Here is a 114,010-nt window from a genome sequence, read left to right on the forward strand (position 1 = left end):
TCGGCGTAGCGCGGCCTTCGATCACATACAGCATGGAGCCGTCCGGAGAAAAGCACAGTCCGTTGACCCCTTTCAGGTCGGTGATCATGGCCTCGCCCTTGCCGGAAGCCGAGTCGATGCGATAAACCGTATGCGGCAGCTCGGCCGCGGCCTTGCGCCCCTCATAGTTGCCCCCGATGCCGAAAGGCGGGTCCGAGAACCAGATCGATCCATCGGCGCCGCATACCACGTCATTGGGTGAATTCAAGGGCTTGCCCTGGTAGCTGTCCATCAGCACCGTGATCGAGCCGTCGTACTCGGTGCGCGTGACGCGGCGCGTCAGGTGTTCGCAGGTCACCAGCCGGCCTTGGCGGTCGCGCGTATTGCCATTGGCGTAATTCGACGGCTTGCGGAATTCGCTGACCGCGCCGGTTTCCTCTTCCCACTTCATGATGCGGTCGTTGGGAATGTCGCTCCACAGCAGGAAGCGGCCATCGCCGAACCACACCGGCCCTTCGGCCCAGCGCATGCCGGTGGCAATGCGCTCCACACCGGCGTTGAACAGCCGGTAGGGCTCGAAGGCCGGATCGAGCACCTGCACGGACGGGTCCGGATAAGCGGGCGCCGGCTGCCAGGCCAGGGCCGCGCCCGGCAGCGCGGCCACCGCCGCGGCGCCCGCGCCCGCCAGCAGGCGACGGCGCGCCGGGTCTGCCGGCCCATGGCCAGCGCAAAGCATTTCCTGCGAGACGGCCCGGGGCGGCCGCAAATCGGCGTCGTGCATGCAAGTCTCCTTCATGTTGTCGTGCAGAAAAAACTGGCGCGGACCCGCGCGCGCCGGCGGCGCGCGCGCCACGGCAGACGGGATTTATGCGGCGGCGGGTTCGCGGTCCCACTCGAGCAGGCGGCGCGCCACCGGACCCACGCGATCGCGTTCCGCGTCGGACAGGCCGGTCAGCAGCGGCAACATCGGGCCCATGTCGGCCACGCCTGCCAGAGTCACGGCATCGTGCAGCACGCGGATCGGGCTGATCTCGTCGCGGCAGTCTTCCAGGTCGAGATAGCGCGCGCGCACCTGCTCGGCCTCGTCGAAGCGCCCTTCGTGCAGCAGGCGCAGCAGGCGCATCGAGCCGCGCGGGGCCACGCACACCGAGCCCGAGGTAAAGCTCTTCAGGCCGAACTTGCGGAAGTGCGCAATGGCCGGGCGTTCGCCGACGCCGCTGACCAGCCAGCGCGAATCCACCGCCTGCAGCAGCGCCTCCAGATAAGGATCGTCGGTGGGATCGTCGCGCACCACGGCGTATTTCAGGGCCACGATGCGCCCTTCATCGACCAGGCCGGCCACCGTGGCGGGCGCCAGGTAGCCGGACGATTTCAAATACACCACCACCGGCTTGCCCAGCGCGTCGCTGAAGCGGCGGATGCCATCGGCCAGGCCGGCGTCGGTGTACGGAAACGACATGGGCAGCAGCATTGCGGTGGGAAACGCGCGCGTGCGCAAGATGGCGGCCTGGTCGATCAGCTTGCCGTAATCGGGCCCCGCCGAAGGCAGCACCCAGGTGTCGTCACCCGCGGCTTCGGCCAGGAAGTCCACCAACCGCGCATACTCGCTGACGCCCACGTTGTAGAAGTTCGCGTTGCCGCCATACATGACGTTGCGCACGCCGCCCTGCTCCAGATGACGCAGCAAAGCCTGGTTAGCGTCCGTGTCCAGCGACAGGTCGGCCTTGCGCGCCAGCGGCGGAACGGCAATGACGGAACGCTGCAAGTCGGCGGCGGTGACCGGGGTGGTTTTCATGGCGGTAACTCCTGGAAGCCTTGTTGTCGAAGAGTGGGTCAAAAAAAGTATACTTGGTTGACAAGTAAAAGCTCAATACCTATATTTGTCTTACAACATCGTTTTGCTTACGGCAGTCCGGCATTCAAAGCCCGCCAGCGCCGATTCATCCGGCCCGCTGTGCGGACGCCCCGAAAGAATGCGCGCCACGCGCACCCGAGGAGACATCGCCATGCTTGTAAAATTTTCCATCCGCCCGTTGCTGGCCGGCATGTGCGCCGCGGCGGCCCTGGCGGCGGCGCCGGCTGCATCCGCGGCCCAGGCTTATCCGGCCCGCCAGGTCACCATCCTGGTGCCGTTCCCGGCCGGCGGCACCACTGACATCGCGGCGCGGGTCGTGGCAGCCGAACTGGGCAAGGCCTGGCAACAGCCCGTGGTGGTGGAAAACCGCGCCGGCGCGGGCGGCAACGTGGGCACGGCCGAAGCGGCCCGCGCCACGCCCGACGGCTATACCTTGCTGATGGGCACGGTCAGCACCCACGCCATCAACCAGTCGGTCTACGCCAAGCTGCCCTACGACCCGGTGCGCGACTTCACGCCAGTCACGCTGGTGATCCCGGTGCCCAACATTCTTGAGCTGAACCCCGCCTTCGCCGACCGGCACAAGATCCGCTCGGTGGCCGATCTGATCGCCTACCTGAAGGCCAATCCCGGCAAAGTGAACATGGCCTCTACCGGCAATGGCACCTCCACGCATCTGTCCGGCGAGCTGTTCCAGGCCATGACCGGCACCAAGATGACCCATGTGCCCTACAAGGGCAGCAGCCCCGCGCTGACCGACGTCATGAGCGGCTCGGCCGACCTGATTTTCGACAACCTGCCGTCTTCAATGGGTTTCCTGAAAGCCGGCAAGCTGCGCCCGCTGGCCGTCACCAGCGCCGAACGCTCGCCCGCCGTGCCCGACGTGCCCACCATGGCGCAGGCTGGCGTGGCCGGCTACGACGCGTCCAGCTGGTTCGGACTGCTGGCGCCGGCCGGCACGCCGCCGGCCATCGTCGACCAGGTGCAGCGCGACGTCGCCAAAATTCTGCAGGATCCGGCCGTGCGCGAGCGCTTCGCGGCGCTGGGCGCGGTGCCGTCGGGCATGACCCCGGCGCAGTTCAAGCAATTCATGGCCGCCGAAGCCACCAAGTGGGCCAAGGTGGTCAAGCAATCGGGCGCGCGGGTCGACTGACCCCGCACCGCTTCCAGGCCGCCGGAGCGCGTGGCCGGCGGCCCGTCCAACAACACGCGCAAGGAGACACTGTGAACACACTGATCAGCGCCATTGCGGCCGCCAGCCTGGCCCTGCTGGGCGGCGGCGCCGCCCACGCGGCATCGTTCCCCGACAAACCCGTCACCATCATCGTGCCTTTCGTGCCCGGCGGTTCGTCCGACATCACGGCGCGCTCGGTCATGCCGAGCATGCAGAAGCTGCTGGGCCAGAGCTTCGTGGCCGAGAACAAGCCCGGCGCCAACAGCGCCATCGGCGCCCAGGCGCTGGCCCGCGCCCCGGCCGACGGCTACACCATGATGGTGGGCTCGATCGGCACCTTCGCCATCAACGAAGCGCTTTACAAAGAGCTGGCGTACAACCCCAGCAAGGACTTCGCGTACCTGACGCAGGCGGTGCGCAACCCCAACATCCTGGTGGCGCCGCCCTCGTTCCCGCCCAATACCGTGGCCGAATTGGTCGAGTACGCCAAGAAGCATCCGGGCGAAGTCACATACGCCTCGTCGGGCACCGGCTCATCGGATCACCTGTCGGCCATCCTGTTTCGCCAGCGCACCGGCACCACGGGCGTGGACGTGCCTTACCGCGGCGGCGCGGCGGCCATTGCCGACCTGCTGGGCGCGCAGGTCAATGTCTCGTTCCAGAACCTGGGCGCCGTGCAGAAGTACGTGCAGGCGGGCAAGCTGAAGGCGCTGGCCATCACCGGCGACGCGCGCGCGGCCGACCTGCCCCAGGTACCCACCCTGGCCGAGGCCGGCATCAAGGACATGGTGGTGTACTCGTGGCAAGGGTTCGCGGTGCCCAAGGGCACGCCGGCCCCGGTCGTCAAGACGCTGTCCGACGCTCTGCGCAAGAGCCTGCGCGAGCCGGACGTCGCCAAGACGCTGCAGGGCCTGGGCTTCGAGGTCGTGGCCAGCTCGCCGGAAGAGTTCGCCAAATTCCAGCAGGGTGAAGTCAAGCGCTGGAAGCAGGTCATCAAGGAAGGCGGCATCCAGCTGCAGTAGTCCACTGGGCGCGGGCGGGCGGCGCGGCTGCCCGCCCCGGCCCCGAATCAAGTAGCATTTGCGTTTTACCCCTCATCCCGCGCATACGACATGACCAAGCAACGCATCCTCCAGGTCGGCTCCCTGTCCGGCTCGCCCTCGGCCAACCAACGGTTGGCCGACGGCTACGACGTCTTCGAACTCTGGAAGCATGGCGACCGCAAGGCCGCGCTGGCCGAATACGGCGCCGGCATCACGGCCATGGTGACCTCGGCCTCCATGGGCGCCGACGCCGCCCTGATCGCCGCCCTGCCCGACCTGAAGGCCATCTGCAGCTGGGGGGTGGGCTACGAGACCATCGACGTGCAGGCCGCGCGCCAGCGCGGCGTGATGGTCAGCAACACGCCCGACGTACTGACCGACTGCGTGGCCGACCTGGCCTGGGGCCTGATGATCGCCGGCGCGCGCCGCATGAGCCTGGGCGACCGCTACGTGCGCGCCGGCCGCTGGGGCCAGGTGCACGGCAGCATCCCGCTGGGCACGCGCGTCAGCGGTAAAAAGCTGGGCATCGTCGGGCTGGGCCGCATCGGCCAGGCCATCGCCCGGCGCGGCGACGGCTTCGACATGGAAGTCCGGTACCACAACCGCCGCGCCCGCACCGACGTGCCGTACACCTACGAGGCCTCGCTGGTCGAACTGGCCCGCTGGGCCGACTTCCTGGTGGTGGCCACGGTGGGCGGGCCCGAAACCCGCCACCTGGTCAACCGCGAGGTGCTCGAAGCGTTGGGTCCCAAGGGCATCATCGTGAATATCGCGCGTGGCCCGGTCATCGACGAACAGGCGCTGGCCACGGCGCTGGAAAGCGGCAAGCTGGGCTGCGCCGCGCTCGACGTGTTCGAGCACGAGCCCAATGTGCCGGACGCGCTGAAAACCAGCGACAACACGGTGCTGCTGCCCCACATAGGCAGCGCTACCTACGAAACCCGCCTGGCCATGGAAGACCTGATGCTGGAAAACCTGCAGTCGTACTTCCAGACCGGCAAGCTGGTTACTCCGGTGGACTAAGCCGCCTGTGCCTGCCCGGCCCGCCGGGCGTGCGTCCCGCAAGCCGCGAGCCATCGCGGCTTTTTTGCAGTTTGCCGCGGCCGTTGCCGGGTCAGGCCCACGGCCGGGCTCGCGGCTCAGACCTCGCGTTCTTCGGTCTTGAGCTTGTTATCGTGGGCGAAATCCACCACGAACTTATAGGCCAGCGGCTCGAGCTCGCGCAGGCGCTGGTCGACCACCACGCCGCGCACGCCGTCGATCATGACGGGCAGCACATAGGGGGAATACGCCAAATGGCTGCCGCTGAAGCCGGGCGGCCGGAACTGGGCCATGACGCCCGCCAGGCGTTCGGCCCAGTCGCTGGGGCGAAACCGGGCGCCGCTCTCGGTGACGCCATGGATAACGAATTGTTTGACGCGAGTTGCCATGAATTTTTCACCGCGGGCTGCGTATGCTCGATCCAGACTGGCCGAGCACCAAAGATGCGGCCCGCGCCGCGAATTGTATATGATTGGTCTTTTGGCTTTGCGTTTGCATCATGACTCCTCCCACGCACCAGACCGGCCCCTTGCGGCACTTCCTGCAGTTCCGGGATTTTTCTCCCGCTGAAATCGCCTATGTGCTCGAGCGCGCACGCCTGATCAAGGACAAATTCAAGCGCTACGAGCCCCATATGCCCCTGCACGACCGCACCCTGGCCATGGTGTTCGAGAAAGCCAGCACCCGCACCCGGGTTTCGTTCGAAGCCGGCATGTATCAAATGGGCGGTTCGGTCATCAACCTGACCTCGAACGACTCGCAGCTGGGCCGCTCCGAACCCATCGAAGACACCGCGCGCGTCATCTCGCGCATGGTCGACATCGTAATGATCCGCACTTTCGAGCAAACCCGCATCGAGCGCTTTGCCTCGCATTCGCGCGTGCCGGTCATCAACGGCCTGACCAACGAGTTCCACCCGTGCCAGATCCTGGCCGATATCTTCACCTACATCGAACACCGCGGCCCCATCGCCGGCAAGACGGTGGCCTGGATCGGCGACGCCAACAATATGTCGTACACCTGGCTGCAGGCCGCCGAAATGCTGGGCTTCTCGCTGCACGTGTCGACCCCGCGCGGCTACGAGCTCGACCCGGCCCGCGTGGGCACCCCGCCCGCCGGCGTGCTGCGCCAGTTCGACGACCCCATCGAAGCCTGCCGCGGCGCACACCTGGTCACCACCGACGTCTGGACCAGCATGGGCTACGAAGCCGAGAACGACGCGCGCCGCGCCGCCTTCGCCGACTGGTGCGTCGACGCCGAAATGATGGCCGCCGCCGATCCGCAGGCCGTCTTCATGCACTGCCTGCCCGCCCACCGTGGAGAAGAGGTCACCGGCGAAGTCATCGACGGCCCGCAAAGCGTGGTCTGGGACGAAGCCGAGAACCGCCTGCACGTGCAGAAAGCCCTGATGGAATTCCTGCTGCTGGGCCGCATCGATTGAATGGGTCTCCCCCCTGAAGCGCTGCGCGTTGCCTCCCGCGAAGGGGGCAACGCGGGCGGACCGGCAAAACCGGCTCCGCGCGCCCCTGATCGGCAGCCACCTGCGGCCGGCCAAGTATCTCTCTACCCCTGGGCGCCTGCCGCCCCCAGGCTCGCGGCGCCGCCAATGTGCGGGCCGTAAACGCGTTAAAATCCCCGGTTCAACCGCAGCAAGCGCGGCCGCCACCAGCGCGGCGCGCTCCCGACAGCCCCGTAGGCGCTTTAGATCACACAATGACCACTATTCTTCCCAACCTTCCCGTCGGCCAGAAGGTCGGCATTGCTTTTTCGGGCGGCCTGGACACCAGCGCCGCGCTGCTCTGGATGCGCAACAAGGGCGCCATTCCCTACGCCTACACCGCCAACCTGGGCCAGCCCGACGAAGACGACTACGACGCCATCCCGCGCCGCGCCATGGAATACGGCGCCGAGAACGCGCGCCTGATCGACTGCCGGGCGCAACTGGTGGCTGAAGGCATCGCGGCCCTGCAGGCCGGCGCCTTCCACGTTTCCACCGCCGGCATCACGTACTTCAATACCACGCCCATCGGCCGCGCCGTCACCGGCACCATGCTGGTGGCCGCCATGAAAGAAGACGGCGTCAACATCTGGGGCGACGGCAGCACCTACAAGGGCAACGACATCGAGCGCTTCTACCGCTATGGCCTGCTCACCAATCCCGACCTGAAAATCTACAAGCCCTGGCTCGACCAGCTGTTCATCGACGAACTGGGCGGCCGCGCCGAAATGTCCGAATACATGCGGCAAGCCGGCTTCGACTACAAGATGTCGGCCGAAAAAGCCTATTCCACCGACTCCAACATGCTGGGCGCCACCCACGAAGCCAAGGATCTCGAACAGCTGAATTCGGGCATCCGCATCGTCAAGCCCATCATGGGCGTGGCCTTCTGGCGCGACGACGTGGCGGTCAAGGCCGAAGAAGTCTCCGTGCGCTTCGAAGAAGGCCAGCCGGTGGCCCTGAATGGCGTCGAATACGCTGATCCGGTCGAACTGATGCTGGAAGCCAACCGCATCGGCGGCCGCCACGGCCTGGGCATGAGCGACCAGATCGAGAACCGCATCATCGAAGCCAAGAGCCGCGGCATCTACGAAGCCCCGGGGCTCGCGCTGCTGTTCATCGCCTACGAGCGCCTGGTCACCGGCATCCACAACGAAGACACCATCGAGCAATATCGCGAAAGCGGCCGCAAGCTGGGCCGCCTGCTGTACCAGGGCCGCTGGTTCGACCCGCAGGCCATCATGCTGCGCGAAACCGCCCAGCGCTGGGTGGCGCGCGCCGTCACCGGCGAAGTCACCCTAGAACTGCGCCGCGGCAACGACTATTCGCTGCTCAATACCGAGTCGCCCAACCTCACGTACGCGCCCGAGCGCCTGTCGATGGAAAAGGTGGAAAACGCCCCCTTCACCCCCGCCGACCGCATCGGCCAGCTGACCATGCGCAATCTCGACATCACCGACACGCGCGACAAGCTGTTCACCTACGTGAAGACGGGGCTGCTGGCATCGTCCGGCGGAGCCGCGCTGCCGCAGTTGAAGGACGCCAAGAAATAAAGCGGGCGTCCCGCTTCAGGTGTCTGGCGCCCGGCAGGGCGCCAGGCACTGTGCTGTTGGGATAGCCGCGGCACACTTCGGCGCCAGGCACCTGCGGAGCCAGGCATCTTGCCAGGGCGTCAGAAAAGAATCCTTCCCTGCCGTCCGCAAAACCCCTTCCCCGCCGCGCGCAACGGGCGCTTTACAGTTCCACCTGCATTCCCATTTCCACCACCCGGTTGGGCGGAATCTTGAAGAACTTCGTGCTGCGCGTGCCGTTGCGGGCCATGAAGGCGAAGATGGCGCGCCGCCAGCGCTGCATGGCCGGCCGCCTGGCGGCCACCACGGTCTGGCGCGACAAATAATACGACGTGCGCATCGGCTCCAGGTCGATCTCGGGGTACGCCTCGGCCACCAGCCGCAACACCGCCGGCACGTCCGGATCTTCCTTGAAGCCGTAGTGCACCACCACCTGCCAGCACGACGGACTGATCTGCCCGACCTCGAAGCGCTCGTCCGGCGACGCGTACGGCACGTCCGCCACGCGGATGGTCAGAAACAGCACATGCTCGTGCAGCACCTTGTTGTGCTTCAGGTTATGCAGTAGCGCGGCGGGCACCACGCCCGGGTTCATGGTCATGAAAATGGCCGTGCCCGGCACCCTGGCCGGCGGGAACTCTTCCAGCTGCGTCATGAATTCCTTCAGCGGCTGGTGATCGCGGCGCTGCATCTCGGCCAGCAGGCCGCGCCCGCGCCGCCAGGTCATCATCAGCAGGAATACCACCGTGCCCACCAGCAGCGGCAGCCACCCGCCTTCGTGGATCTTGAACACATTGGCGCCGAATAGCAGCAGGTCGACCACCAGCAACACGCCCAGCACCGCCAGCCAGGCCAGCCGGCGCCAGCCAGCGGCGCCGCGCGGCAGCACCGAGAACGCCAGCACCGACGTTACCAGCATGGTGCCCGTGACAGCAAAGCCATAGGCGGCGGCCAGGCTTTCCGAATCCTGGAACAACAGTACCAGCACCAGCACCGCCGCCAGCAGCAGCGCGTTGACCTGCGGCAGGTAGATCTGGCCCTTTTCGACGGCCGAGGTGTGCAGGATCTGCATGCGCGGCCAGAAACCCAGCTGCACCGCCTGGCGCGTGACCGAGTACGCTCCGGAGATGACCGCCTGCGACGCCACCACGGTAGCGATTGTGGCCAGCACCACCAGCGGCGCCAGGCCCCACTCGGGCGCCATCAGGAAAAATGGGTTGCGGATCGCCTGCGGTTCGCGCAACAGCAGCGCGCCCTGGCCGAAATAGCACAGCACCAGCGCCGGCAGCACCATCGAAAACCAGGCGCGCCGGATCGCCGGGCGGCCAAAATGCCCCATGTCGGCGTATAGCGCTTCGGCGCCGGTCAGGGCCAGCACCACGGCGCCCAGCAGCAGGAAGCTGCCCAGCGGGAAATCGTCGATGAAGCGCAAGGCCCATATGGGGTTGAGCGCCTGCAGCACTTGCGGCGCCTGCCAGACCTGCCAGCCGCCCAGCACGGCCAGTGTGGCGAACCACAGCGCCATCACCGGCCCGAACAGCTTGCCCATGGCGCCCGTGCCACGCGACTGGATGACGAACAGCAGGATCAGCACGGCCAGCGACATCGGCACGATCCAGGCGTCCAGCGTGTGCGACACCACGCCGATGCCTTCGATGGCCGACAGCACCGAGATGGCCGGCGTAATCATGCTGTCGCCATAGAACAGCGCGGCGCCGAAAATGCCCAGCACCACCAGCAGCCAGCGCGCGCGCCCCTCCCGGCCGCGCACGGCCAGCTCCAGCAACGCCAGCGTGCCGCCCTCGCCCCTATTGTCGGCGCGCAAAATCAGGGTGACATATTTGAACGACACCACCAGCATCAACAGCCAGAACAGGATCGACAACACACCCAGGATATGCGCGGGTTCCAGGTCGGCAAACCCGACCAGGCAAGCGCGCAGGGTGTACAGCGGGCTGGTGCCGATGTCGCCGTAGACGACGCCCAGCGCGCCCATGAGCAGCGCGGCTTTCGAGGACACAGCCTGTCCATGGGACGCCGCGGCGCCCGGATGTTGCGAGGTCATGATGCGCGATCTTGACGGGTCAGTTGGGCGCCTTTGCGGGGGCCGGGAAAAACCACGGACAGGCGGGTGCCGGGATACTCGGGGCGGCTGCTCAGCTTCCACCAGGCGCCATGGGCATGGGCGATTTCGCGCACGATGGCCAGCCCCAGGCCCGAGCCGCCCGCCATGCTGCCCGGCGAGCGGTAGAAGGCCTCGAACACGCGTTCGTGCTCGTCGGCGGGAATGCCCGGCCCGTCGTCTTCGACCGTGAGCGAAGGCGGGTTCAAGCCCACCGTCAGCGTGATGCGTCCGCCCCCCTGTCCATAGCGCAGCGCATTGTCGATCAGGTTGCCCAGCAGTTCGTCGAGCAGCAGCGGATCGCCGTCGATCCACACGGGCTGCTCGGGCGCCACCAGGTCGATCTCGAAATGCGCGGTGCGGGCGTGCGGAATCCATTCGGCGCCGCTTGCCCTGACCCACTCGCACAGGTCGATGCGCACGAAGCTGTCCTGCGGGCGCGCATTCGGATCGGAACGGGCCAGCACCAGCAGTTGCTGGCCCAGGCGGATCATGCGGTCGCTGACGGCCTTGATGCGCTCGGCGCGCGCCCGCACGTCGTCGGGCAAGGGCCGCGACAGCATCAGTTCCGACTCCATGCGCAGGCCGCTGAGCGGCGTGCGCAACTGGTGCGCGGCGTGGCCGATGAAGCGCCGCTGCGCCGCCAGCGAAGAATCCAGGCGCCGCAGCAGATCATTGGTATGCGTGACCAGCGGCTCGATTTCAACCGGCACGCCGGCCACTTCCAGGGGCTGCATGTCGTCGATGGAGCGCTGCCGGATCTCGTCGGACAAGTGGTTGACCGAACGCAGCCCCGACCGCACGCCCTGTACGATGACGCCCGCGAACACGCCCACCAGAATGGCCTGGCCCAGCACCATCAGCCAGAAGAAGTCCTCCAGCATCCAACCCGCCATGTCGAACTTGTGGCTGATGACCCAGGTCGCGAGCAGGTCCAGCGCCACCAGCACCAGCATGGGCGGCAGCAGCCGCTTTACCAGGTAGCGCGCCAGCGAGCCGCGCGGCATTTGCCAACGCGCGGCGGAAAGAAAAGAGGGGGAATCCGGCATGGTGGCGGGCGCCGGCCTGGCGACAGAGCGCGCGGGCCGGCCTGGCATGTTCACGCCGGGTCGGTGTCCAGCATGTACCCGAAGCCGCGCACCGTCTGGATGCTGGCGCCGGTGCCTTCCAGGCGCTTGCGCAGGCGGTAGACATAGACTTCAACGGCGTTCTCGCTGAAGTCGGCATCCCAGGCGGACAGGGAATTGACGATCTGGCGCTTGGTGACTACCCGGCCAGCGCGGGCCATCAGCATTTCGAGCACCGAGAGTTCGCGCACCGACAGCGACAGGCGCTGGCCGTTGGCGCGTACCTCGCGGCCCACGGTGTCGAACGTGAGCGTGCCGGCCTCGATCAGGGGCTGCGCCTGACCCGCGCGGCGACGCCCGAAGGCGCGCACCCGCGCAGCCAGCTCGGGCAGGTCGAAGGGTTTGGTGACGTAATCGTCGGCGCCGGCATCCAGGCCGGCCACCCTGTCTTCCAGGCCGTCGCGCGCCGTGACGATCAGCACGGGCACCTGGTTGCCGTCCTGGCGCAGCTGGCGCAGCACGTCCAGGCCGCTGCGGCCCGGCAGGTTGAGATCGAGCAGCAGCAGATCGTAGGATTGCCCGGCCAGCGCGCCCAGCACCTTGTCGCCGTCGGTCAGCCAGTCGACCGCGTAACCCTGGTCGGCCAGGAACTCCTGGAGCGCGTGGCCCAGGGTCGTGTCGTCTTCGATTACAAGAACTCGCATGCGGCGATTCTAGCGCGAAGATGGCGCGGACGGGTAAAGATGCCGCCCCGCCAGTGAATCAATGCGCCGGCGCGGGAGTGGCCGCAGTGGCGGGCGCCGCGGGGCCGGCCGGCGCGCCAGCGGCGGCCGGCTCGCCTGCCGCGCCGGCGTCCGCGGGCGCCGGCTGGGTAATGAAACCGATGCGCGACAGGCCGGCACGCCGGGCCGCGCCCATGACTTTGGCCAGCGTCTCGTAGCGGGTGTTCATGTCGGCGCGGATGCGCAACTCGGGCTGCGGCTTGGTCTGCGCGATGCTCAGGAAGCGGTTGGGCAGGTCCTCCATGGCGACCGGTTTTTCGTCCCAGAACAGCGCGCCCGCCGGGTCGATGGCCAGGTCGACCGTCTTGGGTTCTTCCTGCACCTGCTCGGCGCTGACCTGCGGCATGTTGATGCGGATCGAGTGCGCCATCAGCGGCGCCGTGATGATGAAAATCACCAGCAGCACCAGCATCACGTCGATCAGCGGCACCATGTTGATTTCCGACACGGTGTGGCTGCCCGAGCCTTTGCTGTCGAAGCTGCCGAAAGCCATTATTCGGCTCCCCGGGCGCTGACGGCGTGACCCTGGCGGCGCAGCGCGCGCACCTTGCCGTCGGACAGCACCACTTGCTGGCCCGTGCTCAGGAAGGCGAACAGGTCATGGGCGAATGCATCCAGGCGCGACAGGAACACGCGGTTGCCGCGCACGAAGGCATTGTAGGCCAGCACGGCCGGAATGGCCACCGCCAGGCCCAGCCCGGTCATGATCAGGGCTTCGCCCACCGGGCCGGCGATGCGATTGATGGTGACCCCGTCGGCCAGGCCGATGCCGACCAGCGCGTGGTACACGCCCCACACCGTGCCGAACAGCCCCACGAACGGCGCGGTGGAACCCACCGAGGCCAGCACCGTCAGGCCGTTTTCCAGCTTGGCCGTCTCTTCGTCGATCACCTTGCGCATCGTGCGCGTGACGAACTCACCATTGGCGCCGGTTTCTTCGAGCTTGGTGGCGCCGAACTTGGCGTGGTGCGCCTGCGCATGCATGGCGTGGCTGGTCAGGTGCGAGAAAGGATCGCGCGCGCCGTGCGTGACGATCTCGTTTTCGACCTGCTCCAGCGAGCTGGAATTCCAGAACTTGTTCAGGAAATCGGCCGAGCGGCGGCGCATGCGCACGTTATTGATGAACTTCACCAGGATCAGGTACCAGGTGACCAGCGACATCACGATCAGGATGGCGAACAGCGCCTTGCCGACGAAGTCGCTCTGCGCCACGAAGTGCAGGAAACCCATGTCGGCCGGCACGGGCAGCGGCGGCGGCGCGGACGCCGGCATCGCGGCGGCGGCCTGTTGCACCGCATCGGCGGCCGGCGACAGCGCGGGCGCGGCCTGGTTCAGGGCGTCGGCGGCCTGCTGCGCGGCCGGCAACGCACCGGTCGCCGCCGCAGCGGAGGCGCCAGGCGCAGCGGGCGCGGTGCTCGCCTGCGCCACCAGAATGGCGTTATGCATAGCGTTGGACATCTCAGTTCCTCATCACGAAATCGAACGGTAATTTGGCTTTGGCCGGATACGCCACGCCATTGCGGGTCAGGGGTTTGAAGCGCGCCTTGCGCGCGGCCGCCAGCGCCGAGTCGTCGAGCCGGTTGTAGCCCGACGACTGGGCAATAGAGGCGCGCTCGACCAGCCCCTGGGTATTGATTTCAACCAGCACCACCACCCGGCCCTCTTCGCGCAGGCGCTTGGACGTCATGGGGTACACCGGCATCGGGCGGCGGCCCAGATACTCGACGCTGGAAACCATGATTGGCTCATTCGGCGGCGGGCCCTGCACCGGAGCCTGCGTCACCTCGGCGCCCTCGGGCGCGCCCGAGGGCGGCTGCACGGGCTTGGGCGGCTCGACCGGCTTCTCGATCTTCGGTTTGGGCTTTGGCTTTGGCTTCGGCTTCGGTTTGGGCTTGGGCTTGGGCGCCGGTTCGGGCGCCTTCTCGATCACCGGCGGCTCGGGTTCGGGCTCAGGCTCGATGACGGGTTCAGGTTCGGGCTCGACGACGGGCTCGGGCTCCGGTTCGGGTTCTGGCTCGGGTTCAGGCTCGGGCTCGGGCGGCGCGGGAGGCTCGACCGTGGGTTCCGCCTTGGCGATCTGCGGCACGGGGGCCTCGATCACGCTGACCATCACCGCCTCGGGTTCGAGCAACTGCGGCGGGCTGGTGTCGGGCATCCAGTAGATCGCCCCAATCACCGCCATGTGCGCCGCCAACACCGTAAGGCCGGCGCCGGCGCGTAAAGCCAGGGAAGAATGCGGACGAGCGGACCAACCGTGTTGAGGACGAGGCATGAATCAGCCGAAAAACATCAGTGTCGGCCGGCCGCGCACCCGGCACCACGCCGGGAAACGCCGGGGCCGGCAAATTCCAAGTCCGACATATTATATTAAATGCGAATGATTCGCACATACTTTCTGACCTGGAGCTGTCCCCGATCAGTCGCCGGCGCGGCCGGAGCGGTCGATGTGGCCCAAGTCGCGCCCCGGGTCCAGATGGTCGCGCACGCGCTGCTTGAGAACCTTGGCGTCGGGGAACCCTCCGTCGACTGTGCGGTCCCAGAGCAGGCTGTCGTCATAGTGGATACGGAACACGCCCCCCGTGCCCGGCACCAGCGCCACTGCCCCAAGGTCGGTGCCGAAGGTCGACAACAGCTCCTGCGCCATCCAGGCGGCTCGCAGCAGCCACTGGCATTGCGTGCAGTACACGATGCTGATACGGGGACGATTGGATTCACTCATGAAGCACTCCAAGCCTGGCCTGCGGGCGACGCCGCCGGCCGCCCCAGGCGCCAGTATGCTTGCGCCCGCGGCCGGCGGGCAAGCCGTTTTCGCTGCAGCGCAGCAGGCCATGCCAATTCGCAATACAATGCCCATGCGCCCCGCCCCGGGGCACGCGCCGGCATCCGCCCCGCAACAACTCCCTGCGGCCGCAGCACGGCGCCCGGCTTCCCGGCCGCCCGCCGGCCTGCGCCGGCCCCTCATTTTTGCTATGTCCGGTAGTTCCGCCAATTCTTTCCTGCGTACCTTGTGCAGCCTGCGCTGGCTGGCCATTGCCGGCCAGGCCGCGACCGTGCTGGTCGCCAGCGCGCTACTGGGACTCGAACTGCCGCTGCTGCCGCTATGGAGCGGCGTGGCGATGCTGGTGGCGTTCAACCTGTATGCCAGCCTGCGGGTGCGCCGCAGCCATGGCGAAATCGCCCCGGGCATCGCCTTCGCCCACTTGCTGGTCGACATTGCCGTGCTGTCGTGGATGGTGGGCTGGAGCGGCGGCATCCACAACCCGTTCGGCCTGATGTTCTTGATCCTGATCGCGCTGGCCGCCCTGGCGCTGCCGCGCGGGTGGGCGCTCGCCGCGGCGCTGGCCTGCCTGGCGGGATACGCCGTGTCCGCACTGCTGGGCAAGCCGCTCGAAGGACACCACAACCCGTACGCCCTGATCCTGTGGGCCATTGCCACCAGCTTTCTCATTTCGGCCATGGTGGTGCTGTATTTCTCGACCCGCCTGGCCGCCGACCTGCGCAGCCGCGAACGCGAGCTGGCGGCGCTGCGCGAGCGCTTCACCCGCAACGAGGGCATCGTCGCGCTGGCCACCCACGCCGCCGCCATGGCGCACGAGCTGAACACGCCGCTGGCCACCATGACCCTGCTGGCCGACGAGATCGCCGCCGAAGCCAACAACGAAGACCTGCGCGCCGACATCGCCCTGCTGGGGCAGTTGCTGGCGCTGTGCCGCGAGCGCATCCGCAACCTGGCCGTGCCCACCGAGGTCGATCTGGTGCGCGTGGTGAGCCAGTGGCGCCTCGTGCGCCCCACCATCGACCTGCACCGCACCGGCGAGCTGCCCACCACGCTGCGGGTCGAGCCGGCCATCGCGCATCTGCTGCAGGCGCTGCTGAACAACGCGGCCGACGCCGGCGAAGCCGAAGGCAATGCGCGCGTCGACCTGCATCTCGAATACCGCGACGGGGCGCTGCAGGGCGAAGTGCGCGACCATGGGCGCGGATTCGACCCCGACCATTCCCTGCTGCCCGCCACCAGCCTGTTTCACAGCGGCAAGCCCGGCGGGCTCGGCGTAGGGTTGGCGCTGTCGCACGCCACGGTAGAACAATTGGGCGGCGAAATGACCATGACCGCGGCCGACGGAGGAGGCGCCCGCATCCGTTTTTACCTGCCGCTGGAGCCCCACGCTCCGCGCGCTTCCGGAATACAAGCATGAACCCATCCGACGCCGGTCTGCTGATCGACGATGACGAACTCTACGTGCGCACGCTGCAACGCAGCCTGGCGCGCCACGGCCTGGAAACACGCGTGGCCACCAGCATCGCCGAAGCCTTGCGCGTGGCTGAAGACATGCTGCCCTCCTTCGCGCTGGTCGACCTGCGCCTGGGCGAGGATTCGGGCCTGACGCTGATCCGCCCGCTGCGCGCCCTGCGCGCCGACATGCGCATCCTGCTGGTCACCGGCTACGCCAGCGTGGCCACCGCCGTCGAAGCCATCAAGCGCGGCGCCGACGACTACCTGCCCAAACCCGCCACCGCGCCGATGATCCTGCGCACCCTGGGCCTGGCCAAGGCCGAGTCGGTGGCCATCGAATCCACCATGACGCCGCTGCACCGGCTGGAATGGGAACACATCCAGCAGGCGCTGCACGAATGCGGCGGCAACGTGTCGGCCGCGGCGCGGCTGCTGGGTATGCACCGGCGTTCGCTGCAACGCAAGCTGGCCAAGAAGCCCGGCCCCGAGCGCGATCCGGCGCTCGATTGAGCCCGCCCGGGTGCGACACGTTGTCGCACCTCGCCGGGCGGAGCAACGGCCGCCGCCCCGGTAGCAGCAGGCCTTTCTCTTGCCCATTCCTCGGTAAGACTCCAAATTGATGCGACTTTTCGTCGCATGTTTGCGCTGCAACAAATCGCTAGCATTGCGGCTTCACCGCATCTTTGCGTCTGCGCAAGGCGCGGATGCATTTCTTGCCGGCCACGGCAATCCACCCTCAAGGCTGTACGTGAAACACCCCTTCTTTGCCACCTTCGGGCGCACGCTCGGTATCGGTGCGCTCATGCTGCTCGGCGGCTGCACGATGGAAGTGCTTTCCCCCAAGGGAGACATCGGCGCCCAGGAAAAAACCCTGATTCTCACCGCTCTGGGGCTGATGCTCCTGATCGTGGTGCCCGTCATCATCATGACGCTGTATTTCGCCTGGAAATACCGCGCGTCGAACACCCAGGCGGTGTACATGCCGCGCTGGTCGCACTCGACCCGCATCGAGGTGGTGGTGTGGACCATTCCCTGCATCATCGTCGGCATTCTGGCCGTGCTGACCTGGCGCTCCTCGCATGAGCTGGACCCCTACCGCCCCATCGAATCGGCCGTCAAGCCGGTGAACATCGACGTGGTGTCGATGGACTGGAAGTGGTTGTTCATCTACCCCGACTACGGCATCGCCACCGTCAATGAAATTGCCTTCCCCGTGGACGCGCCGGTGCAGTTCCGCATTACGTCGGCCTCGGTGATGAACTCTTTCTTCATTCCTCAGCTCGGCAGCCAGATTTATTCGATGGCCGGCATGGAAACCAAGCTGCACCTGATCGCCCGCGAGCCCGGCACCTACGCCGGCATCTCGGCCAACTACAGCGGCGGCGGTTTTTCAGGCATGCGCTTCAATGCCATCGCCACGTCGCAACAGGGCTTCGAAGACTGGATCAACCAGGCCAAGGCCGCCAACAACCCGCTCACGCCCGCGGCCTACCAGGCCCTGGCGGCGCCCAGCATCAATGTGGCCGCCACGCGCTACTCCAGCACCCCCACGGGCATGTTCGACTACATCATGCACAACCAGATGAGCAAGATCGCCGGCCTGGATCCGGCGAACTGCACGCCCACGTCGCAGAATTTGATCGCAGGAAACAACTGATGTTCGGCAAACTCACCCTAGAGTCCATTCCGTACCATGAGCCCATCGTCATGGTCACGCTGGCGGCGGTGGCCATCCTGGGCCTGGCGCTGGTGGGCGCCATCACCTACTACGGCAAATGGAAGTACCTGTGGACCGACTGGCTCACCACCGTCGACCACAAGCGCATCGGCATCATGTACATCATCGTGGCGCTGGTCATGCTGCTGCGCGGCTTCGCCGATGCCATCATGATGCGCACCCAGCTCGCGGTGGCCTCGGCCGACTCGGCGGGCATCCTGCCGCCGCACCACTACGACCAGATCTTCACCGCCCATGGCGTCATCATGATCTTCTTCATGGCGATGCCGTTCATCACGGGCCTGATGAACGTGATCGTGCCGCTGCAGATCGGCGCGCGCGACGTGGCCTACCCATTCCTTAACTCGCTGAGCTTCTGGCTGTTCGGCGCCGGCGTGGTGCTGATGATGCTGTCGCTGTTCGTGGGCGAGTTCGCCGCTACCGGCTGGCTGGCCTACCCGCCGCTGTCCGGGCTGGACTACAGCCCGGGGGTGGGGGTCGACTATTACCTGTGGGCCTTGCAGATATCGGGGCTGGGCACCACCCTGAGCGGCATCAACTTCATCGTGACCATCCTGCGCATGCGCGCGCCCGGCATGAACTTGATGAAGATGCCGGTGTTCACCTGGACGGCGCTGGTCACCAACGTGCTGATCGTGGCCGCCTTCCCGGTGCTGGCCGCCACGCTGGCCCTGCTGACCGCCGACCGCTACCTGGGCACGCACTTCTTCACGAACGACATGGGCGGCAACGTCATGATGTACGTGAACCTGATCTGGATCTGGGGCCACCCCGAGGTCTACATCCTGATCCTGCCCTGCTTCGGCGCGTTCTCGGAAATCGTGGCCACCTACTCCAAGAAACCGCTGTTCGGCTATACCTCGATGGTCTACGCCACGGCGGCGATCGGCATCCTGTCGTTCCTGGTGTGGCTGCATCACTTCTTCACCATGGGGTCGGGAGCCAACGTCAACGCCTTCTTCGGCATCATGACCATGATCATCTCGGTGCCCACCGGGGTGAAGATATTCAACTGGCTCTTCACCATGTACCGCGGCCGGGTCGAGCTGACCACGCCCATGCTGTGGACCATCGGGTTCATGGTCACCTTCGTGATCGGCGGCATGACCGGCGTGCTGATGGCGATTCCCGCGGTGTCGTTCGTGCTGCACAACAGCCTGTTCCTGATCGCCCACTTCCACAACGTCATCATCGGCGGCGTGGTATTCGGCTGCATCGCCGCCATGACCTACTGGTTCCCCAAGGCCTTCGGCTTCAAGCTGAACGAGCGGCTGGGCAAGTATTCGTTCTGGTGCTGGCTGGTGGGCTTCTACCTGGCCTTCATGCCGCTGTATATCCTGGGCTTCAAGGGTATGACGCGGCGCCTGAACCACTACGACAACCCCGAGTGGCAGCCGTACCTGATCGTGGCCCTGGTCGGCGCCTGCTTCGTGGCGCTGGGCATCTGGTTCATTCTGCAGCAGGTCTTCGTCAGCATCCGCGACCGCAAGCAGAACCTGGACACCACCGGCGATCCCTGGGGCGGCCGCACCCTGGAGTGGTCGATTCCGTCGCCCGCGCCGTTCTACAACTTCGCCCACGTGCCGCACGTCGACCATCTGGACCAGCACTGGGAAAACAAGCAGAACGGCACCGCCTACACGGCGCCCGCCAGCTACGAAGACATCCACATGCCGCGCAACACCGGCGCCGGGGTGTACATCGGCGCCTTCGGGCTGGCCATGTGCTTCGGCCTGATCTGGCACATCTGGTGGCTGGCCATCGTCGGCCTCCTGGGCATGATCGGCTCGTTCCTGGTGCGCGCCTATGACCGCGACACCGACTACTACGTGCCCGCCGCGGAAGTCGAGCGCATCGAATCCGCCCATCTCGCCAACATGCAAAAAGCCGCCTGAGCCATGACCCAAGCTGTAACCGCCCTGCCCCACGGGTCCGGCCACGCCGGACACCATGATGACGGATCCAAGACCGTATTCGGGTTCTGGATCTACCTGATGAGCGACCTGCTGATCTTCTCGGTCCTGTTCGCTACGTTTGCCGTGCTGTCCAAGGCCACCGCCGGCGGCCCCACCGGCGCGGAACTGTTCGACCTGTCGTTCGTGCTGGTCGAGACCATGCTGCTGCTGATCAGCAGCTTCACCTTCGGCATGGCCATGCTGAACCTGCACGCGGGACGCGCGCGCCGCGTCATCGGCTGGCTATGCGTCACGTTCTTGTTCGGCGCCGGCTTCATCGGCATGGAAATATACGAGTTCCATCACCTGATCACCGAAGGCGCCGGCCCGCAGCGCAGCGCCTACCTGTCGGCATTCTTCACGCTGATCGGCACCCACGGCCTGCACGTCACGTTCGGCCTGGTCTGGATCGCGGTCATGGTCGACATGGTGCGCCGCCACGGCCTGGATTCGGTCAACGTCCGCCGCCTGTCGTGCCTGAGCCTGTTCTGGCACTTCCTGGACATCGTCTGGATCTGCGTGTTCACATTTGTTTATCTTCTGGGAGCGCTCTGATGTCGCACGACACGATAGCCGCGGCGGACCACGGCCATGACGACGCCGCCCATGGCACCCTGAAATCGTACCTGGTGGGCTTCGGCCTTTCCATTCTTCTGACGCTGGCATCGTTCGGCCTGGTCATGTCCGGCGCCGTGCCGCGCTCGCTGGCGATGCCCGGCATCATCGTGCTGTGCGTGGCGCAACTGCTGGTGCAGCTGGTCTACTTCCTGCACATGGGCGCTTCGCGCTCGCAGCGCGACAACCTGTCGGCCTTTGTGTTCGCCGTATTCGTCATCGCCATCATCGTGGGCGGCTCGGCGTGGGTGCTGCACAACATGAACGCCAACATGATGCACCCCATGCCCGCCGGCATGTAGCCTTAAGGCCCATTTGCCGGGGCCAGGCGGCTCCGGTATACTGCCGTCCGCGCTGCACTTGGCGGCAGCGCAGCCACCCTGGCGCCTGGCGGCGCACAGGCGGCACCCGGGGGTGCTTAGCTCAGCTGGTAGAGCGGCGCCCTTACAAGGCGTAGGTCACAGGTTCGACCCCTGTAGCACCCACCACCCCCCGCACAGCAAGGCACCCGTTCCGGGTGCCTTTTTGTTTTGCGGATCGCGTCGCAGGCATCTGACAGGGGCCAGGCTCCGGCAGGTGCCTGACCTCAAGGGATCGTTGCAGGGGTCAGGCTCCGACAGGTGCCTGACACCGAGGTGCGTAGAGGTTGCTTCAGTAGCACGATGCCAGGCACCTGCCGGAACCCGACACCTGCCATCGCCCGACGTAGCCTGCCCCCAGAAAACACAAAAGCCCTTGAAGGCCCGGCGCAGCACGCCGATTCAAGGGCTTTTCGATCGCGGGGCGGAGCGCCGCGCGATACCGTCGACAGGCTTAGTTGACGGCGTCTTTCAGGGCCTTGCCCGGACGGAACTTGGGCACCTTGGCCTTCTTGATCTTGATCGTTTCGCCGGTGCGCGGATTGCGGCCCGTGCGAGCAGCGCGCGCCGAAACGGCGAACGTGCCGAAGCCCACCAGCGTGACCGTACCGCCCTTCTTGAGCGTGGTCTTGACAGCACCGATCAGGGCGTCAAGCGAACGGCCAGCAGCAGCCTTGGAGATATCAGCCTTGCTGGCGATATGATCGATGAGTTCGGTTTTGTTCATTCAGGTTTACCCCTCACAAGGTATTGGTTCTGTCGGGCGCGCGCCAGCTTCGGAGGCAGGCTACGAGGCCAGCAAACGGAAGAACGGACGAGTGGAAATGCTTCTGGGCACTACCAGGCGCAACTGCAAAATTGCTGCGTCGCGGAGACTTCACCGCCACGATACCGTGGTGAAGTGTCAGCGACGCAGAGACGTATTAGGCCTTGCGCCGAAGCGGCTGTCAAGAGGAAAGCTTGCCAAAAGCCGCGCCAATACTGGCTCGGAGCATTATCAAATAAGCGAGCTTGCGTTCACGCAGCGCCACGCGCCCCGCCGCCGCGGCAGGGCCTCAGACGTCGGCCCAGCGGCGCAGCAGGTTGTGATAGATGCCGGTAAGCTGCACGATGGACGGATGGCCGGCGGCGTCCTGGTTGAGTCGCTGGATGGCAACGTCCATGTCCAGCAACAGATTGCGCTGGCTGTCTTCGCGCACCAGGCTTTGCATCCAGAAAAACGCGCTGATGCGAGCGCCGCGCGTTACCGGATTGACCTTGTGCAAACTTGTGCCCGGATACAGCACCAGGTGTCCGGCGGGCAGCTTGACCGAACGGGGGCCGTACGTGTCGTCTACGACAAGCTCGCCGCCGTCGTAGGTATCGGGGTCGGAAAAAAACAGCGTGGCAGAGAGGTCGGTGCGCACGCGCTCGGAAGTGCCCGGCACGACCCGCACCGCGTTGTCAACATGGTAGCCGAACGACTCGCCCCCTTCGTAGCGATTGAACAAGGGCGGAAATATCTTGCGCGGCAGCGCGGCCGACATGAACAGGTTGTTGGCCGACAGCCGCTGCAGGATCAGCTCGCCCAGCTCCTGGGCGAGCGGGTGCTGCTCGGGCAATTGGCGGTTGTGCTTGACCTGGGCCGACTGGTGGCCGGCCGTGACCCGGCCGTCGACCCAGTCGGCCTGCTCCAGGCGCTGGCGGATCTGCGCCGCCTCGGCGGCGCTGAAGACTTCGGCAATTTGTATAAGCATGAGGGCCTGCGAAAAAATCGGCGCGGGTTACGCCAGACAGGCCTGGAGCGCCTGGTCGAAGTCGTGCAGCAGGTCGGCCTGGTCTTCGATGCCCACCGACACCCGGATGAGGCTGTCGGCAATACCCATCTGGGCGCGCCGCTCGGCGCCCATTTCATAATAAATAGTGTGCGCAGCCGGCAGCGCCAGGCTGCGCGTGTCGCCCAGGTGCGTGGCCATCAGCACGATTTTCAAGCGGTTCAGGAAATCGAAACAATCGACGCCGTCGGCCAGCTCGATGCCCAGCAGGCCGCCATAGCGGCCGCCGAACAGTTGGGTCGCGCGCTCGTACTGCGGGTGCTCGGGGAGTCCGGGGTACAACACACGCGCCACGCCAGGGTGCGCCTGCAGCATCCGCGCCAGCGCCAGGGCATTGCTGCAGTGCGCCGCCATGCGCAGGGCCAGGGTTTCGGCGCCCACGGCGATGCGGTGCGCCGAATCGGCGGACAAAGTGCCGCCCATGTCGCGCAAGCCCTTTTTCTTGATCTGCAACAGCCCCCAGCCGGTGGCCGGGCCCTTGCGGTAGCTGTCGTAGATATTGGCGTAGCCCGACCAGTCGTAGAGGCCGGTATCGGTAATGGAGCCGCCCAGCGCGTCGCCATGGCCGCTGATGTACTTGGACAGCGAGTTCATCACCAGCGAGGCGCCCACCGAGCGCGCCTGGAACATCCACGGCGAAGTCAACGTGTTGTCGATGACATACACCAGGTTGAGTTCACGGCACAGCTCGCCGATACCGGCCAGGTCGGCCAGCTGGGTGCCCGGGTTGGCGATGGTTTCGGTGAACACCATGCGGGTGTTGGGCCTGAGGGCGGCGCGCACCTGGGCGATGTCGGTGGGATCGACGTAGCTGACCTCGACGCCCAGCTCGGCCAGCGTGCCCAGCAGGCTGTTGGTGTTGCCGAACACGTACTGGCTGGACAACAGGTGGTCGCCCTTGCGCAGCAGCGTCGAGAATACCGCCGCCAAGGCCGCCATGCCGGTGGCGAACGACACGGTGCCCGTGCCCGCTTCCATTTTGCTGATCTTGGCTTCCAGCGCGGTGGTGGTGGGCGTGCCCTGGCGGCCGTAGGTGAAACCGGCCTTGCCCTGGAACACCGCCGCCAGTTCGCGCGCGTCGGCATACGCGTACTCGGACGAGGTATGGATGGGCTTGTGCACCGCGCCGTGCTCGACGGATTGCAAGCGGTCGGAATGAAGAATCGTGGTGGTGAAACCGTTCTGAGGCATGATAGAAACCGAAATAAGCCCACCCCCGAAGCGCCGCGCGCTGCTCTTTCAAGGAGCGACGCAGGCGTACCGGCAAAACCGGGGCCGCGCGTCCCCGACCGGAGTACATCTGGTCATGCCGCAGGGGGTGCTATGACGCGCCATGACAGCCGGAATGAAAGCGGAAAGTTTACTCCCGGCGCTGGCGCACCGACTCGTACAGGCACACGGCGCTGGCCACGCTGACGTTCAGGCTTTCCACCGACCCCAGCATCGGGATATTGACCAGCTGGTCGCAGGTTTCGCGCGTCAGGCGGCGCATGCCCTCGCCCTCGGCGCCCATTACCCAGGCCATCGGCTGGCGCGCGTCGACCGTATGCAGGCTGCCGGCGGCCTGGTCGTCGGTGCCCACCACCCACACGCCGCGTTCTTTCAGGCCGCGCAGCGTGCGCGCGAGATTGGTGACGGTGATATAGGGCACGGTGTCGGCCGCCCCGCAAGCCACCCGCTGTACCGTGCTGTTGAGCCCCACGGCACGATCGCGCGGCGCGACCACCGCATGCACGCCGGCGGCATCGGCGGTGCGCAGGCAGGCGCCCAGGTTGTGGGGGTCGGTCACGCCGTCCAGCACCAGCAGCAGCGCCGGCCCTTCGATCGTGTCCAGCACTTCATCGACATCGACCGCCAGCAGGCGCTCTTCGGCCAGCGCCACCACGCCCTGATGGCGGGTGCCGCGCGCCAGGCCGTCCAACCGTTCGGCCGACACCGGGTGCACGCGCCGCCCCGCCCGCTCGGCCTGCTCCAGGAATGCCAGCATGCGCTTGTCGCGGCGCGAGGCCTCGACATAAATATCTTTGATCGACTCGGGCGCGTGCCGCAGCCGCGCCACGACCGCGTGAAACCCCGCCAGGACTTGGGCCGACGCCATGAATGTTCACCTTGTTGTAGATAACGACAAGCCGGCCCCTCCGGGGGGCCGGCCGCCGGCGCGCCAACGCGCGCCCGGCCATAGCCGCCATGTTACTGCCTGCGGCGCTGGCCGGCCCGCGCCCGGCTACCGGCGCGCGGTTTTCTTGGCCGGGGCGCGCTTCTTGGCAGGGGCCGCTGGCTTGGCAGCCTTCTTGGCCTGGGCGCGCCGCTGCTTGGCGGTCTGTCCCTTCAGCGCCGCCGGCTTGGGCGCGGCGGCTTTCTTCACCTTGCGCGGCTCGTCGGGATTGCGCGAAGCGGCCTTGCGCAGCGCCTCGAAGCTGGTGCCCTTGACCAGGCGGAACTCGATGCGGCGCGCTTCCAGGTCGACGCGCGAAACCTGCACCTGCACCTTGTCGGTCAGGCGGTAACGCATGCCGGTGCGTTCGCCGCGCAGTTCGTGCAGCGCCTCGTTGAACTGGAAGTACTCGCCGCCCAGTTCCGACACGTGCACCAGGCCTTCCACGTGCAGCGTATCCAGCGTGACAAACACGCCGAAGCTGGCCACGCCTGTCACCGTGCCGCTGAAATCTTCGCCCACGCGCTCTTTCACGAACCAGCACTTCAGCCAGGCTTCGACATCGCGCGAGGCCTCGTCGGCGCGCCGCTCGCTGGCCGACAGCAACAGGCCCAGTTTTTCCCAGGTGGCGTGTTCATGCTCGCGCTGCGTGCGGCCGATAACCACCGGCTGGTCTTCCAGGCCCGGCACATAGCGCCGGCCCGCCAGCAGGGCCTTGATCACCCGGTGCGTAAGCAGGTCGGGATAGCGCCGGATGGGCGACGTGAAATGGCTGTAGGCCGGATATGCCAGGCCGAAGTGGCCGACGTTGTCGGGGCTGTATATGGCCTGCTGCATCGAACGCAGGCACATGGTCTGCAGCAGCTGGAAATCGGCCCGGCCGCGCACGCTGTCGAGGAATTCGCCGTAATCCTTGGCGGTAGGCGCCTCGCCGCCGCCCAACGACAGGCCCAGGGTGCGCAGGAATTCACGCAGTGAAGTCAGGCGTTCCGGCGTGGGACCTTCATGGATGCGGTACAGGCCGGGGTGTTTGCTGCGGCTCATGAAGTCGGCCGCGCAGGTATTGGCCGCCAGCATGCACTCTTCGATCAGCTTGTGGGCGTCGTTGCGCACCACTCCGACAATCTGCTCGATGCGGCCCAGTTCGTTACAGACGATCTTGGTCTCGACCGTATCGAAATCGATGGCGCCGCGTTTCTTGCGCTGCTGCACCAGCAACTGGTAGAGCTCATGCAGGTGCCGCACGTGCGGCATGATTTCGCCCAGCGCGTGCGCCACCGGCCCGCCCGGCTGCTGCAGGGCTTCCCACACCTGGGTGTAGGTGGTGCGCGCATGCGAGTGCATCACGGCGTTGTAGAACTGGTAGGCCGTGATGGTGCCCGCCTTGGCGCCGGTGGCCGGAATCACCATATCGCACACCAGCACCAGCCGGTCGACCTGAGGATTGAGCGAACACAGCCCGTTGGACAGCGACTCGGGCAGCATGGGAATCACGCGGCGCGGAAAATACACGCTGGTGCCGCGTTCGAGCGCATCGTCGTCCAGGGCATCGCCGGGCGTGACGTAATGGCTGACGTCGGCAATCGCCACCAGCAGGCGCCAGGCCGGCCGCTTGCGCTGCCCGCTGCCCAGCTCCACGGGCTCGCAATACACCGCGTCGTCGAAATCGCGCGCATCTTCGCCGTCGATGGTGATCAGCGGCACGTCGCGCAGGTCGATACGGTCTTTCAGATCGGCCTTGCGCACCACGTCGGGCAGGCGCGAGGCCTGTTTGGCGGCGGGCTCGGAAAACTCGACCGGCACGTCGAACTTGCGCACCGCGATCTCGATCTCCATGCCCGGGTCGTCGATTTCGCCCAGCACTTCGGAAACCCGCCCCAGCGGCTGCGTGTGGCGCGTCGGCTGCTCCATGATCTGCACCGACACCACCTGGCCGTGCTGCGCCCCATTGGTGTCGCCCGGCGGAATGAGGATGTCGTGCTTGATGCGCTGGTCTTCCGGCACCACGATCGACAGACCGTGCTCGTGCAGGAAGCGGCCCACCAGCTTGTTGGTGCGCCGCTCGATGACCTCGACGATCATGCCCTCGGGCTTGCCGCGGTACTCGCCCGAAGGCTTGACCAGCACGCGGTCGCCATGCAGCACCTTGAGCATCTCGCGCGGCGACAGGAACAGGTCGGGGCCGCCGTCGTCGCGCAGCAAGAAGCCGAAGCCGTCGCGATGGCCCTGCACCTTGCCGGCCACGAAATCGAGCTTGGTGGCCAGCAGCAGCACGCCCTTGCGGTTCGGCATCAGTTGGCCGTCGCGCTCCATGGCGCCCAGGCGGCGTTCGAAACCCACCAGCGTGGCGGGCCGCTCGACACCCATGCGCTCGGCCAGTTCAGCGGGCGACAGCGGCGCCCCGGCTGATCGCAGCGCCTTCAGAATGGCTTCGCGCGAAGGCACGTCGGGGTCGAAGTCGGGGGGCGTTTCGGGCAACACGAATCCTGATCTGCCGTTGTTATTGTTATTCGAATCTTTATTCGATCGTTTTGCCAAAGTTGGGAATCCTGTATATAATCTTTCGCTTCTGTGGTCTGCCCAAGGCTGATCACTGCAGCAAGACCGGTTTGAAGACCAGTATGGTAAGGCATGTAGCACGTTGCTAGCAGTTTTGCAGCGTATCATACAAATCTGCAAGGTCTGGCTCAGTGCCCAGGTGGCGGAATTGGTAGACGCGCATGGTTCAGGTCCATGTGCCGCAAGGTGTGGAGGTTCGAGTCCTCTCCTGGGCACCACGGAATTCAGGCAGTTCGGCCACGCCGAGCGGCCGCCCCAGCCCCCGGCAACCCTTCAAGGTTCGCCGGGGGTTTGTTTTTCCGCCTTTGCTTTGCCGTTTTTGCCCGCTTTTCCGTTTTTTCCTTCCTCCAGGCCGGTTCCGTGCGGGTCCGCTTCCTGCGCGCCCGCGCCCTGCTCTTTCCGGGCCCGGCTGCCGGCGCGGCGCAGGTGGTCGCGCTCGTAGCGCGCCTGCCCCATGGCGGCGATTTGCCCGGCCACCAAGGCCTCGAACGGATCGAGCAGCGCGACGAACGAGCGCGGCGCTTCCAGGATGTCGAGCGCCGCGGCCACCGCCTCGATCGTGGCCAGCGCCTGCGGATGCGCGGCATGGCGCACCCGGTAGCGCGACCCCGGCCCGCCATCCAGGGATACGCGCGGCAGTGCCGCGAGCGCCGGGTGCGCCGCAAGCACCTGGCGCGCGTGCCGCCAGGTGCCGTCCAGCACTACCAGCAAGCGCGGCAGGCCCGGCGACGCGGCGCGCTCCAATGGCTCGGCGCCTTCTCCGGGAAACAACAGCCAGGACTCGTAGCCGGGCACTTGCCACAGGGCGGCGTCGAAACGCCGCCCCACGTGCAGGCTGGCATTACGCAAGCCCAGCACGGCGAGCCGGGCGGTATTCAGGGCGTGGCGCGCCTCTTCCGGATGCTGCAGCACCACTACGCGCGTGCGGCTGTCTAGCGCCGGAATCCACCGGCACAGGCAATGCGCCAGCGGCCGCTGGCAGCGCGGGCAGGCGGGCCGCCCAGTCGGCTTGCGCCCGGCCTGAAAAGTGTGCATAATGCGCGTCCTCTGTTGCTCAAACGCGATTAAACAACACCGCGCCAGAACAACAGCAGAAAGCCCAGGTGGCGGAATTGGTAGACGCGCATGGTTCAGGTCCATGTGCCGCAAGGTGTGGAGGTTCGAGTCCTCTCCTGGGCACCAATTACTACATCGCGACTTACCTGCGCGATGCGCCGAAAACCCCGATTGCCCGCAAGGCATCGGGGTTTTTCTTTGGCTATTTTCAGTGTTCCAGCTCGCGCGTCATGGCGATGTGCTCGATGCCCGCCTCGACGAAGGGCTCGCCCTGCGCCGCGAATCCGTGGGCTTCATAGAAGCCGCGGGCGTGGGTCTGGGCATGCAGCAACAGCAGCCGGTGGCCGTCGCCGTGCCCCTGCGCGATCAGGGCATCCAGCACCTGCCCGCCCACCCCGCTGCCACGGGCCGCCTTGCGCACGGCCATGCGGCCGATATGACCATCGGGCAGCAGCCGCCCGGTGGCGATAGGCGTGCCGTCATCGCCATAGGCCACGGCATGCACGGCCACGGGATCATCGTCGTCGAGCTCGATTTCGGGCGGCACCGCCTGCTCCAGCACGAACACCTCGTGCCGCACGGAGTAGGCGTCGTCGCGCAGGCGCTCCCAGGTTCCCAGGACAATGCGAATGGCGGGCGGGGTGGGCATGGCGAGTCTCCAGTGGTCGGTAATGGCGTGGCCGCGGCGGCACACCCCGATTTTCGCAGGCAACGCGCCCGGCTGGAACCCGCCGCCGCACAGTAGAATGTGCGCACCTCAAAATACCCCCGCGCCATGCAAGCCGTCGTCACCGCCGCCCTGCCGGTTTTCGCCCTCATCCTGACCGGCTGGATGGCAGCCCGCTGGCGGGTGCTGGGCCCGACCGCCACCGACGCGCTGAACCGCTATGTGGTCTACCTGTCGCTGCCGGCGCTGCTGTTCCGCGCCATGGCGCATGCCGATCCCGGCCAGATGCACTGGGGGTTCGTAGCCGCATTCGGCGGCGGTATCGTCATTACTTTCGCCGCCACCTGCCTGTGGCCGCGGCGCCACGTTCCCGCCCTGACCGACCTCAGCATCGAAGGGCTGGCGGCCTCGTACACCAACGCCGGCTACATGGGCATTCCACTATGCCTGGCCCTGCTCGGCCCGGCCAGTCTGGCGCCGGCCGTGATCACCACCCTGCTCACGGCCTGCATGTTGTTCGGCGCGGCCATCGCCCTTATCGAATTCGACCAGCACCGCGACCGCAACCTGGGCGCCACCCTGGCCAAAGTGGCGCGGGCGCTGGTCCGCAACCCGCTGCTGGTGGCGCCGCTGCTTGGCCTGGCCAGCACCTGGTCGGGCGCGGCGCTGCCCGCCGGCCTGGACCGTTATGTCGAGCTGCTGGGCGCGTCGGCCAGCCCGTGCGCCCTGGTCACCATCGGCCTGTTCCTGGCCCAGGCCCAGCCGGGCGGCGGCCGCGCGGTGGTGGGCCGGCTGGTCGCCGGCAAGCTTGTGCTGCAGCCCGCCGCCACCGCGGCGCTGGCGTTCATGGTGTTTCCGATGCCGCCGCTATGGGCTTGGTGCGCCGTGCTGATGGCCGCCCTGCCTATCGGCACCGGGCCTTTCATGCTGGCCCAGATGTATGGCCGCGACGCGCGCGCCACTTCCCGCGCCATCTTGCTTTCCACCGTCCTGTCGGTGCCCACCGTCACGCTGCTGGTCGCCTGGATCAGCACGCGGCTTCCCTGAGTTTCGCCCCCCATGCTGCTGCCCGCCGCAATTTTCATCGTCACGCTGGCCCTCGTCATCTGGCAGCCCCGCGGCCTGAACATCGGCTGGAGCGCCTCGGCTGGCGCGGCGGTGGCGCTGGCCTGCGGCGTCGTGCAGCCCGCCGACGTGGCCGCGGTCTGGCACATTGTCTGGAACGCCACGGCCACGTTCATCGCCATCATCATCACCAGCATCATCCTGGACGCGGCGGGCTTCTTCGAATGGGCCGCGCTGCACGTGGCCCGCTGGGGCGGCGGCCGCGGCCACTGGCTGTTCGCGCTGATCGTACTGCTGGGCGCGGCGGTGTCGGCGCTGTTCGCCAATGACGGCGCCGCGCTGATCCTCACCCCCATCGTGATGGAAATGCTGCTGGCGCTGGGGTTCGGGCTGAGCGCCACGCTGGCATTCGTAATGGCGGCCGGCTTCATCGCCGACACCGCCAGCACCCCGCTGGTGGTGTCGAACCTGGTGAATATCGTATCGGCCGACTTCTTCAATATCAGCTTCGGCCGCTATGCCTCGGTCATGGTGCCCGTCAACGCCGCGGCCGTAGCGGCCACGCTGGCCGTCTTGTTCGTGTATTTTCGCAAGCAGATCCCGGCCCGCTACAACGTCGCGCAATTGCGTGCGCCGGGCGCGGCGGTGCGCGACCCCGCCACCTTCCGCGCCGGCGTGGCCGTGCTGGCGCTGCTCCTGGCGGGTTTTTTCGTGCTGGAGCCCTTGGGCATCCCCGTCAGCGCCATCGCGGCGGCCGGCGCCCTGGCCCTGCTGCTGGTGGCGGGCCGCCACCATATCGTCGGCACGCGCCGCGTCATGCGCGAAGCGCCCTGGCATATCGTGGTGTTCTCATTGGGCATGTACCTGGTGGTGTACGGCCTGCGCAATGCCGGCCTCACTGCCCATCTGACCGCGCTTTTCGACACATTCGCCGGCCATGGCATCTGGGGCGCGGCATTGGGCACGGGCCTGGTCATGGCATTTCTGGCCTCGGTCATGAACAATCTGCCCGCCGTGCTGGTGGGCGCGCTGGCGGTGGCCGACACCCACGCCACCGGCGTCGTGCGCGACGCGATGATCTACGCCAACGTCATCGGCACCGACCTGGGCCCGAAGATCACGCCCATCGGCAGCCTGGCCACGCTGCTCTGGCTGCACGTGCTGGCGCGCAAGGGGTTGCGCATTACCTGGGGCTACTATTTCAGGGTCGGCATCGTGCTGACCCTGCCGGTGCTATTGGTCACGCTGGCGGCGCTGGCGCTGCGGCTGGGCGGCGGCCAGTAGTTCAGGCAAGCCGCGTCTAGTGGTATGGTTGCCGTCATCCGCAATCGGGAGAGATTCGCATGACCTGGATGGTTGGCCGCTACACAACCTTTGTCCTGGTGCTGGTGGGCACCGCCATCACGGGCGCGCTGGCGGCGACGGTATCGCCGCACTGGCTATGGGCAGCCGTGCCGCTGGCCTTGCTGGCGCTGCTGGGCGTCTACGATCTGGTCCAGGAACGCCACGCCATCCGCCGCAATTACCCGGTGCTGGGCAACCTGCGTTTCCTGTTTGAGTTCATCCGGCCCGAGATCCGCCAGTATTTCCTGGAAGACGACACCCACGCCGCGCCGTTCTCGCGCGCGCAGCGGTCCATCGTTTATCAGCGCGCGAAGCTCGAAATCGACAAGCGCCCGTTCGGCACCCAGGAAGATGTCTACGGCGACCGCTACGAATGGATCAACCATTCGCTGGTGCCGGCGCGCGTGGATGACGCCGATTTCCGCGTGACGGTCGGCGGGGCCGAATGCACCCAGCCATATTCGATGTCGGCGTTCAACATCTCGGCCATGAGCTTCGGCGCCCTGTCGGCCAATGCCATCATGGCGCTGAACGAGGGCGCGCGCCAGGGCAACTTCGCGCACGACACCGGTGAAGGCGGCGTCAGCCGCTACCACCGCAAGGCGGGCGGCGCGTTGGTGTGGAATATCGGTTCGGGCTATTTTGGCTGCCGCGACGAAAGCGGCGCGTTTTCCGAAGCCGCCTTTGTGCGCAACGCCTGTACGCCGCAGGTGAAAATGATTGAAATCAAGCTGTCGCAGGGGGCCAAGCCGGGCCACGGCGGCATCCTGCCGGGCGCCAAGGTCACGCCCGAAATCGCCGAGGCGCGCGGGGTCGCGGCCTGGCAAGACTGCAATTCGCCGTCCAGCCACAGCGCCTTCGACACGCCCATAGGGCTGCTGCATTTCGTGGCGCGCCTGCGCGAACTTTCCGAAGGCAAGCCGGTGGGCTTCAAGCTATGCGTGGGCCACCCCTGGGAGTGGTTCGCCATCGTGAAAGCCATGCTTGAAACCGGCATCACGCCCGATTTCATCGTGGTCGACGGCGCCGAAGGCGGCACCGGCGCGGCGCCGGTCGAGTTCGTCGACCACGTCGGCACGCCGCTGCGCGAAGCGCTGCGCCTGGTGCACAACACCCTGATCGGCGTGAACCTGCGCGACCGCATCCGGCTGGGCGCGTCCGGCAAGATCATCACGGCCTTCGACATGGCGCGCGCCATGGCCATGGGAGCCGACTGGTGCAACGCGGCGCGCGGCTTCATGTTCGCGATCGGCTGCATCCAGGCACAGGCCTGCCATACCGGCAAGTGCCCTACCGGCGTCACCACCCAGGATCCGCTGCGCCAGCGCGCGCTGGTGGTGCCGGACAAGGCCCAGCGCGTGGCCCACTTCCATCGCAATACGCTGCACGCCCTGGCCGAACTGCTGCAGGCCGCGGGCCTGACCCACCCCAGCCAGTTGCGCCCGCACCATATCGCGCGGCGCATTTCTTCCAGCGAAGTGCGTTTGCTGTCCGCGCTGTTCCCCGAACTGGAACCGGGCGAGCTGCTGCGCGGCGAATTCCGGCACACGGTGTTCAAGGTGGGCTGGTCGATGGCGCGGCCCGACTCGTTTCAACCCGCGCATGACGTCACCGCCGCGCTGGCGGCCATACACCGCGCCCAGGTCGCCGGCACGGCCTGAGCCCGGCGCGGGCGCTACAGCCAGCGCTCGAACAGGCGCGAGAAAAATTCCATGAACCGGTCGCTGGCGCCGCGGTCGTGCCAGTCTTGCAAGGTGACCTGCTGCGCCGCGGCCACGTCGCTGTCGAACAGCGCCTCCATCTGGGCGCCGAACCGCGGCCCCAGGATCACCGCGTTGATCTCGTAGTTCAGCGCGAAGCTGCGCCAGTCCATGTTGCTGGACCCGACGGTGGACCACACTCCATCGACCACGGCGGTCTTGGCATGCAACAACGCATCGCGCCGCTCATAGATTTTCACGCCGGCCTCAAGCAGATTTTCGTAGTGCGAGCGGCCGGCATGGAACACCAGCGATGAATCGCTGAACCCCGGCAGCACCAGCACCACATCCACGCCGCGCCGCGCGGCATCCTGCAGCACCTCGATGAATGCCGGGTCGGGCACGAAATACGCCATGGTGATGTGGATGGACTTCTGCGCGCTCTCGAAGGCCGACATCAGCGTCAGGTATACCGTGTAGCCGTCGCTGCGATCCGGCTGGTTGGCCAGGATGCGCACGTCGAGGTCGCCGCGCGCGGCAAGCTTGGGAAAGAAATCGCGCTGCGCCAGCGGCGGCCCTTTCTGAGACTCCCAGCCCGCCAGGATGACGCGCTCGAGCTCGGCCACGGCCGGCCCTTCGATACGGATATGGGTATCGCGCCAAGGCTGCGCCTCGCGCCCCGAACTGGCCGGGCGCGAGCCCGACGAATACACGCTGCTGACGTTGATGCCGCCCAGATAGCCCACCTTGCCATCGACCACCAGCAGCTTGCGGTGATTGCGCTGGTTGAGCGACCAGCCGCCCCGCGCCTCGGCCGGATTGACCGGATTGAAGACGGCGACCTGCACGCCCGCCTCGCGCATGCGGTCGAACAGCGTGTCGGGCGTCTGCAGCGTGCCCACCGCGTCGATCATGACGGCAACGGCGGCGCCCCGGCGCTGCGCGGCAATCAAGGCATCGGCAAAGCGCTGGCCGGCCTCGTCGTCATCGAAAATATAGGTTTCCATGTGCACGTAGTGCCGCGCGCGGCCGATCGATTCCAGCATGGCGCGATACGTGGCCGGCCCGTCGGCCAGCAGGCGCACATCGTTGCCGCCCACCAGGGGCGAGCCGCCGATGGCGGCCTCGATGGCCTGGTGGCGCGCGTAGAAATCCTGCGGGCGCGCCTGGCCGGTGCGCGCCACGATGTCCCGGCCCCGTTCGTAGCTGGACCAGCCGCTGTCGGCCGATTGCCCTGCCTGCTCTTTGCGCGCCTGGCGTTCCCGGGCGTCAGGCACGGTGGCGCACGCCGCCAGGAATACCGACAGCAGCAACCCCACCAGCAGCAACCCCACCAGGCATCGCACCGCGCGTCGTACCTCGCCGGCCGGCATCGTCTCACCCCTGGCTCAAGGTTGCCACTGCGTGCGGTGCGATACCGTCGGGCGCCGCTGCGAGCCGCGGCGCGAAGGCTCGCGATCAGTCCAGCGGCCGCCTCGCCAACGGCCGTGTTCGCGGTCAACCTGGAAGCCGCCGGCATCACGCAGCAGCGCCATCACGGCCTCTTCTTCATCGGGTTCGACCTGCACTGCCAGCAGCACGGCCTGTTCGGCTGCCGGCAGGCTGTGCAGCCGGGCGTTGCGCATGGTCACCAGGCGCCGGCCGGCCCACAGGGCGCCGGCGGCCGCGCCGGCACAGGCGCCCAACACGGCTCCCCCCACCACGGCGATATCGCCGCGGGCCAGGAAAATGGCCGCCACCGTGCCCAGCAGCGCGCCGGCCGCGGCCAGCGCCGCGGCGCGCCAGGCCATGCCGTAGCGCGCGTGCCCGGCCTGGGCTTCCGGATCGTCGTCCCAGGACCGTACTTGTCCGGTGCGGCGCCCGCCCCGGAACAGGCTGACCGCTTCTTCGCGGAAACCTTCGGCAAACAGCGCATGCGCCGCGCTCTTAGCCGACGGGACACTGTCAAAACGTGCAACGATGATCGACGACATACGCAGTCTCTTGGCATGTTGACTCTTGACTTTATTCTGCTCGCCCGGCTGCGGCCTGTCCTCTGGTTTCGCAACCAGCAGTAATGCGGTATTTCGGCGCGGCGCGGCCTGACACACTTTCTCTCGCAGCGCCCCGGCTTGCTTGCGTTTCGTTAAAAAGCATTGCAATCCGCTCGCAGGGCTTGCGGCGCGGCGGGGTCGCCGGTCACAATAAGTGTCGCGCAACAGCACCTGCAAGGAAGCAACCGCATGGTCCAGCCCCGCAGCATGTTCGCAGCCGCGCCGTCCCCCACCCCGGAATCCTCGTCCGGCGCCGCCGCCCAGGCCATCCAGGAACTGCAGGCCGGCCTGCTCGCCCGCCCGGCACGCATCGATCCCAAATATCTGTACGACCGCCTCGGCTCCAGCCTGTTCACCGCCATCACGCAACTGCCCGAGTACTACCCCACCCGGTGCGAAGCCGAGATTCTGCGCGGGCATGCCGCCGACATTGCCCGCCACGTCGGCGCGGTGGAGTCGCTGATCGACCTGGGCGCCGGTGATTGCGTCAAGGCCGAACGCCTGTTTTCCAGCCTGCGGCCGCGGCGCTATGTGCCCATCGACATCTCGGCGGATTACCTGCGCACGGCCGTGCAGCGCCTGGAACACGCGCATCCGGGCCTCGAAATCATCGCGCTCGGCCAGGACTTCCACCACGCCCTCGATCTGCCGGATGCCCTGCCCGCCGCCGGGCGCCTGTTCTTCTATCCGGGCTCCAGCATCGGCAACCTGGACCCGGCTCAGGCGCTCGCCATGTTGACGCGCATTCGCGCCGCCTGTACCGACGGCGGACTGCTAGTTGGCATCGACCGCGTCAAGCCGCGCGCCATTCTCGAGCCTGCGTACGACGACGCGCTGCACCTTACGGCCGCCTTCAACCTCAACCTGCTGCGGCACGTCAATCGCCTGCTGGGCAGCGACTTCAACGTGCACGACTGGAGCCACGTGGCCCACTACGACGAACCCCATGCGCGCATGCAGATGCATCTGCAGGCCCTGGGAGAGGTCAAGGTCGAATGGCCGGGCGCGCAGCGGCGCTTCGGCAGCGGCGAGCGCATTCACACCGAGAACTCGTACAAGTACACGGTCGAAGGTTTTCGCGACCTGCTCGCGCGCGCCGGCTACACCCGCGTCGAGCACTGGTCGGACTCCCGCGACTGGTTTTCCGTTTTCAGTGCGCGGGCCTGACCGCATACATCAGCCATGCCATCCGACACCACCACAGCCTGCCCCTGCCTGTTGACCCGCCCCGCTCCGCACCTGGATGCCGACGCCAGCCTGGCGCAGCGCTACGAGCGCGTGCGCGGCCAGACGCGCGCGCTGGCCGAACCGCTCAGCCCGGAAGACTGCCAGGTGCAGTCCATGCCCGACTGCAGTCCGGTCAAGTGGCACCTGGCCCATACCACCTGGTTTTTCGAGACCTTCATCCTGGCGCGTTTCCTGCCGGGGCATCCGCCATTCCATCCGCAGTACCGGATGCTGTTCAACTCGTACTACAACGCCATCGGCGACCGCCATCCGCGCCCGCAGCGCGGCATGCTGTCGCGCCCGCCGCTGGCCGACATTCTGCGCTACCGCGAGTATGTGGACGCCGCCATGGCCGGCCTGCTGGCCGGCGCGCCGGACGCCGACCCCGCCTTCGCTCAATTGGTCGAACTGGGCCTGAACCACGAGCAGCAGCACCAGGAACTGATCCTGACCGACATCAAGCATGCCCTGTCGCTCAATCCGCTCAAGCCCGCTTACGCGCCCGGCCGGCGGGATGCGCTTCCGGCGGCCACGCCGGCGGGCTGGACCCGCTACGCGGGCGGCTGTGTGCGCATTGGCCACGAGCCCCCCGGTTTCGCCTTTGACAACGAAGGCCCCGCGCACGAGGTGCTGCTGCGCCCCTTCCACCTGGCCGACCGCCTGGTGACCCAGGGCGAATACCGGGAGTTCATGCGCGACGGCGGCTACCGCCGCCCGGAGCTGTGGCTGTCGCTCGGCTGGGATCGGGTCTGCGCCGAGCAATGGCGCGCCCCGCTGTACTGGGAAGGCCAGAAAGACGACTGGCAGGTGTTCACGCTGCACGGCATGCAGCCGCTCGACCCGCACGCGCCGGTCACCCATGTCAGCTATTACGAGGCCGACGCCTACGCTCGCTGGGCCCGCGTGCGCCTGCCGCGCGAGGCCGAATGGGAACACGCCGCCCTGGCCCGCCCGGCGCCGGCGCACGCCAACCTGCTCGAGCACGGCCACCTGCATCCCCGCGCGGCGCCGCAGCGCCCGCCCGCGGGCGGGCCGGTGCAGTTGTATGGCGACGCCTGGGAATGGACCAGCAGCGCCTACGACGCCTATCCGGGCTACGCGCCGCCCGCGGGCGCGGTGGGCGAATACAACGGCAAGTTCATGTGCAACCAGTACGTGCTGCGCGGCGGCTCGTGCGCCACGCCGGCAGACCACATCCGCGCCACTTACCGCAACTTTTTCCCGCCCGAGGCGCGCTGGCAGTTCTCGGGCATACGGCTGGCGCGCGATGCGTGAGGGGTTTGCACCCCAATAAAATGTCGTGCTAGAATTTCGTTCTTGCCTGGCCCTGCCGGGCAAGAAGTCGAGCACTGCCTCAGGCACAACATTGAGGCACGACATTGGCGCATTAGCTCAGCCGGTTAGAGCGACGGAATCATAATCCGCAGGTCCCCTGTTCGAATCAGGGATGCGCCACCAGAATTACGAAGGGCGCCCATGGCACATGGGCGCCCTTTCTTTTTGACGATGCAGGGTGGTGTTAGGGGGTGGTGTGGGGTATGCGGGGCGCAGTCAGGCTCCAGGACCTCAGGCCGCCACCCGCAGGTGCCGCCGCGACTGGCCACCCTTGATGGGCCGCAGCAGGCTGCTGGGCACATCTTCGACCAGCTCCGGTTCGCACCGTACGCTGACCTGGCCCGGCAGGATCCAGCTCTTGCCGTGGCGGCACTCGGTGGCGCGCAGGTGCCGCGCCAGGCGCAGCGCGTCGAGCTCGGCGCGATCACGGCCGGAACGCACCATGTCGCAGAAGCGCGTGAAACTGAACGTGTGCGCGCCCTCGCGGCCTATCACGTCGACACACCCGCGAAATTCGCCAAAATCGACCTCGTGCACGCGCGGCCGGATGGAATAGCTCACATTGGAAGCAAAGGCGGAAAACGTGTCCATGGCTTGATCTCCCTGATGAAGCACGACCATTTCAGGGTAGAGCAAAAATATGTCGAATCCGCGCCGCCTTTGCAATCTTTGAAGACGATTACCCGTCCGTTACAAAATCCATACTTAACTACATCCCTGGCGCCGCGCGCGGGCTTCAGGGCTGGGCGGGCGTATCGTCGCGGGCGGCGGGCTCGACAAAATCGGAGGTGAACAAGTCCCAGCAAGTAATGAACAGCGCCGCGATCAGCGGCCCGATCACGAAGCCGTTCAGGCCGAACAACGCCATGCCGCCCAGGGTGGAGATCAACACCACGTAATCGGGCAGCTTGGTGTCCTTGCCCACCAGCAACGGACGCAGCACGTTGTCGACCATGCCGATCACCAGCACGCCGTACAGGATGAGCGCCACGCCCTGCCATGTGGCGCCCGTGACCAGGAAATATACGGCCACCGGCACCCAGATCAGCCCCGCGCCAATGGCGGGCAGCAGCGACAGAAAGGCCATGACCACGCCCCATAGCACCGGCCCCTGGATGCCCAGCACGTAGAAGATCACGCCGCCCAGGGCGCCCTGCGCCGCGGCTACCGCGATGTTGCCCTTCACGGTGGCGCGGATCACGGTAGTGAACTTGCGCAACAGGTGAATCTTGCGCGAGTCGCTCAGCGGAATCGCGGCGCGCAGCCGCGCCGACAGCAGCGAGCCGTCGCGCAGCAGGAAAAACAACAGGTACAGCATGATGCCGAAGCTGATCAGGAACTGGAACGTATCCTGTCCGATGTTGAACGCCTGCGTGGCCAGGTACTGGCTGCCCCGCATCGCGCCCGCGGTGAGCTTGTCTTGCAGGCTGGTGATGTCGGCCATGCCGAAGCGCGTCAGCAGGCTGTGCAACGATGCCGGCAGCGCGTCGAGCACCTGCTGGAAATAAACGCCGAAGTTCAGGTTGCCCGACTTGACGCGCTGGTAAAGATTGGCGCCTTCCTGCACCAGCGAGCCGGTGATGAGCGTGACCGGCACGATTACCAGCAGCAACACCAGCAGCAGTGTGCACAGCGCGGCCAGGTTGCGCCGCTTGACCAGCTTGGCGGCGATGCGGCGATGCACCGGCGCGAAAATAATCGCCAGGATCGCGCCCCAGAATACCGCTCCGTAAAACGGCCACAGCACCCAGCCAAACGCGATAGTGACAAGCACCAGCAGCAGCAGGAAAAAGCGGTTGTGCAGGTTAGACCCGTTCATATTCGATCCCGTGCGCGGCAGCTGCCGCGTGAGGCGCAATTGTACAAATCCGGCATGGCGGCCCGCGCTCAGGCCGGCGCCAGCGCGCGCAGGCTGCGCTGTGCCTGGCCGACCGCTTCGGCATGGCCGTTGAGTGCATCCAGCAGGCGGTTCAATTCCTGCTGCACGGAAGGGTCGCGCACCGAAGCCGACTCGGCGTCGATAACAATCTGCCCGCGATGCCGGACCACGTACTCGGCTGCCCGCACGGCATCGTCGAGCGCCGCCGCGGCCACCGCCAGCAAAGGCTCCAGACGCGCGGCGCTGCCGGTCACGGCGCGCCCGTACGCCTGCGCGTACACCGCCTGCAGGTCGGCGGGCTGCTCCAGCCCGGCGCGCTCCGTGCCGGCGCGCTCCAGCGCCCGGCGCAGGCTGGCGCGCGCCTCGGACAGGGCCTGGCGATCGGCCAGCAAGGCGTCCTGGCGCGCCCGCAACTGCGCCAGCGTGTGCAGCTCCTGGTGCTCCAGCGCACGGCCCAGGCGCTCGACCACCGTGGCGGCCACCGCGTCGAAATCGGCCAGCACCTGATAGTGCTCGACGTAGTCGCCGAACGCATCGCGTTGCGCGTCATCCAGCGCGGGCACGGCCGCCCCCGGCGCCTCGACCACGCTGGCCTGCAGCCAGGCCATGAAGGCCGCGCGCTGGTCCGGCTCTTTGTTGACGCAGCCGGCCAATAGCAGGCCGGCTGCCAGCAGCCATATGAAATTAACCGCAATGCGCATGCTTCCCCCATTTGCCGCAGCCAGCGCCGCGCCGCCGGCCGCCTCGAACATTAACCCAAGCGCAGCCGCCCATACAGCGCTTATAGGATTTGTTGCCTCGGAAGCGATATGTGACACTGCGCCCGCCGAACGGCGCGGCCCCCTGCCCTACAATGCCTCTTGATCACTCCATTCAAAACCGCGTTGCCCGCCATGACCACTGCCGACAGCACCCCTGTTTCCCAAGAGCCCTGGGGCTACACGCACCCCCAATGTCGGGGTTCCACGGCGTTCCTGTTTTTCACTTCCGACCTGGCCCGCACGGTGAACGAGCACCTGGCCCACGGGCCGCTCGATGACGCTGCCCTGCAGCGCGCCCAGCAGGCCGTAGATGCCCTGGTGCAGCGCTACATCGACATCCAGGCCGCCCCGGCCGCGTTCGCCGGACAGCGTATCCGGCTCAGGCTGGAAGCCGGCCAGGGTGCGGGCGCCGCGCCGCAAGTGGCGCTGGAAATGTCGCCCGACCTGGAAGACCAGATCATCGAGGCGCAGCGCCTGGCCCACCAGCAGGCCGCCACGCGGCACTAACGCCGATTACCCAAAAAAGCGTTGACAAAACAAGCATTTACTCGTATAGTAGCTAGTTGGCCAGTATCCGCGCGCCGGCAAGACGATTCTTAAAAAGAATATTCCAAGTCAGCCAGCCGTACTGCCTTCTTCGTGGCCTTGCCACGGCTCCATTATTTGGCCGCCCTTTCCGCATTCGCCTGCGCGAGCAACCCGCAGGCAGCCTCGCGGCCTTGAATCTTGCCCAGCACGGCCCGGCCCTTCCGCCGGCCGGCAGCAAATCCGGCTCCGACCCGAGCCCTGACAGCACCACGCCTCGCGCGGCACGCCAAAGCCAGCCCTGCTGGCGGCGGGCGCACACGCGCAAGCGGGTGCCGCATTTCCATAACGAGAACTCGAAAGAGAGGAACATCATGAACTCATCCATCAACCCCATCACGGCCACGCAACTTCTGCCCCGCCGCGCGCACAGCAAGCTCGACCACACGCCCATCCATGTAGGCGACGTGGTTCATCTCAAGCCGGCCTGCGGTCCGGACATCCGCGCCACGGTGATCTACAACGCGCCGATCAACGGCACGGTGACCTACACCACCGACGTGGTCCACCCGCGCGGCCCGGCGGGCGGCCCCGGCATGCGGATCCGCTTCCGCCACGAACACGTGCATCGCATCGAACCGCTGCGCCGCCGCGCCAGCCGGGCCGCCTGAGCCCAGGCACACCCCGGTTCGCCTGGCCGCGCATGCTACAGTCGGCCTCATCGCCGGCCCCGTCGCCAGTTCGCAATGCAGCACACTCGTTCGTCCGTACGCATCTGGGACCTTCCCACCCGCCTGTGCCATTGGGCCCTGGCCGCCTGCGTCGTCGGCGCCTACGTCAGCGTCAAGCTGGGCGGGCTGTATATGGATTGGCACGTGCGGTTCGGGCTGGCCACGCTTGGACTGATCGTGTTCCGGCTGGCGTGGGGCGTGGCCGGGCCGCGCTATGCGCGCTTTGCCACCTTCGTGCGCGGTCCCGGCGCAATCAGGCGCTATCTGCAGGGCTCGGCCCCGCCAGCCGGGCACAACCCCCTGGGCGCGCTATCGGTCATCGCCATGCTGGCCGTGCTGGGATTCCAGGCAATCAGCGGTCTGTTCACCAGCGATGACATCATGACCCAAGGCCCGCTGTACGCCCGCGCGAACGAAGCCCTGTCCGCGTGGTTCGGCCGCTGGCATCACGCCAACGAATGGCTCATTGTCGGCCTGGTCGCGCTGCATTTGCTGGCGGTGCTCTGGTACGTGGCCGTGCGGCGCAAGCGCCTGCTGCGGTCCATGCTCACCGGCGACGCGCGGCCGCAAGACCTGCCAGCGGGCACCCAGCCCGCCGCCGACGGCCCCGGCGTCTGGCTGCGCGCCGCACTGCTGGCCGCCGCGGCGGCGGCGCTGGTGCTGTGGATCCGTTCGCTTGAAATCGTGGCCGACTTTTCTTTTTCTTGAGGCCTGCGGCCAGCCGGCCTCGTGCGCCAGCCTATTTTTTCTTGCGGTATGAATCGTGGCAGGCCTTGCAGCTTGCGCCCACGTCGCCGAACGCGGCCCGCAGCGTGTTCAGGTCGCCCGAATCGGCCGCTGCCGTCAGCTTGGCCAGGTTGTCTTTCAGACGCTCCTGCTTCTGCCGGAAACCCTCGGCATCGCTCCAGACCTCGGGCCGCGCATCTCCCCCTTCCGTACCCGGGCCGAAAGCGGCCCAGGGCAGCCCCGCCAGCACGTTCAGGACCTGGACGTTGGCCTTGATCTGGGCCGCATCGTATGGCGCCTGGCCCTTCACGACCGGTTGCATGCGGCCGAAGTGCGAGCCCATCAGGGTCAAGGCCGACTGCCGGTACTTGATGGCGTCGGCCGGCTTGGCGAATTGCGACAGCGCAGGCGCGGACCACAGCGACATGACGCCGAAACAGGCCGCGGCGGCCAGCAGGGGGACTTGCTTCATGGACGATCTCCCGGTAAGTGCGACGATGCCGGCTGCGCCGGCACTGCCGACTATACCGCCCGGGCGAGACCGGCAGCCAGCCCTACGTAGGCGCGCGGGGTCAAGGCCAGCAGGCGCGCCTTGGGCTCTTCGGGTAGTTCGAGGCCGCTGACGAATTCGCGCAGCGCGGCTTCGGTGATGCCCTTGCCGCGCGTCAGCGCCTTGAGCTGCTCGTAGGGTTGCGGCAGGCCGTAGCGGCGCATGACGGTCTGCACCGGTTCGGCCAGCACTTCCCAGCAGGCGTCGATGTCGGCGTCGATGGCCGCGGTATTGACTTCGAGCTTGCCCAGCCCGCGCAGGCACGCGTCCCAGGCCACCAGGCTGTAGCCCAGACCCACGCCCAGGTTGCGCAGCACGGTGGAGTCGGTCAGGTCGCGCTGCCAGCGCGACACCGGCAGTTTCTCGGACAGGTGGCGCAGCACGGCATTGGCCAGACCCAGGTTGCCCTCGGAGTTCTCGAAGTCGATGGGGTTGACCTTGTGCGGCATGGTGGACGAGCCCACCTCGCCTTCTTTCAGGCGCTGCTTGAAGTAGCCCAGCGCCACGTAGCCCCAGATGTCGCGGTCGAGGTCGAGCACGATGACGTTGGCGCGCGCCACGGCGTCGAACAGCGCGGCGATCCAGTCGTGCGGCTCGATCTGGATGGTGTGGCGGTTCTGGGTGAGGCCCAGGCCGGCCAGCACGCGGGCGCTGAAGGCCGGCCAGTCGATCTCGGGGTAGGCCGACAAGTGCGCGTTGTAGTTGCCGGTGGCGCCGTTGAGCTTGGCCAGGGGCTCGACCGCCTCGATGGCGGCGATGGCCCGCTGCAGGCGCGCCGCCACGTTGGCGAACTCTTTGCCCAGCGTGGTGGGGCTGGCCGGCTGGCCGTGGGTGCGCGACAGCATGGGTTGGTCGGCATACTGACGGGCCATGCCGGCCAGCGTGTCGGCGACCTGGCGCAGGCGCGGCACGATCACCTCGGCGCGGGCGCGGCTGAGCATCAGCGCGTGCGAGGTGTTGTTGATGTCTTCGGAGGTGCAGGCGAAGTGGATGAACTCGGCCGCGCGGGCCAGCTCGGCATCGCCGGCGACCTGCTCTTTCAGCCAGTATTCCACCGCCTTGACGTCGTGGTTGGTAGTGCGCTCGATTTCCTTGATACGGGCCGCGTCGGCCTCGGAGAAGTCGCGCACCAGTTGCGCCAGGCGGGCCCGGGCCGCTGCCGAGAAGCTGGGCAGCTCGGGCAGCCCGGCGTCAGACAGGGCCACCAGCCATGCCACTTCGACCTCAACCCGGTGCGCCATGAAGCCCGCTTCGGAGAGCAGGCCGCGCAGGGCGTCGCCCCGCGACGCGTAGCGGCCGTCCAGCGGGGACAAGGCGTTGAGGTGGCTGATCTGGTCGGCAATCTGCATGGCGGGAGACGAAAAAGAAGGGAGTCGAAAGGCGGGTGCCGATTTTATCACCCGCCCCGATGTAACAATGGCGCAAAAAGCGTTGCTCAATGGGAACTTCGCATTTCTGAACCTATCGCTCCTGCTATACTGCGGCCGCTTTCCGACTTCGCTTGTGGCCTCCATGAAACTGATCGGCTCGCTTACCAGTCCCTATGTTCGCAAAGTGCGGGTCGTCATGGCCGAGAAGAAGCTGGACTACCAGCTCGAGCTGGAAAACGTCTGGTCCCCCGATACCCAGATCCAGGCCTACAACCCCCTGGGCAAGGTTCCCTGCCTGGTCATGGAAGACGGCGGCGCCCTGTTCGATTCGCGCGTCATCGTCGAATACCTGGATACCCTGTCGCCGGTGGCCCGCCTGATTCCGCAGCCGGGCCGCGAACGCGCGGCCGTCAAATGCTGGGAAGCCATCGCCGACGGCGTGCTCGACGCCTGCGTCATCATTGTCAAGGAAAACCAGCGCCCCGAAGCCCAGCGCAGCGCCGACTGGATCGAGCGCCAATACCGCAAGATCCACGCGGGCCTGGAAGCCATGAACACCAGCCTGGGCGAACAGGCCCACTGCATGGGCGTGAACTACAGCCTGGCCGACATCGCCGTGGGCTGCGCCCTGGGTTACCTGGACCTGCGCTTCGCCTCGCTGAACTGGCGCGCCGGCCACCCCAACCTGGCCCGCCACTACGAAAAACTGTCGGCCCGCCAGTCGTTCATCGACAGCGCCCCGCCGGCCGCCTGAGCGGCCGCGCGACCCTGCCCGCCGCTCAGACGCCGAAGGCCTGCCAGGCCTTCGCCAGCATGTACGCCGCCAGGGCGAACAACAGACCTGCGAACACCCGTTTCAGTGTAGCTACCGGCAGGCGGTGCGCCATGCGCGCGCCGGCCGGGGCGGTCAGCACGCTGGTGGCCACCAGCGCCAGCAGCGCCGGCCAGTAGATATAGCCCAGCATGCCTGGCTGACTGGCGTTCTCGTTCAGGCCCGAAGCAACGTAGCCGATGCTGTTGGCCAGCGCGATGGGAAAGCCCAGCGCGGCCGAGGTCGAGACCGCGGTATGCAGCGCCACGTTGCACCACACCATGAAGGGCACAGACAGGAAGCCGCCGCCCGCGCCGACCAGGCCCGAGAGGAAGCCGATGCCGGCCCCCACCGCCGAAGTGCCCGCGATGCCGGGCATCTGGCGCGAGGGCTTGGGCTTTTTGTTGCGCAGCATGTTCCAGGCCGAATAGCCGACGAACAGCGAGAAAAACAGCGACAGCCAGGCGGTGCTCAGGGCAGCGAACACCGCGCCGCCCGAAAACAGGCCGCCGACGATGATGCCGGGAGCCATGGCGAAGACGATCTTCCACTGGATGGTGCCCTTGCGCTGGTGGGCCCGCACGCTGGAAAGAGACGTGAACAGAATGGACGTCATCGAGGTGGCGATGGCGGCATGCACGATCAGGTCTTGCGGCATGCCCTGCCAGCCGAACAACATGGTCAGGAACGGCACCAGCAGCATGCCGCCGCCTATGCCCAGCAGCCCCGCCGCGAACCCGACCACGGCGCCGAGCGCCAGCAGGCAAACCAACATCGTCACGTCCACTTCGACCTCCTCAGATATACCAACCCGGCGCCGCCCCCCATGGGCGACGCTCAGGCGATGATGCCGCCGCCCAGGCAGACGTCGCCGTCGTACAGCACGGCCGACTGGCCTGGCGTAACGGCCCACTGGGGCTGGCTGAACGACAACTCAAAAGCGCCCTGGCTGGCCTGCTCGAGCACGCAGGCCGCGTCGGCCTGCCGGTAACGCGTCTTGGCGCCATAGCCGCGCAGCTCGGGCGCGCGGCCGGCGACCCAGCTGGCATCCAGCGCCTGCAGGCGGTTCGACAGCAACCAGGGGTGGTCGTGCCCTTGCACCACATACAGAATGTTGTGCTGCAGATCTTTGCGGGCCACGTACCAGGCGTCGGCGGTGCCGTCGTCGCGTTGGCTGCCCTTGACCCCGCCCACGCCCAGGCCCTTGCGCTGGCCCAGGGTGTAGAACGACAGGCCGTGATGCCTGCCCACCCGCTGCCCCTGCGGCGTCAGGATGTCGCCCGGCTCGGTGGGCAGATAGCGGTTCAGGAATTCGCGGAACGGCCGCTCGCCGATGAAGCAGATGCCGGTGGAATCTTTCTTGGCGGCGTTGTGCAGGCCGATGTCATGGGCAATGCGCCGCACCTCGGTCTTGTGGATTTCGCCCAGGGGAAACAGCGTGCGCGACAACTGCGCCTGGTTCAGGCGATGCAGGAAATAGCTCTGGTCTTTGCTGCCGTCCAGCGCCTTGAGCAACTGGTATTCGCGCCCATGGGCTCCTGCGATCGCGCGCACGCGCGCATAGTGGCCCGTGGCAATGTGCTCGGCGCCCAGGGTCATGGCGTGGTCGAGGAATGCCTTGAACTTGATCTCGGCGTTGCACAGTACGTCGGGGTTGGGCGTGCGGCCGGCGGAGTATTCACGCAGGAACTCGGCGAAAACGCGATCTTTGTACTCGGCGGCGAAATTGACGTATTCGAAGTCCACGCCGACCAGGTCGGCCACGCTGGCTGCGTCGAGCAGATCCTGGCGGGTGGAGCAATATTCGGAATCGTCGTCGTCTTCCCAGTTCTTCATGAACAGGCCGATGACTTCGTAGCCCTGCTGCTTGAGCAGCCAGGCCGTTACAGACGAGTCGACGCCGCCGGACATGCCGACCACCACGCGGCGGCCCTTGCCGGGAGATACGCTTAACGATGCAAGAGACATGATGACATTATTCTAGAGGGCCGCGGGTTCGCTCGCCGGGCGCGGCTCGGCCGCCAGCGAAACTTCCATCAGCCAGGCCCGGAATGCCTGCAGAATAGGCAGATTGGCCTTCTGCTCGGGGTAGCACAGGTAATAGCCCTGACGCGCACGGATCGGCAGCCGCAGCGCGACGGCCAGCTTGCCGTCGCGCAGTTCATCTTCAATGAGGCAGCGCGGGATCAGCGCGATGCCGAAGCCGGCCGCCGCGGCCTGGGACAGCAGCGAATACTGGTCGAAGCGCGCGCCCTCGAGCGCGCGCCGCGTGTCGCAGCCGGCCTGCTCGAACCAGTCGCGCCAGCCTTCCAGCGCCGAGGTATGGTGCAGCAGTGGATAGCGCAACAGCTCGTCGGCGCTCTGGCAACCGTCGCCCAGCAGGCGCGGACTGCACACCGGCACGATATCGCGCCCCACGATGTAGTCGGCGCCGCTGCCCGGCCAGATACCGTCGCCGAAGCGCACGGCCGCGTCCAGTTCCGGGGTGGAAAAATCGTAGCCCTGCCGGTGCGGCAGGAACTCGACGTGGATGTCGGGCCGCACCCGCATGAAGGTGGCCAGCCGTGGAATCAGCCAGCGCGCGCCAAACGTGGGCATACAAGTCAGGTGCAGCGTACCCCCCTGGCCCTGGTGCGCGATGAGCTCGACCGTGGCCGCCTCGATCTGGCCCAGCCCGGCCTGGATTTTCTTCAGGTAGCTTTGCCCTGCCTCGGTCAGCACCAGGCCTTGCCTGATTCGCAGGAATAGTTCGACCCCCAGGAAGCTCTCGAGGTGTTTCACTTGTTTACTGACGGCGCCCTGGGTGACGCAGAGTTCCTGGGCGGCGCGCGTGAAGCTGCTATGCCTGGCAGCGACTTCAAAGGCTTGCAGGTCAGTCAGAGAGGGACAGAATCGGCGCATGGGGAGCGCGGTTGTTGTAACTAATTACAACTTCCGGCATGAAAAAAAGGAATAGCTTACGGAGAATCTTTCGTTTGCGCAAACCAGGTGCGGCGCACAGAATCTTCGAGTTTGCGAACCGCAACAATCCAACATCTTCCTACAGGGGAATTCATGAAACGTCGCCATGTCATCCTGGGCCTGTCTCTCACCGCCGCGGCACTGGCCGCGCCGCTGACCGCCGGCATCGCCCACGCGCAAGACGCCTATCCGACCAAACCCATCCGCCTGGTCGTGCCCTTCCCGCCCGGCGGCACCACCGACATCGTGGGCCGCCTGTTCGCCGACAAGCTCAGCCAGGCGCTGGGCCAGACCGTGGTGGTGGAAAACAAGGCCGGCGCCGGCGGCTCGATCGGCAGCGCCCAAGTGGCCAGCGCCGAGCCCGACGGCTACACGCTGGGCATCGCCACCGTCAGCACGCACGGCATCAACCCGGCCATTTACCACAACCTGCCCTTCGACGCCGAAAAAGACTTCACGCCGATCTCGAACCTGGCGTCCGTGCCGAACATCATGGTGATCAATCCCAAGGTGCCGGCCAAGAACATCAGCGAATTCATCGCCCTGGCCAAAAAAGAGCCGGGCAAGCTGGCGTATGCCTCGGCCGGCAACGGTTCCGTGTCGCACATGATGGGCGAACTGTTCAAGATGGCTTCGGGCACCGACCTGATGCACGTGCCGTACCGTGGCGTGGGCCCCGCCCTGAACGACACGCTGGCCGGCCAGGTCGACGTGCTGTACGACAACCTGCCGTCGTCGCTGCCGCATGTGCAGGCCGGCAAGCTGATAGCCATGGCCGTGGCCTCGCCCAAGCGCGTAGCCGCCCTGCCCGACGTGCCCACCTTCGCCGAAGCCGGCCTGGCAGCGGTGAATGATTCGTCGTGGTTCGGCCTGATCGGCCCGGCCAACCTGCCCAAGCCCGTGCTCGACAAGCTGTATGCCGCGGTGGTGAAGGTCAGCGCCGACCCGGCCGTGGTGCAACGCCTGGAAAGCCTGGGCGCCGCGCCGGTGGCCAACACGCCTGAGGAATACGCCAAGCAGATCTCGGCCGAAATCGCCAAGAACAAGCGTATTGCCAAAGAGGCCAATGTGAAGATCGACTGACCGATCTGCGGCCCCCGCCCCGGGCGGGGGCCGTTTCCCGTCTTGATGCTGTATCGATACCCCATGCTTATCAACGAACCCTTGTCTTATCGCCTGGCCCTGCCGGCCGGCTACCCGGAAGCCTCTGCCGCGCTGGTGCTGGATTCGCCGCACAGCGGCACGACCTACCCCCCGGATTTCGCGCCGTCGGTGCCATTCGCCGCGCTGCGCACGGCCGAAGACACCTGGGTCGACGACCTGTGGGGCGATGCCGTCGACATGGGCGTGCCCCTTATTGCCGCCGCCTTTCCGCGCGCCTATATCGACGCCAACCGCTCTCTGGAAGAAATCGATCCGCAGCTGCTTGAGCAGCCGTGGCCCGAGCCGCTGCCCGAGTCCCCCAAGGTGAAGCTGGGCAAGGGCCTGATCTGGCGCATGCTCGACGACGGCACGCCGCTGTACGACCGCAAGCTCAGCCTCGATGAGGTGCGCCATCGCATCGACGCCTGCTGGAAGCCCTACCATGCCCAGGTGGCCCGCCTGATCGACCAGGCCCACGCGCGCCATGGCAAGTCGTGGCACATCAACTGCCATTCGATGCCCAGCGTGGCCGGCATTTATGCCACCGACAAGCCCGGCCTGGTGCACCCCGATTTCGTGCTGGGCGACCGTGACGGCTCGACCAGCGATCCGGCTTTCCGCGAGTTCGTCGCCGCCTGGCTGCGCGAACGCGGCTACGATGTCACCGTGAACGACCCCTACAAGGGCGTGGAACTGGTGCGCGCCTACGGCCGCCCGGCCGAAGGCCGACACAGCCTGCAGGTCGAGATCAACCGCAAGCTGTACATGGACGAAACCACGCTGCGGCCTTCGGCCGGCTATGCGAGGCTGAAATCCGACCTGCGCGGCCTGACCGCCGCCCTGCTCGACTGGACGCGCGCGCAAACGGCCTGACGCCGGACGTTTGCACGCACGCGGCTGGCGCCATGCGCCGGCCTTCGGCGCCCTGGCCATGCCAGGGCGTTTTTTATACGCGCCTTCCGGTGTCGGCCTCGCCAACGCGCCCGCAGGCAGCGCCTGCATCCTGACCGCCTCCCGCTGATTCCGTGTATAACTACGCGAACCCAGGAGGAGGAGCGATGCAGATAGGAATACCGCGCGAGACCCGGGAAGGCGAAACTCGCGTCGCAGCAACGCCGGAAACCATAAAAAAATACATCGGCGCCAAACATTCTGTCGTGGTCGAACGCGGCGCGGGCCAGGCGGCCCGCTACCCCGACGAGGCCTACGCCGCCGCCGGCGCCACGCTGGGCAGCGCGCAAGATGCGCTGGGCAGCGAACTGGTGCTGAAGGTGCGCGCCCCCTCGGCCGAGGAACTGCCGCACATGAAGGCCGGCGCGGTGCTGGCCGGCATGCTGGATCCGTTCGACGCCGACGGGCTGGCCGCGCTGGCGGCCGCCGGCCTGACCGCCTTCGCGCTGGAGGCCGCGCCGCGCATCACCCGCGCCCAGAGCCTGGACGTGCTGTCGTCGCAGGCCAACCTGGCCGGCTACAAGGCCGTGCTGCTGGCCGCCCATTACTACGGGCGCCTGTTCCCCATGATGATGACCGCCGCCGGCACGCTCAAGGCCGCGCGCGCCGTGGTGCTGGGCGCCGGCGTAGCGGGCCTGCAGGCCATCGCCACCGCCAAGCGCCTGGGCGCCGTCGTCGAAGCCTCGGACGTGCGGCCCGCCGCCAAGGAACAGATCGAGTCGCTGGGCGCCAAATTCATCGACGTTCCGTTCGAAACCGACGAAGAACGCGAGATCGCCCAGGGCACCGGCGGCTACGCCCGGGCCATGCCGCCCGCCTGGATGGCGCGGCAGGCCGCGCTGGTGTCCGAACGCTGCCGGCAAGCCGACATCGTCATCACCACCGCCCTGATTCCCGGCCGCCCCGCGCCCACTCTGCTGTCGGCCGAGACCGTGCAGGCCATGAAGCCCGGCTCGGTCGTGGTGGACCTCGCGGTCGAGCGCGGCGGCAACTGCCCGCTGTCCGAAAAGGGCCAGGTAGTGGAAAAGCACGGCGTCACGCTGGTGGGGCTGACCAACCTGCCCGGGCTGGTGCCGACCGATGCGTCCGCGCTCTATGCGCGCAACTTGCTCGACTTCCTGAAACTCATCACCGATGCCGATGGCGCGCTGGCCATCCGGCGCGACGACGAAATCGTCGCCGCCTGCCTGATGTGCGAAGGCGGCAACGTCATCCAGAAAAAGGGCTAGGCCATGGAAGCAATCAACCCCACGCTGGTCAACCTGATCATCTTCGTGCTGGCCATCTACGTGGGTTACCACGTGGTATGGAACGTCACTCCCGCCCTGCACACGCCGCTGATGGCCGTCACCAACGCCATCTCGGCCATTATCATCGTCGGCGCGATGCTGGCGGCGGCCCTTACCGAAGGCGGGCTGGCGCGCGGCATGGGCGTGTTCGCGGTGGCGCTGGCCGCCGTCAACGTGTTCGGCGGCTTCCTGGTCACGCGCCGCATGCTTGAAATGTTCAAGAAAAAAGACAAGAAGCCCGCGCAGGAGGCTCGCCCATGATTTCGCTGAACCTGGTGACCCTGCTGTACCTGGTGGCCTCGGTCTGCTTCATCCAGGCCCTCAAGGGCTTGTCGCACCCCACCACGTCGCGCCTGGGCAATGCCTTCGGCATGGCCGGCATGGCCATCGCCGTACTCACCACGGCGGCGCTCATCGTGCAGCTGGCGCGCGCCGGCCAGGCCGGCATCGGGCTGGGCTGGGTAGTGCTGGGCCTGCTGGTTGGGGGCTCGATCGGCACCCTGATGGCCAAGCGCGTCGAAATGACCAAGATGCCCGAACTGGTGGCCTTCATGCACAGCATGATCGGCCTGGCGGCCGTGGCCATCGCGGTAGCGGTGGTCGCCGAACCGCACGCCTTCGGCATCGCCGCGCCCGGCGCGCCGCTGCCCGTGGGCAACCGCCTGGAACTGTTCATTGGCACCTTCGTCGGCGCCATCACGTTCTCGGGCTCGGTCATCGCCTTCGGCAAACTGTCGGGCAAGTACAAGTTCCGCCTGTTCCAGGGCGCGCCGGTCGTGTTCGGCGGGCAGCACCTGCTGAACCTGCTGCTGGCCCTGGCGATGCTGGCCTGCGGCTTGTGGTTCATGGCCACCCAATCCTGGACGCCGTTCATCATCATGACGGCCATCGCATTCGTGCTGGGCGTGCTGATCATCATCCCGATCGGCGGCGCCGACATGCCGGTAGTGGTGTCGATGCTGAACAGCTATTCGGGCTGGGCGGCGGCCGGCATCGGTTTTTCGCTGAACAACCCCATGCTGATCATCGCCGGCTCGCTGGTGGGCTCGTCAGGCGCGATCCTGTCGTACATCATGTGCAAGGCAATGAACCGCTCGTTCTTCAACGTGATCCTGGGCGGCTTCGGCGGCCAGGGCGCGGCGGCGGCCGCGGCGGGCGACGGCCAGCAGCGCAGCGTGAAATCAGGCAGCGCCGACGACGCGGCGTTCCTCATGACCAACGCCGAAACCGTCACTATCGTGCCCGGCTATGGCCTGGCCGTGGCGCGCGCCCAGCATGCCCTGAAAGAGCTGGCAGAAAAACTGGGCGAAAAAGGCGTAACGGTGAAATACGCCATCCACCCCGTGGCCGGTCGCATGCCTGGCCACATGAACGTGCTGCTGGCCGAGGCCGAAGTGCCTTACGACCAGGTATTCGAAATGGAAGACATCAACGGCGAGTTTGGCCAGACCGACGTGGTGCTGGTGCTGGGCGCCAACGACGTGGTCAACCCCGCCGCCAAGAACGACCCGTCGTCTCCGATCGCCGGCATGCCCATCCTGGAAGCCTACAAGGCGCGCACCGTCATCGTGAACAAGCGCTCCATGGCCGCCGGCTACGCCGGCCTGGACAACGAACTGTTCTACATGGACCGCACCATGATGGTGTTCGGCGACGCCAAGAAAGTGCTGGAAGACATGGTCAAGGCCGTGGAATGACCCCCCGGGCCGAGGGGAAACCAGCGTAGCAACCCGCGGCCGCCCGCATCAGCAAGCCCAGACCCGCGGAATATCCTCCACTGGCAGTCCCGCGGCGGCCGGCTGGGCCGGGGGCGGCGCGTTGGGCGGCGGGGCAGCCTGCGCAGCAGGCCGAGGGCGCCCGCATGCGCCCGAGCCCGACGTACGGGCGCCGCTCCGGCCCAGCCGGCCGCCGCGGGACGGGCAAGAACTCCCCCCGCCCGATAAGCACCACCACTAGGCCCTAAGCCCCCCGCAACCGCTCGTCGACCACCTCGATCCAATGCCTCACCGGTATCTCGGTCCCACTTTGCAGATGCGACACGCACCCAATGTTGGACGACACAATCACCGGCGGCGCATGGGGCGTTATCGCGGCCAGCTTGCGGTCGCGCAGTTCCAGCGCCATGCCCGGGTTCAACACCGAATAGGCGCCGGCCGAACCGCAGCACAAGTGCGAATCGGCAAATGGCTGCAGCTCGAACCCCAGCTCGACCAGCAACCGCTCGCTCAAGGGACGCAAACCCTGCCAGTGCTGCAACGTGCACGGCGGATGAAACGCCGCGCGCCCGCCCGGCGCCAGGCGCTCCCGCAAGGCCTGCGCGTGCGGCGCAACGATTTCGGCCACGTCTTTCACCAGCTCCACAATACGCGCCGCGCGCTCGGCATAGCGCGCATCGTGGCGCAGATGATGGGCATATTCCTTCACCATGGCGCCACAGCCCGAGGCGTTCATGACAATGGCCTCGATCTCGCCCTGCTCCACCGCCGGCCACCACGCATCGATATTCGCGCGCATCTGGTCCAGCGCCTCGGCCTGCGCGTCCAGGTGGAAATTCACGGCGCCGCAGCAGCCAGCGGACGACAGCCGCGCCCCGATGCCCACGGCATCCAGCACGCGGATCGTCGCCGCGTCGATAGTCGGCATCATGGCCGGCTGCACACACCCGGCCAGCATCAGCACCTGGCGCGCATGACGGGCCGTATCGGGTAGCGGGCCGGGATCACGCCGCTGCGGCACCTTGCGCTGCAGGGCCTGCGGCAACAGTCCGCGCAGCATCTGGCCGGCCCGCATGGCTGGCGCGAACAGCGCCGAGTTCAACCCCTTGCGCAACAGCGCACGGCGCATGCGGTCGCGCCATGGGCGCTGCACTTTCTGGTCGACCACGTTGCGGCCGATGTCGATCAAGTGGCCGTACTGCACCCCCGACGGACACGTGGTCTCGCAATTGCGGCAGGTCAGGCACCGATCCAGGTGCTGCTGCGTGGCCAGCGTGGGCTCGGCGCCCTCGAGCACCTGCTTGATCAGGTAAATGCGCCCGCGTGGGCTGTCGAGTTCGTCGCCCAGCACCTGATACGTGGGACAGGTAGCCGTGCAAAATCCGCAGTGCACACAACGCCGCAGGATAGCGTCCGCCTCGCGGCCCTGATCCGTCTCGCACGCCCAGGAAGCAAGATTAGTCTGCATGCTGCGTTATAGCTCCAACACCAACCGGCCCGGGTTGAACAGCCCAGCCGGATCCAGTTCTTGTTTCAGGCGCCGGGTAATAGCCGCCACCCCTGGCGACAGCGGATGGAATACGCCGTCGGCGGGAACCGCCGCGCCCGTCGGGCGGAATAAAGTGGCATGGCCGCCCAGGCGCTGGGCCAGCTCGCGCATGGCCTGGGCATCGGCCGCGCCGCTCACCCAGCGCTGCCCGCCGCTCCACTCCACCAGCGTCGGCCAGCCGAAATCCTGTGCCGGCGTGGCGGGCGGCAGCGCCAGGCGCCAAAGGGGCTGGCCGCGCCCGAAGAACGGATGCGTGTGCTCGCGCAGCGACGTCCACCATTGCCCGGCCTGCGCGGCGTCGAGCGTGTCGCCGCCGATGCGCGCGGCCGCGCTGCGCACCGCGGGCGGCGCACCCGACAGCCTGACCGTGACGAAGCCGCCGGCGCCGTCGTCGGCGGGACTCCAGCATGTGGCCGACACCGCCAGCGGCTGGCCGCGCCATTCGGTAAAACAGGCCAGGGCCTGCGCCTGGGTGGCCTCGAAGCGCAGCGTGCGTTCTTCGAAAGGCCGCGGCGCCACCTTGAGCGAAACCTCGAGAATCGCGCCGAAAATGCCATGCGAACCCGCCAGCAGGCGCGATACGTCATAGCCCGCCACATTCTTCATGACCTCTCCGCCGAACGAGAGCACGCGGCCTTGAGAATCGAGCAGGCGCGCGCCCAACACGAAATCGCGGACGCCGCCGGCCGCCATGCGGCGCGGACCCGCCAGGCCCGCCGCCACGCAGCCACCCACGGTGGCCGACGCGCCGAAATGCGGCGGCTCGAAAGCCAGCATCTGGCCGTGCTCGGCCAGCGCCGCTTCCAGCGTGGCCAGCGGCGTGCCGGCGCGCGCCGTCACCACCAGCTCGGACGGCTGGTAACTGACGATGCCGCTGTATGCGGTCATATCGAGCAGGCAGTGGCCATCTTGCGGCGTAAGCGGCCGATAGTTGCCGTAGAAAGACTTGCTGCCGCCTCCCATGACGAACAGCGGCTTGTGGCCGGCACGCGCCGTCATGACCTGGTCGCACAACTCCGACAGGACGAATTCCATTTTGCGCCCGCCTTAAAAGCGAGCCAGGTCGGGAAAGCTCATTTCTCCGGCGTGCACGTGCATCTTGCCGTATTCCGCGCAACGCGCCAGGGTGGGAATCACCTTTTCAGGGTTCAACAGCCCGGGCGGATCGAATGCCCGCTTCACGGCCAGGAACGCGTCCAGTTCATCGCGCGTAAATTGCACACACATTTGATTTATTTTCTCCATACCCACCCCGTGCTCACCTGTCAGGGTGCCTCCGACCTGCACGCACAGCTCGAGAATGGCTGCGCCGAATTTTTCCGCCCGCTCGACTTCGTCGGGCTTGTTCGAGTCAAACAGAATCAGCGGATGCAGGTTGCCGTCGCCCGCGTGGAACACGTTGGCGCAACGCAACCCGAATTCATCTTCCATCTGCTCGATGGCTCCCAGCACGCGCGCCAGATGGCGGCGCGGAATGGTGCCGTCCATGCAGTAATAGTCGGGCGACACGCGCCCGGCCGCGGGAAACGCATTCTTGCGCCCCGCCCAGAACCTGAGCCGTTCGGCCTCGTCGCGCGACACCTGCAGGCGCGTGGCGCCGGCCTTGCGGAACACGGCCTCCATGTGCTGGATTTCGTGCGCCACTTCTTCGGCCGTGCCATCCGATTCGCACAGCAAGATGGCCTGCGCGGAAACGTCGTAGCCCGCGTTGACGAAGGGTTCGACCATCTGCACTGCCTGGCGGTCCATCATTTCGAGGCCTGCCGGGATGATGCCCGCCGCAATGACATCGGTGACCGCCTGGCCTGCGGCCTCGGCGCTGGAAAAGCTGGCCATGATCACCTGCGCGCAGGCCGGCTTGGGAATGAGCTTGACGGTAATCTCGGTTACCACGCCCAGCATGCCCTCGGACCCGATGAACACCGACAGCAAGTCCAGCCCCGGCGCATCGGGCGCTTCGGAGCCCAGTTCGACCACTTCCCCATCGATGGTGACCACGCGCACGCGCAGCACGTTGTGCACGGTAAGGCCGTACTTCAGGCAATGCACGCCGCCGGAGTTCTCGGCCACGTTGCCGCCGATGGAGCAGGCGATCTGGCTGGAAGGATCGGGCGCGTAGTACAGCCCGTAAGGCGCGGCCGCCTCGGAAATAGCCAGGTTGCGCACGCCCGGTTCGACCACTGCCGTGCCGCTGGCCGGGTCGATGCGCCGGATGCGGTTGAACTTGGCCAGGCCCATCAGCACACCTTGCGCGTGCGGCAAGGCGCCGCCGGACAAGCCCGTGCCGGCGCCGCGCGCCACCAGCGGCACATTCAGCCGCTTGCACAGGCGCAGTACCGCGATGACCTGTTCTTCGGTCTCGGGCAGGGCCACCACCGGCGGCAGCGCGCGGTACAGCGACAGGCCATCGCACTCGTATGGACGGGTATCTTCTTCGCGGTGCAACACGCAGTGCGCAGGCAGCACGGCATGCAGCGCATCGATGACCTGCTTCGCGGAAAACGGCTGCTGGGTGTGACTAAGGTTCGGTTCGACCAGTGAATTCATGAGCGCAACAATAGCGCGTGGCTATCATTCCCGGCAGGGCGGATTTACCCGCACCCGCCGGCCCCGCCCGCCCTGCTGGCGGCATGGTCTTACCAGCTGATGATCTTGCCGGGGTTCAGGATGTTGTTCGGGTCGAACGCGTGCTTCAGGCTGCGCATCAGCGCCAGCGCGTCTTCGCCGTGCTCTTCGGTCATGAATTGCATCTTGTGCAGGCCCACGCCGTGCTCGCCGGTGCAGGTGCCGTCGGCCGCGATGGCGCGCCGCACCAAATTGTGATTAACAGTTTCAGACTCTTGCCACTCAGCCTCGTTGTCGGCATCCAGCAACATCAGCACGTGGAAATTGCCGTCGCCCACATGGCCCACGATGGTGTACGGAAAACTGGCGCGGTCAAGCTCGTCGACGGTTTCGCGCACGCAGTCGGCCAGCCGGGAAATCGGCACGCAGACATCGGTGGTGCTGGCGCGGCAGCCGGGCCGCAATTGCAGGCCGGCAAAATAGGCGTTGTGGCGCGCCGTCCAGAGGCGGCTGCGGTCTTCGGGGCGTTCGGCCCATTCGAAGTCCATGCCGCCGTGCTCGGCGGTGATGCTCTGCACGGTTTCGGCCTGTTCTTGCACGCCGGCCGGGCTGCCGTGGAACTCGAACACCAGCATAGGCGTTTCGCGCAGCGCCAGTTTGCTGTGCAGGTTGACAGCCCGCACTGCCGCCGCGTCCATGAATTCGACGCGCGCCACCGGCACGCCCATCTGGATGATCTCGATGACGCTTTGCACCGCGTCGTCGAGCGTGGGGAAATTGCACACCGCGGCCGATACGGCTTCGGGTTGCGGGTACAGCCGCACGGTGACTTCGGTAATGATGCCCAGCGTGCCTTCGCTGCCCACGAAAATGCGGGTGAGATCGTAGCCGGCCGACGACTTGCGGGCCCGGCCCGCCGTGCGCACGATGCGGCCGTCGGCCGTGACCACGGTGAGCGACATGACGTTTTCGCGCATGGTGCCGTAGCGCACGGCGTTGGTGCCCGAGGCGCGCGTGGCGGCCATGCCGCCCAGGCTGGCATCGGCGCCCGGGTCGATCGGGAAGAACAGCCCGGTGTCGCGGATTTCTTCGTTGAGCTGCTTGCGGGTAACCCCGGCCTGCACCGTGGCGGTGAGGTCTTCGGCATTGACCGCCAGCAGGCGGTTCATTTGCGACAAGTCGATGCTGATGCCGCCCTGGATGGCCAGCAGATGTCCTTCGAGCGACGAGCCCGCGCCATACGGAATGAGCGGCACGCGGTATTCGTTGCACAGGCGCGCCACCGCCGCCACTTCTTCGGTGCTATGGGCGAACACGACGGCATCGGGCAGCATCGGCGGATACGGGGATTCGTCGCGGCCATGATGCTCGCGCACGGCCTGCGACACCGACAGGCGGTCGGCAAATTGCGCGCGCAGGGCGTCCAGGCAGGCGGCGGGAACCGGACGGCGCAGGGATTCGGCGGTGGCGGGTGCATTCATGGCGTAGAGGCGTCAGAAGGATGGGAACTCTGCATTCTACGCCGGGCGCGGCGCGAATTCCGCGCCCCAGGCATGATGGAACATGAGGGCCGCCCGCCCGCCGGCCGCCCTACTTGCCCGCCGTCGTGGCCGCGCGCCGCCGCTCTTTCACGGCCCGCGCCAGGCGCTCGAGCACCTGTACCGAGGCGTCCCAGTCTATGCACCCGTCGGTAATGCTCTGGCCGTACACCAGCGGCTCGCCCGGAACCATGTCCTGGCGACCGCCCAGCAAATGGCTCTCGACCATCACGCCCACGATGCGCATGTCGCCGCCTTCGATCTGGCGCGCCACATCGTCGATCACCAGCGGCTGGTTTTCGGGCTTCTTGCTGCTGTTGGCGTGGCTGGCGTCGATCATCAGGCGTTGGGCCAGGCCGGACTTGGCCATGTCCTGGCAGGCGGCGGACACGCTGGCAGCGTCGTAATTGGGCGCCTTGCCGCCACGCAGGATCACGTGACAGTCTTCGTTTCCGGCAGTGGACACGATGGCCGAATGCCCGCCTTTGGTCACCGACAGGAAATGATGCGGCTGCGATGCCGCCTTGATGGCGTCGACGGCGATCTTCACATTGCCGTCGGTGCCGTTCTTGAAGCCCACCGGGCACGACAGCCCGGAAGCCAGCTCGCGGTGAACCTGGCTTTCGGTCGTGCGCGCCCCGATGGCGCCCCAGGACACCAGGTCGGCAATGTACTGCGGGGTGATCATGTCGAGGAACTCGCAGCCGGCGGGCAGGCCCTGGCTGTTGATGTCCAGCAGCAGCTCGCGCGCCACGCGGATGCCGCGATTGATGTCGAAACTGCCGTCCAGGCCCGGGTCGTTGATTAACCCTTTCCAGCCCACGGTGGTGCGCGGTTTTTCGAAATACACCCGCATCACCACTTCCAGCTCGCCCTGCAGGCGGTCGCGCACCGGCTTCAGGCGCCCGGCATATTCCAGCGCGGCCCGGGTGTCGTGAATTGAGCACGGCCCGATGACCACGATCAGGCGGTCGTCCATGCCGTGCAGGATGCGGTGCATGCCCTGGCGCGCGGCGAAAACGGTTTCGGACGCCTGCTGCGTGCAGGGGAATTCGCGCATGACGTGCGATGGCGGGTTCAGCTCTTTGATTTCGCGGATGCGAAGATCGTCGGTATTGTGTGACACGATGTGCTCCTGGGTTGCCCCGCCAGGCTGACGGCACAAAAAAGCCGCCAGGGGGCTGGCGGCTTTTTTGAGGGATTTCGTACGGACTTCAGATTGAGCGCGTCCCTTCCTCCGCCAGCGGCTTCAGAAAACCAAAAAAATAAAAATAAAAGGCGGGGGACGCGAATTTCATGACGAGAAACTCTAGCACAAAAACGGCAAGGCCGCCAAGACCGGCGCCAAGGTCCGGATCATTGGCAGCACGTCAGGCCGTACCGCCCACCGTGAGCCCATCCATGCGCACCGTGGGCATGCCCACCCCCACCGGCACGCTCTGGCCGTCCTTGCCGCAAGTCCCCACCCCGGAATCCAGCTGCAGGTCGTTGCCGATCAGGCTGACGCGGTTCATGGCGTCCGGACCGTTGCCGATCAGCGTGGCCCCCTTGACCGGATAAGTGACCTTGCCGTTTTCGATCATGTAGGCCTCGGACGCCGAGAACACGAACTTGCCATTGGTGATGTCGACCTGGCCGCCGCCGAAATTGGCCGCATAAATGCCGTGCTTGACCGAGGCGATGATTTCCTCGGGGGGCGTCTGGCCGGCCAGCATGTAGGTGTTGGTCATGCGCGGCATGGGCAGGTGCGCGAACGATTCGCGCCTGCCGTTGCCGGTGGCGCCCGTTCTCATCAGGCGCGCGTTCAGGGTGTCTTGCATATAACCACGCAGGATGCCGTCTTCGATCAGCACATTGCGCTGCGTGGCATTGCCTTCGTCGTCGATGTTCAGCGAACCGCGGCGGTCGGGCAGCGTGCCGTCGTCGATGACGGTCACGCCCTTGGACGCCACGCGCTGGCCGATGCGGCCGGAAAACACGCTGGACCCCTTGCGATTGAAATCGCCTTCCAGGCCGTGGCCCACGGCTTCGTGCAGCAGAATGCCCGGCCAACCCGACCCGAGCACCACCGTCATCTCGCCCGCCGGGGCGGGGCGCGCATCCAGGTTGACCATGGCTTCGTGCACGGCGCGCTCGACATAGCCTTGCAGAATGTCTTCAGAGAAATACGCCAGCCCCAGCCGGCCGCCGCCGCCGGCATGGCCCATTTCGCGGCGCCCGTTGCGCTCGGCGATCACGGTGAGCGACAGGCGCACCAGCGGGCGCACGTCGGCAGCCAGGCGGCCGTCGCTGCCGGCGACCAGCACGACATCGTATTCGGCGCCCAGCCCCGCCATCACCTGGATGACATGCGGATCGCGCGCACGCGCCATGCGTTCCACCTGTTCGAGCAGCGCGACCTTCTGCGACGCGCTCAGCGTGGCAAGCGGATCGAGGTCGGCGTACAGGCTGCGCCCGGCCTCGGGCGGCACCTGGGCCGCCACCTTCACCTTGCCCGCGCCGCGGCGCGCGATGCCACGCACCGTGCGGGCCGACGAAAGCAGCGCCTCGGGCGAAAGCGAGTCGGAATAGGCGAAGGCGGTTTTTTCGCCGCTGATGGCGCGCACCCCCACGCCTTGCCCGATCGAGAAACTGCCGGTCTTGACGATGCCCTCTTCCAGGCTCCAGCCTTCGCTGCGCGTGTACTGGAAATACAGGTCGGCATAATCGACCTTGTGGGTGAAGATTTCGCCCAGCGCGCGAGCCATGTCGGCTTCGGTCAGGCCCCAAGGGTCGAGCAGCAGCGACTTGGCCGTGGCCAGGGATTGGATATCGGGATCGATCGGCTTCATAAGATTAATGTCTTTACAGGACTCGATGGCGCAATGCCGGCAGTGATGCGCGCACTTGCGCCAGGCGCTCAGCCTCTATGGTACCGCTGACCACGCCTGGCCCCTCGGGCAGGACGCCGAGCACCTCGCCCCACGGGTCGATCAGCATGGAATGGCCCCAGGTGCGCCGGCCATTAGGATGGCGCCCGCCCTGTGCGGCGGCCAGCACATAGCATTGGTTTTCGATGGCGCGCGCGCGCAGCAGCAGCTCCCAGTGCGCCTTGCCCGTGGTGTAGGTAAAGGCGGCCGGCACCAGAATCAAGTCCACCTGCCCCAGGGCGCGGTAAAGCTCGGGAAACCGCAAGTCGTAGCAGACCGACAGGCCCACCCGCCCCCACGGCGCATCGAAGGCGCGCACCGTATCGCCCGGGCGGATGGCGATGGACTCGTCATAGGCCTCGTCGCCGCGCTGGAAATTGAACAAATGGATTTTGTCGTAGCGTGCGGCCGGTTTGCCGTCGGGGCCATAGACAAAGGTGCTGTTGAATACCCGGCCCGGGTCGGGGCAGGCCAGCGGCAGCGTGCCGCCCGCCAGCCACACGCCATGCCGTTCGGCCTGGGCCGCCAGGAAATCCTGGATCGGCCCCTGGCCGGGCTGTTCCTTTATTTCGAGCTTCTGCAGATCGCCATGCCCCATAAAACAGAAATACTCGGGCAGGGAAATCAGGCGCGCCCCCGCGGCCGCCGCTTCGGTGATTAACTCGCCGGCCTGGCGCAGATTATCCTGCACGTCGGGCGTTGAGACCATCTGGATGGCGGCCACTACCGTTGAATTCGACCCTGAAACACCCATTTTTCAGCCCTCTGAAAATGATAAATATGCTGCACAATACTGAACGGGCCGGATATTTTATGTATTATGGCAAGCATGGCCGACCAATAAGGCCTTTATTACCCGCGCCAGACCGCTTTTAATACCGGCAATAGACCGCACCATAATCTCTCAGGACTCGCCATGCCCCGTGAAACGTACTCCGCCCTGCAAGCCAAAATAGAAAAAGAAATAAACAAATTGCAAAAAAAAGCGGAAGCCCTGCAAAACAAGCGCCGCAAACCGGTTATTGCATCCATTGTCGCGTCGATGCGCGAATACAATATTACCCCCGAGGAAATCGCCAGCGCTTTTGGCGGCGCCTCGAAATCGCGAGCCTCGGGCAATCGCAAGGCCGCGCCGGCCGCCAAACGCCAGGTGGCGCCCAAGTACCGCCACCCCAAGACCGGTGAAACCTGGAGCGGCCGCGGCAAGGCGCCGCGCTGGCTGACCGCCGAAGAAGCCGCGGGCAACAGCCGCGAAACCTTCCTGATCGCCGAATAAATCGCGTCTGGGCGGCGCCGGGCCATTTGGCCCGGCATTATTCCCGGCGCCGCCGGCCGCTGCGCCGGAAATTGCCCACCCCATACCCCGGCAGTCCGCTCAGCGGTCGAGCGGATATTCCACTTCGCGCTCCGAGCCATTATTGCCCGGGAAATTATCGAATATGGCGCGCACCAGATACGGCATGGTGCGCACCAGGTCTTCACGGCCGGTGACTATATACGCCGTGGCACGATATACCTCGGCGTCATTGCGCGCGCTATCGTGGATTTCGACACTGAGGCGGTTGCGATATGCCACCGCGGGCACGTCGACCCAGTCGGGGCCCCAATACCCGAAGCCGCCGCCCCACCAGCGCGGCCCGTAAAACCCGCCATAGCCGCCATAGAAATACGGATCATAGGCGCGGCGCACCATTACCTGGGTTTGCTCGGACCCGTACTTGAACGACACCTTGAAGCGCGCCGACTGGCCCGCCCGCGCCTCGACCAGGCCGGTGGGCCCGATGCCGGCGCGCATCGTGTCCTGGTAGGCCTGGTATTCCAGGTTGCCGGCCTGGCCGGGTTCGGCATCCACGAACCGGTAGGTCTGGCCGACCACGTCGGCGGGCCATTGCTGGAACGACGTGACGCGGGCCTCGACCGTGGGCGTGGCGCAGCCTGTCAGCAACCCGGCCGACAGCGCGACCGCTATACCGGCCCACCGCCAGAAACCGAGCCACGATAGGGATTGGGACATGAGCATCTCCTGCGATGGGCGCCATCATACGTAGATTTCGACCATGCCGGTGAATGAAAGTTTTCAACCGGATATTTCTTCCGATATTTGGCCGGCGGGGTACCACTACAATACGTCATTCCCCTATTCTGAACTGGTCTTGGCATGCGCACCGAAACGCCTGTAACCGTATATCGCAAGGATTATCAGCCCTATCCGTATGCCATTCCGGAAGTCGCCCTGGCGTTCGACCTGGACCCCGAATCCACCCAGGTGCACAGTACGCTGCGCATCGAGCGCAAGGCCGATGCCCCTGCCGACGCGCCGCTGGTGCTGGATGGCGCCGAACTGGAGCTGGTGTCGCTGCAGGTCGACGGCAAACCCTGGCCGGCAGACCGCTATACGCTGGACGACAGCGCCCTGATCCTGTCGGGGCTGCCGGGCGCCGCCACAATCGATATCGTCAGCCGCTGCCGGCCCGCCGCCAATTCCACCCTGATGGGCTTGTATGTGTCGGGCGGCAATTTCTTCACGCAATGCGAGGCCGAAGGCTTTCGCCGCATTACCTGGTTCGCCGACCGGCCCGACGTCATGTCGCGCTACCGCGTCACGCTGCGCGCCACGGCCGACTACCCGGTACTGCTGTCCAACGGCAACCTGCTGGCCACGCACACCCTGCCCGACGGCCGCCAGGAAGCGCAATGGGAAGACCCGTTTCCCAAACCCTGCTATCTGTTTGCCCTGGTGGCCGGCCGCCTGACCCATCGCGAAACCACCGTGCAGACCGCCAGCGGCCGCCCGGTGCTGCTGCAGGTGTACAGCGACCCCGGCTCTGAAGACCGCACCGAGTGGGCGCTTGAGTCGCTGGTGCGGGCGCTGCGCTGGGACGAGTCCCGCTTCGGCCTGGAACTCGACCTGGACCGTTTCATGGTGGTGGCGGTGCGCGACTTCAACATGGGGGCCATGGAAAACAAGGGCCTCAACATTTTCAACGCCGCCTATGTGCTGGCCGATCCGCACACCGCCACCGATGCCAACTACGAGGGCATCGAGGCCGTGATCGGGCACGAGTATTTTCACAACTGGACCGGCAACCGGGTCACCTGCCGCGACTGGTTCCAGCTCAGCCTGAAAGAAGGCCTGACCGTTTTCCGCGACCAGGAATTCACCGCCGACATGATGGCGCGCGATCTGGACCCGGCCGCGGCCGCCAGCGCCCGCGCCGTCAAGCGCATTGACGACGTGGTTACCTTGCGCGCGGCGCAGTATCCGGAAGACGCGGGCCCCATGGCCCACCCCATCCGGCCGGAAAGCTACCAGGAAATCGGCAACTTCTATACGGCCACGGTGTACGAGAAAGGCGCCGAGGTCATCCGCATGCAGCACACCCTGCTGGGCGCGGAAGGTTTTCGCGCCGGCATGGACGAATACTTCCGGCGCCACGACGGCCAGGCCGTCACCTGCGACGATTTCGTGGCCGCGATGGAATCCGTGTATGCGCGCCAGCACCCCGGCCGCGATCTCTCGGTGTTCCGCCGCTGGTACCGCCAGGCGGGCACGCCGCGCGTGGCCGTCAGCCTCGATTACGATGCGGCCGCCAGGCAGTGCACCGTCACGCTCGCCCAGCGTTGCCCGCCCGCGGGTGTGGAAAAGCGCGCCGGCGACGGCTACGTGAAAGCGCCGCCGCACATTCCCTTTGCACTGGGTCTGCTCGATCCCCAGGGTCGCGCGCTGCCGCTGCGGCTGGCGGGCGGGCAGCCGCAGGACACGGCGCTGCTCGAACTCACGCAGGAAAGCCAGCAATGGGTGTTCCACGACGTGCCCGCCCAGCCGGTGCCGTCGCTGCTGCGCGGCTTTTCCGCGCCGGTGATCGTCGAATACAACTGGAGCGACGCTGAACTGGCTCTGCTCTCGGCCCATGACACCGACCCCTTCGCCCGCTGGGAGGCCGGCCAGGAACTGGCCACGCGCCAGATCCTGGCGCTGGCGGCCAGCCAGCAGTCCGGCGCGCCTATGCAGGCCGACGCCGCCTTCATCCAGGCCTGGCGCGCCCTGCTCACCGACCCGACGCTTGACGCCGGCTACCGTGCCCGCGCCCTGGCCCTGCCCTCGGAAAAAACCCTGGCCGAACGCATGCAGGCCATCGACCCGCCGGCCCTCGCCGCCGCGCGCGATTTCCTGCGCGCCGAGCTGGGCCGCGAACTGGCGGCCGAATGGCGGGCCGCGTTCGACGGCAACCAGACGCCCGGCGCATACAGCCCGGCACCCGGCCCGGCCGGCCGGCGCGCGCTGAAGAACCAGGCCTTGTCGCACCTGATGGCGGCGGGCCTGGACGGCGCGCAGGCGCTGGCTCAGGCGCAGTTCGACCAGGCCGGCAACATGACCGACAGCCTGGCGGCGCTATCCGCCCTGGTGAATCACGGCCAGCCCCAGGCCGCCGCCCAGGCGCTGCAGGCTTTCTATACCCGCTGGCAGGACGACCCGCTGGTCATCGACAAATGGTTCACGCTGCAAGCCACCGCGCGCGGCACCGACGTCGAGGCGGTGCGCGCGCTGATGGCGCATCCCGCGTTTACACTGCGCAACCCCAACCGCGCGCGCGCCCTGGTGTTCCAGTTCTGCCTGAACAATGCGCGCGGCCTGCACCGCGCCGACGGCGCGGGCTACGCCTACTGGACCGAGCAGGTGCTGGCGCTGGATGCGCTGAACCCCGAAATCGCCGCCCGCCTGGCGCGCGCGCTCGACAACTGGAGCCGCTTCGTGCCGGCGCTGCGCGCGCCCATGCAGGCCGCGCTGCAGCAGGTGCGCGGTCATGCCGGACTGTCGCGCAACGTGCTCGAAATCGTATCCAAGGCGCTGGAATTCGCCGCCTGAATTTCACGCCCTTTATTCGCTGCTAACGGAGACCGCTCTTGAAACGCAAAACCCTTACCCAATACCTGGTCGAGCAGCAGCGCTCGGCCAATGCCCTAGGCCCCGAGGTGCGGCTGCTGATCGAAGTCGTGGCGCGCGCCTGCAAGGCCATCAGCCACGCCGTCAGCAAAGGCGCGCTGGGAGGCGTGCTGGGCAGCCTCGAGTCCGAGAACGTCCAGGGCGAAGTGCAGAAGAAGCTCGACGTGCTGTCCAACGAAATCCTGCTCGAGGCCAACGAATGGGGCGGCCACCTGGCGGCGATGGCGTCCGAGGAAATGGAAACCATCCATCTGATCCCGAACCGCTACCCCAAGGGCGAATACCTGCTGCTGTTCGATCCGCTGGACGGCTCGTCGAACATCGACGTCAACGTGTCGATCGGCACGATCTTTTCGGTGCTGCATGCGCCGCACCGCGTGGCGGGCGCCGAAGAAGTCTGCGAACAGGATTTCCTGCAGCCCGGCAGCCAGCAGGTGGCCGCGGGCTATGCGGTGTACGGTCCGCAGACCATGCTGGTGCTGACCATCGGCACCGGCGTGGTGGGCTTCACGCTCGACCGCGAAATGGGCTCGTGGGTGCTCACCCACGAGAATATGCGCGTGCCCGAAGACACCAAGGAATTCGCCATCAACATGTCGAACATGCGTCACTGGGCGCCGCCCGTGCGGCGCTACATCGACGAATGCCTGGCCGGCACGACCGGCCCGCTGGGCAAAGACTACAACATGCGCTGGATCGCCTCGATGGTGGCCGACGTGCACCGCATCATGACCCGCGGCGGCATCTTCATGTACCCCTGGGACGCGCGCGAGCCCGGCAAGGCGGGCAAGCTGCGGCTGATGTACGAAGCCAACCCGATGAGCATGATCATCGAACAGGCCGGCGGCGCGGCCATCGACGGCACGCGGCGCATCCTGGACATTCAGCCCGACAAGCTGCACCAGCGCGTCAGCGTGATCCTCGGCTCGAAGAACGAAGTCGAACGGGTCGGCCGCTATCACGCCGAGGCCGCCCAAGCGCCTGCCTAGGCCAGCCGGAAAAGCGTCAGGCGCCCCGAGGGGCGCCTGACGCCTGTTCCGCATGCCGCGCCTGTTGCGGCTACTTCACTTCTTCGATGCTCTTCACATCGTCCTTGTTGATCTGGACCTTGTGGCCGTCTTTCTCGTACTCGTAGAAGCCCGTATCGTCGTTGTACTTCGGCTCATCGGGAGTGACGAGCTGGCTACCGTCGCGCGTCTGTACCGTCGATGGCGACGAGCAGCCCGCCAGTACGCCGACTCCGGTCACGATCAGGGCGAGCGTCATGGTCTTCAATTTCATGGGGCATTTCTCCGTCAGTCTTGAAAGAAATTTCAATGTAGGACGGCGTTTCCTGCTGCACCGTGACGGGATGTCGTCAAAATGCATAAGTCTGTAATGACAGCGGGCGCGCCCCGGTTACGTCCCCCTGCCACGGCCCGCCCGTGGGGCGGCTTCCCAAAACAAAACCCCCGGCTCGCGCTGGCCGGGGGTCCGTGACGGAAAGACGTCGCAATCACCCTTACACTTTGGCATTGGCCTCGATGTAGCGCCGTACCAACTGTGCGTCGCAATCCATGACCTCGACGCGCTGCGGCAGCGACTCCAGGCCTGCCAGGGCCGGTGGCGGCGTTACCGGCCGGCCCAGGGCCTCTTCGATGGTGTCGGAAAATTTTGCCGGCAGCGCCGTTTCCAGCACCAGCATGGGCACGCCCGGCTCGACGAACTCGCGGGCGACCTTCACGCCGTCCGCAGTGTGCGGGTCGACCAGCACGCCGGTGGCGTCGTAGGTGGCGCGAATCACGGCCAGGCGGTCGGCGTGCGTGCTGGTGCCGGCCACGAAGCCGTACTGCGATTCGAAGCCCGGCTTCAGGGAGGCCAGATCGAAGTAGCCGTCGCGCGCGAGGTCCGCCCATAGCGCCTTGACGCGCCGCGGGTCGCGACCGGTGAGATCGAAGACGAAGCGCTCGAAATTCGAGGCCCGCGAGATATCCATCGACGGGCTGGAGGTCGCGTAGGTTTGCTCGGCGCCGCGCGGGCGGTAGATGCCGGTGCGGAAGAACTCTTCCAGCACGTTGTTCTCGTTGGTGGCCAGCACCAGGCGCCGCACGGGCAGGCCCATGGCGCGCGCGATGTGCCCCGACAAGATATTGCCGAAATTGCCCGAGGGCACGGCGAACGACACCTGCTGTCCGGCAGCCGAGGTGGCGCGCAGCCAGCCATGGAAGTAATACACCACCTGGGCGGCGATGCGCGCCCAGTTGATGGAATTCACCGCGCCAATGCGATAGCGGGTCTTGAAATCGAGATCGCCAGCCAGCGCCTTGACGATATCCTGGGCCTCGTCGAACACGCCGCGCACGGCGATGTTGTGGATGTTCTCGTCTTGCAGCGAGTACATCTGGGCGCGCTGAAAGGCGCTCATGCGGCCATGCGGCGACAGCATGAACACCGCCACGCCCTGCTTGCCGCGCAGCGCGTATTCGGCAGCCGACCCGGTATCGCCCGACGTGGCGCCCAGGATGTTCAGCGTGGCGCCGCGCCTGGTCAGCACATACTCGAAAACCTGGCCCAGGAACTGCATGGCCATGTCTTTGAAGGCCAGCGTCGGGCCTTCCGACAGGCCCAACAGATGCATCCCGTCATCGAGCGCCCGCAGCGGCACGATGTCTTCGCTGCTGAAGATGCCAGGCCGGTAGGCCGCGTGCGTCAGGCGGCGCAGGTCGTCGGCCGGGATATCGGTGGCAAAGCGCGACAGCACTTCGAAAGCCAGGTCGGCATACGACAGGCCGCGCCAGCTTTCGAGCGTATCGGCCGAAATCTGCGGCAGGGTTTCGGGTACGGCCAGGCCGCCGTCGGGGGCCAGGCCTTCGAGCAGGATGTCGCTGAATGCTTGCGGGGCCATGCCGCCGCGGGTAGAAATGTATTTCATGTCAGGGTCTCGACACGCAGGCGCGTCACGCTGGAGCGCACGAACGGCAGTTGTTCGATGCTGCGAATGGCTTGGTCGACATTGCCTTCGACGGCCTGGTGGGTCAGGAAGATGATATCGGCGCCGCCGATGTGCGAAGGCTGCTGAATCATCGAACCGATGGAAATGCCGCGCTCGGCCAGGATGCGGGCGATGTCGGCCAGCACGCCGGGCTGATCGTCGACCCGCAGCCGCAAATAATAAGAGGTGCTGACCTTGTCGATGGGCAGGATCGCCAGGTCGGACAGCGCGTCGGGCTGGAAGGCCAGGTGCGGCACGCGGTTGCCGGGGTCAGCCGTGTGCAGACGGGTGACATCGACCAGGTCGGCCACCACCGCCGAGGCGGTGGGCTCTTCGCCGGCGCCCTGCCCGTAGTACAGCGTGGGGCCCACGGCATCGCCGCGCACCAGCACGGCGTTCATGGCGCCCTCTACGTTGGCCAGCAGGCGCTCGGCCGGCACCAGGGCCGGGTGCACGCGTAGCTCGATGCCGTCGGCGCGGCGCTTGGTGATGCCCAGCAGCTTGATGCGGTAGCCCAGGCGCTCGGCATGGGCAATGTCTTCCTGGGCGAGCTGCGAAATGCCTTCGATGTGCGCCTTGTCGAACTGCACCGGCACGCCGAATGCCAGCGAGGCCAGCAGCGTCAGCTTGTGCGCGGCGTCCACGCCCTCGACGTCGAAGGTCGGGTCGGCCTCGGCGTAGCCCAGGCGTTGCGCTTCGGCCAGCACGTCGGCAAACGGCAGGCCGCGCGAGCGCATTTCGGACAGGATGAAATTGGTGGTGCCGTTGATGATGCCCGCCACCCATTCGATGCGGTTGGCGGTCAGGCCTTCGCGAATGGCCTTGATGATGGGAATGCCGCCGGCAACGGCGGCCTCGAAGGCCACCATGACGCCCTGCGCCGAGGCCGCGGCGAAGATCTCGTTGCCATGCTTGGCCAGCAGCGCCTTGTTGGCGGTGACCACGTGCTTGCGATGCGCAATGGCCTCGAGCACCAGCTCGCGCGCCAGCGTGTCGCCACCGATGAGCTCCACCACGATGTCGACTTCGGGGTCGCGCACCAGCGCGTGCACGTCGGTGTCGACCGTGACGGCGTCGCCAACGCGGCTGCGCGCCTTGGCCACGTCGCGTACGGCGACGCGGCTGATCTCGATGCGCCGGCCGGCGCGACGGGCGATTTCTTCGGCATTGCGGGCCAGCACGCTCCAGGTTCCGCCCCCCACCACGCCCAGTCCGAGCAGGCCGATCTTGATGGGCTTGATCTCGGTGCCCGGGCGGGTGGCGCCGTTGGGCGCCGTACTTGCAGAATTCGTCATTTCAGATTTCCAGATACAGCAGAGGTGTCAGCCTCCGTGGCGTGAGCGTGTCCGACGCCCTGCCGGAGTCGGACACCTGGCCTATTACTTCAGCAGACCATCCTTGCGGAACATGTCTTTGATGCCCCGCACCGCCTGGCGCGTGCGTTGTTCGTTCTCGATGAGAGCGAAGCGCACGTACTCGTCGCCGTATTCGCCGAAACCAATGCCGGGCGACACCGCGACCTTGGCGTCGGACAGCACGCGCTTGGCGAACTCCAGCGAACCCATGGCACGGTAAGGCTCGGGAATCTGCGCCCAGATATACATGGACGCCTTGGGAATCTCGACGTTCCAGCCAGCCTCGTGCAGGCCGCGCGCCAGCACGTCGCGGCGGCTGCGGTACTGCTCGACCACTTCGCCAACGCAGTCTTGCGGGCCGTCGAGCGCGGCGATGGACGCCACCTGAATGGGCGTGAACGTGCCGTAATCGTGGTAGCTCTTGATGCGCGCCAGTGCATTGACGAGTTCGCGATTGCCCACCATGTAGCCGATGCGCCAACCGGCCATGTTGTAGCTCTTGCTCATGGTGAAGAACTCCACCGCGACATCGCGCGCGCCGGGCACCTGCATGATGGACGGCGCAACGTAACCGTCGAAACAGATGTCGGCGTAGGCGAGGTCGTGCACCACCAGGATGTCGTGCTCTTTGGCCAGCGCCACCACCCGCTCGAAGAACGACAGGTCGACGCACTGCGCGGTGGGATTGCTGGGAAAGCCCAGGATCATCATCTTGGGCTTGGGAATCGACTCGCGCACGGCGCGCTCGAGTTCCTCGAAGAAGTCCACGCCCGGCGTCATGCGCACCGAACGGATGTTGGCGCCGGCGATGACTGCCCCATAGATGTGGATGGGATAGCTGGGATTGGGCACCAGCACAGTGTCGCCGCGGTCGAGCGTGGCCAGCATCAGGTGGGCCAGGCCCTCTTTCGAGCCGATGGTGACAATGGCTTCGCTGTCGGGATCGAACTCGACCGCGTAGCGGCGCTGGTACCAATCGCAAATGGCCTTGCGCAGGCGCGGAATACCCTTCGATACGGAATACCCGTGGGTGGTGGGCCGGCTGGAGGCCTCGACCAGCTTGTCGACGATGTGCTTGGGCGTGGGGCCATCGGGGTTGCCCATCGACATGTCGATGATGTCCTCCCCGCGCCGCCGGGCGGCCATCTTGAGCTCGCCGGTAATGTTGAACACGTACGGGGGCAGACGCTCGATGCGGGAGAACTTCCTCATGGGAATGATTCCTTGGTTAAGGCGGGGGACAAAAAGAAGGTTTGCGGTGCAGCAAAACTCAGTAATCTAGCGCAAGCCGGCCCAGGCGGCAAATGGGCGTATTTCGGCCCCGATGCCCGTGGATACCCTGCAACATGGGCGCATTCCAATGCGCTATGATCGTCATCATAAAGCCGGAGTTTTTATTGAAGCTGCACACCGACCCTGCATCGGCCCTGAATACCGTCACCGCCTACGGTGACGGCTATATCGAGGTCAACCAGGTACGATTTTCCCACGCGGTCGCCTTCGGCCCCGAAGGCACGGTCGCTGAATGGCCGGTCCAGGCCGCCCCCGACATCACCTCCGCCCTGCTCTTGCAGGCCGCCGGCCTGACCGAGGCCCCGCGCGACCCCATGGCGTTCCTGGATGCCCCCGAAACGGCCGCCCCGACGGCCGGCCAGGGCCCGGAAGTGCTGCTGGTCGGCACGGGCAGCCGGCAGCGGCTGCTGAGCCAGGACGTGCTGCGCCCCCTGCTGGCGGCCGGCATTGGCGTCGAGGTCATGGATACCCAGGCGGCCGCCCGCACCTACAACATCCTGATGGCAGAAGGCCGGCGCGTCATCGTCGCGCTGCTGCCCACCCAAGGAGATCTCCCCGCATGACGCCGCACATAGGCAAGCCCGCTCCGCAATTCATCGCCGAGAGCACGATCGGCCCCATCAGCCTCGAGCAGTGCCGCGGCCGCGCAGTGGTGCTGTACTTCTACCCCAAAGACAACACCCCCGGCTGCACGACCGAAAGCCAGGATTTCCGCGACCTGCATGCCGATTTCCTGGCGGCCGGCGCCGTGGTGGTGGGCATTTCGCGCGACTCGCTGAAATCGCACCAGAACTTCCAGAACAAATACCAGTTGCCCTTCCCTCTTATTTCGGACACGGACGAAACGGTATGCAATCTGTACGGCGTCATCAAGCAGAAGAATATGTACGGTAAACAGGTACGCGGCATCGAGCGCAGCACGTTTCTGGTCGATGCCGAGGGCCGGCTGGTGCAGGAATGGCGTGGGGTCAAGGTGCCCAATCACGCCAGCGAAGTGCTGCAGGCCGCCCGCAGTATCGGTTGAGCCCGTACTGAAATCATCGTCAGGCGCTATAGCCGGCCCCACAGGAGAATCACCTATATGCCGCTACCGAAGTTGCCCTCCCGACCCGCAGCCATCCTGACATTCCCCTCGGGCGAAGCCGCCCGAAGCAAGACCCGGCCGGCCAAGCGCGCCCAACCAGCCGCGCCCGCCGCGAAACCGCTGCCGGTGCAACCCGAACTCGACGGGTTCAAGCCTCAGTCTGCCGCCTCTGCCGCCGCCCCGGCCCCGGCCCCTGCGCCGGTCGCCGCCGCGCGCCCGGCCAAGCCGGCCGGCGCCCCGGCGCGCAAACCCAAGGCGCGCGCGCAGCAGGCCGCGCGCAAGCTGTTCGTGCTGGATACCAACGTGCTGCTGCACGACCCGTCCTCGCTGTTCCGCTTCGAAGAGCACGACATCTTCCTGCCCATGATGACGCTGGAAGAGCTCGACCACCAGAAAAAGGGCATGTCGGAAGTGGCGCGCAATGCGCGCCAGGTCAGCCGCTCACTGGATGCGCTGGTGCACGACGCCACGCAGCTCGACGACGGCCTGGAGCTGAGCGCGCTGGGCAACAAAGAGGCCACCGGCCGCCTGCTGTTCCAGACCACCGCCATCCATAGCACCCTGCCCTCGGACCTGCCCATGGGCAAGGCCGACAACCAGATCCTGGGCGTGGTGCGCGCCCTGCAAGAGAAATTCCCGCAACGCGAAGTGGTGCTGGTGTCCAAGGACATCAACATGCGCCTGAAGGCCCGCACGCTGGGCATGGCGGCCGAAGACTACTACAACGACCACGTCCTGGAAGACACCGACCTGATGTATTCGGGCGTGATGCAGTTGCCCGAAGACTTCTGGAACCGCCACGGCAAAGACGTGGAGTCCTGGCAACAAGGCGGCACCACGTTCTACCGCGTGCACGGGCCGCTGTGCGCGCAGTTCATGGTCAACCAGTTCGTCTACTTCGAAGGCCAGATGCCGCTATATGCGCAGGTGCGCGAAGTCAGCGGCAAGACCGCGGTGCTGGCCACGCTGCGCGACTACACCCACGGCAAGAACAACGTGTGGGGCATCACCGCGCGCAACCGCGAACAGAACTTTGCCCTGAACCTGCTGATGAATCCCGACTGCGACTTCGTGTCGCTGCTGGGCCAGGCGGGCACCGGCAAGACCCTGCTGGCGCTGGCCGCTGGCATTACGCAGGTGCTGGAAACCAAGCGCTACACCGAGATCATCATGACGCGCGTCACGGTGCCGGTGGGCGAAGACATCGGTTTCCTGCCCGGCACCGAAGAAGAGAAAATGCTGCCCTGGATGGGCGCGCTCGAAGACAACCTGGACGTGCTCAACATGGGCGACGGCGACGGCGGCGACTGGGGCCGCGCGGCCACCATGGACCTGATTCGCTCGCGCATCAAGGTGAAGTCGCTGAACTTCATGCGCGGTCGCACATTCTTGAACAAGTACCTGATCATCGACGAGGCGCAGAACCTGACGCCCAAACAGATGAAAACCCTGGTCACCAGGGCTGGCCCGGGCACCAAGGTAGTGTGCCTGGGCAACATCGCGCAGATCGACACGCCCTACCTCACCGAGGGCAGTTCGGGCCTGACCTTCGTGGTGGACCGCTTCAAGGGTTGGCCGCACGCCGGCCACGTCACGCTGCAGCGCGGCGAACGTTCGCGCCTGGCCGACTATGCGGGCGACGTCCTGTAATGGCTGAGCATGCGCCCGTGGGCATCACCATGGGCGATGCCGCCGGCATCGGCCCGGAAATCGTCGTCAAGGCCTGTGCGCAAGGCCTCAAGGCGCCGGCGGTGGTGTATGGCGACGCCGACACCATGCGGCGCGCCGCCGCCCTGCTGGGCGCACGCCTCGAAATCGTCGAAATCGCCGATGCCGCGCAGGCGCGTGGCGGCCCGGGCCGCATCGAGGTGGTGTCCTGCGCAGCGCCGCTGCCTTCCGGCCTGCCGGTTGGCCGCGCCAGCGCCGCCGCCGGCCAGGCTGCCTATGACTACCTGTGCGCGGCGATCGACGATGCCCAGGCAGGCAGCATCCGCGCTATTGTCACGGCCCCGCTGAGCAAACATTCGATGCATCTGGCCGGCATCGACCAGCCCGGCCACACCGAGATCCTGGCAGAACGCTCGCACACGGCCGATTTCGCCATGATGCTGGCCAACGATGAGTTGCGCGTACTGCTGGTCACCATCCACATGGCCCTGGCGGACGTGCCGCGGGCCATTACGCCGCAGGCCGAGGCGCGCGCCATCCGGCTGGCCGACCGCGCCTGCCGGCAGATGGGCATCGCCAAGCCGCGCATTGCCGTGGCGGGGCTGAACCCGCATGCCGGCGAAGACGGCAAGTTCGGGCGCGAAGATCTCGACATCATTGCCCCCGCCATCGCCCAGGCGCGCGCCGGCGGGCTGGACGCCTCGGGCCCCTGGCCCGGCGACACCATCTTCATGCGCGCGCGGCGCGGCGAATTCGACATCGTGGTGGCGCAATACCACGACCAGGGCCTGATTCCGGTGAAATACCTGGGCGTGGACCAGGGAGTCAACGTCACCGTCGGCCTGCCCTTCGTGCGTACCAGCGTCGACCACGGCACGGCCTTCGACATCGCCTGGAAGGGCGTGGCCGACCACGCTTCGCTGGTGGCGGCCTTCGACCTGGCCCTGGCCATGACGCCATAGGCCTGCCGGGCAGCGCGCTGCCCGGCCCTTGCATCCCTAACAGCATCCTGAACACGCCGTCTTTGAGGCGCGTCTACAATAACGCCCTTTGGCCGCCGCCAGACGCCCCCCGCAACAGTCCCCCATGTCCCGCTACACCCGCTTCCTGCCCGACCGCTTCACGCTGTTCCTCGTCATTACCGTTCTTATCGCCAGCGTGCTGCCGGCCCATGGCAAGGGCATCGCGGCGTTCACCTGGATCACCAATATCGGCATCGCGCTGCTGTTCTTCCTGCATGGCGCGCGGCTGTCGCGCGAAGCGATCATCGCCGGCTTCACCCACTGGCGGCTGCACCTGACGATTTTCTCGGCCACATTCATTATGTTCCCCGTGCTGGGCGTGGCGCTCAAGCCTGTGCTGCAGCCGCTGGTGACGCCCGAGCTCTACACCGGCATCCTGTTCCTGTGCTGCCTGCCGGCCACGGTGCAGTCGGCGATCGCCTTTACGTCCATGGCGCGCGGCAACGTGCCGGCCGCGGTGTGCAGCGCGTCGGCATCGAGCCTGCTGGGCATCTTCCTGACCCCCCTGCTGGTGGGCACTGTCGTTGCCGCCAGCGCCAGCGCCCCGATCTCGTTCGACGCAGTCGGCAAGATCATGCTGCAGTTGCTGCTGCCTTTCGTGCTGGGCCAGTTCATGCGCCGCTGGATCGGCGCCTGGGTGTATCACCGCAAGGCGCTGCTGAAATTCGTCGACCAGGGGTCGATTCTGCTGGTGGTGTACACGGCGTTTTCCGAGGCCGTCAACGAAGGCCTGTGGCATGACACGCCGGTGCCCGCGCTGCTGGGCCTGGTGCTGGCCTGCGCGGTGCTGCTGGCATTGGCGCTGCTGGGTTGCGTTGCGCTGGGCCGGGCATTCAAGTTCAGCCTGGAAGACCGCATCACCCTGCTTTTCGGCGGGTCCAAGAAAAGCCTGGCCAGCGGCATTCCCATGGCGCAGGTGATCTTCGCCGGCCAGGCCGTGGGCGCCATCGTGCTGCCGCTGATGCTGTTCCACCAGATCCAGCTGATGGTCTGCGCTGTATTGGCGGCGCGCTACGCCAAGCGGCCGCATTGACCATGCGGTGAACCCGGCGCCGGGCGCCCTGCCCGCGCCTCGCTCAGCCAGCCATCAGCTTGCGCCAGCCTTCGGGTCCCAGCCGGCGCAGCGTCTCGATGTTTTTCTCGTAGATTGCGGCGGGGTCGCCAAAGGCCTCGACCGCGCGGTCGATGCTGTCTTCGCGCAGCAGGTGCAAGATGGGATGCGGCGAGCGGTTGGTGCAGTTCTCGATGTCGTCGGGTTCGGTGTCGGCGAACTGGAACGCCGGATGGAACGTGGCCACCTGCAGCTCGCCAACCAGCCGCATGCGCTTGAGCAGCCGGTCGGACAGATCGGCGAAATCGTTGAACTCGTAGAAGTCGTCCAGCGCGTCGGGCAGGATCAGCAGCGTCGTGTCCAGTTGTTCGGGATCGGCCCGCGACAGTAGCAGCAGCTCGTCTTCCAGGTCGGCCAGCACGCCCTCGGGGTCGGTGGCATCGCTGGCCGCATAGCGGACCTGTTGCTTGACCTGCACCGCCTTCGCGAAGGGACACAGGTTCAGGCCGATGACGGCCCGTTCTACCCACTGGCGGGTCTCGTCGATGATGCGCTGGTAGGAGCCGTCGGTGTGAATCATGGGTGTCGTTCAGGCCGGCATGGCCGCCATGATCTGCGCCACGGCGGCCGTCAGCCGCTTGCCATAGGGCACATGCAGAAATTCATTGGGCCCGTGGGCGTTCGAGCGCGGCCCCAGCACCCCGCAAACCATGAACTGGGCCTTCGGGAAGCCCTGTTGCAGCAGGCTCATCAGCGGGATGGTGCCGCCCTGCCCGATGTAGCCGCAGGGCGCGTCGTAGTACTGCCGCGATGCCGCGTCCAGCGCCTGGGTAAGCCACGGCGCCGAGGCAGGCGCGTTCCAGCCGGTGGCCGCGCCCTGGTTGGCATGGAAAATGACCTTGGCGTTGTAGGGCGAATCGGCTTCGAGCAGTTGTTTGATTTCCTGCGAGGCCGCCACCGCATCGATCAGCGGCGGCAGACGCAGCGACAGCTTGAACGCCGTGCGCGGGCGCAGCACGTTGCCGGCGCTGGACAGCGGCGGCAGGCCCTCGGCGCCCGTGACCGACAGCGTGGGCCGCCAGGTGCGGTTGAGCAGCGCTTCTTCGGGCTGCGTGGTCATGGGCAGCACGAAACCGCCATCGGCGCCGCAGCTCCAGGGAAAACGCCGCCAGACTTCGTCGCCCAGAATGCGCGCCGTCTCGCGCACTTGCTCGCGGCGTTCGGCGGGAATTTCGCAGTGCAGGCTTTGCGGCAGCAGGCGGCCGGTGGCGCTGTCTTCCAGGCGGTCGAGCAGATGGCGCAAGATGCGGAAGCTGGAAGGCACCACGCCGCTGGAGTCGCCCGAATGCACGCCTTCGTCGAGCACCTGCACTTCCAGCGTGCCGGCCACCATGCCGCGCAGCGACGTGGTCATCCAGAGCTGATCGTAGTTGCCGGCGCCCGAATCCAGGCAGACCACCAGTGCGACGTTGCCCAGGCGGTCGCGTAGCGCGTCAATATAAGGCAGCAGGTCGTAGCTGCCCGACTCTTCACAGGTTTCGACGATGCCCACGCAGCGCGGGCGCGGAATGCCCTGCGCGTCGAGCGCCATGATGGCGGTCAGCGAGGCGTAGATGGCATAGCCGTCGTCGGCGCCGCCGCGTCCGTAGAGCTTGCCGTCTTCGTACTTGGGCGTCCAGGGGCCCAGGTCGGAGCGCCAGCCCGAGAACTCGGGCTGCTTGTCCAGGTGCCCGTATAGCAGCACGGTATCGCCATTGTCGGCGCGGGTGGCGGGCGCGTCGAAGAAAATGACCGGCGTGCGGCCCGGCAGCCGCACGACTTCCAGCTTCAGGCCCGCGACCTTGCGTGCCTCGACCCACTGCGCCGCGTCGCGCACCACGCGCTCGATGTAGGCGTTCTTTTCCCAGTCGGCATCGAAAGCCGGGCTCTTGGCCGGCACGGCGATGTAGTCGGTGAGCGCGGGAATGATTTCGTCGTCCCACTGGCGGTCGACGAAGGCCTGCAGCGCGTCGGGATCGAGGGTGGGCGGCAGTGCGTCGTCGGGAATGCGGGCGTTCATGGCACGGGTCCTGTCGGGGCGAAAGGAACATTTTATGCCCGCGCGCCGGCAAATGGGCAAGGCCGCCGACCGCCGCCGGACGGCCCGCCGCCCCAGCGCTATACGCGCTGGATACCGGCGCCTTGCACGATCCGCGCGTACTTCTGCGTCTCGGTGCGAAAGTACGCGGCAGTCTGGTCGGGCGGCATCAGCGTGATCGTGTTGCCCTGCGTGGCCATGGCGGCCTTTACCTCGGGCGCGGCGAACCCCTGGGCAAAGGCCTGGTACACCCGCCGCACGTCCGCGTCCGGCAAGTGTGCCGGCGCCACCACGGCAAACCATCCCGCCATGTCGTAGTCAGGCAAGCCTTGCTCGCGCAAGGTCGGAATGTCCGGCACCGCGGGGCTGCGGCGCCGCTTCGCCCTGGCCCTGCGCGATGAGGCAACGCTGTCGGGCGCCGCGCGCTTATTGCTGCGGCACCTGGAAAAGGCCGCGCGCGGCCCGCGCCAGCCAGCCGGCGCGGACTGAACCGCCGGCTACCCCACCCACACGCGCGCGTTGCGGAACATGCGCATCCAGGGGCTGTACGCGCCGCCGCTGTCGGCCTCGCCCCATTTCTGCGGCGCCCACGACATCATCACGTTGCGCGTGACGCGCTCGGGGTGCGGCATGATGACGGTGAAGCGGCCGTCGGCCGTGGTAACCGAGGTCTGCCCACCCGGGCTGCCGTTCGGGTTGAACGGATAGGCCTCGGTGGCCTTGCCGTGGTTGTCGATGTAGCGCGCGGCCACCAGCGCCTGGCTGGCATCGCCCTGCACGGCGTAATTAGCGTAGCCTTCGCCGTGCGCCACGGCCACCGGCACGCGCGTGCCCGCCATGCCCGCGAAGAAAATCGACGGCGACTCGGCGATTTCGACCAGCGACAGGCGCGCTTCGTATTTTTCGGACTGGTTGCGGGTGAAGCGCGGCCAATGCGTGGCGCCCGGAATCATCGGCGCCAGGGCCGCCATCATCTGGCAGCCGTTGCAGACACCCAGCGCGAACGTATCCGGGCGCGCGAAATAGGCGGCAAACTGGTCGGACAGCCGGCTGTTGAAGCGGATGGTGCGCGCCCAGCCCTCGCCCGCGCCCAGCACGTCGCCGTAGCTGAAGCCGCCCACGGCCACCAGGCCCTGCATGGCGCCGAGGTCGATGCGGCCGGTCAGCAGATCGGTCATGTGGACGTCGATGGCGTCGAAGCCCGCCGTGTCGAAAGCCCAGGCCATCTCGACCTGGCTGTTGCAGCCTTGCTCGCGCAGGATGGCCACGCGCGGGCGCTTGCCAGTGGCGATGAACGGGGCCGCGATGTCTTCCTGCGGATCAAACGCCACGCGCGGCGCAAGACCAGGATCGGTGGCGTCGTTCCAGGTATCGAGCTCGGCCTGTGCGCAGGCGGGGTTGTCGCGGCGCGCCATGATGCGATAGCTGACTTCGCTCCAGGCGCGGCCCAGCTCGACGCGCGGCTCGCTCCAGACCTTCTTGCCATCGCGGAAGAACTCCACGGTGTCAGAGTCGTTCAGGCCGCCGATTACGTGCGCGTGCTTGGACAGGCCCGCGCCGCGCAACACCTGCATGACGGCGTCGCGCTGCGCCGCCGGCACCTGGATCACGGCGCCGGCCTCTTCCGAGAACAGCGCCTTGAGCGTGAGCTCGTCGCGCTGCACCGCCACCTGTTCGGGGCGGATCTTGTAGTCGCCCCAATCAGCCGAATCGGGGTCGAAGGTAAGCATGTCGAGGTTGACCGAAATGCCGGTGCGTCCGGCAAAGGCCATTTCGCACAGCGTGGCGAACAGGCCGCCATCGGAACGGTCGTGGTACGCCAGCAGCACGCCGGCCTCGGCCAGCGTGCGGATCGTGATGAAGAACGAGCGCAGATCTTGCGGCGCGTCGATGTCGGGCACACTGGTGCCGACCTGGTTGTAGGCCTGCGCCAGGATCGAGCCGCCCATGCGATGGCGGCCCCGGCCCAGGTCGATGACGATGAGCACGCTGTCGCCCGCGTCGGTGCGCAGTTGCGGCGTCAGGCTGGCGCGCGCGTCGCCCACCGGCGCAAAGGCGGTGACGATGAGCGACACCGGCGCCACCACCTGGCGCGTTTCGCCGTCGTGATCCCAGGTGGTTTTCATGGACAGGGAATCCTTGCCCACCGGAATCGACAGGCCCGCGGCCTGGCACAGCTCGCTTACCGCGGCTACGGTGTCGTACAGGGCGGCATCCTGGCCGTCGACGCCGCACGCCGCCATCCAGTTGGCCGACAACTTGATGTCTTCCAGGCGCGCCACGTCGGCGGCCGCCAGATTGGTCAGGGCCTCGGCCACGGCCATGCGGCCCGAGGCCGGGGCGTCGAGCACCGCCAGCGGCGTGCGCTCGCCCATGGCCATGGCTTCGCCGCGGAACCCGTCGTAATCGGCCAGTGTGACGGCGCAATCGGCCACCGGCACTTGCCACGGGCCTACCATCTGATCACGGCTGGACAGCCCGCCCACGGTGCGATCGCCGATGGTGATCAGGAACGATTTGTTGGCCACCGTGGGGTGGCGCAGCACGCGATAGGCGGCCTCGGTGAGGTCGATGCCGACCAGGTCGAGCGGCTGCGACACGCCGGGCAGGCGTCGCACCTCGCGCGTCATGCGGGGCGGCTTGCCCAGGATGACGTCAATGGGCACATCGACCGGCCGGGTGCCGGCATCGCCCACCGGCGCTTCCGGATCCAGGCCGGGCAGGCCTTCGCCGTCGACCACCCGCAGCTGGCGCGATTCGGTCGCCACGCCCACCACCGCATACGGGCAGCGTTCGCGCCGCGCGATGGCATCGAAGCGCGGCAGATCTTGCGGCAAGATGGACAGCACGTAGCGCTCTTGCGATTCGTTGCTCCAGATCTCGGCTGGCGACAAGCCCGATTCTTCGAGCGGTACGCGCTTGAGGTCGAACACGGCGCCGCGCCCGGCGTCGTTGACCAGTTCAGGAAAGGCGTTGGACAGGCCGCCCGCACCCACGTCGTGGATGGCCAGGATGGGGTTGCCCTGCCCTTGTTGCCAGCAGCGGTCGATGACCTCTTGGGCGCGGCGCTCGATCTCGGGGTTGCCGCGCTGCACGGAATCGAAATCGAGTTCGGCCGAATTGCTGCCCATGCTGATGCTGGAAGCCGCGCCGCCGCCCATGCCAATGCGCAGGCCCGGCCCGCCCAGCTGGATCAGCAGCGCGCCGGGCGGAATGGTTTCTTTGTGCGTGAGCTCGGCATCGATGCTGCCCAGGCCGCCAGCGATCATGATGGGCTTGTGATACCCCCAACGCGTGCCGCCGGCGCTTTGCTCGTAGGTGCGGAAATAGCCCAGCAGATTGGGACGTCCGAATTCATTGTTGAAGGCCGCCCCGCCGATGGGGCCGTCGATCATGATGGACAAGGGCGAGGCGATGCGCTCGGGCAAGCCGTGGTGGTCGGATTCCCAGGGCTGCGGCGCATCCGGAAAGCGCAGGTGCGACACGGTGAAGCCGGTAAGCCCGGCCTTGGGCTTGGAGCCGCGCCCGGTCGCGCCTTCGTCGCGGATTTCGCCGCCCGCGCCGGTGGCGGCGCCAGGGAACGGCGCGATGGCGGTGGGATGGTTATGCGTTTCGACCTTCATCAGCGTGTGCACGATGGCGTCGCGGCGCACATAGCGCGAGGCGTCGCCCTGCTGCCCGCCGGCCAGCGGCACGCCGGCCTGGAACCGCCGGGCGGCGCCGCCCTCCATTACGGCCGCGTTGTCGGAGTAAGCCACCACGGTGCCGGCCGGCTGGGCCTTGTGCGTGGCGCGAATCATGCCGAACAGGGTTTCAGACTGCGGCTCGCCGTCGATGACCCATTGCGCGTTGAAGATCTTGTGGCGGCAGTGCTCGCTGTTGGCCTGCGCGAACATCATCAGTTCGACGTCGGTGGGATCGCGGCCCAGGCTGGTGAACGACTGCGCCAGGTAATCGATTTCGTCTTCGGACAGCGCCAGGCCCAGCGTGGCGTTGGCCTCGACCAAGGCGTCGCGGCCATGTTGCCCGACCGCCACGGTGCGCATGGGCTTGCCGGCCAGGGGCTGGAACAATGCCTGGCCGTCGAAGTCGGCCCCCACCACGGTTTCGGTCATGCGATCGTGCAGGCAGTCAGCCGCGCGCGCCAGCATGGCGTCGTCGAACGACTTGGCGCCCAGCAGGCCGCGTTCGGGAGTCAGGAAATAACGCACGCCGCGCTCGACGCGGCGCACTGCCGCCAGGCCGCAGTTGTGGGCGATGTCGGTCGCCTTGCTGGCCCACGGCGATATTGTGCCCAGGCGCGGGATGACCAGCAGCGCCAGGCTCTTGGACGGCGCCTCGCCGGCGGGCTCGGTGCCGTAGTCCAGCAGCTGCGCCAGCCGCGCTTGCTGGCCGTCGTCCAGGGCGGTATCGGTGCAGACGAAATGCTCGTAGCGAGCGGAAACGTCGGCAATGGGCAAGCCGGCTTCCCGAAGCTGCGCCAGCAGCCGCTCGCGGCGGAAGGCAGAAAGGACGGAAGAACCGGGCAAATGCTGGACGAGAGACACGATGCGGGCGCCGTTTGAAAGTAAAAGGAAGCGAAACCGGGATTTTACCGTTTTAGGGATTTCCCCGAGCGCCGCCCTGCCAAGCGCATGTGGCAGGCCGGCCGTGGCGCCGCTTCCCAGGGGTTACAAAGTCGGCCGGCCCGCGCGGCGCCTGGCTTATTGCGGCGCAAGAAAGGTCGTCCGCACAACGGCAACGGGGCGTTTCACCGGTCGGGCCGGCGCGGCGGCGCATGATTCTGCTGTGCCGCACCATGTTGCAAAAGCCCCGCACCCACGGGAAAACACGCACTAACGCCCCGCCCGCCCGGCGGTAGGATGCTGGCGACTCTGGCGCTTGAACTCCGGCCAGAAGCCGCATGCGCGGCACGCATCAAACCAGCAGCAGCCCAGGGGAGAACGGCGGCCCCCGCCGCCAACCGGACGGCCGGACGACAGAATCCGGCCTCCAGCACGGACGCCGGCATGGCGTCCGTGTTTTTTTGCGCCGCGCCCGGTGCGGATGTCCCGACGCCTGACGCCGGTGTCAGCCCTGCCCGGGATACCGCACTTCCAGGATGTCGAGCTCTTCGACGCCGCCCGGCGTGCGCAGCACCACGGTGTCGCCTTCGCGCGCCTTGATCAGCGCGCGCGCCACGGGCGAGATCCAGCTGATCTTGCCGGCCAGCGGCTCGGCCTCGTCCACGCCCACGATGGTGACTTCGTGCGTGTCGCCGCCCTTGTCCAGGTAGGTGACGGTGGCGCCGAAGAACACCTGGTCGCGATTGGGCTGCGCGGCCGGATCGACCACTTCGGCGATATCGAGCCGCTTGGTCAGGAAACGCATGCGCCGGTCTATTTCACGCAAACGCTTCTTGCCGTAGAGGTAGTCGCCGTTTTCGGAGCGGTCGCCGTTGGAGGCGGCCCACGACACCACCTGCACCACGGCCGGGCGCTCAACGTTCATCAGGTGCGCCAGCTCGTCGCGCAAGCGCGCGTAGCCGGCGGGCGTCATGTAGTTACGGGTGCCGGCCGGCAAGGCCTGCGCCTCGGGCAGGTCATCGTCGTCGTCGCGATCCGACTCTTTGACAAAAGCCTTGTTCATGGGGGTATCAGAGCCAATCGTGCCAGACCGGCTTCAGGTCGTCGGGCAGCGCGGGCAGCGAGCCCAGGTCGGCGCGGCTTTCTTGCGGGCTGTGGAAGTCGGAACCGCGCGACGCCAGGAAGCCGTAGCGCCGTGCCACCCCCGCATAGTGCCGGGCTTCGTCGGCCGTGTGGCTGCCAGTGGTGACTTCGATGCCCTCGCCGCCGCATTGCAGGAATTCGTCGAACAGCGCATTGAACTGCAGCGGCGAATACTTGTATCGGCCGGGATGGGCAATGACCGCGCGCCCGCCCGCGGCGCGGATCCACCCCACCGCGTCGGCCAGGCAGGCCCATTGCATGGGCACATGGCCGGGGCAGTCGTCGCCCAGGTATTTGTTGAACACGGTCTGCACATCGGGGCAGTAGCCCGCCTGCACGAGGTAGCGCGCAAAGTGCGTGCGGCTGACCAGTTCGGAGTTGCCGGCAAACGGCAAAGCGCCTTCGTAGGCCCCCGGCATGCCCAGGTCGGCCAGCCGCTCGCCCATGCGGCGCGCGCGTTCGGCGCGGCCGGCCCGGGTATCGCGCAGGCCGCGCGCCAGGGCCTGGTTGTCGGCATCGAAGCCCAGGCCCACGATATGCACGGTTTGGCCCGCCCAGGTCACCGAGATTTCGGTGCCCGTGATAAAGCGCATGCCCAGCTCGCGGGCCGCGGCGCCAGCCTGCGCCAGGCCGCCCACTTCGTCGTGGTCGGTCAGCGCCCAGACGTCCACACCGTTGGCGTGCGCGCGCCGCGCCACTTCGGCCGGCGGCAGCACGCCGTCGGACACGGTGGAATGGCAATGCAGATCGACGTTCAGGGCGGGTGTGCGCATTACCCTATTGTACGGCCGCCGCGCGCGACGGGAAGCCGCTATCAGGTCGCAGGGCGGCCCATCAGGAAGCGAGCCACCGGCTCGATCTGGGCTTCGTCCATGAGCGTGGGCGCATGCCCTACCCCAGCCACTTCGAGCAAGCGGGCACGCGGATTGCGGGCCAGCATTTCCGCGGCCGTGGCCTCGGTCAGCAGGTCCGATTGCGCGCCGCGCAGGATCAACACGGGGCAATCCAGCGCATCGTACGACCGCCACAGGATCTGTTCGCCGGCGGAATACGCCTCGGCCGCCTGGGACGCCAGCGGCAGGGCCAGATTCAGGTCGTAGTGCTTGACCCATTTGCCGTCACGTTCGACGTACACATTGCGCGCCAGCGTTTCCCATTGCGCATCCGTATGCGGCCCGAAAGGCGCGGATATCTGTCGCACCGATTCCACCGCTTGCGCAAAAGTCTCGAATTCCGCCGGCTGGCCGACGTACTGGCCAATACGGCCCAGCGCGGCGGGTTCGAGCCGCGGGCCGACATCATTGAGCACCATGCGGTCCAGGTGGATGTCGTGGCTGGCCGGCCACGCGCCGGCATGCGTCTGCGCGGCGCGCGCCAGGCGCGCATGGGCGGCCGCGCCCGCCAACGCCAGGCCGATCAGTCCGCCCATGGAGGTTCCCACCCACGACAGCGAGGCCGGCCGCAAGCGGGCGATCAGCGTCACCATGTCCGACACGTACTGGGGCACCGTGTAGAACGCCGGCACCGACAGCCAGTCGGAGCGCCCGCGGCCCACCACGTCGGGGCACACTACGCGGAAATCGCCCGCCAGGCGCTGCGCCAGGTCGTCGAAGTCGCGTCCGGTGCGCGTGAGCCCGTGCACGCACAGCAAGACCCGGTCGTTACCGGGATCGCCCCATTCGGTATAGGCCATGCGGTGCAAGCCAGCGGGACTGGCGCAGGTGACGAAATCGAATCGAGGTTCCAGCATGAGGGCTCCGGACGCTGTGCCGCAAAGAGCCACATGTTATAGCAGCCGCGTCATGGCCCCGCGCGATGCCAGTAGCGCCGCGCGGCCCGCGCCTCGGCCTTGGCCGCCACGCCCTCCGGACGTGCTTCAACAGTAATCGCGCCGTGCCAGTCGGTGCGCCAGAACATTGCGCCCGCGCGGCGCCAGCGCGCCTGCACCTGCGGCGCGGGATGGCGGAAGCGGTTCAGGCGACCCGCCTGCGCGATCACATGCGCCGCGGCGGCGGCTTCGACCAGCGCGGCGCCCGACGAGGTGGCCGAGCCATGGTGCGGCGCCATCACCACATGCACGCGCGGTAGCGCCGGCGCCAGTTCGCGCTCTTGCGCCACGCCGATATCGCCCGGCAGCAGCGCGGCATGGACAACGCCCTGCACCAGCAGCACGCAGCTCTGCGCATTGCCATCGCCGCGCCGCGCCGGGGCCGCGCGCGCGGGATGCAGAAAGCGAAACGTCACGCCGTCCGCCTGCCAGGCCTGCCCCGCGCGGCATTGCTGCACGGATAGCGGCAATCGGGCCCGGGCCGCCTTGGCGCCGGCTTCTGCCTGCTCGCGCAGGAATGCCGCCAGGTCGAATGAGGCATAGGCCTGGCGCACCGGCAAGGCCGCCAGCAGGCTGGCCAGGCCACCGGCGTGGTCCAGGTCGGCGTGCGACACCACCAGGCCGTCCAGGTGTCGATAGCCGCGCGCGCGCAGATACGGCGCCACCACGCGGGCAGCCGCATCGGCGCCGTCGCCATAGCGCGGCCCGGTGTCGAACAGCCATGCCTGGCTTGCCGTCTCGATCAGCACGGCGCTGCCTTGCCCCACGTCGAGCGCGGTCAGTGTCCAGTGCCCGGGCGGCGGTCGCTCGGGCCGCCAGCACAGCATGGGCAGCATTAACAGCCAGCCGGCGCCGCGCGCCGGCCAGCCCGGCGGCTGCAACGCCCACGCCACGCCGGCCACTGCCAGTGCAAGCAGCGGCCAGGGCGCGGCGGCGACGTCGACAGCCGCCCAGTGCGCGGAGCCTATCCAGCTCACCGGCACCATGGTCCAGTCGAAGACCGCGTGCCCCAGCACGCCACAGGCGCGCGCCAGCATGCCCAGGCCCGGCACCGCCCCAAATGCCGCGCACAGTAGCGCCAGCGGCGTCACAATGAAGCTGACAATGGGAATGGCAAACGCATTGGCCAGCGGCGAACCCAGCGACACCTGGTGCATCAGGTGCGCCAGCAGCGGCACCAGCCCCAGCGTGACAGCCATTTGTACACGCCCGAACTCGCCCAGCAAGGCGGCCACGCGGTCCCGCCATCCGGCTCGCCGCAACGCCGGCGCCGCCGAGGCGGCCGCGCGCAGCAAGACCGCCACGGCGCCGAACGACAGCCAGAAGCCCGGCGCCAGCGTGGCCCATGGATCGAACAACACCACGGCCGCTGCGGCCAGCGCCAGGATGCGCGCGGGCGACAAGGGCAGGCGCGCCATGGCAGCCAGCGCCACCACAGCCAGCATGAAAAAGGTGCGGCGTGCCGGCACGCCCCAGCCCGCCAGCAGGCAATACAGCAACGCCACGAGCAGCGCCGCCGCCGCGCCCACGACTTGTGCGGGCAGCCTCTCGGGCAGCCCGATGCCGCCCCAACGCGCCCGCCGCCAGACAAACGCGGCCAGGACGCCGCCCAGGCCGGCGATCAGCGTCACATGCATGCCGCTGATCGACACCAGGTGCGTGATGCCGCTGCGGTTGAATATCTGCCAGTCTTCGCGGGCCACCCCGGCCTGGTCGCCCATGGCCAGTGCGATCAGCACCGGGGCATGGCGGCGCGGACCCAAAGCGTGGCGCATGCCCTCGCGCACGTGATGGCGAATGCGCTCGATAATGATGCCGGCGCCGGACCAGGGTTCGTCGCGCAGCAGCACCGGCATGCCGCGCACCGTGGCGGTCGCGCGTATGCCTAGTGCGAACAGCCGCGCCTCGGCGTCGTAGCCTTGCGGATTGCGCGCGCCATACGGCCGGCGCAGCACCAGCGCCATGCGCCACACCTGTCCGGGCAGCAGCTCGGGCAGGCGGACGCCGGGCGGCGCATGCCACGATACGGCAATGCGCGCCGGCACTCCTGCCGGCCGGTCGGAGCCGGCTTCGGCCACGAAACGCCACCGGCCCGCATCGCCCTGCGGCAGATCGGCAACACGCACCGCCAGGCGGCTGACCTGATCATGATGGATGTCGGCCAGCGCATCATCGAGGCGCAGTTGGCCCTGCCAGATGGCCCACGCCAGCCCCAGGCCGATGCCCAGCCAGGCAGTCGCCACGCTCCGTGCGAGCCCGCGCCGCGAACGGTGGCACGCCACCGCGCCGGCAGGCAACAGCGCCGCTGCCCAGGGCAGCAGCCAATCCGCACCCGGCAGTGCTGGCAGGTGCTGTGCGGCGGCCGTGCCCGCCACCAGGCCCAACAAGAACAAGCGCCCGACGATGCCCGTCTCCCAAAATGAGCAGCGTAGGCCCGGGCCCGGACGCGGGCGCCGCGTGTGAATGCAAATGTCCGTGCGTTGCGCCCGCAAGCCGACAACCATCGCGCCTCATGGAGGCGAGCGGGATATATATGGCCGGGGCGCTGGCCCGGCCGCTCAGTCGTTCGTTGCTCAGTTGCTCAGGGCCAGGCGCGGCAGCACGCGCCGGGCAGCGGCCGAGGTGGCCTGGGCGATGGCGGCGGCGTCTACGCCGCGCAATTCGGCTAGCACCTGGGCAATGCGGGGCAATTGCGCCGGATCGTTGCGCCGCATGGGCGGATGCAGCCACGCGGGCGGGATATCGGGCGCGTCGGTTTCCAGCACCAGGTGGTCCAGCCCGATGCCGGCTGCATGGCGGCGTATCTGCAGCGCGCGCGGGTATGTCATGGCGCCCCCAAGGCCCAGCGCAAAACCGCGCTCGACGAATGCGTCGGCCTGTTGCGCGCTGCCGTTGAACGCGTGCGCGATGCCGCCGCGCACGCCGGGCCGTCGCCGCAGGTACTTCAGCACTATGTCTTGCGAGCGCCGCACATGCAGCAGCACCGGCAGGTCGAACTCGGCGGCCAGCGCCAGTTGCGCGTCATAGAAACGCTCCTGGCGCGCGCGCGGCTCGCCCGCGGCGATGTCGGGCACGAAGAAATCCAGGCCGATTTCGCCTATGGCGACGAAGCGCGGGTCGCCCAAGGCGTTGATCACGGCCGCGCGCAGCGCGTCCAGGTCGGAATCCTGGGCGCGCGCCACATACAGCGGATGAATGCCCAGCGCGTAAGCGCCGCCGTCGATTCGGTGCGCCAGGTCGCGCACCACGGTGAAATTGCCGCGTTCGACCGCGGGGATCACAATGCTCCGCACCCCGGCCGCCCACGCCCCGCTCGCCACCTCCAGGCGGTCAGCGTCGAATTCGGCGGCATCGAGATGGCAGTGCGTGTCGATCAGCATGGCATGTCCGGCCGCGGCGGCGCTGCTACCCCGAAACCAGCTGCCCGCGTTCCATGAGCAGTTGGCGGTCGGCCAGCGCGGCCAGTTCGGCATCGTGCGTCACGATGGCAAATGCCGTGCCCGACTCGCGGTTCACCTGGGTCAGCAGCTCGAACATTTTGTGCGCGGTGCCGCGGTCGAGGTTGCCGGTGGGCTCATCGGCCAGCACGCAGGCCGGCCGCGTGACCAGCGCGCGCGCCAGCGCCACGCGCTGGCGTTCGCCGCCCGACAACTGGCCCGGGAAATGCCCTTCGCGCTGCGCCAGGCCCACCAGCGCCAGTACTTTGCGGGCCGCCTCGCGCGCGGTGTCGCGCTGTTCGCGACGCACGATGAGCGGCATGGCGACATTGTCCAGCGCCGAAAACTCGGGCAACAGATGATGGAACTGGTAGACGAACCCCAGGCTGCGATTGCGCAGGGCGCTTTTCTGCCCTTCGGACAAACCGGCGGCCGCCACGCCGTCGACCGTGACCTCGCCGCTGCTGGGCACGTCGAGCAGGCCCAGTATGTGCAGCAGCGTGCTCTTGCCCGAGCCCGACGCCCCCACAATGGCCACCATCTCACCACGCGCGACGGTCAGGCTGACGTCATTCAGCACCTGGATGCGCGCCGGGCCTTCGTCGTAGGTTTTCACCAGATTGCGAGCCTGCAGCGCCGCGGTGTCGCCGGCCGGAGTAAACAGGGCATCAGTCATGGCGCAGCACCTGGGCGGGTTGCAGGCGCGAGGCGCGCCAGCTGGGATACAAAGTGGCCAGCAACGACAGCACCAGCGACGTCACGCCGATGGTGATGATATCGCCCGACTGAGGGTCTGATGGCAGTTCGCTGATGAAGTAGATCTCGCGCGGCAGGAAGTGCACGCCCAGCAGACTTTCGATGAACGGCACGATGACGTCGACGTTGTAGGCGATCAGTATTCCGCCCAGCACGCCCACCACGGTGCCGACCACGCCGATCAGCGCGCCCTGCACCAGGAAAATGCGCGCGACCTCACCGGGGCCCGCGCCCAGCGTGCGCAGGATGGCGATGTCGGACTGCTTGTCTTTCACGGCCATGACCAGCGACGACAGCAAATTGAAGGCTGCCACCGCCACGATCAGCGCCAGGATCAGGAACATCATGCGTTTTTCGGTCTGCACCGCCGCGAACCAGGTGCGGTTATTGCGCGACCAGTCGCTGGCCATCACGTAGGGCGGCAGCGTCTTGGACAGTTCGGCCGCCACCTGCGGGGCGCGCTGCATGTCCTGCACGCGCAGGCGCACGCCGGCGGTGCCGCTGTCGCGGAACACTCGGGCGGCGTCCTCGTCATCGACAAACGCCAGGCTGGAATCGTATTCGTAGTGGCCCGAAGTGAACGTGCCCACCACGGTGAACTGCCGCATGCGCGGCGTGAACCCGGCCGGGCTGATAGAGCCCTGCGGAGCCAGCATCAGCAGCGTGTCGCCCACCTGCACGCCCAGCCCGTCGGCCAGGTCGCTGCCCAGCACCACGCCGAAGCCGCCCGGTTTCAGGTCGGCCAGCTTGCCGCTGGTCATCTGGCGCGGAATGTCGGATACCTGACCTTCGGTGACCGGATCGATGCCGCGCACTTGCACGCCTCGCAACGCCTGGCCGCGCGCCAGCATGGCCTGGGCGGCAACGAACGGCGCCGCGCCCTTGACCTCGGGGTTGCGCTCGGCGGCGTCGGCGAATTGCCGCCATTGTTCGAGCACCCGTTCGGGCACCGCGCCGGGTATGTACAGCTCGATGTGCGGCAGTACCGACAGCATGCGGTCACGCACTTCTTTCTGGAAACCGTTCATGACCGACAGCACCACGATCAGGGCCGCCACGCCCAGCGCGATACCCGCCATCGACGTCGCGGCGATGAACGAAATGAAGCGATCGCGGCGCCCGCGTCGCTGGCGGATGCGGGCCATGCCCGCGTAGCGGGCGCCGATCCAGAGTTCGTAAGGTATTTTCAGCACCCGGGCATTATGGCATTAACCGGCAGGCCTTCCGGCCGTCGGCCTGCGACTACAATCGGCGCCATGCTCATCGTGATCCCGGGCGCCCTGCCGCCCCCGCCTGTCGCCGCCGAACTGGCACGGCTGCTGCCCCAGCGCGCGCCGCTGCTGCATGCGTGGCTGCAGGCCGCCACGGCCCGGGTCGAAGGCTTCGATGCGCGCGCCCACGGCTGCACGCCGTACGAGGCCTGGCAGCTCGAACAGGCCGGCTACCGTCCCGCTCCGGGCATGCCCGTCGGCGCCGGACTCGGCCCGCTGCGCACCGGCCCCGCCGCGGCCGACGGCGAGCCGATATGGTTGGCCGAACTGGCCCATCTGGCGCTCGGCACCGACCAGGCCACCCTGCTCGACCCCGCCTATATGGACCTGCGGGCCGATGAAACCGACGCGCTGCTGCAGACGGCACGGCCCAGCATCGAGGCGGCCGGCTTCGCCGTGCAGCCCTTATCGCCGCAGCGCTGGCGGTTGCGCCTGCCCGAGGGGTTGGCGCCCGTCACGGCCAGCCCGGCCGCCGTGGCCGGCCAGCCGCTGCGCGACTGGTGGAGCCAGGAGCCCGCCATGCGGCCATGGCGCCGCCTGCTCAACGAAATCCAGATGGCCTGGCACGAACACCCGGCCAACCACGCCCGCGCCGCCCGCGGCGCGGCGCCGGTCAACGCGCTATGGCTGTACGGCGGCGCGCCGCCCTGGCCAGCCCGGCCCGCGGCGCCCGCCCAGATCGCCACCGAGCTCGACGAGCCGCACCGCGCGGGCGACTGGGCCGCCTGGCTCGACGCCCTGGCCAGCCTCGAACAACATCATCTGCGGCCGCTGCTGGCCCCTTCGGCTCAATTGCCCGGCCAACCGGTGCAATTGACGCTGCTGGGCGCCGACCGGCGCGCCGACCTGTCCCTGCAACCGCGCGGCCGCCTGCTGGCCTGGCTGCCCGCACCCAAGAAAAACTGGAATACCTGGTGGTCTCGCCCCGTCTGACCGTACGCTCGACCAATCCCGACGCCTGCCGCACCCTGGAAGCCGCGGGCATCCATCCGTTGCTGGCCCGGCTGTGGGCCGCGCGCGGCGTCACGCACCCCGACCAGACCCGGCTGGCCTGGCCCGCCCTGCTTCCGCCGGCAGGCCTGACGCACGTGGACCACGCGGCCCGCATCCTGGCCGACGCCATTGCCCAGGGCAAGCGCCTGCTGATCGTGGCCGACTACGACTGCGACGGCGCCACCGCCTGCGCGGTAGGCCTGCGGGCGTTGCGCGCCTTCGGCGCCAACGTCGATTTCCTGGTGCCCAACCGCTTCGAAACCGGCTACGGGCTGTCGCCCGCGGTGGTCGACCTGGCCTGCGCCCACCACGCCGGCAAACCCGACCTGATCATTACCGTGGACAACGGCATCGCCAGCGTCGACGGCGTGGCGGCCGCGAATGCGGCCGGCATCGGCGTGGTGGTCACCGACCATCACCTGCCTGGCGACACGCTGCCCGACGCGCTTGCCATCGTCAATCCCAACCAGCCTGGCTGCGGCTTTCCGTCGAAGAACCTGGCCGGCGTGGGCGTGATTTTCTACCTGATGCTGGCTCTGCGCGCCGAACTGCGCCGCCGCGGCGTCTACCCGCCCGATGGCGGGCCGCGCCTGGATGCGCTGTCGGACCTGGTCGCGCTGGGCACCGTGGCCGACGTGGTCAAGCTCGACGCCAACAACCGCCTGCTGGTCACCCAGGGCCTGCAGCGCATGCGCGCCGGCCGCATGCAGCCAGGCCTGCGGGCGCTCTTTGCCGTGGCCGCCCGTGAGCCGCGCAGCGCCTGCGGCTTCGATCTCGGCTTTGCGCTGGGCCCGCGCATCAATGCGGCCGGCCGGCTGGCCGACATGAGCCTGGGCATTGCCTGCCTCACGACCGACGACGAGGCGCAGGCCCTCGACATGGCGCGCCAGCTCGACCAGATCAACCGCGAGCGGCGCGGCATCGAAGCCGAAATGCGCGAACAGGCCATGGCCGCCATGGACGCCGCCGGCAGCGCGAACGGCGCAACCGTCTGTGTATTCGACCCGAGCTGGCACCAGGGGGTGGTCGGCCTGGTGGCCTCGCGCCTGAAAGAAAAATACTGGCGCCCCACCCTGGCTTTCGCGCCGGCCGGCGACGACGAACTCCGTGGCTCGGGCCGTTCCATTCCCGATGTGCATCTGCGCGACGTGCTCGACCTGGTGTCCAAGCGGCACCCGGGGCTGATCCGCAAGTTCGGCGGCCATGCCATGGCGGCCGGCCTGACCCTCGGCCGCGACGACTTCTCCGTGTTCGGCCCGGCCTTCGACGCGGCCGTGCGCGAGCTTACCGGCCGCGACCGGTTCGAGCCGCTGCTGGAAACCGACGGCTCCCTGGAATCGGGCTACGCCAACGCCGACGTGGCCACCCTGCTGCAGCAGCAAGTGTGGGGCGCGGGCTTCGCCCCGCCCCTGTTCCTGGACGAGTTCACGGTGCGCAACCAGCGCCTGGTGGGCGAAAAACACCTCAAGCTCTCGCTCGAGCGCGGTCATCAGCGCTTTGACGCCATCTGGTTCGGGCACGACCAGTCGCTGCCCGAACGCATCCAAGCCGCCTACCGCCTGGAACCCAATGTCTGGAACGGCATGGTGTCGGCCCAGCTCGTCATCGAGCATGCCGGGTAATCCACGCTAAAATGCTGGGTTTCGCACTAATAGCCACCAGGAAGCACCATGGAAGCCGAACGCCAGAACCAGCTCGCCGCCCGCCTCGCCGACTACGCGCAGCGCGAACAGGCGCTACGGGGGTATCTTTGACTACGATCTGAAGGCCGAACGCCTGCAGGTCGTCAACGCCGAACTCGAAGATCCGGCCGTCTGGAACGACCCCAAGCACGCCCAGGACCTGGGGCGTGAAAAAAAATCCCTGGAAGACGTCGTCACCACGCTCACCGCGCTGCGCAGCGGCGTGGCCGACGCGCTCGAGCTGTTCGAGCTCGCCTCGGCCGACGATGACGACGCCACGCTCGAATCCATCGAGAGCGACGCCGACGGCTTCCAGCAGCAACTCGAAGGCCTGGAATTCCGCCGGATGTTCTCCAATCCGGCCGATCCGCTGAACTGCTTCCTCGACATCCAGGCCGGCGCGGGCGGCACCGAAGCCCAGGACTGGGCCTCCATGCTGCTGCGGCAATACCTGAAGTACGCCGAACGCAAGGGCTTCAAGGCCGAAGTCCTGGAAGAATCCGAAGGCGAAGTGGCGGGTATCAAGTCGGCCACCATCAAGCTCGAAGGCGACTACGCCTTCGGCTACCTGCGCACCGAAACCGGCGTCCACCGCCTGGTGCGCAAGAGCCCCTTCGACTCCTCCGGCGGACGGCACACCTCGTTTGCCAGCGTGTTCGTGTACCCCGAGGTCGACGACTCGTTCGAAATCGACGTCAATCCGGCCGACCTGCGGGTCGACACCTACCGCGCCAGCGGCGCGGGCGGGCAGCACATCAACAAGACCGACTCCGCGGTGCGCCTGACCCACTTGCCCACCGGCATCGTGGTGCAGTGCCAGAACGACCGTTCCCAGCATCGCAACCGCGCCGAGGCCATGCAGATGCTGAAGTCCAAGCTGTACGAGCTCGAAATGCGCAACCGCATGGCCGAGCAGCAGAAGCTTGAAGACTCCAAGACCGATGTGGGCTGGGGCCATCAGATCCGCTCGTATGTGCTCGACCAGAGCCGCATCAAAGACCTGCGCACCAACGTCGAAATCTCCAATACCCAGAAGGTCCTCGACGGCGACCTGGATACCTTCATCCAGGCCAGCCTGAAGCAAGGCGTGTGATCCCGCGGGCGCCTCAGGGCGCCCTCACCCGAACTCGAAGAGGCAAGCGCATGACCGACACGATCGCAATCCTGACTGGCGCCTCGCGCGGCATAGGCGCCGCGCTGGCCCGCGGACTGGCCCGGCCCGGCACCCGGCTCGTCACGCTGGCCCGCCGCACCGACCCCGGCCTGGCCGCGCACGCGCAGGCGCAAGGCGCCGACCTCGAGCAAATTCAGGTCGACCTGTCCGACCTGCAGGCCGCGGCCCAGGTGGCCGAGCGCATCGGCGCGACCCTGCCGCGCGACGCCCGCCGCTACCTGCTGATCAACAACGCCGGCACCGTGCAGCCCGTAGCCGCCGCGCGGGCGCTGACCGACGGCCCGGCCATCGCCGCGGCGTTCAACCTGAACGTATCCGCCGTGATGCTGCTCACCGCGCATTTCACAGCCGCCGTGCAGGACCTGCAGGCCGAGCGCCGCGTGCTGAATATCTCTTCGGGCGCCGGCCGCAACCCTAACGCCGGCTGGGGCGTGTATTGCGCCACCAAGGCCGCGCTCGACATGTACACCCGCGTGTTCAACCAGGAACAGGGCGCCGCCGGCGTGCGCGCCGTGGCCCTGGCGCCCGGCATCGTCGACACCGGCATGCAGGAAACCATCCGCGCCAGCGACCCGGCCAGTTTCCCGGCGCTGGCCAAGTTCCAGGAATTCCACGCCACCGGCAAGCTGGCCGCGCCCGACGCCGTGGCGGCCAGCATCCTGTCCTACCTCGACCGCGACGATTTCGGCTCCACCGAAATCGACGACATCCGCAATTACAACTGACCCGCCATGACCGACCATTCGCCCGCCCCGGCCGCCCAGGATGAAAACCGCTTGATCGCCGAACGGCGCGCCAAGCTGTCCAAGCTGCGCGAAGCCGGCGTTGCGTATCCCAACGATTTCGTGCCGGATGCGCACGCCGCCGACCTGCACCGCCAGTACGGCGAACAAGACCAGGAAGCGCTGGCCGCCGCCGGCGTGCAGGTGAAGGTCGCGGGCCGCATGATGCTCAAGCGCGTGATGGGCAAGGCCAGTTTCGCCACCGTGCAAGACGGCAGTGGCCGCATCCAGATCTACCTCGATCGCGGCACCCTCGGCGACGAAGCCTATGCCGCTTTCAAGCAATGGGACATCGGCGACATCATCGCGATCGAAGGGTCGGTATTCAAAACCAACAAGGGCGAGCTCTCGGTGCATGCCGCCACGGCGCGCCTGCTGTCGAAATCGCTGCGCCCCCTGCCCGACAAGTTCCACGGCGTGGCCGACCAGGAACTGCGGTACCGCCAGCGCTACGTCGACCTCATCATGACCGATGCCACGCGGCGCACGTTCGAGACGCGCAGCAAGGCCGTGGGCAGCATCCGCCAGGTCATGCTCGACGCCGGCTTCCTGGAAGTCGAGACGCCCATGCTGCACCCCATTCCGGGCGGCGCGGCGGCCAAGCCCTTCGTCACGCACCACAATGCGCTCGACATGGAAATGTTCCTGCGCATCGCTCCCGAGCTTTATCTGAAGCGGCTGATCGTGGGCGGATTCGAGCGTGTTTTCGAGATCAACCGAAATTTCCGCAACGAAGGCGTGAGCCCCCGGCACAATCCCGAATTCACCATGATGGAGTTCTACGCGGCCTATGCGGATTACCGCTGGCTGATGGACTTCACCGAACACGTCCTGCGCCAGGCGGCCATTGCGGCCACCGGCAGCGCGGTGCTCACCTATCAAGACCGCGAGCTCGACCTGTCCCGGCCGTTCGACCGCCTGACCATCTGCGAAGCCATCCTGAAGTACGCTCCCGCCTACACCCAGGCCCAACTCGATGACGCCGCCTTCGTGCGCGCCGAACTAAAAAAACTGGGCGCCGACGTCGACGGCCCAGTGCTGGCGCGCGCCGGACTGGGAGCCCTGCAGCTGGCGCTCTTCGAAGAAACCGCCGAAGCGCAACTCTGGAACCCGACCTACATCATCGACTACCCGGTCGAGGTATCGCCGCTGGCCCGCGCCTCCGATACGCGCCCCGGCATCACCGAGCGCTTCGAACTCTTCATGACCGGCCGTGAAATCGCCAACGGCTTCTCCGAACTGAACGACCCCGAAGACCAGGCCGAACGCTTCCGCGCCCAGGTCGAAGCCAAGGACGCCGGCGACGAAGAAGCCATGTACTTCGACGCCGACTACATCCGCGCGCTCGAATACGGCATGCCGCCCACCGGCGGTTGCGGCATCGGCATCGACCGCCTGGTCATGCTGCTGACCAACAGCCCCAGCATCCGCGACGTCATCCTGTTCCCGCACCTGCGGCGCGAAGACTGATCCCAGGGCCGGCCGCGATGCTCGTCAAACTGTTGATCATCGTCGTCTTCATCGTCCTGCTGTTGTATGTCGTCCTGCCCAAGCGCCGTGCGCCGGCGGCGGCGCCGCGCGCCAGCCGGCTGATGCTCACGCTGCTGGCCAGCGCGGCCATGCTGCTGTTCATCCTGGCACTATTCTGCGCGCTGCTCTGGGTGGGCGGGGTGTCCGGGGTGGTGGGCGGCGGCGAGGTGCTCGGCGACACCGGCCTGCTGCGCATCGCCGCCCTATTACTGCTACTGTCGATCGTGTGCGCGATCGCCGCGCTGCTCAAGCGGCCACGCTGAAAAAACGATCCAGGCATCGTCGGCAGCCGCCAGCGCAGCTCATCAGGTGTCTGATTCCCGTAGCATGCAGATAACTGGCACACCTCAGGTGTCTGACTCCCGCAGCATGTCAGATAACTGGCACACCTCAGGTGTCTGACTCCCGCAGCGTGTCAGATAACTGGTACACCTCAGGTGTCTGACTCCCGCAGGGTGTCAGACACCGCTTTCCAGACTCCAAGCGCACCACGGTGTCAGGCACCCCGCGGGAGCCTGACACCTGATAGCGAGAACCCAGCTACACCGCGGCCGCGCCGCGACGTTCCATGGCCTGCGCCCAACGGCGCGCCACCGACGGCGAAGTGGCGCACACCGCCGTCTTGGTCACCACCCGCACCGCGCGTTCCAGCAACTGGATGTCGGCCTCATGCTGGCGTGCCACGTGTGGATCTTCAAAGAAAATCACGCGCTGGCACTGGTGTTCGAGCACCAGTTCGGCAATCTGGGCATCGCCCCCCAGCGGGCCGCTAAGATAGCGCTGCACCCAAGGGCGGTCGGCCGGCCAGCCGCGTGACCATGCCAGTTCGTTCAGGCGCGCCCCGGTGGTGCCGGTGGCCACCCGCCGGGAAAACCGCGACAGCAAATCGAAATGATCCGCCGCAAACGCCACCATCTGGTCTTTGAGCGCATCGTGGGAAATCAGCGCCAGCGTCTGCTGGCCAAAGTCGAACAGGCGCTGCAGCGAGCGATCAGGGGCCATGCCGGCATGCAGGCGCTCGACCTCCATCCATTCGATGGCGCCCGCCAGCGTCGAAATGAACGGCCGCCCATGCGTAATGCACTGGCGTTTCAGCGCCAGGGCTTCGGGGAAAATAGACGAAGGATCGACCGGGTCGATCAGGTAAATGGCCCCGTCGAACGGAGCGTCGCCGTCCCGGCCTTCGGTGACGCGCGCCACCAGCTTCATCAGGCCGCCTTCACGCCCGTATGGGTAGCGGATCAGGCCGGGATAGCCCTGCAGCATACCTTCGCGCACGATGGCGTCATGCGTGCGCCCCACCGTATGCAGCTGTATGCCCAGTTCGCGTATGGCCTGTGAACTGGCGCGCAGCCAGTCGAACAATGCGGCGTCGGGCGTTTCGTGATGCAGGCGGTTGGCGGCAAGGCCAAAGCGCAAGACAGTCATGGCAATCCAGGCTCATCAAGAGAAACCGCGCGCCAGGCGCGCGGCGCAAGACACAACACCGCGTGGCGTTCAGGCCGCTTCGTCGATCCAGGCCATCTGGATGGCCTCGAGGATTTTCTCTCCGCTGCGGGTGGGATCGTCGTCAAAGCCGGGCAAGGCAATAACCCACTCGCGCAACTGCGTAAAGCGCACCGTGTTCGGATCCACGTCGGGATGCGCGTCGACCAGCGCGGCGGCGATATCGTAAGTATCGACCCACTTCATCAGTGTTCCTCTTTGGCGTGGTTGATGGTGTATTTGGGGATCTCGACGGTCAGGTCGGCGTCGGCCACCAGGGCCTGGCACGACAGCCGCGAGGTGGAGCTCAGGCCCCACGCCTTGTCGAGCAGGTCTTCTTCGTCGTCGGTCGCGTCTTCCAGCGAATTGAAGCCCTGCCGCACGATCACGTGACAGGTCGTGCAGGCGCATGACAGTTCGCAGGCATGCTCGATCTCGATGTGATTGTCGAGCAGCACGCGGCAGATGGAAGTTCCTTGCGGCGCGTCTTCGATCACGGCGCCTTCGGGGCACACGTCCGGATGAGGCAGTACAGTCAGTTTGGGCATACTTTCGGGCGGTTCGGTCAGGCGATTTCGTCCAGTTTACGGCCGGCCAAGGCAGCGCGGATGCCACGGTCCATGCGGCGGGCGGCAAAGTCTTCGGTGGCCGCCGACAGCGCCTGGACGGCGGCGCGCACGGCATCGGCATCATCGGCGTCCTGGGCGGCGGCGGCCGCCTGCAGGCGCTCGTCAACCACGCGGCGCTCGTCGGCGTCGAGCAGGTCGCCGTCGGCCGCCAGGGCGGCGCGCACCGATTCGACCAATTGGCGCGCCTCGACCTGCTGCTCGCGCAGCATGCGGGCCCGGGCGTCGCTGTCGGCCTGCGCCACGCTGTCGGCCAGCATGCGCGTGATTTCATCGTCGGACAGACCATACGAAGGCTTGACCGACACGGCCGCCTCGACCCCGGTGCTCTGTTCGCGGGCGGTGACGCTGAGCAGTCCGTCGGCATCGACCTGGAAGGTCACGCGGATGCGCGCCGCCCCCGCCACCATCGGCGGAATGCCGCGCAGCTCGAAGCGCGCCAGCGAACGGCAGTCGGACACCAGTTCGCGCTCGCCCTGCACCACGTGCACGCTCATGGCGCCCTGGCCGTCCTTGAATGTGGTGAATTCCTGTGCGCGGGCCACCGGAATGGTGCTGTTGCGGGGAATGATGCGCTCGACCAGGCCGCCCATGGTTTCCAGCCCCAGCGACAGCGGAATGACGTCCAACAGCAGCCAGTCCTCGCCGGGCAGCCGGTTGCCCGCCAGCAGGTTGGCCTGCAGAGCGGCGCCAAGCGCCACCACCTGGTCGGGGTCCAGATCGACCAGCGGCTCGGTGCCGAACAGCTCGCCCACCGCGCGGCGCACCACCGGCATGCGCGTGGCTCCGCCCACCATCACGACGCCGTTGATGTCGCCCACCGCCAGCCCCGCGTCGCGCAGCGCAGAGCGGGCCCGGTCGAGGGTGCGGCGCACCAGCGGCTCGGCCAGTTGTTCGAATTGCGCCTGCGTCAGGGTAAGGTTGAGCTGGCGGCCGTCTTGCAGGGTGGCGCGCAGGGGCGCCTCGGAGGCCTGCGACAGCGCTTCGCGGGCCGCTCGCGCCGCCACCAGCACCGTACGCCGGTCGGCCGGCGCCAGCGGCGCATCGCCCAGCGAGGCGCGCGCGAATTCACTGATGGACCAATCGAAATCGTCGCCGCCCAGCGCCGTGTCGCCGCCCGTGGCAACGACTTCGAACACGCCCTTGGTCAGGCGCAGGATCGACACGTCGAACGTGCCGCCGCCCAGGTCGTACACAGCGTACGTGCCTTCGGCCGCCTGGTCGAGCCCGTAGGCAATGGCGGCGGCCGTGGGCTCGTTGAGCAGGCGCAGCACATTCAGGCCGGCCAGCCGCGCGGCGTCGCGCGTGGCCTGCCGCTGCGCGTCGTCAAAATAGGCGGGCACGGTGATGACGGCGCCCACCAGATCGTCGCCCAGCACGTCTTCGGCGCGCTGGCGCAACACTGCCAGAATCTGCGCCGAGACTTCCACGGGGCTCAACTCGCCCTGGGCCGTGCGCAGGCGCACCATGCCGGGCGCATCGACGAACTCGTACGGCGCGCCGCTGGCGCGCGCCTCGTCCAGCGAACGTCCCATGAAGCGCTTGACCGACACCACGGTATTGAACGGGTCGGCGGCCTGCTGGGCCAGCGCCTGCCGGCCAATGACCACCTTGCCATCAGCGCAATAGCGCACCGCGGAAGGCAGCAGCGCCTGCCCTTCGGCATCGCGCAGCACTTCAGGCGTGCTGCTGCGCACCGCCGCCACCAGGGAATTGGTCGTGCCCAGGTCGATGCCCACCGCCAGCTTGCGCTGGTGCGGCGCGGGCGATTCGCCGGGCTCGGAAATCTGCAATAAGGCCATGATTATGCTTCGGGTCTTAAAACGGGGTGGCGGCGCGGTGTCGGCCCGGCGGGCCGGGTCAGCCGGCCGGGCGGGCGGCTGCCAGCTCTTGCGCGAGTTTTTCGACAAACATCCATTCACGCACCTTCTGGCCGGCGGCGGCGTAGTCGTGGCGCTCGTCGAGCAGCGTGGCCAGGGTTTCGCGCATCTGCCGGCGCGCGTCGGAAAGTTCGGCATCCAGCTCGGCGAACACGGCAGCGTCGTCGCGCGCCTCGTCCAGCATTTCGCGCCACTGCATCTGCTGCATCAGGAAGGCCGGGTCCATGGCGGTGTTGCTTTCGGTCTGCAAATCTACCCCCGCCTGCTCGCACAAATAACGCGCCCGCAGCAGCGGGTCGCGCAATTGCCGGTAGGCCTCGTTGGCGCGCGCCGACCATTGCATGGCGACGCGGCGCTCGGCCGGGCTGGCGGTGGCATAGCGGTCGGGATGCACCTGGGCCGCCACGGCCCGCCAGGCGCGCTCGAGCGCCTGGGCATCAATATCGAACCGCGCGGGCAGGCCGAACAGGCTGAAGTGGTCGTCCGCGGCCAAGACCTACACCGTGAACGACTCGCCGCAGCCGCAGGTCGCCTTTTCGTTGGGGTTGCGGAACTTGAAACCCTCGTTCAGCCCTTCGCGCGCGTAGTCGAGCTCGGTGCCGTCCAGATAGGCGAAACTCTTGGGGTCTACGAATACCTTGACGCCAAAGCTCTCGAAGACCATGTCTTCGGGCGCGGGATCATCCACGTACTCGAGCTTGTAGGCCATGCCCGAGCAGCCGGTGGTGCGCACGCCCAGCCGCAGGCCCACACCCTTGCCGCGTTTTTGCAGGTAGCGTCCGATGTGCGAGGCCGCCTGTTGGGTCAGGGTAACCGACATATCAGTTCGCCACCGCAGCCGCCGCAGTTTCGCCCTGGGCATCGGCCGGCGCCGCGTGCTTGTCTTTGTAGTCTTTCACCGCCGCCTTGATGGCGTCTTCGGCCAGGATCGAGCAGTGGATCTTCACGGGCGGCAGGGCCAGCTCTTCGGCGATCTGGGTATTGCGGATGTCCAGCGCCTCGTCGAGGGTCTTGCCCTTGACCCATTCGGTCACCAGCGAGCTCGACGCGATGGCCGAACCGCAGCCGTAGGTCTTGAAGCGCGCGTCTTCGATGACGCCGGATTCGCTGACCTTGATCTGCAGTTTCATCACGTCGCCGCACGCCGGCGCGCCGACCATGCCGGTGCCCACCGATTCGTCGCCCTTGTCAAAAGAGCCGACATTGCGCGGGTTCTCGTAGTGATCCAGAACTTTGCTGCTATATGCCATGATGTTTCTCCTGTGGGGTCGCGTCGGCGCTCAGTGAGCGGCCCACTGCACGGTGTTCAGGTCGATGCCAGCCTGGGCCATTTCCCACAGCGGCGACATGTCGCGCAGTTTGCCCACGCGGCTCTTGATCAATTCGATCGTGAAGTCGATTTCCTGCTCGGTCGTGAACCGGCCCAGCGTGAAGCGGATAGAGCTGTGCGCCAGTTCATCGTTGCGCCCCAGGGCGCGCAGCACGTACGACGGCTCCAGGCTCGCCGAGGTGCAGGCCGAACCGCTGGAGACCGCCAGTTCCTTGATGGCCATGATCAGCGACTCGCCTTCCACGTAGTTGAAGCTGACGTTCAGGTTGTGCGGCACGCGTTGCTCGAGGCTGCCGTTCAGGTAGGTTTCCTCGATTTGCGACAGCCCCGCCCACAGGCGGTCGCGCAACATGCGGATGCGCTCGTTTTCGGTGCCCATTTCTTCGCGGGCCAGCCGGAAGGCCTCGCCCATGCCGACGATCTGGTGCGTGGCCAGCGTGCCCGAGCGGAAACCGCGCTCGTGGCCGCCGCCGTGCATCTGCGCCTCGATGCGCACGCGCGGCTTGCGCCGCACATACAGCGCGCCGATGCCCTTCGGGCCGTAAGTCTTGTGAGCCGAGAACGACATCAGGTCGACCTTGAGCTTCTGCAGGTCGATGGCGACCTTGCCAGTGGCCTGCGCCGCATCGACGTGGAACACGATGCCCTTCTCGCGGCAGATTTCACCCAGGGTTTCGATGTCCTGGATGACGCCGATTTCGTTGTTCACCAGCATGACCGACACCAGGATGGTGTCGGGGCGCAGCGCCGCCTTGAAGGCGTCCAGGTCGATCAGGCCGTCGTCGCGCACGTCCAGGTAGGTAACCTCGAAGCCCTGGCGTTCGAGCTCCCGACAGGTGTCCAGCACCGCCTTGTGCTCGGTCTTGACCGTGATGATGTGCTTGCCGCGCTCGGCATAGAAATTGGCGGCGCCCTTGATGGCCAGATTGTCGGACTCGGTGGCGCCGGAGGTCCAGATGATTTCGCGCGGGTCGGCGTTGACCAGTTGGGCGACTTCCTGGCGGGCGTTCTCGACGGCGTCTTCGGCTTCCCAGCCGAAGGCGTGGCTGCGCGAGGCGGGGTTGCCGAAGTTGTCGTACAGCCAGGGCACCATTTTTTCAACCACGCGAGGATCGACCGGCGTGGTGGCGGAATAATCGAGATAGATCGGGCGGGTGGTCATGGGTTGCTACTCCTGCTTCTTATGCGGTGGCGTCGGCGGCGATGGCCGGGGTGGCGACGGGGGTGGAACCCGCGGCGCCCCGCTCGACCCGCACGGCGGTGCAGCCCTGCGCCGCCTGTGTGGCTTCCTGCAGCTGGCGCAACCGTTGCTGGTCGACCAGGTCTTGCAGGGACACGGAATCGAGGTAATCGACCATTTTGCGGTTCAGGGTGGTCCAGAGCTCGTGCGTCATGCACTTGCCCGACTTGCCGTCCTTGCCGCTGGTGCAATCATGCTTGCCACCGCAGTTGGTGGCGTCGAGGGGTTCATCGACCGCGAAAATGATGTCGGCAACGGTGACGTTGCGGGCCAACCGGGCCAACGAATAACCGCCGCCGGGGCCGCGCACGCTGTCGACCAGCTCGTGCCGGCGCAGCTTGCCGAACAGCTGTTCAAGGTAAGAAAGCGAAATATTCTGGCGCTGGCTGATTGCCGCGAGAGTTACCGGACCGCTGTGCTGCCGCATGGCCAGGTCGATCATCGCGGTGACCGCGAACCGTCCTTTCGTAGTGAGCCGCATGGTGGATTCCTGTTAAAACCGGCAGGCCACCCGACCTGGGCAACCAATACCTGAGTAATTACCTCAAGTATAGCAAATTCCCGAGTAAATTGCTAAGCCATCGTAATCGTAAAAAACCGCGCCATGGCGCGGTTTTTCGAGGCCCGATGGCCAATGCCGGATCAGGCCGCCTGGTACTGCGTGGCCCGCTTGCGGACCAGCTCCAGCACCCCCTGACAGGCATCTTCCAGGTAGTCGAGCACCTTGCCGAAGCCTTCGGGGCCGCCATAGTACGGGTCGGGCACCGTGGCTTCTTCGAATTCGTTGGCAAAACGCATCAGCAGCATCAGCTTGTGCTGGTAAGCCTTGGGGCATTGCTGCTGCAACGCGGAAAGGTTGTCCCAGTCCATGGCCAGAATGAGATCGAACTCGCGGAAATCGTCGGCGGTAACTTGCCGGGCTTCGCAATGATTGATCTCGTAGCCGCGCTTGCGGGCGGCGGCCTGGGCGCGGGCGTCGGGCGCTTCGCCAATATGATAGGCATGCGTGCCTGCGGAATCCACATGCACGACATCGCCCAAACCGGCATCGTTCACCAAATGGCGAAAAACGCCCTCTGCGCTCGGCGAGCGACAGATGTTACCCATGCAAACGAAAAGTACCTTGGTCATCATGGGTGTAAGTCTGAGGGAAAACCCGGAATATAGCAAGTTTTTTTTGCAATTGCGCAAGCGTGGACGGGCTTTCTGTGAGTATTATTTTTTCCTATTTAATCAATAGGTTAAATCAATTATTGAAAGCGATACCGGAGGTATTTCGACGCCTTGCCGTAACAAATCGGCCGCTTTGCCCGCAATGCAACACCCGGGCCATTCCGGCCCTCTCGTGCCGCTATGCCGCGCCATCCAGCAACACGCGCTGCTTGAGCGCATTGAGCGCGTCGCGCGCCGCCGCGGCCTGCTCGAACTCCAGGTTGCGGGCGTGGTCGGTCATGAGTTTTTCCAGGCGGCGGATCTCGCGGGCTACCGACTTTTCGTCGGCCAGCACCTCGGGGGCGATGGCGGATTCAAGGGTATCGTGGCGGGCCGGCGCGACGATGCCGTCGATGAGTTCGCGCACCGCCTTGTTGACGCCGCGCGCCGTAATGCCGTGCTCGGCGTTGAACGCCAGTTGCTTGGTGCGCCGCCGCTCGGTTTCGTCCATGGCCCGCCGCATCGAGGCCGTAATGGCATCGGCGTACAGAATGGCATGGCCGTTCAGGTTGCGTGCGGCGCGGCCGATGGTCTGGATGAGGCTGCGCTCGGAACGCAGGAAGCCTTCTTTATCGGCATCCAGGATGGCCACCAGCGACACCTCGGGGATGTCCAGCCCTTCGCGCAGCAGGTTGATGCCCACCAGCACGTCGAACGTGCCCAGGCGCAGGTCGCGGATGATCTCGACGCGCTCGACCGTATCGATGTCGGAATGCAGGTAGCGCACCCGCACGCCGTGCTCGGCCAGGAAGTCGGTAAGGTCTTCGGCCATGCGCTTGGTCAGCGTGGTGACCAGGACGCGCTCCTGGGCCGCCACGCGCAGTTTGATCTCGCCCAGCAGGTCGTCGACCTGCGTGCGGGCCGGGCGCACCTCGACCTGCGGATCGACCAGCCCGGTGGGCCGCACCACCTGCTCGACTACGTTGTCGGAATGTTCTTGCTCGTAGGCGGCCGGCGTGGCCGACACGAACACGCACTGGCGCATGCGCGCCTCGAATTCTTCGAGGCGCAGCGGCCGGTTGTCGAGCGCCGACGGCAGCCGGAAACCGTATTGCACCAGGGTTTCCTTGCGAGCCCGGTCGCCCCGGTACATCCCGCCCAGCTGACCCATGGTGACGTGGCTTTCGTCGATGAACATCAGCGCGTCGGCCGGCAGGTAATCGATGAGCGTGGGCGGCGGCTCGCCCGGGGCGGCGCCGGACAGGTGGCGGGAGTAGTTCTCGATGCCTTTGCAGAAACCCAGCTCTTGCAACATTTCGAGGTCGAAGCGGGTGCGCTGCTCGAGCCGCTGCGCCTCCACCAGCTTGCCCTCGGCGGTCAGCAGCTTGAGGCGGTCGCGCAGTTCTTCCTTGATGGTTTCGATGGCGCGCAGCACCGTGTCGCGCGGAGTGACATAGTGCGACCCGGGGTAGACCGTGAAGCGCGGCACTTTCTGGCGCACCCGACCGGTGAGCGGGTCGAACAGCTCGAGCGACTCGATCTCGTCGTCGAACAGCGTCAGGCGCAGCGCCAGCTCGGGGCTTTCGGCCGGGAAGATGTCGAGTGTTTCGCCGCGTACCCGGAAGGTGCCGCGGGCGAAGTCGGCGTCGTTGCGGGTGTACTGCATGGCCACCAGCCGCGCCAGCACCTCGCGCCGAGAAATGCGGTCGCCCGCGCGCAGGATGAGCACCATGGCGTGGTAGTCGCCCGGGTTGCCGATACCGTATATGCACGAAACGGTGCCGACAATGACAGTGTCGCGGCGTTCGAGCAGGCTTTTGGTGGCCGACAGCCGCATCTGCTCGATGTGCTCGTTGATGGATGAGTCTTTCTCGATGAACAGGTCGCGGGTGGGAACGTAGGCTTCGGGCTGGTAGTAGTCGTAATAAGAAACGAAATACTCGACCGCGTTCTTCGGGAAGAACTCCCGCATTTCCGCGTACAACTGGGCCGCCAGCGTCTTGTTGGGCGCCAGCACCAGGGCCGGCCGGCCCAGCCGGGCGATGATGTTGGCCATGGTGTATGTCTTGCCCGAGCCCGTCACGCCCAGCAGGGTCTGGTACATGAGGCCGTCGCGCATGCCCTGGGCCAGGCCTTCGATGGCGGCGGGCTGGTCGCCCGCCGGCGGGTATGGCTGGTACAGGTGAAAAGGGCTGTCGGGAAAATCGACGAATCCGGGAGCGGTCATGCTAGACTGTCTCAGGGTAAACCCCTCATTATCCACAGCACGCCCTCCTGCGTCCACATACCCTTACCGAACCCCATGAGCTCTCTTTTCGATTCCGTCGAACTTGCGCCGCGCGACCCTATCCTGGGCCTGAACGAACAATACAATGCCGATACCCGCCCCGGTAAAGTCAACTTGGGCGTGGGCGTGTATTACGACGACGACGGCCGCATCCCGCTGCTGAACGCCGTGCGCAAGGCCGAAATCGCCCGCATCGAGGCCGCCGCCGCGCGCGGCTACCTGCCCATCGAAGGCATCGCCGGATACAACAAGGGAGCCCAGACCCTGCTGCTGGGGGCCGATTCCCCCCTGGCCGCCGAAGGCCGCGTGCTCACCGCCCAGGCCCTGGGCGGCACCGGCGCGCTGAAAATCGGCGCCGACTTCCTGCGCCAGTTGCTGCCGCAGTCCAAGGTGCTGATCAGCAACCCCAGCTGGGAAAATCACCGCGCCCTGTTCGAGCGCGCCGGCTTCCCGGTCGAAACCTACGCCTACTACGACGCCGCCACCCATGGGCTGGACTTCCAGGGCATGCTGGCCTCGCTGCAGGCCGCCCCGGCCCAGACCATCGTGGTGCTGCACGCGTGCTGCCACAACCCCACGGGTGTCGACCCCACGGCCGAGCAATGGCAGCAGATCGCGCAGGTGGTCAAGGCGCGCAACCTGGTGCCCTTCCTCGATATCGCCTACCAGGGCTTCGGCGCCGGCCTGCAAGAAGATGCCGCCGTGGTGCGCCTGTTCGCCGACCTGGGCCTCACCATGCTGATCAGCTCGTCGTTCTCGAAGTCGTTCTCGCTGTACGGCGAGCGCGTGGGCGCGCTGACCGTGGTGGCCGGCAACCAGGACGAAGCCAAGCGCGTCCTCAGCCAGCTCAAGCGCGTCATCCGCACCAACTACTCCAACCCGCCCACCCACGGCGGCACGGTGGTGTCCACGGTGCTCAATACGCCCGAGCTCTACACCCTGTGGGAACAGGAACTCGCCGGCATGCGCGACCGCATCCGCCTGATGCGCCAGCAACTGGTCGACAAAATCAAGGCCGCGGGCGCCACGCAAGACTTCAGCTTCGTGCTGCAGCAGCGCGGCATGTTCTCGTATTCGGGCCTGACCTCGGCCCAGGTCGACGTGCTGCGCGAGCAGCACGGCATCTACGCCGTGGCCAGCGGCCGCATCTGCGTGGCGGCCCTGAACAGCCACAACATCGACATCGTCGCCAAGGCGATCGCCGCTGTCATCAAGCAGTAAGCACAGCCGCAGTCGCCAGCAAAGCCCCTCCACCGGAGGGGCTTTTGCTTTGCATGGCGCGGCCCTGCTGCCCCCGCACGGCCAGGTTCGTGGACACGCCAATCGGGCAGCCCTTGCTTTTTTGGCGTACGTCGTCCAGAATTCGTGCTGTATATCCATACAGTCCGCTTTCCGGATCATCGCCATGGCCAGCAAACTTACCGACCGCCAGCAGGAAATTCTGGATCTCATCCGGCTGACGGTATCGCGCACCGGGTTTCCGCCCACTCGCGCCGAAATCGCCCGCGCGCTGGGGTTCCGCTCGCCCAATGCCGCGGAAGACCACCTGAAGGCCCTGGCCCGCAAGGGCGCCATTGAACTCACCGCCGGCGCCTCGCGCGGCATCCGCCTGAAAGACGCCGGCGAAACCATCCCGCCCGGCCCCGAGACCGCCGCCTCCGCCCTCGCCGGCATGGCCGACGCCGTAGGCCGGTTGCTGCTGCCCCTGGTCGGGCGCGTGGCGGCGGGCAGTCCCATTCTGGCGGCCGAACATGTCGAACGCGAAGTCGGCGTCGACGTTGACCTGTTCGCGCAAACGCCCGACTACCTGCTGAAAGTGCGCGGCATGAGCATGCGCGACGCGGGCATCCTCGAAGGCGACCTGCTGGCCGTCAAGCGCGCGGCCGAGGCCCGCAATGGCCAGATCGTCGTCGCCCGCCTGGGCGACGAAGTTACCGTGAAGCGCCTGCAGCGCCACCAGGGCCGCATCGAGCTGCTGCCCGAAAACCCCGACTTCTCACCGATCGTGGTCGACGGCACCCAGGAATTCGCGCTGGAAGGCATTGCCGTGGGCCTGATCCGCACCCAGGCGCTGCACTAGCTGGCTTTCTCCGGGCCGGCTTTGCCCAGGCCGCCTGCAGTCCGGCCGCCCGCAGTCCGGCTACCCGCGGCACCTTTGGCGTACATCGCCTTCAACACGCGTAGCTTCACACGCGCCGGCACTCACGCACATGCCGCGGCCGCTGGCCGTGGAAACAACCCCGCTCGCGACAGCATGCCCGGCACGGGCCGGCCCAACGTCTGCGCCAGCCATTGCGCCGCATCCGCGAGCGCCGCTGCCGATACCGAGCCGGCGCATCGCATCCGTTCCAGCATATAGGCCACGTCTTCGGTAGGAATGTTGCCTGTGGCGCCAGGGGCAAACGGGCACCCGCCAATGCCGCCGATCGATGCGTCGAACACGCGCACGCCAGCCTGCATGGCGGCCAGCACATTCGCAATGCCCGTATTGCGCGTGTTGTGGAAATGGCAACGCAGCGCGGCGTCGGGCAAGGCCTGTTGCACGGCATCGACCCGTTGCAGCACATCTGCCGGAGACGCCACGCCGATCGAGTCGGCCAGGATGATCTCGTCCGCCCCTTCGGCGGCGGCCTGCCGGGCGATGTGCACCACGCGGTCCACATCGACCTCGCCTTCGAATGGACAGCCGAACGAGGCCGCCACCGTCAGCGTGGCCCGCAACCCGGCATCGCGCGCCAAAGTGGCGACCTGCCCCCAGCCGCGCAAGGTCTCGTCGCTGGGGCAACCCTGGTTGGCCTGGTTATAGCTGTCCGTGGATACCACCACGTAGTTGATTTCGTCGACCCCGGCATCCACGGCGCGCTGCGCTCCCCGCACGTTCAACGCCAGGCCGCTGTATGTCACGCCCGGCCGTCGCGGCACGGCTTTCATCACCGCTTCGGCATCGGCCATTTGCGGCACCCGCCGCGGGTTGACGAAGCTGACCGCCTCGATGCGCCGCAACCCCGCCGCCAAGGCGCGTTCGATCAGTTCGACTTTCTGCCCGGTCGACAGGATTTCAGGCTCGTTCTGCAGACCGTCGCGGGGTGACACTTCAACCAGCGTTACAGGGGGGAATGTCATGGCCGTCCTCGGATTTACCCTTAGTTGTATACAACGACACTTTACACCTACACGGTTTAATAGGATAGTCGGCCTGTTTTAGTAATTTCCCCGATTAATTGTATGCAACAACAGGATGAACCTGCTTCCGCATCGGAAGCTCCCTCTGCGCGCCGGGCCGCCGGCAAGGCCGTGGAGCACGCCTACAACAGCATCAAGGCGGCGATCCTGTCGCGCGAATTCCAGCCCGGTTCCCATCTGGGCGAGGCCGCGCTGGCAAAGCGCCTGGGGATCAGCCGCACGCCTATACGCGAGGCTTTCCGCCGGCTGGGCGCCGAGGGCTGGCTCGAGATCCTGCCCGACCTGGGGGTGCGCGTCACCGAATGGTCGGCGCGAGACGTCGACGAGGTATTCGAGGCGCGCATGCTGTTGGAATCTCACATCGCGCGCCGCGCCGCCGAGCGCATCACGCCCGAGCAGCTCGCGACCCTGCGCCGCCATGCCGAGCACATGGAAAACCTGCTGAACGAACCCGTGGACGCCATCGTGGAAGAGCGCTCCGCCGCCAACAACGCCTTTCACGACCTGCTCGTGCAGGCCGCCGGCAGCAGCCGGTTGCAACGCATCTTGCGCCTGATGGTGGAGATCCCGGTCGTGAAATGGACCTTCAAAGGCTATTCGGCGGAAGAAACGCGCCGCAGCGTGGCGCACCACTTCGAGATCATCGCCGCCCTGGAAGCCCGCGACGGCGAATGGGCCGCGTCGACCATGCGCAGCCACATCCTGTCGGCGCGCAACGCCGTTCTGCGCCGCCTGGCCGCCGACACCCCAACCTCTCCGGAGAATTGACAGCGTGGATACCCCCGACTTCCCTCACGGCCCCCTGCACGGCGTGCGCGTCATCGAACTGGGTCAATTGCTGGCCGGCCCATTCTGCGGCCAGTTGCTGGCCGATTTCGGCGCCGAGGTCATCAAGGTCGAACCTCCCGGCGTGGGCGACCCCATGCGCGAGTGGGGCCGTGAAAAAGCCCATGGCAAGACGCTGTGGTGGCCGCTGATCGCCCGCAACAAGAAGTCCATCACCTGCGACCTGCGCACCGAGCAAGGCCAAGAGATCATCAAGTCGCTGGCGGCCGATGCCGACGTGCTGCTCGAGAACTTCCGCCCCGGCACGCTCGAGAAGTGGAACCTGGGTCCGGACGTCCTGAAGGCGATCAATCCGCGCCTGGTACTGGTGCGCGTATCGGGTTACGGACAGACCGGCCCCTATGCCAGCCGCGCGGGTTTCGGTTCGATCGGCGAGGCCATGGGCGGCCTGCGCTACGTCTGCGGCGACCCGTCGACCGCGCCGTCGCGCGTGGGCATCGCCATCGGCGACACGCTCGCAGCCATGCACGCCGCGCTGGGCACGGTCATGGCGCTGTTCGCTCGCGAACGCATTGGCCGCGGCCAGATCGTCGACAGCGCAATCTACGAGGCAGTGCTCAACTTCATGGAAAGCATCGTCATCGAATACGACCAGGCAGGATACATCCGCGAGCGCAGCGGCCCCATCTTGCCCAACATCGCGCCCAGCAACGTCTACCCCACCGCGGACGGCCTGGACATTCTTATCGGCGCCAACCAGGACAGCGTGTTCCGCCGCCTGTGCCAGGCCATGCAGCGCCCCGAACTGGCAGATGACGAGCGTTACGCCACGCACTGGGCGCGCGGCTCGCACCAGAAGCAACTCGACGACCTGATCGCCGACTGGACCCGCACGCTCAAAGCGGCGGACCTGCTGGCCCTGATGGAAGAACACGGGGTGCCTGCGGGCGGCATCTACCGGGCTCCCGAGATGATGGCCGATCCGCATTTCCAGGCCCGCCAGGCCATCGTGCGAGTGGCGCATCCGGACCTGGGCCAGGTCGCGATGCAGAACGTCGCGCCGCGCCTTTCCGAAACGCCGGGCTCGGTGCGGCATTGCGGCCCGGCACTGGGTGAACACACAGAGGAAGTGCTGACCACGTTGCTGAGCATGCCGCCCGAGCGGGTGGCCCAGCTTAAAACCGCCGGCGTCATCTGACCCACCGGCCCCCAAGGAGGAGACCATGAAGAAAAATCTGAAAGTCCTGGCCTGCGCCGTGCTGGCGATGGGCATTGCCGGCGGAGTGCACGCCAAGGAAACCTTGCGCGTTACGCTGCAGATTCCCGCCAAGCACATCCTGGGCCAGAACGTGCTGGCCTTCAAGAAGATCGTCGAAGAACGGTCCAAGGGAGAGCTGGAGCTGGAAATCTACGATTCCGCCCAGCTGTACAAGGGCACCGAGGTGCCCCAGGC

106 protein-coding genes, 4 tRNA genes and 1 pseudogene (2 of these 111 running past the window's edge) are annotated in these 114,010 nt (G+C 66.9%); 49 read left to right on the plus strand and 62 right to left on the minus strand.

Translation table 11 applies throughout. The features are described from left to right. Positions 1–760, minus strand: the 5' portion of a protein-coding gene (locus BPET_RS13565) for an SMP-30/gluconolactonase/LRE family protein (RefSeq protein ID WP_012249591.1). Its footprint begins 323 nt before the window's first position; 760 of the gene's 1,083 nt are visible here — the first part of the coding sequence; its start codon is at positions 758–760; its stop codon lies beyond the left edge, outside the window. An 84-nt stretch (positions 761–844) separates the two neighbouring features. Continuing rightward, complete coding sequence (locus BPET_RS13570) at positions 845–1,774, minus strand: dihydrodipicolinate synthase family protein (protein ID WP_012249592.1); 930 nt, start codon at positions 1,772–1,774, stop codon at positions 845–847. Between the two features lie 211 nt (positions 1,775–1,985). On the opposite strand from BPET_RS13570, the gene BPET_RS13575 reads away from it, so the two are divergent. The 3 genes from BPET_RS13575 to BPET_RS13585 all read left to right on the plus strand — a co-directional run bounded on the left by BPET_RS13575 (position 1,986) and on the right by BPET_RS13585 (position 5,074). Then, on the plus strand, positions 1,986–2,987 hold the full coding sequence (locus BPET_RS13575; RefSeq protein WP_012249593.1) for a tripartite tricarboxylate transporter substrate binding protein: 1,002 nt from the start codon (positions 1,986–1,988) through the stop codon (positions 2,985–2,987). Between the two features lie 71 nt (positions 2,988–3,058). Then, a complete protein-coding gene (locus tag BPET_RS13580; protein ID WP_012249594.1) occupies positions 3,059–4,030 on the plus strand; it encodes a Bug family tripartite tricarboxylate transporter substrate binding protein in 972 nt (323 codons plus the stop codon). 90 nt (positions 4,031–4,120) lie between these two features. Then, positions 4,121–5,074: a 2-hydroxyacid dehydrogenase gene (locus BPET_RS13585; protein WP_012249595.1), complete on the plus strand. Its 954-nt coding sequence runs from the start codon at positions 4,121–4,123 to the stop codon at positions 5,072–5,074. A 116-nt stretch (positions 5,075–5,190) separates the two neighbouring features. Here the strand turns inward: BPET_RS13585 and BPET_RS13590 are convergent, their stop codons facing one another. Next, positions 5,191–5,481, minus strand: coding sequence for a DUF3579 domain-containing protein (locus BPET_RS13590; protein ID WP_012249596.1), 291 nt, complete (start codon positions 5,479–5,481; stop codon positions 5,191–5,193). Positions 5,482–5,591: 110 nt separating this feature from the next. Between BPET_RS13590 and argF the strand changes: the two genes are divergently transcribed. Both argF and argG read left to right on the plus strand, forming a co-directional pair. Next, on the plus strand, positions 5,592–6,533 hold the full coding sequence (gene argF, locus BPET_RS13595; RefSeq protein WP_012249597.1) for an ornithine carbamoyltransferase: 942 nt from the start codon (positions 5,592–5,594) through the stop codon (positions 6,531–6,533). A 272-nt stretch (positions 6,534–6,805) separates the two neighbouring features. Beyond that, positions 6,806–8,143, plus strand: a complete 1,338-nt coding sequence (gene argG, locus BPET_RS13600) for an argininosuccinate synthase (RefSeq protein WP_012249598.1) — start codon at positions 6,806–6,808, stop codon at positions 8,141–8,143. Positions 8,144–8,324: 181 nt separating this feature from the next. On the opposite strand, the gene BPET_RS13605 is transcribed toward argG, so the two are convergent. From BPET_RS13605 to BPET_RS13635, 7 genes are all read right to left on the minus strand, one after another. Further along, the gene (locus BPET_RS13605) at positions 8,325–10,226 is read right to left on the minus strand and encodes a potassium transporter Kup (protein WP_012249599.1); all 1,902 of its coding nucleotides are present in this window, start codon (positions 10,224–10,226) and stop codon (positions 8,325–8,327) included. Beyond that, positions 10,223–11,332: a sensor histidine kinase gene (locus BPET_RS13610; RefSeq protein WP_081483064.1), complete on the minus strand. Its 1,110-nt coding sequence runs from the start codon at positions 11,330–11,332 to the stop codon at positions 10,223–10,225. The genes BPET_RS13605 and BPET_RS13610 overlap by 4 nt, the downstream gene beginning before the upstream one ends. 50 nt (positions 11,333–11,382) lie before the next feature. Next, the gene (locus BPET_RS13615) at positions 11,383–12,054 is read right to left on the minus strand and encodes a response regulator transcription factor (protein WP_012249601.1); all 672 of its coding nucleotides are present in this window, start codon (positions 12,052–12,054) and stop codon (positions 11,383–11,385) included. A 58-nt stretch (positions 12,055–12,112) separates the two neighbouring features. After that, on the minus strand, positions 12,113–12,625 hold the full coding sequence (locus tag BPET_RS13620; protein ID WP_012249602.1) for an ExbD/TolR family protein: 513 nt from the start codon (positions 12,623–12,625) through the stop codon (positions 12,113–12,115). Then, a complete protein-coding gene (locus BPET_RS13625; protein WP_012249603.1) occupies positions 12,625–13,590 on the minus strand; it encodes a MotA/TolQ/ExbB proton channel family protein in 966 nt (321 codons plus the stop codon). The genes BPET_RS13620 and BPET_RS13625 overlap by 1 nt, the downstream gene beginning before the upstream one ends. Before the next feature lies 1 nt (position 13,591). Continuing rightward, entirely contained in the window at positions 13,592–14,404 is an 813-nt protein-coding gene (locus BPET_RS13630) for an energy transducer TonB (RefSeq protein ID WP_012249604.1), read from the minus strand. A 144-nt stretch (positions 14,405–14,548) separates the two neighbouring features. Beyond that, positions 14,549–14,851, minus strand: a complete 303-nt coding sequence (locus tag BPET_RS13635) for a SelT/SelW/SelH family protein (protein WP_041862899.1) — start codon at positions 14,849–14,851, stop codon at positions 14,549–14,551. Positions 14,852–15,101: 250 nt separating this feature from the next. On the opposite strand from BPET_RS13635, the gene BPET_RS13640 reads away from it, so the two are divergent. The 7 genes from BPET_RS13640 to BPET_RS13670 all read left to right on the plus strand — a co-directional run bounded on the left by BPET_RS13640 (position 15,102) and on the right by BPET_RS13670 (position 21,162). Beyond that, positions 15,102–16,328, plus strand: a complete 1,227-nt coding sequence (locus BPET_RS13640; RefSeq protein WP_012249606.1) for a sensor histidine kinase — start codon at positions 15,102–15,104, stop codon at positions 16,326–16,328. After that, positions 16,325–16,876, plus strand: a complete 552-nt coding sequence (locus BPET_RS13645; protein ID WP_012249607.1) for a response regulator transcription factor — start codon at positions 16,325–16,327, stop codon at positions 16,874–16,876. Before BPET_RS13640 ends, BPET_RS13645 begins: the two co-directional genes overlap by 4 nt. A 238-nt stretch (positions 16,877–17,114) precedes the next feature. Continuing rightward, positions 17,115–18,023 carry a ubiquinol oxidase subunit II gene (gene cyoA, locus BPET_RS13650; RefSeq protein WP_041862900.1) on the plus strand — a complete coding sequence of 303 codons (909 nt, stop codon included), beginning with the start codon at positions 17,115–17,117 and terminating at the stop codon, positions 18,021–18,023. Beyond that, a complete protein-coding gene (gene cyoB, locus BPET_RS13655) occupies positions 18,023–19,999 on the plus strand; it encodes a cytochrome o ubiquinol oxidase subunit I (protein WP_012249609.1) in 1,977 nt (658 codons plus the stop codon). The genes cyoA and cyoB overlap by 1 nt, the downstream gene beginning before the upstream one ends. Before the next feature lie 3 nt (positions 20,000–20,002). Further along, positions 20,003–20,614, plus strand: coding sequence for a cytochrome o ubiquinol oxidase subunit III (gene cyoC, locus BPET_RS13660; protein WP_012249610.1), 612 nt, complete (start codon positions 20,003–20,005; stop codon positions 20,612–20,614). Continuing rightward, positions 20,614–20,976 carry a cytochrome o ubiquinol oxidase subunit IV gene (cyoD, locus tag BPET_RS13665; RefSeq protein ID WP_012249611.1) on the plus strand — a complete coding sequence of 121 codons (363 nt, stop codon included), beginning with the start codon at positions 20,614–20,616 and terminating at the stop codon, positions 20,974–20,976. Before cyoC ends, cyoD begins: the two co-directional genes overlap by 1 nt. 110 nt (positions 20,977–21,086) lie before the next feature. Next, positions 21,087–21,162 (plus strand) — tRNA-Val (locus BPET_RS13670). Positions 21,163–21,487: 325 nt separating this feature from the next. On the opposite strand, the gene BPET_RS13675 is transcribed toward BPET_RS13670, so the two are convergent. The 5 genes from BPET_RS13675 to rnr all read right to left on the minus strand — a co-directional run bounded on the left by BPET_RS13675 (position 21,488) and on the right by rnr (position 27,540). Beyond that, the gene (locus BPET_RS13675; protein WP_003812968.1) at positions 21,488–21,760 is read right to left on the minus strand and encodes an HU family DNA-binding protein; all 273 of its coding nucleotides are present in this window, start codon (positions 21,758–21,760) and stop codon (positions 21,488–21,490) included. A gap of 328 nt (positions 21,761–22,088) precedes the next feature. Then, a complete protein-coding gene (locus BPET_RS13680; RefSeq protein ID WP_012249612.1) occupies positions 22,089–22,769 on the minus strand; it encodes a Fe2+-dependent dioxygenase in 681 nt (226 codons plus the stop codon). Between the two features lie 27 nt (positions 22,770–22,796). Next, a complete protein-coding gene (locus BPET_RS13685; protein ID WP_012249613.1) occupies positions 22,797–24,038 on the minus strand; it encodes a cystathionine gamma-synthase family protein in 1,242 nt (413 codons plus the stop codon). A 169-nt stretch (positions 24,039–24,207) separates the two neighbouring features. Then, on the minus strand, positions 24,208–24,945 hold the full coding sequence (gene rlmB, locus BPET_RS13690) for a 23S rRNA (guanosine(2251)-2'-O)-methyltransferase RlmB (protein WP_012249614.1): 738 nt from the start codon (positions 24,943–24,945) through the stop codon (positions 24,208–24,210). 126 nt (positions 24,946–25,071) lie between these two features. After that, positions 25,072–27,540, minus strand: coding sequence for a ribonuclease R (gene rnr / locus BPET_RS13695; protein ID WP_085970211.1), 2,469 nt, complete (start codon positions 27,538–27,540; stop codon positions 25,072–25,074). 154 nt (positions 27,541–27,694) lie between these two features. Here rnr and BPET_RS13700 point away from each other — a divergent pair. Beyond that, a tRNA-Leu gene (locus BPET_RS13700) sits at positions 27,695–27,779 on the plus strand. 181 nt (positions 27,780–27,960) lie between these two features. Here the strand turns inward: BPET_RS13700 and BPET_RS13705 are convergent. Beyond that, a pseudogene (locus BPET_RS13705) lies at positions 27,961–28,596 on the minus strand (tRNA-uridine aminocarboxypropyltransferase); the annotation flags it as partial. Between the two features lie 62 nt (positions 28,597–28,658). Between BPET_RS13705 and BPET_RS13710 the strand changes: the two are divergent. Continuing rightward, positions 28,659–28,743, plus strand: a tRNA-Leu gene (locus BPET_RS13710). Positions 28,744–28,825: 82 nt separating this feature from the next. On the opposite strand, the gene BPET_RS13715 is transcribed toward BPET_RS13710, so the two are convergent. After that, on the minus strand, positions 28,826–29,266 hold the full coding sequence (locus BPET_RS13715; protein ID WP_012249617.1) for a GNAT family N-acetyltransferase: 441 nt from the start codon (positions 29,264–29,266) through the stop codon (positions 28,826–28,828). A 126-nt stretch (positions 29,267–29,392) separates the two neighbouring features. Between BPET_RS13715 and BPET_RS13720 the strand changes: the two genes are divergently transcribed. From BPET_RS13720 to BPET_RS13730, 3 genes are read left to right on the plus strand one after another with little or no spacing between them, the layout of a single operon-like run. Further along, positions 29,393–30,331, plus strand: coding sequence for an AEC family transporter (locus BPET_RS13720; protein ID WP_012249618.1), 939 nt, complete (start codon positions 29,393–29,395; stop codon positions 30,329–30,331). Between the two features lie 12 nt (positions 30,332–30,343). Next, entirely contained in the window at positions 30,344–31,633 is a 1,290-nt protein-coding gene (locus BPET_RS13725) for an arsenic transporter (protein WP_012249619.1), read from the plus strand. 59 nt (positions 31,634–31,692) lie between these two features. Continuing rightward, positions 31,693–33,354: an FMN-binding glutamate synthase family protein gene (locus BPET_RS13730; protein ID WP_012249620.1), complete on the plus strand. Its 1,662-nt coding sequence runs from the start codon at positions 31,693–31,695 to the stop codon at positions 33,352–33,354. Between the two features lie 14 nt (positions 33,355–33,368). Here the strand turns inward: BPET_RS13730 and cls are convergent, their stop codons facing one another. Continuing rightward, entirely contained in the window at positions 33,369–34,766 is a 1,398-nt protein-coding gene (gene cls / locus BPET_RS13735; RefSeq protein WP_012249621.1) for a cardiolipin synthase, read from the minus strand. A gap of 15 nt (positions 34,767–34,781) precedes the next feature. Continuing rightward, a complete protein-coding gene (locus BPET_RS13740) occupies positions 34,782–35,366 on the minus strand; it encodes a hypothetical protein (protein ID WP_041862903.1) in 585 nt (194 codons plus the stop codon). Between the two features lie 249 nt (positions 35,367–35,615). Between BPET_RS13740 and egtD the strand changes: the two genes are divergently transcribed. The 3 genes from egtD (at position 35,616) to BPET_RS13755 (ending at position 38,111) form a co-directional block, all read left to right on the plus strand. Further along, on the plus strand, positions 35,616–36,593 hold the full coding sequence (egtD, locus tag BPET_RS13745) for an L-histidine N(alpha)-methyltransferase (protein WP_012249623.1): 978 nt from the start codon (positions 35,616–35,618) through the stop codon (positions 36,591–36,593). Between the two features lie 15 nt (positions 36,594–36,608). Then, positions 36,609–37,928 carry an ergothioneine biosynthesis protein EgtB gene (gene egtB, locus BPET_RS13750; protein WP_012249624.1) on the plus strand — a complete coding sequence of 440 codons (1,320 nt, stop codon included), beginning with the start codon at positions 36,609–36,611 and terminating at the stop codon, positions 37,926–37,928. Positions 37,929–38,034: 106 nt separating this feature from the next. Beyond that, positions 38,035–38,111, plus strand: a tRNA-Met gene (locus BPET_RS13755). 108 nt (positions 38,112–38,219) lie between these two features. On the opposite strand, the gene BPET_RS13760 is transcribed toward BPET_RS13755, so the two are convergent. The 3 genes from BPET_RS13760 to BPET_RS13770 form a co-directional block, all read right to left on the minus strand. After that, positions 38,220–38,579, minus strand: coding sequence for a hypothetical protein (locus BPET_RS13760; protein ID WP_012249625.1), 360 nt, complete (start codon positions 38,577–38,579; stop codon positions 38,220–38,222). 145 nt (positions 38,580–38,724) lie between these two features. Then, complete coding sequence (locus BPET_RS13765) at positions 38,725–39,807, minus strand: AI-2E family transporter (protein WP_012249626.1); 1,083 nt, start codon at positions 39,805–39,807, stop codon at positions 38,725–38,727. A gap of 68 nt (positions 39,808–39,875) precedes the next feature. Beyond that, positions 39,876–40,568: a DUF3053 domain-containing protein gene (locus BPET_RS13770; protein WP_012249627.1), complete on the minus strand. Its 693-nt coding sequence runs from the start codon at positions 40,566–40,568 to the stop codon at positions 39,876–39,878. Positions 40,569–40,760: 192 nt separating this feature from the next. On the opposite strand from BPET_RS13770, the gene BPET_RS13775 reads away from it, so the two are divergent. The 3 genes from BPET_RS13775 to BPET_RS13785 all read left to right on the plus strand — a co-directional run bounded on the left by BPET_RS13775 (position 40,761) and on the right by BPET_RS13785 (position 42,592). After that, positions 40,761–41,135, plus strand: coding sequence for a hypothetical protein (locus BPET_RS13775; RefSeq protein WP_012249628.1), 375 nt, complete (start codon positions 40,761–40,763; stop codon positions 41,133–41,135). Positions 41,136–41,527: 392 nt separating this feature from the next. After that, positions 41,528–41,824: a hypothetical protein gene (locus tag BPET_RS13780; RefSeq protein WP_012249629.1), complete on the plus strand. Its 297-nt coding sequence runs from the start codon at positions 41,528–41,530 to the stop codon at positions 41,822–41,824. A 75-nt stretch (positions 41,825–41,899) separates the two neighbouring features. After that, positions 41,900–42,592: a cytochrome b/b6 domain-containing protein gene (locus tag BPET_RS13785; RefSeq protein WP_012249630.1), complete on the plus strand. Its 693-nt coding sequence runs from the start codon at positions 41,900–41,902 to the stop codon at positions 42,590–42,592. Between the two features lie 31 nt (positions 42,593–42,623). On the opposite strand, the gene BPET_RS13790 is transcribed toward BPET_RS13785, so the two are convergent. Together BPET_RS13790 and purB are read right to left on the minus strand one after the other, a co-directional pair. After that, positions 42,624–43,082, minus strand: a complete 459-nt coding sequence (locus BPET_RS13790; protein WP_012249631.1) for a c-type cytochrome — start codon at positions 43,080–43,082, stop codon at positions 42,624–42,626. A 50-nt stretch (positions 43,083–43,132) separates the two neighbouring features. Next, entirely contained in the window at positions 43,133–44,509 is a 1,377-nt protein-coding gene (gene purB / locus BPET_RS13795) for an adenylosuccinate lyase (RefSeq protein WP_012249633.1), read from the minus strand. A gap of 163 nt (positions 44,510–44,672) precedes the next feature. On the opposite strand from purB, the gene BPET_RS13800 reads away from it, so the two are divergent. Continuing rightward, the gene (locus tag BPET_RS13800; protein ID WP_041863963.1) at positions 44,673–45,284 is read left to right on the plus strand and encodes a glutathione S-transferase; all 612 of its coding nucleotides are present in this window, start codon (positions 44,673–44,675) and stop codon (positions 45,282–45,284) included. Positions 45,285–45,309: 25 nt separating this feature from the next. Here the strand turns inward: BPET_RS13800 and BPET_RS13805 are convergent, their stop codons facing one another. From BPET_RS13805 to gcvA, 3 genes are read right to left on the minus strand one after another with little or no spacing between them, the layout of a single operon-like run. After that, complete coding sequence (locus BPET_RS13805; RefSeq protein WP_041862905.1) at positions 45,310–46,128, minus strand: sulfite exporter TauE/SafE family protein; 819 nt, start codon at positions 46,126–46,128, stop codon at positions 45,310–45,312. A gap of 50 nt (positions 46,129–46,178) precedes the next feature. After that, a complete protein-coding gene (gene mnmA / locus BPET_RS13810; RefSeq protein WP_012249635.1) occupies positions 46,179–47,309 on the minus strand; it encodes a tRNA 2-thiouridine(34) synthase MnmA in 1,131 nt (376 codons plus the stop codon). 12 nt (positions 47,310–47,321) lie between these two features. Further along, positions 47,322–48,242 (minus strand): transcriptional regulator GcvA, encoded by a 921-nt coding sequence (gene gcvA / locus BPET_RS13815; protein WP_012249636.1) that lies wholly within the window; start codon positions 48,240–48,242, stop codon positions 47,322–47,324. Positions 48,243–48,395: 153 nt separating this feature from the next. Here gcvA and BPET_RS13820 point away from each other — a divergent pair, with 153 nt between their 5' ends. The 5 genes from BPET_RS13820 (at position 48,396) to BPET_RS13840 (ending at position 53,382) form a co-directional block, all read left to right on the plus strand. Further along, positions 48,396–49,385, plus strand: a complete 990-nt coding sequence (locus tag BPET_RS13820) for a Bug family tripartite tricarboxylate transporter substrate binding protein (protein ID WP_012249637.1) — start codon at positions 48,396–48,398, stop codon at positions 49,383–49,385. A gap of 63 nt (positions 49,386–49,448) precedes the next feature. Beyond that, complete coding sequence (locus tag BPET_RS13825; protein WP_041862906.1) at positions 49,449–50,318, plus strand: N-formylglutamate amidohydrolase; 870 nt, start codon at positions 49,449–49,451, stop codon at positions 50,316–50,318. Positions 50,319–50,503: 185 nt separating this feature from the next. Then, positions 50,504–51,625, plus strand: coding sequence for a Re/Si-specific NAD(P)(+) transhydrogenase subunit alpha (locus BPET_RS13830; RefSeq protein WP_012249639.1), 1,122 nt, complete (start codon positions 50,504–50,506; stop codon positions 51,623–51,625). 3 nt (positions 51,626–51,628) lie between these two features. Continuing rightward, positions 51,629–51,946, plus strand: a complete 318-nt coding sequence (locus BPET_RS13835; protein ID WP_012249640.1) for an NAD(P) transhydrogenase subunit alpha — start codon at positions 51,629–51,631, stop codon at positions 51,944–51,946. Next, entirely contained in the window at positions 51,943–53,382 is a 1,440-nt protein-coding gene (locus BPET_RS13840; protein WP_012249641.1) for an NAD(P)(+) transhydrogenase (Re/Si-specific) subunit beta, read from the plus strand. The genes BPET_RS13835 and BPET_RS13840 overlap by 4 nt, the downstream gene beginning before the upstream one ends. 262 nt (positions 53,383–53,644) lie before the next feature. Here the strand turns inward: BPET_RS13840 and glcF are convergent, their stop codons facing one another. The 7 genes from glcF to BPET_RS13875 all read right to left on the minus strand — a co-directional run bounded on the left by glcF (position 53,645) and on the right by BPET_RS13875 (position 62,715). Continuing rightward, complete coding sequence (gene glcF / locus BPET_RS13845) at positions 53,645–54,868, minus strand: glycolate oxidase subunit GlcF (protein ID WP_012249642.1); 1,224 nt, start codon at positions 54,866–54,868, stop codon at positions 53,645–53,647. Positions 54,869–54,874: 6 nt separating this feature from the next. Beyond that, positions 54,875–55,984 carry a glycolate oxidase subunit GlcE gene (glcE, locus tag BPET_RS13850; RefSeq protein WP_012249643.1) on the minus strand — a complete coding sequence of 370 codons (1,110 nt, stop codon included), beginning with the start codon at positions 55,982–55,984 and terminating at the stop codon, positions 54,875–54,877. Between the two features lie 12 nt (positions 55,985–55,996). Then, positions 55,997–57,496, minus strand: a complete 1,500-nt coding sequence (locus BPET_RS13855) for an FAD-linked oxidase C-terminal domain-containing protein (protein ID WP_012249644.1) — start codon at positions 57,494–57,496, stop codon at positions 55,997–55,999. 89 nt (positions 57,497–57,585) lie between these two features. Next, positions 57,586–58,995, minus strand: coding sequence for an FAD-binding oxidoreductase (locus BPET_RS13860; protein ID WP_012249645.1), 1,410 nt, complete (start codon positions 58,993–58,995; stop codon positions 57,586–57,588). 109 nt (positions 58,996–59,104) lie between these two features. Further along, the gene (gene aroG / locus BPET_RS13865) at positions 59,105–60,178 is read right to left on the minus strand and encodes a 3-deoxy-7-phosphoheptulonate synthase AroG (RefSeq protein ID WP_012249646.1); all 1,074 of its coding nucleotides are present in this window, start codon (positions 60,176–60,178) and stop codon (positions 59,105–59,107) included. Positions 60,179–60,422: 244 nt separating this feature from the next. Continuing rightward, entirely contained in the window at positions 60,423–61,883 is a 1,461-nt protein-coding gene (gene tldD, locus BPET_RS13870) for a metalloprotease TldD (protein WP_012249647.1), read from the minus strand. Between the two features lie 13 nt (positions 61,884–61,896). Next, positions 61,897–62,715 (minus strand): carbon-nitrogen hydrolase family protein, encoded by an 819-nt coding sequence (locus tag BPET_RS13875; protein WP_012249648.1) that lies wholly within the window; start codon positions 62,713–62,715, stop codon positions 61,897–61,899. 162 nt (positions 62,716–62,877) lie between these two features. Here BPET_RS13875 and BPET_RS13880 point away from each other — a divergent pair, with 162 nt between their 5' ends. Then, positions 62,878–63,237 carry an H-NS histone family protein gene (locus BPET_RS13880; protein ID WP_012249649.1) on the plus strand — a complete coding sequence of 120 codons (360 nt, stop codon included), beginning with the start codon at positions 62,878–62,880 and terminating at the stop codon, positions 63,235–63,237. Between the two features lie 99 nt (positions 63,238–63,336). On the opposite strand, the gene BPET_RS13885 is transcribed toward BPET_RS13880, so the two are convergent. Continuing rightward, entirely contained in the window at positions 63,337–63,975 is a 639-nt protein-coding gene (locus tag BPET_RS13885; RefSeq protein WP_012249650.1) for a DUF4136 domain-containing protein, read from the minus strand. A 144-nt stretch (positions 63,976–64,119) separates the two neighbouring features. Between BPET_RS13885 and pepN the strand changes: the two genes are divergently transcribed. After that, the gene (gene pepN, locus BPET_RS13890) at positions 64,120–66,828 is read left to right on the plus strand and encodes an aminopeptidase N (protein ID WP_012249651.1); all 2,709 of its coding nucleotides are present in this window, start codon (positions 64,120–64,122) and stop codon (positions 66,826–66,828) included. Positions 66,829–66,866: 38 nt separating this feature from the next. Further along, positions 66,867–67,895 (plus strand): class 1 fructose-bisphosphatase, encoded by a 1,029-nt coding sequence (locus tag BPET_RS13895; RefSeq protein WP_012249652.1) that lies wholly within the window; start codon positions 66,867–66,869, stop codon positions 67,893–67,895. A gap of 70 nt (positions 67,896–67,965) precedes the next feature. Here BPET_RS13895 and BPET_RS13900 read toward each other — a convergent pair whose 3' ends face one another. The 4 genes from BPET_RS13900 to alaC form a co-directional block, all read right to left on the minus strand. Next, positions 67,966–68,187 carry a YgdI/YgdR family lipoprotein gene (locus tag BPET_RS13900; RefSeq protein WP_012249653.1) on the minus strand — a complete coding sequence of 74 codons (222 nt, stop codon included), beginning with the start codon at positions 68,185–68,187 and terminating at the stop codon, positions 67,966–67,968. A 220-nt stretch (positions 68,188–68,407) separates the two neighbouring features. Beyond that, on the minus strand, positions 68,408–69,817 hold the full coding sequence (gene thrC / locus BPET_RS13905) for a threonine synthase (RefSeq protein WP_012249654.1): 1,410 nt from the start codon (positions 69,815–69,817) through the stop codon (positions 68,408–68,410). Further along, positions 69,814–71,118 carry a homoserine dehydrogenase gene (locus BPET_RS13910; protein ID WP_041863965.1) on the minus strand — a complete coding sequence of 435 codons (1,305 nt, stop codon included), beginning with the start codon at positions 71,116–71,118 and terminating at the stop codon, positions 69,814–69,816. The genes thrC and BPET_RS13910 overlap by 4 nt, the downstream gene beginning before the upstream one ends. 138 nt (positions 71,119–71,256) lie before the next feature. Continuing rightward, positions 71,257–72,444: an alanine transaminase gene (gene alaC / locus BPET_RS13915; protein WP_012249656.1), complete on the minus strand. Its 1,188-nt coding sequence runs from the start codon at positions 72,442–72,444 to the stop codon at positions 71,257–71,259. 185 nt (positions 72,445–72,629) lie between these two features. Here alaC and BPET_RS13920 point away from each other — a divergent pair, with 185 nt between their 5' ends. The 5 genes from BPET_RS13920 (at position 72,630) to BPET_RS13940 (ending at position 77,332) form a co-directional block, all read left to right on the plus strand. Then, complete coding sequence (locus BPET_RS13920) at positions 72,630–73,088, plus strand: Mth938-like domain-containing protein (RefSeq protein WP_041863966.1); 459 nt, start codon at positions 72,630–72,632, stop codon at positions 73,086–73,088. Further along, positions 73,085–73,549, plus strand: a complete 465-nt coding sequence (locus BPET_RS13925) for a peroxiredoxin (protein ID WP_012249658.1) — start codon at positions 73,085–73,087, stop codon at positions 73,547–73,549. Before BPET_RS13920 ends, BPET_RS13925 begins: the two co-directional genes overlap by 4 nt. A 57-nt stretch (positions 73,550–73,606) precedes the next feature. After that, positions 73,607–75,259 (plus strand): PhoH family protein, encoded by a 1,653-nt coding sequence (locus tag BPET_RS13930; RefSeq protein ID WP_012249659.1) that lies wholly within the window; start codon positions 73,607–73,609, stop codon positions 75,257–75,259. Next, entirely contained in the window at positions 75,259–76,239 is a 981-nt protein-coding gene (gene pdxA, locus BPET_RS13935; RefSeq protein ID WP_012249660.1) for a 4-hydroxythreonine-4-phosphate dehydrogenase PdxA, read from the plus strand. The genes BPET_RS13930 and pdxA overlap by 1 nt, the downstream gene beginning before the upstream one ends. Before the next feature lie 124 nt (positions 76,240–76,363). Beyond that, positions 76,364–77,332, plus strand: a complete 969-nt coding sequence (locus BPET_RS13940) for a bile acid:sodium symporter family protein (RefSeq protein WP_012249661.1) — start codon at positions 76,364–76,366, stop codon at positions 77,330–77,332. Positions 77,333–77,375: 43 nt separating this feature from the next. Here BPET_RS13940 and BPET_RS13945 read toward each other — a convergent pair whose 3' ends face one another. The 3 genes from BPET_RS13945 to BPET_RS13955 form a co-directional block, all read right to left on the minus strand. Next, complete coding sequence (locus BPET_RS13945) at positions 77,376–77,930, minus strand: DUF1415 domain-containing protein (RefSeq protein WP_012249662.1); 555 nt, start codon at positions 77,928–77,930, stop codon at positions 77,376–77,378. A 9-nt stretch (positions 77,931–77,939) separates the two neighbouring features. Beyond that, positions 77,940–79,409, minus strand: a complete 1,470-nt coding sequence (locus BPET_RS13950; protein WP_012249663.1) for a M20 family metallopeptidase — start codon at positions 79,407–79,409, stop codon at positions 77,940–77,942. Between the two features lie 98 nt (positions 79,410–79,507). Then, a complete protein-coding gene (locus BPET_RS13955) occupies positions 79,508–79,786 on the minus strand; it encodes a tripartite tricarboxylate transporter substrate-binding protein (protein WP_012249664.1) in 279 nt (92 codons plus the stop codon). Between BPET_RS13955 and BPET_RS26915 the strand changes: the two genes are divergently transcribed. Next, positions 79,776–79,916 carry a hypothetical protein gene (locus tag BPET_RS26915; protein WP_158310081.1) on the plus strand — a complete coding sequence of 47 codons (141 nt, stop codon included), beginning with the start codon at positions 79,776–79,778 and terminating at the stop codon, positions 79,914–79,916. The genes BPET_RS13955 and BPET_RS26915 overlap by 11 nt on opposite strands. An 8-nt stretch (positions 79,917–79,924) precedes the next feature. On the opposite strand, the gene purL is transcribed toward BPET_RS26915, so the two are convergent. The 8 genes from purL to BPET_RS13995 form a co-directional block, all read right to left on the minus strand. After that, entirely contained in the window at positions 79,925–83,974 is a 4,050-nt protein-coding gene (purL, locus tag BPET_RS13960) for a phosphoribosylformylglycinamidine synthase (RefSeq protein WP_012249665.1), read from the minus strand. Between the two features lie 523 nt (positions 83,975–84,497). After that, entirely contained in the window at positions 84,498–85,055 is a 558-nt protein-coding gene (gene greB, locus BPET_RS13965; protein WP_012249666.1) for a transcription elongation factor GreB, read from the minus strand. Positions 85,056–85,062: 7 nt separating this feature from the next. Beyond that, positions 85,063–85,908 (minus strand): 3',5'-nucleoside bisphosphate phosphatase, encoded by an 846-nt coding sequence (locus tag BPET_RS13970; RefSeq protein WP_012249667.1) that lies wholly within the window; start codon positions 85,906–85,908, stop codon positions 85,063–85,065. A gap of 41 nt (positions 85,909–85,949) precedes the next feature. After that, positions 85,950–86,885, minus strand: a complete 936-nt coding sequence (locus BPET_RS13975) for an alpha/beta fold hydrolase (protein ID WP_012249668.1) — start codon at positions 86,883–86,885, stop codon at positions 85,950–85,952. A 50-nt stretch (positions 86,886–86,935) separates the two neighbouring features. Next, positions 86,936–89,467 carry a DNA internalization-related competence protein ComEC/Rec2 gene (locus BPET_RS13980; RefSeq protein ID WP_012249669.1) on the minus strand — a complete coding sequence of 844 codons (2,532 nt, stop codon included), beginning with the start codon at positions 89,465–89,467 and terminating at the stop codon, positions 86,936–86,938. A 69-nt stretch (positions 89,468–89,536) separates the two neighbouring features. Beyond that, complete coding sequence (locus tag BPET_RS13985) at positions 89,537–90,343, minus strand: TatD family hydrolase (protein WP_012249670.1); 807 nt, start codon at positions 90,341–90,343, stop codon at positions 89,537–89,539. Between the two features lie 25 nt (positions 90,344–90,368). Then, on the minus strand, positions 90,369–91,076 hold the full coding sequence (locus BPET_RS13990; RefSeq protein WP_012249671.1) for an ABC transporter ATP-binding protein: 708 nt from the start codon (positions 91,074–91,076) through the stop codon (positions 90,369–90,371). Further along, positions 91,069–92,301 (minus strand): lipoprotein-releasing ABC transporter permease subunit, encoded by a 1,233-nt coding sequence (locus tag BPET_RS13995; protein WP_050978336.1) that lies wholly within the window; start codon positions 92,299–92,301, stop codon positions 91,069–91,071. The genes BPET_RS13990 and BPET_RS13995 overlap by 8 nt, the downstream gene beginning before the upstream one ends. A gap of 57 nt (positions 92,302–92,358) precedes the next feature. On the opposite strand from BPET_RS13995, the gene BPET_RS14000 reads away from it, so the two are divergent. From BPET_RS14000 to BPET_RS14025, 6 genes are all read left to right on the plus strand, one after another. Further along, entirely contained in the window at positions 92,359–93,360 is a 1,002-nt protein-coding gene (locus BPET_RS14000; RefSeq protein ID WP_407921172.1) for a hypothetical protein, read from the plus strand. Then, on the plus strand, positions 93,342–95,042 hold the full coding sequence (gene recJ, locus BPET_RS14005) for a single-stranded-DNA-specific exonuclease RecJ (protein ID WP_041862912.1): 1,701 nt from the start codon (positions 93,342–93,344) through the stop codon (positions 95,040–95,042). The genes BPET_RS14000 and recJ overlap by 19 nt, the downstream gene beginning before the upstream one ends. Positions 95,043–95,090: 48 nt before the next feature. Continuing rightward, a protein-coding gene (prfB, locus tag BPET_RS14010; RefSeq protein WP_151208965.1) for a peptide chain release factor 2 occupies positions 95,091–96,195 on the plus strand; the annotation gives its coding sequence in 2 pieces (ribosomal slippage) (positions 95,091–95,171 and positions 95,173–96,195; 1,104 coding nt in all). A 50-nt stretch (positions 96,196–96,245) separates the two neighbouring features. Next, complete coding sequence (locus tag BPET_RS14015) at positions 96,246–97,001, plus strand: SDR family oxidoreductase (RefSeq protein ID WP_012249675.1); 756 nt, start codon at positions 96,246–96,248, stop codon at positions 96,999–97,001. A gap of 6 nt (positions 97,002–97,007) precedes the next feature. Next, positions 97,008–98,528 carry a lysine--tRNA ligase gene (lysS, locus tag BPET_RS14020; RefSeq protein ID WP_012249676.1) on the plus strand — a complete coding sequence of 507 codons (1,521 nt, stop codon included), beginning with the start codon at positions 97,008–97,010 and terminating at the stop codon, positions 98,526–98,528. 17 nt (positions 98,529–98,545) lie between these two features. Further along, the gene (locus BPET_RS14025) at positions 98,546–98,851 is read left to right on the plus strand and encodes a hypothetical protein (protein ID WP_012249677.1); all 306 of its coding nucleotides are present in this window, start codon (positions 98,546–98,548) and stop codon (positions 98,849–98,851) included. Between the two features lie 277 nt (positions 98,852–99,128). Here the strand turns inward: BPET_RS14025 and BPET_RS14030 are convergent, their stop codons facing one another. The 11 genes from BPET_RS14030 to uvrB form a co-directional block, all read right to left on the minus strand. Further along, a complete protein-coding gene (locus BPET_RS14030) occupies positions 99,129–100,016 on the minus strand; it encodes a methylglyoxal synthase (RefSeq protein WP_012249678.1) in 888 nt (295 codons plus the stop codon). A gap of 69 nt (positions 100,017–100,085) precedes the next feature. Beyond that, entirely contained in the window at positions 100,086–100,280 is a 195-nt protein-coding gene (iscX, locus tag BPET_RS14035) for a Fe-S cluster assembly protein IscX (protein WP_012249679.1), read from the minus strand. Continuing rightward, on the minus strand, positions 100,280–100,621 hold the full coding sequence (fdx, locus tag BPET_RS14040) for an ISC system 2Fe-2S type ferredoxin (RefSeq protein ID WP_012249680.1): 342 nt from the start codon (positions 100,619–100,621) through the stop codon (positions 100,280–100,282). Before fdx ends, iscX begins: the two co-directional genes overlap by 1 nt. Before the next feature lie 17 nt (positions 100,622–100,638). Further along, positions 100,639–102,501, minus strand: a complete 1,863-nt coding sequence (gene hscA, locus BPET_RS14045; protein ID WP_012249681.1) for a Fe-S protein assembly chaperone HscA — start codon at positions 102,499–102,501, stop codon at positions 100,639–100,641. 58 nt (positions 102,502–102,559) lie between these two features. After that, on the minus strand, positions 102,560–103,072 hold the full coding sequence (gene hscB / locus BPET_RS14050) for a Fe-S protein assembly co-chaperone HscB (protein ID WP_012249682.1): 513 nt from the start codon (positions 103,070–103,072) through the stop codon (positions 102,560–102,562). 3 nt (positions 103,073–103,075) lie between these two features. Continuing rightward, positions 103,076–103,399 carry an iron-sulfur cluster assembly protein IscA gene (gene iscA / locus BPET_RS14055; RefSeq protein ID WP_012249683.1) on the minus strand — a complete coding sequence of 108 codons (324 nt, stop codon included), beginning with the start codon at positions 103,397–103,399 and terminating at the stop codon, positions 103,076–103,078. A gap of 1 nt (position 103,400) precedes the next feature. Then, on the minus strand, positions 103,401–103,829 hold the full coding sequence (gene iscU / locus BPET_RS14060; protein WP_012249684.1) for a Fe-S cluster assembly scaffold IscU: 429 nt from the start codon (positions 103,827–103,829) through the stop codon (positions 103,401–103,403). Positions 103,830–103,859: 30 nt separating this feature from the next. Further along, on the minus strand, positions 103,860–105,071 hold the full coding sequence (locus BPET_RS14065; protein ID WP_012249685.1) for an IscS subfamily cysteine desulfurase: 1,212 nt from the start codon (positions 105,069–105,071) through the stop codon (positions 103,860–103,862). Positions 105,072–105,090: 19 nt separating this feature from the next. Further along, positions 105,091–105,630 carry a Fe-S cluster assembly transcriptional regulator IscR gene (gene iscR / locus BPET_RS14070; protein WP_012249686.1) on the minus strand — a complete coding sequence of 180 codons (540 nt, stop codon included), beginning with the start codon at positions 105,628–105,630 and terminating at the stop codon, positions 105,091–105,093. Positions 105,631–105,791: 161 nt separating this feature from the next. Next, a complete protein-coding gene (locus BPET_RS14075; RefSeq protein ID WP_012249687.1) occupies positions 105,792–106,283 on the minus strand; it encodes a low molecular weight protein-tyrosine-phosphatase in 492 nt (163 codons plus the stop codon). 217 nt (positions 106,284–106,500) lie between these two features. Next, positions 106,501–108,528, minus strand: a complete 2,028-nt coding sequence (gene uvrB, locus BPET_RS14080) for an excinuclease ABC subunit UvrB (RefSeq protein WP_012249688.1) — start codon at positions 108,526–108,528, stop codon at positions 106,501–106,503. Between the two features lie 75 nt (positions 108,529–108,603). On the opposite strand from uvrB, the gene BPET_RS14085 reads away from it, so the two are divergent. Next, positions 108,604–109,809, plus strand: a complete 1,206-nt coding sequence (locus tag BPET_RS14085; protein ID WP_012249689.1) for an amino acid aminotransferase — start codon at positions 108,604–108,606, stop codon at positions 109,807–109,809. A 184-nt stretch (positions 109,810–109,993) separates the two neighbouring features. Next, positions 109,994–110,668 carry a transcriptional repressor LexA gene (gene lexA, locus BPET_RS14090; RefSeq protein ID WP_012249690.1) on the plus strand — a complete coding sequence of 225 codons (675 nt, stop codon included), beginning with the start codon at positions 109,994–109,996 and terminating at the stop codon, positions 110,666–110,668. Between the two features lie 122 nt (positions 110,669–110,790). Here the strand turns inward: lexA and BPET_RS14095 are convergent, their stop codons facing one another. Further along, positions 110,791–111,711 (minus strand): hydroxymethylglutaryl-CoA lyase, encoded by a 921-nt coding sequence (locus BPET_RS14095; protein WP_012249691.1) that lies wholly within the window; start codon positions 111,709–111,711, stop codon positions 110,791–110,793. A gap of 102 nt (positions 111,712–111,813) precedes the next feature. Between BPET_RS14095 and BPET_RS14100 the strand changes: the two genes are divergently transcribed. The 3 genes in view from BPET_RS14100 to BPET_RS14110 are tightly spaced (at most 25 nt apart) and all read left to right on the plus strand, a layout consistent with a single transcriptional unit that may run on beyond the window. Next, positions 111,814–112,539, plus strand: coding sequence for a GntR family transcriptional regulator (locus tag BPET_RS14100; protein WP_012249692.1), 726 nt, complete (start codon positions 111,814–111,816; stop codon positions 112,537–112,539). 4 nt (positions 112,540–112,543) lie between these two features. Continuing rightward, a complete protein-coding gene (locus tag BPET_RS14105; RefSeq protein WP_012249693.1) occupies positions 112,544–113,755 on the plus strand; it encodes a CaiB/BaiF CoA transferase family protein in 1,212 nt (403 codons plus the stop codon). 25 nt (positions 113,756–113,780) lie between these two features. Further along, positions 113,781–114,010 carry the 5' portion of a TRAP transporter substrate-binding protein gene (locus BPET_RS14110; protein WP_012249694.1) on the plus strand. Its footprint extends 766 nt past the window's final position, so only the first 230 of its 996 coding nucleotides appear in the window; the start codon lies at positions 113,781–113,783; its stop codon lies beyond the right edge, outside the window.

It is taken from the genome of Bordetella petrii (assembly GCF_000067205.1).
Taxonomy (GTDB): Bacteria; Pseudomonadota; Gammaproteobacteria; order Burkholderiales; family Burkholderiaceae_B; genus Bordetella_A; species Bordetella_A petrii.

Coding starts and splice junctions, on each gene's coding strand:
- BPET_RS13825 (WP_041862906.1), top strand. CDS start 49,449: ATGCTTATCAACGAACCCTTGTCTTATCGCCTGGCCCTGCCGGCCGGC.
- glcE (WP_012249643.1), bottom strand. CDS start 55,984: ATGGAATTCGTCCTGTCGGAGTTGTGCGACCAGGTCATGACGGCGCGT.
- cyoB (WP_012249609.1), top strand. CDS start 18,023: ATGTTCGGCAAACTCACCCTAGAGTCCATTCCGTACCATGAGCCCATC.
- BPET_RS14065 (WP_012249685.1), bottom strand. CDS start 105,071: ATGACCACCCGCCCGATCTATCTCGATTATTCCGCCACCACGCCGGTC.
- BPET_RS13980 (WP_012249669.1), bottom strand. CDS start 89,467: ATGGTTGTCGGCTTGCGGGCGCAACGCACGGACATTTGCATTCACACG.
- BPET_RS14075 (WP_012249687.1), bottom strand. CDS start 106,283: ATGATGACCAAGGTACTTTTCGTTTGCATGGGTAACATCTGTCGCTCG.
- BPET_RS13590 (WP_012249596.1), bottom strand. CDS start 5,481: ATGGCAACTCGCGTCAAACAATTCGTTATCCATGGCGTCACCGAGAGC.
- iscU (WP_012249684.1), bottom strand. CDS start 103,829: ATGGCATATAGCAGCAAAGTTCTGGATCACTACGAGAACCCGCGCAAT.
- BPET_RS13585 (WP_012249595.1), top strand. CDS start 4,121: ATGACCAAGCAACGCATCCTCCAGGTCGGCTCCCTGTCCGGCTCGCCC.
- cls (WP_012249621.1), bottom strand. CDS start 34,766: ATGCCGGCCGGCGAGGTACGACGCGCGGTGCGATGCCTGGTGGGGTTG.
- BPET_RS13615 (WP_012249601.1), bottom strand. CDS start 12,054: ATGCGAGTTCTTGTAATCGAAGACGACACGACCCTGGGCCACGCGCTC.
- fdx (WP_012249680.1), bottom strand. CDS start 100,621: ATGCCCAAACTGACTGTACTGCCTCATCCGGACGTGTGCCCCGAAGGC.
- BPET_RS14085 (WP_012249689.1), top strand. CDS start 108,604: ATGAGCTCTCTTTTCGATTCCGTCGAACTTGCGCCGCGCGACCCTATC.
- egtB (WP_012249624.1), top strand. CDS start 36,609: ATGCCATCCGACACCACCACAGCCTGCCCCTGCCTGTTGACCCGCCCC.
- BPET_RS13570 (WP_012249592.1), bottom strand. CDS start 1,774: ATGAAAACCACCCCGGTCACCGCCGCCGACTTGCAGCGTTCCGTCATT.
- BPET_RS13620 (WP_012249602.1), bottom strand. CDS start 12,625: ATGGCTTTCGGCAGCTTCGACAGCAAAGGCTCGGGCAGCCACACCGTG.
- mnmA (WP_012249635.1), bottom strand. CDS start 47,309: ATGTCTCTTGCATCGTTAAGCGTATCTCCCGGCAAGGGCCGCCGCGTG.
- lexA (WP_012249690.1), top strand. CDS start 109,994: ATGGCCAGCAAACTTACCGACCGCCAGCAGGAAATTCTGGATCTCATC.
- uvrB (WP_012249688.1), bottom strand. CDS start 108,528: ATGACCGCTCCCGGATTCGTCGATTTTCCCGACAGCCCTTTTCACCTG.
- egtD (WP_012249623.1), top strand. CDS start 35,616: ATGGTCCAGCCCCGCAGCATGTTCGCAGCCGCGCCGTCCCCCACCCCG.
- BPET_RS13645 (WP_012249607.1), top strand. CDS start 16,325: ATGAACCCATCCGACGCCGGTCTGCTGATCGACGATGACGAACTCTAC.
- BPET_RS13835 (WP_012249640.1), top strand. CDS start 51,629: ATGGAAGCAATCAACCCCACGCTGGTCAACCTGATCATCTTCGTGCTG.
- BPET_RS13840 (WP_012249641.1), top strand. CDS start 51,943: ATGATTTCGCTGAACCTGGTGACCCTGCTGTACCTGGTGGCCTCGGTC.
- BPET_RS13720 (WP_012249618.1), top strand. CDS start 29,393: ATGCAAGCCGTCGTCACCGCCGCCCTGCCGGTTTTCGCCCTCATCCTG.
- BPET_RS13985 (WP_012249670.1), bottom strand. CDS start 90,343: ATGCTGATCGACACGCACTGCCATCTCGATGCCGCCGAATTCGACGCT.
- cyoD (WP_012249611.1), top strand. CDS start 20,614: ATGTCGCACGACACGATAGCCGCGGCGGACCACGGCCATGACGACGCC.
- BPET_RS13740 (WP_041862903.1), bottom strand. CDS start 35,366: ATGTCGTCGATCATCGTTGCACGTTTTGACAGTGTCCCGTCGGCTAAG.
- BPET_RS13945 (WP_012249662.1), bottom strand. CDS start 77,930: ATGATTCACACCGACGGCTCCTACCAGCGCATCATCGACGAGACCCGC.
- BPET_RS13885 (WP_012249650.1), bottom strand. CDS start 63,975: ATGTCCCAATCCCTATCGTGGCTCGGTTTCTGGCGGTGGGCCGGTATA.
- BPET_RS13860 (WP_012249645.1), bottom strand. CDS start 58,995: ATGAATGCACCCGCCACCGCCGAATCCCTGCGCCGTCCGGTTCCCGCC.
- tldD (WP_012249647.1), bottom strand. CDS start 61,883: ATGAAGCCGATCGATCCCGATATCCAATCCCTGGCCACGGCCAAGTCG.
- BPET_RS13765 (WP_012249626.1), bottom strand. CDS start 39,807: ATGAACGGGTCTAACCTGCACAACCGCTTTTTCCTGCTGCTGCTGGTG.
- BPET_RS13925 (WP_012249658.1), top strand. CDS start 73,085: ATGACGCCGCACATAGGCAAGCCCGCTCCGCAATTCATCGCCGAGAGC.
- BPET_RS13790 (WP_012249631.1), bottom strand. CDS start 43,082: ATGAAGCAAGTCCCCCTGCTGGCCGCCGCGGCCTGTTTCGGCGTCATG.
- cyoC (WP_012249610.1), top strand. CDS start 20,003: ATGACCCAAGCTGTAACCGCCCTGCCCCACGGGTCCGGCCACGCCGGA.
- BPET_RS14015 (WP_012249675.1), top strand. CDS start 96,246: ATGACCGACACGATCGCAATCCTGACTGGCGCCTCGCGCGGCATAGGC.
- BPET_RS13990 (WP_012249671.1), bottom strand. CDS start 91,076: ATGACTGATGCCCTGTTTACTCCGGCCGGCGACACCGCGGCGCTGCAG.
- BPET_RS13635 (WP_041862899.1), bottom strand. CDS start 14,851: ATGAGTGAATCCAATCGTCCCCGTATCAGCATCGTGTACTGCACGCAA.
- BPET_RS14095 (WP_012249691.1), bottom strand. CDS start 111,711: ATGACATTCCCCCCTGTAACGCTGGTTGAAGTGTCACCCCGCGACGGT.
- BPET_RS13830 (WP_012249639.1), top strand. CDS start 50,504: ATGCAGATAGGAATACCGCGCGAGACCCGGGAAGGCGAAACTCGCGTC.
- BPET_RS13625 (WP_012249603.1), bottom strand. CDS start 13,590: ATGTCCAACGCTATGCATAACGCCATTCTGGTGGCGCAGGCGAGCACC.
- BPET_RS13775 (WP_012249628.1), top strand. CDS start 40,761: ATGACCACTGCCGACAGCACCCCTGTTTCCCAAGAGCCCTGGGGCTAC.
- BPET_RS13675 (WP_003812968.1), bottom strand. CDS start 21,760: ATGAACAAAACCGAACTCATCGATCATATCGCCAGCAAGGCTGATATC.
- BPET_RS13685 (WP_012249613.1), bottom strand. CDS start 24,038: ATGCCTCAGAACGGTTTCACCACCACGATTCTTCATTCCGACCGCTTG.
- rlmB (WP_012249614.1), bottom strand. CDS start 24,945: ATGGCGTCGGCCCAAGTCCTGGCGGGGTTTCACGCGGTCGTGGCGCGG.
- BPET_RS13725 (WP_012249619.1), top strand. CDS start 30,344: ATGCTGCTGCCCGCCGCAATTTTCATCGTCACGCTGGCCCTCGTCATC.
- BPET_RS26915 (WP_158310081.1), top strand. CDS start 79,776: ATGTCCGGCACCGCGGGGCTGCGGCGCCGCTTCGCCCTGGCCCTGCGC.
- BPET_RS13970 (WP_012249667.1), bottom strand. CDS start 85,908: ATGCGCACACCCGCCCTGAACGTCGATCTGCATTGCCATTCCACCGTG.
- BPET_RS13820 (WP_012249637.1), top strand. CDS start 48,396: ATGAAACGTCGCCATGTCATCCTGGGCCTGTCTCTCACCGCCGCGGCA.
- BPET_RS13900 (WP_012249653.1), bottom strand. CDS start 68,187: ATGAAATTGAAGACCATGACGCTCGCCCTGATCGTGACCGGAGTCGGC.
- BPET_RS13930 (WP_012249659.1), top strand. CDS start 73,607: ATGCCGCTACCGAAGTTGCCCTCCCGACCCGCAGCCATCCTGACATTC.
- greB (WP_012249666.1), bottom strand. CDS start 85,055: ATGAACAAGGCTTTTGTCAAAGAGTCGGATCGCGACGACGACGATGAC.
- BPET_RS13975 (WP_012249668.1), bottom strand. CDS start 86,885: ATGCTGGAACCTCGATTCGATTTCGTCACCTGCGCCAGTCCCGCTGGC.
- hscA (WP_012249681.1), bottom strand. CDS start 102,501: ATGGCCTTATTGCAGATTTCCGAGCCCGGCGAATCGCCCGCGCCGCAC.
- pdxA (WP_012249660.1), top strand. CDS start 75,259: ATGGCTGAGCATGCGCCCGTGGGCATCACCATGGGCGATGCCGCCGGC.
- BPET_RS13760 (WP_012249625.1), bottom strand. CDS start 38,579: ATGGACACGTTTTCCGCCTTTGCTTCCAATGTGAGCTATTCCATCCGG.
- purB (WP_012249633.1), bottom strand. CDS start 44,509: ATGCAGATTGCCGACCAGATCAGCCACCTCAACGCCTTGTCCCCGCTG.
- thrC (WP_012249654.1), bottom strand. CDS start 69,817: ATGAAATACATTTCTACCCGCGGCGGCATGGCCCCGCAAGCATTCAGC.
- BPET_RS13680 (WP_012249612.1), bottom strand. CDS start 22,769: ATGCTTATACAAATTGCCGAAGTCTTCAGCGCCGCCGAGGCGGCGCAG.
- BPET_RS13640 (WP_012249606.1), top strand. CDS start 15,102: ATGTCCGGTAGTTCCGCCAATTCTTTCCTGCGTACCTTGTGCAGCCTG.
- glcF (WP_012249642.1), bottom strand. CDS start 54,868: ATGCAGACTAATCTTGCTTCCTGGGCGTGCGAGACGGATCAGGGCCGC.
- BPET_RS14025 (WP_012249677.1), top strand. CDS start 98,546: ATGCTCGTCAAACTGTTGATCATCGTCGTCTTCATCGTCCTGCTGTTG.
- iscR (WP_012249686.1), bottom strand. CDS start 105,630: ATGCGGCTCACTACGAAAGGACGGTTCGCGGTCACCGCGATGATCGAC.
- alaC (WP_012249656.1), bottom strand. CDS start 72,444: ATGAGGAAGTTCTCCCGCATCGAGCGTCTGCCCCCGTACGTGTTCAAC.
- BPET_RS13875 (WP_012249648.1), bottom strand. CDS start 62,715: ATGGGTGTTTCAGGGTCGAATTCAACGGTAGTGGCCGCCATCCAGATG.
- gcvA (WP_012249636.1), bottom strand. CDS start 48,242: ATGCGCCGATTCTGTCCCTCTCTGACTGACCTGCAAGCCTTTGAAGTC.
- pepN (WP_012249651.1), top strand. CDS start 64,120: ATGCGCACCGAAACGCCTGTAACCGTATATCGCAAGGATTATCAGCCC.
- iscX (WP_012249679.1), bottom strand. CDS start 100,280: ATGAAGTGGGTCGATACTTACGATATCGCCGCCGCGCTGGTCGACGCG.
- BPET_RS13880 (WP_012249649.1), top strand. CDS start 62,878: ATGCCCCGTGAAACGTACTCCGCCCTGCAAGCCAAAATAGAAAAAGAA.
- BPET_RS14100 (WP_012249692.1), top strand. CDS start 111,814: ATGCAACAACAGGATGAACCTGCTTCCGCATCGGAAGCTCCCTCTGCG.
- BPET_RS13730 (WP_012249620.1), top strand. CDS start 31,693: ATGACCTGGATGGTTGGCCGCTACACAACCTTTGTCCTGGTGCTGGTG.
- BPET_RS13940 (WP_012249661.1), top strand. CDS start 76,364: ATGTCCCGCTACACCCGCTTCCTGCCCGACCGCTTCACGCTGTTCCTC.
- argF (WP_012249597.1), top strand. CDS start 5,592: ATGACTCCTCCCACGCACCAGACCGGCCCCTTGCGGCACTTCCTGCAG.
- BPET_RS13785 (WP_012249630.1), top strand. CDS start 41,900: ATGCAGCACACTCGTTCGTCCGTACGCATCTGGGACCTTCCCACCCGC.
- argG (WP_012249598.1), top strand. CDS start 6,806: ATGACCACTATTCTTCCCAACCTTCCCGTCGGCCAGAAGGTCGGCATT.
- lysS (WP_012249676.1), top strand. CDS start 97,008: ATGACCGACCATTCGCCCGCCCCGGCCGCCCAGGATGAAAACCGCTTG.
- BPET_RS14030 (WP_012249678.1), bottom strand. CDS start 100,016: ATGACTGTCTTGCGCTTTGGCCTTGCCGCCAACCGCCTGCATCACGAA.
- BPET_RS13770 (WP_012249627.1), bottom strand. CDS start 40,568: ATGCGCATTGCGGTTAATTTCATATGGCTGCTGGCAGCCGGCCTGCTA.
- BPET_RS13575 (WP_012249593.1), top strand. CDS start 1,986: ATGCTTGTAAAATTTTCCATCCGCCCGTTGCTGGCCGGCATGTGCGCC.
- BPET_RS13605 (WP_012249599.1), bottom strand. CDS start 10,226: ATGACCTCGCAACATCCGGGCGCCGCGGCGTCCCATGGACAGGCTGTG.
- BPET_RS13610 (WP_081483064.1), bottom strand. CDS start 11,332: ATGCCGGATTCCCCCTCTTTTCTTTCCGCCGCGCGTTGGCAAATGCCG.
- BPET_RS13715 (WP_012249617.1), bottom strand. CDS start 29,266: ATGCCCACCCCGCCCGCCATTCGCATTGTCCTGGGAACCTGGGAGCGC.
- BPET_RS13800 (WP_041863963.1), top strand. CDS start 44,673: ATGAAACTGATCGGCTCGCTTACCAGTCCCTATGTTCGCAAAGTGCGG.
- BPET_RS13855 (WP_012249644.1), bottom strand. CDS start 57,496: ATGAATTCACTGGTCGAACCGAACCTTAGTCACACCCAGCAGCCGTTT.
- BPET_RS13630 (WP_012249604.1), bottom strand. CDS start 14,404: ATGCCTCGTCCTCAACACGGTTGGTCCGCTCGTCCGCATTCTTCCCTG.
- BPET_RS13780 (WP_012249629.1), top strand. CDS start 41,528: ATGAACTCATCCATCAACCCCATCACGGCCACGCAACTTCTGCCCCGC.
- iscA (WP_012249683.1), bottom strand. CDS start 103,399: ATGTCGGTTACCCTGACCCAACAGGCGGCCTCGCACATCGGACGCTAC.
- BPET_RS13950 (WP_012249663.1), bottom strand. CDS start 79,409: ATGAACGCCCGCATTCCCGACGACGCACTGCCGCCCACCCTCGATCCC.
- BPET_RS14000 (WP_407921172.1), top strand. CDS start 92,359: ATGGCATTAACCGGCAGGCCTTCCGGCCGTCGGCCTGCGACTACAATC.
- BPET_RS13995 (WP_050978336.1), bottom strand. CDS start 92,301: ATGGCCCGCATCCGCCAGCGACGCGGGCGCCGCGATCGCTTCATTTCG.